This is a genomic window from Alteromonas sp. G5_S2_22_S1, from assembly GCF_054968525.1.
In genome coordinates this window covers 1-97,095 of the sequence record NZ_JBQKUJ010000017.1, presented here as the reverse complement: position 1 = coordinate 97,095, position 97,095 = coordinate 1, and the positions used below count along the sequence as shown (strand labels likewise).

The 97,095-nt window shown below is 45.2% G+C and carries 80 protein-coding genes, 1 other RNA gene and 1 pseudogene; 28 read left to right on the top strand and 54 right to left on the bottom strand.

What is annotated here, in order from left to right; genetic code table 11:
* The 3 genes from ACTRWF_RS16245 to ACTRWF_RS16235 all read right to left on the bottom strand — a co-directional run.
* A partial coding sequence (locus tag ACTRWF_RS16245; RefSeq protein WP_462558637.1) for a DUF4158 domain-containing protein occupies positions 1–1,047 on the bottom strand: 1,047 nt, incomplete at its 3' end.
* A 113-nt stretch (positions 1,048–1,160) separates the two neighbouring features.
* Positions 1,161–1,754: a Tn3 family transposase gene (locus ACTRWF_RS16240; protein ID WP_000107352.1), complete on the bottom strand. Its 594-nt coding sequence runs from the start codon at positions 1,752–1,754 to the stop codon at positions 1,161–1,163.
* Between the two features lie 267 nt (positions 1,755–2,021).
* On the bottom strand, positions 2,022–2,435 hold the full coding sequence (locus tag ACTRWF_RS16235; protein WP_462835881.1) for an SRPBCC family protein: 414 nt from the start codon (positions 2,433–2,435) through the stop codon (positions 2,022–2,024).
* Positions 2,436–2,611: 176 nt separating this feature from the next.
* Between ACTRWF_RS16235 and ACTRWF_RS16230 the strand changes: the two genes are divergently transcribed.
* Genes ACTRWF_RS16230 through ACTRWF_RS16220 form a run of 3 tightly spaced genes read left to right on the top strand, consistent with a single transcriptional unit; the run spans position 2,612 to position 6,889 of the window.
* Positions 2,612–3,439, top strand: a complete 828-nt coding sequence (locus tag ACTRWF_RS16230; protein WP_012519271.1) for an SAM-dependent methyltransferase — start codon at positions 2,612–2,614, stop codon at positions 3,437–3,439.
* Positions 3,440–3,455: 16 nt separating this feature from the next.
* Positions 3,456–3,659 carry a hypothetical protein gene (locus ACTRWF_RS16225; RefSeq protein WP_012519272.1) on the top strand — a complete coding sequence of 68 codons (204 nt, stop codon included), beginning with the start codon at positions 3,456–3,458 and terminating at the stop codon, positions 3,657–3,659.
* Between the two features lie 17 nt (positions 3,660–3,676).
* On the top strand, positions 3,677–6,889 hold the full coding sequence (locus tag ACTRWF_RS16220) for a response regulator (protein WP_462835880.1): 3,213 nt from the start codon (positions 3,677–3,679) through the stop codon (positions 6,887–6,889).
* 62 nt (positions 6,890–6,951) lie between these two features.
* Here the strand turns inward: ACTRWF_RS16220 and ACTRWF_RS16215 are convergent, their stop codons facing one another.
* From ACTRWF_RS16215 to ACTRWF_RS16205, 3 genes are all read right to left on the bottom strand, one after another.
* Positions 6,952–7,404 carry a DUF3010 family protein gene (locus tag ACTRWF_RS16215; protein ID WP_012519274.1) on the bottom strand — a complete coding sequence of 151 codons (453 nt, stop codon included), beginning with the start codon at positions 7,402–7,404 and terminating at the stop codon, positions 6,952–6,954.
* A 102-nt stretch (positions 7,405–7,506) separates the two neighbouring features.
* The gene (locus tag ACTRWF_RS16210) at positions 7,507–10,161 is read right to left on the bottom strand and encodes an ATP-binding protein (protein ID WP_462835879.1); all 2,655 of its coding nucleotides are present in this window, start codon (positions 10,159–10,161) and stop codon (positions 7,507–7,509) included.
* Between the two features lie 90 nt (positions 10,162–10,251).
* The gene (locus ACTRWF_RS16205) at positions 10,252–11,436 is read right to left on the bottom strand and encodes a PQQ-dependent sugar dehydrogenase (protein ID WP_462835878.1); all 1,185 of its coding nucleotides are present in this window, start codon (positions 11,434–11,436) and stop codon (positions 10,252–10,254) included.
* Between the two features lie 1,123 nt (positions 11,437–12,559).
* Between ACTRWF_RS16205 and ACTRWF_RS16200 the strand changes: the two genes are divergently transcribed.
* The 3 genes from ACTRWF_RS16200 to ACTRWF_RS16190 are packed head-to-tail and all read left to right on the top strand — an operon-like array spanning position 12,560 to position 16,679.
* Positions 12,560–14,728: a TonB-dependent receptor domain-containing protein gene (locus tag ACTRWF_RS16200; protein WP_462835877.1), complete on the top strand. Its 2,169-nt coding sequence runs from the start codon at positions 12,560–12,562 to the stop codon at positions 14,726–14,728.
* 14 nt (positions 14,729–14,742) lie between these two features.
* The gene (locus tag ACTRWF_RS16195; protein WP_081365755.1) at positions 14,743–15,444 is read left to right on the top strand and encodes a response regulator transcription factor; all 702 of its coding nucleotides are present in this window, start codon (positions 14,743–14,745) and stop codon (positions 15,442–15,444) included.
* Positions 15,444–16,679 (top strand): histidine kinase dimerization/phospho-acceptor domain-containing protein, encoded by a 1,236-nt coding sequence (locus ACTRWF_RS16190; RefSeq protein WP_462835876.1) that lies wholly within the window; start codon positions 15,444–15,446, stop codon positions 16,677–16,679. Before ACTRWF_RS16195 ends, ACTRWF_RS16190 begins: the two co-directional genes overlap by 1 nt.
* A 330-nt stretch (positions 16,680–17,009) precedes the next feature.
* On the opposite strand, the gene ACTRWF_RS16185 is transcribed toward ACTRWF_RS16190, so the two are convergent.
* The 6 genes from ACTRWF_RS16185 to ACTRWF_RS16160 all read right to left on the bottom strand — a co-directional run bounded on the left by ACTRWF_RS16185 (position 17,010) and on the right by ACTRWF_RS16160 (position 21,591).
* On the bottom strand, positions 17,010–17,330 hold the full coding sequence (locus tag ACTRWF_RS16185) for a helix-turn-helix domain-containing protein (protein ID WP_462835875.1): 321 nt from the start codon (positions 17,328–17,330) through the stop codon (positions 17,010–17,012).
* Between the two features lie 453 nt (positions 17,331–17,783).
* Positions 17,784–18,716, bottom strand: coding sequence for a nucleoside recognition domain-containing protein (locus ACTRWF_RS16180; RefSeq protein WP_462835874.1), 933 nt, complete (start codon positions 18,714–18,716; stop codon positions 17,784–17,786).
* A gap of 45 nt (positions 18,717–18,761) precedes the next feature.
* On the bottom strand, positions 18,762–19,235 hold the full coding sequence (locus ACTRWF_RS16175) for an Atu1372/SO_1960 family protein (RefSeq protein ID WP_462835873.1): 474 nt from the start codon (positions 19,233–19,235) through the stop codon (positions 18,762–18,764).
* 23 nt (positions 19,236–19,258) lie between these two features.
* Positions 19,259–20,089, bottom strand: a complete 831-nt coding sequence (locus ACTRWF_RS16170) for a PhzF family phenazine biosynthesis isomerase (RefSeq protein ID WP_462835872.1) — start codon at positions 20,087–20,089, stop codon at positions 19,259–19,261.
* Positions 20,090–20,125: 36 nt separating this feature from the next.
* Positions 20,126–20,473, bottom strand: a complete 348-nt coding sequence (locus ACTRWF_RS16165) for a Rid family hydrolase (protein WP_462835871.1) — start codon at positions 20,471–20,473, stop codon at positions 20,126–20,128.
* Between the two features lie 200 nt (positions 20,474–20,673).
* Positions 20,674–21,591, bottom strand: coding sequence for a LysR substrate-binding domain-containing protein (locus tag ACTRWF_RS16160; RefSeq protein WP_462835870.1), 918 nt, complete (start codon positions 21,589–21,591; stop codon positions 20,674–20,676).
* Positions 21,592–21,992: 401 nt separating this feature from the next.
* On the opposite strand from ACTRWF_RS16160, the gene ACTRWF_RS16155 reads away from it, so the two are divergent.
* Positions 21,993–22,424, top strand: a complete 432-nt coding sequence (locus ACTRWF_RS16155; protein WP_462835869.1) for a cytochrome d ubiquinol oxidase subunit II — start codon at positions 21,993–21,995, stop codon at positions 22,422–22,424.
* A 203-nt stretch (positions 22,425–22,627) separates the two neighbouring features.
* Here ACTRWF_RS16155 and gdhA read toward each other — a convergent pair whose 3' ends face one another.
* The 3 genes from gdhA to hmpA form a co-directional block, all read right to left on the bottom strand.
* Complete coding sequence (gene gdhA / locus ACTRWF_RS16150) at positions 22,628–23,980, bottom strand: NADP-specific glutamate dehydrogenase (protein ID WP_117315641.1); 1,353 nt, start codon at positions 23,978–23,980, stop codon at positions 22,628–22,630.
* Between the two features lie 25 nt (positions 23,981–24,005).
* Positions 24,006–24,407 (bottom strand): GreA/GreB family elongation factor, encoded by a 402-nt coding sequence (locus ACTRWF_RS16145; protein ID WP_108569055.1) that lies wholly within the window; start codon positions 24,405–24,407, stop codon positions 24,006–24,008.
* 404 nt (positions 24,408–24,811) lie between these two features.
* Positions 24,812–26,002, bottom strand: a complete 1,191-nt coding sequence (gene hmpA / locus ACTRWF_RS16140) for an NO-inducible flavohemoprotein (RefSeq protein WP_015067776.1) — start codon at positions 26,000–26,002, stop codon at positions 24,812–24,814.
* Positions 26,003–26,199: 197 nt separating this feature from the next.
* Between hmpA and norR the strand changes: the two genes are divergently transcribed.
* Together norR and ACTRWF_RS16130 are read left to right on the top strand one after the other, a co-directional pair.
* Positions 26,200–27,780 (top strand): nitric oxide reductase transcriptional regulator NorR, encoded by a 1,581-nt coding sequence (norR, locus tag ACTRWF_RS16135; RefSeq protein WP_015067777.1) that lies wholly within the window; start codon positions 26,200–26,202, stop codon positions 27,778–27,780.
* A gap of 67 nt (positions 27,781–27,847) precedes the next feature.
* The gene (locus tag ACTRWF_RS16130) at positions 27,848–28,753 is read left to right on the top strand and encodes an HPP family protein (RefSeq protein ID WP_015067778.1); all 906 of its coding nucleotides are present in this window, start codon (positions 27,848–27,850) and stop codon (positions 28,751–28,753) included.
* A gap of 41 nt (positions 28,754–28,794) precedes the next feature.
* Here ACTRWF_RS16130 and ACTRWF_RS16125 read toward each other — a convergent pair.
* The 6 genes and pseudogenes from ACTRWF_RS16125 to ACTRWF_RS16100 form a co-directional block, all read right to left on the bottom strand.
* A pseudogene (locus ACTRWF_RS16125) lies at positions 28,795–29,010 on the bottom strand (IS3 family transposase); the annotation flags it as partial.
* A gap of 366 nt (positions 29,011–29,376) precedes the next feature.
* Positions 29,377–32,286, bottom strand: coding sequence for an aminomethyl-transferring glycine dehydrogenase (gene gcvP / locus ACTRWF_RS16120; protein WP_462835868.1), 2,910 nt, complete (start codon positions 32,284–32,286; stop codon positions 29,377–29,379).
* 121 nt (positions 32,287–32,407) lie between these two features.
* On the bottom strand, positions 32,408–32,797 hold the full coding sequence (gene gcvH, locus ACTRWF_RS16115) for a glycine cleavage system protein GcvH (RefSeq protein WP_012519312.1): 390 nt from the start codon (positions 32,795–32,797) through the stop codon (positions 32,408–32,410).
* A gap of 39 nt (positions 32,798–32,836) precedes the next feature.
* Positions 32,837–33,916 carry a glycine cleavage system aminomethyltransferase GcvT gene (gene gcvT, locus ACTRWF_RS16110; protein WP_012519313.1) on the bottom strand — a complete coding sequence of 360 codons (1,080 nt, stop codon included), beginning with the start codon at positions 33,914–33,916 and terminating at the stop codon, positions 32,837–32,839.
* 365 nt (positions 33,917–34,281) lie between these two features.
* A complete protein-coding gene (gene nagA, locus ACTRWF_RS16105) occupies positions 34,282–35,421 on the bottom strand; it encodes an N-acetylglucosamine-6-phosphate deacetylase (protein WP_462835867.1) in 1,140 nt (379 codons plus the stop codon).
* 121 nt (positions 35,422–35,542) lie between these two features.
* Entirely contained in the window at positions 35,543–36,457 is a 915-nt protein-coding gene (locus tag ACTRWF_RS16100) for a BadF/BadG/BcrA/BcrD ATPase family protein (RefSeq protein ID WP_462835866.1), read from the bottom strand.
* Positions 36,458–36,655: 198 nt separating this feature from the next.
* Here ACTRWF_RS16100 and ACTRWF_RS16095 point away from each other — a divergent pair, with 198 nt between their 5' ends.
* Positions 36,656–37,504, top strand: coding sequence for a LysR family transcriptional regulator (locus ACTRWF_RS16095; RefSeq protein ID WP_015067784.1), 849 nt, complete (start codon positions 36,656–36,658; stop codon positions 37,502–37,504).
* A gap of 334 nt (positions 37,505–37,838) precedes the next feature.
* A complete protein-coding gene (locus tag ACTRWF_RS16090) occupies positions 37,839–39,473 on the top strand; it encodes an L-lactate permease (protein ID WP_462835865.1) in 1,635 nt (544 codons plus the stop codon).
* Positions 39,474–39,550: 77 nt separating this feature from the next.
* On the opposite strand, the gene ACTRWF_RS16085 is transcribed toward ACTRWF_RS16090, so the two are convergent.
* The 7 genes from ACTRWF_RS16085 to ACTRWF_RS16055 form a co-directional block, all read right to left on the bottom strand.
* On the bottom strand, positions 39,551–40,483 hold the full coding sequence (locus ACTRWF_RS16085; RefSeq protein WP_462835864.1) for a DHH family phosphoesterase: 933 nt from the start codon (positions 40,481–40,483) through the stop codon (positions 39,551–39,553).
* Positions 40,484–40,712: 229 nt separating this feature from the next.
* Positions 40,713–42,020, bottom strand: a complete 1,308-nt coding sequence (locus ACTRWF_RS16080; RefSeq protein WP_462835863.1) for a M24 family metallopeptidase — start codon at positions 42,018–42,020, stop codon at positions 40,713–40,715.
* Between the two features lie 99 nt (positions 42,021–42,119).
* Positions 42,120–42,995 (bottom strand): EamA family transporter, encoded by an 876-nt coding sequence (locus tag ACTRWF_RS16075; RefSeq protein WP_012519320.1) that lies wholly within the window; start codon positions 42,993–42,995, stop codon positions 42,120–42,122.
* Positions 42,996–43,211: 216 nt separating this feature from the next.
* Positions 43,212–44,384 carry an FAD-dependent monooxygenase gene (locus ACTRWF_RS16070; RefSeq protein ID WP_462835862.1) on the bottom strand — a complete coding sequence of 391 codons (1,173 nt, stop codon included), beginning with the start codon at positions 44,382–44,384 and terminating at the stop codon, positions 43,212–43,214.
* The gene (locus ACTRWF_RS16065; RefSeq protein WP_462835861.1) at positions 44,371–45,714 is read right to left on the bottom strand and encodes an FAD-dependent oxidoreductase; all 1,344 of its coding nucleotides are present in this window, start codon (positions 45,712–45,714) and stop codon (positions 44,371–44,373) included. Before ACTRWF_RS16065 ends, ACTRWF_RS16070 begins: the two co-directional genes overlap by 14 nt.
* A 175-nt stretch (positions 45,715–45,889) precedes the next feature.
* Positions 45,890–47,203, bottom strand: a complete 1,314-nt coding sequence (pepP, locus tag ACTRWF_RS16060) for a Xaa-Pro aminopeptidase (RefSeq protein WP_462835860.1) — start codon at positions 47,201–47,203, stop codon at positions 45,890–45,892.
* 54 nt (positions 47,204–47,257) lie between these two features.
* Positions 47,258–47,824 carry a UPF0149 family protein gene (locus ACTRWF_RS16055; protein WP_012519325.1) on the bottom strand — a complete coding sequence of 189 codons (567 nt, stop codon included), beginning with the start codon at positions 47,822–47,824 and terminating at the stop codon, positions 47,258–47,260.
* 511 nt (positions 47,825–48,335) lie between these two features.
* Here ACTRWF_RS16055 and ssrS point away from each other — a divergent pair.
* The 7 genes from ssrS to serA all read left to right on the top strand — a co-directional run bounded on the left by ssrS (position 48,336) and on the right by serA (position 55,032).
* Positions 48,336–48,518: non-coding RNA, 6S RNA (gene ssrS, locus ACTRWF_RS16050), on the top strand.
* Positions 48,519–48,539: 21 nt separating this feature from the next.
* Positions 48,540–49,436 carry a PfkB family carbohydrate kinase gene (locus ACTRWF_RS16045; protein WP_462835859.1) on the top strand — a complete coding sequence of 299 codons (897 nt, stop codon included), beginning with the start codon at positions 48,540–48,542 and terminating at the stop codon, positions 49,434–49,436.
* A gap of 23 nt (positions 49,437–49,459) precedes the next feature.
* Positions 49,460–50,401 (top strand): nucleoside hydrolase, encoded by a 942-nt coding sequence (locus ACTRWF_RS16040; protein WP_462835858.1) that lies wholly within the window; start codon positions 49,460–49,462, stop codon positions 50,399–50,401.
* Positions 50,402–50,462: 61 nt separating this feature from the next.
* Positions 50,463–52,091 (top strand): ATP-binding protein, encoded by a 1,629-nt coding sequence (locus ACTRWF_RS16035; RefSeq protein WP_462835857.1) that lies wholly within the window; start codon positions 50,463–50,465, stop codon positions 52,089–52,091.
* A 33-nt stretch (positions 52,092–52,124) separates the two neighbouring features.
* On the top strand, positions 52,125–52,814 hold the full coding sequence (locus tag ACTRWF_RS16030) for a 5-formyltetrahydrofolate cyclo-ligase (RefSeq protein WP_287148940.1): 690 nt from the start codon (positions 52,125–52,127) through the stop codon (positions 52,812–52,814).
* A gap of 86 nt (positions 52,815–52,900) precedes the next feature.
* Positions 52,901–53,557: a ribose-5-phosphate isomerase RpiA gene (gene rpiA, locus ACTRWF_RS16025; protein WP_333969684.1), complete on the top strand. Its 657-nt coding sequence runs from the start codon at positions 52,901–52,903 to the stop codon at positions 53,555–53,557.
* A gap of 245 nt (positions 53,558–53,802) precedes the next feature.
* Positions 53,803–55,032, top strand: a complete 1,230-nt coding sequence (gene serA, locus ACTRWF_RS16020) for a phosphoglycerate dehydrogenase (protein ID WP_015067797.1) — start codon at positions 53,803–53,805, stop codon at positions 55,030–55,032.
* Positions 55,033–55,177: 145 nt separating this feature from the next.
* Here the strand turns inward: serA and ACTRWF_RS16015 are convergent, their stop codons facing one another.
* From ACTRWF_RS16015 to ACTRWF_RS15985, 7 genes are all read right to left on the bottom strand, one after another.
* A complete protein-coding gene (locus ACTRWF_RS16015; protein ID WP_012519410.1) occupies positions 55,178–55,924 on the bottom strand; it encodes a DUF481 domain-containing protein in 747 nt (248 codons plus the stop codon).
* A 214-nt stretch (positions 55,925–56,138) separates the two neighbouring features.
* Positions 56,139–56,942, bottom strand: a complete 804-nt coding sequence (locus ACTRWF_RS16010) for a DUF481 domain-containing protein (protein ID WP_462835856.1) — start codon at positions 56,940–56,942, stop codon at positions 56,139–56,141.
* A gap of 135 nt (positions 56,943–57,077) precedes the next feature.
* Positions 57,078–57,902 (bottom strand): HDOD domain-containing protein, encoded by an 825-nt coding sequence (locus ACTRWF_RS16005; protein ID WP_462835855.1) that lies wholly within the window; start codon positions 57,900–57,902, stop codon positions 57,078–57,080.
* 20 nt (positions 57,903–57,922) lie between these two features.
* Positions 57,923–58,219, bottom strand: a complete 297-nt coding sequence (locus ACTRWF_RS16000) for a DUF1289 domain-containing protein (RefSeq protein ID WP_012519413.1) — start codon at positions 58,217–58,219, stop codon at positions 57,923–57,925.
* 203 nt (positions 58,220–58,422) lie between these two features.
* Positions 58,423–59,133 carry an SIMPL domain-containing protein gene (locus ACTRWF_RS15995; RefSeq protein ID WP_462835854.1) on the bottom strand — a complete coding sequence of 237 codons (711 nt, stop codon included), beginning with the start codon at positions 59,131–59,133 and terminating at the stop codon, positions 58,423–58,425.
* Between the two features lie 177 nt (positions 59,134–59,310).
* A complete protein-coding gene (locus ACTRWF_RS15990) occupies positions 59,311–62,433 on the bottom strand; it encodes a multidrug efflux RND transporter permease subunit (protein ID WP_462835853.1) in 3,123 nt (1,040 codons plus the stop codon).
* A complete protein-coding gene (locus tag ACTRWF_RS15985; RefSeq protein WP_462835852.1) occupies positions 62,433–63,719 on the bottom strand; it encodes an efflux RND transporter periplasmic adaptor subunit in 1,287 nt (428 codons plus the stop codon). Before ACTRWF_RS15985 ends, ACTRWF_RS15990 begins: the two co-directional genes overlap by 1 nt.
* Positions 63,720–64,155: 436 nt before the next feature.
* Here ACTRWF_RS15985 and ACTRWF_RS15980 point away from each other — a divergent pair, with 436 nt between their 5' ends.
* Positions 64,156–65,226 carry a LysR substrate-binding domain-containing protein gene (locus ACTRWF_RS15980; protein WP_462835851.1) on the top strand — a complete coding sequence of 357 codons (1,071 nt, stop codon included), beginning with the start codon at positions 64,156–64,158 and terminating at the stop codon, positions 65,224–65,226.
* Here ACTRWF_RS15980 and ACTRWF_RS15975 read toward each other — a convergent pair.
* From ACTRWF_RS15975 to ampD, 7 genes are all read right to left on the bottom strand, one after another.
* Positions 65,223–65,660: a hypothetical protein gene (locus ACTRWF_RS15975; protein WP_232367898.1), complete on the bottom strand. Its 438-nt coding sequence runs from the start codon at positions 65,658–65,660 to the stop codon at positions 65,223–65,225. The genes ACTRWF_RS15980 and ACTRWF_RS15975 overlap by 4 nt on opposite strands.
* A 140-nt stretch (positions 65,661–65,800) precedes the next feature.
* The gene (gene lpdA / locus ACTRWF_RS15970) at positions 65,801–67,222 is read right to left on the bottom strand and encodes a dihydrolipoyl dehydrogenase (protein WP_462835850.1); all 1,422 of its coding nucleotides are present in this window, start codon (positions 67,220–67,222) and stop codon (positions 65,801–65,803) included.
* Positions 67,223–67,354: 132 nt separating this feature from the next.
* Positions 67,355–69,391, bottom strand: coding sequence for a pyruvate dehydrogenase complex dihydrolipoyllysine-residue acetyltransferase (gene aceF, locus ACTRWF_RS15965; protein ID WP_462835849.1), 2,037 nt, complete (start codon positions 69,389–69,391; stop codon positions 67,355–67,357).
* A 21-nt stretch (positions 69,392–69,412) separates the two neighbouring features.
* Positions 69,413–72,088, bottom strand: coding sequence for a pyruvate dehydrogenase (acetyl-transferring), homodimeric type (gene aceE, locus ACTRWF_RS15960; RefSeq protein WP_462835848.1), 2,676 nt, complete (start codon positions 72,086–72,088; stop codon positions 69,413–69,415).
* Between the two features lie 211 nt (positions 72,089–72,299).
* Positions 72,300–73,046, bottom strand: coding sequence for a pyruvate dehydrogenase complex transcriptional repressor PdhR (pdhR, locus tag ACTRWF_RS15955; protein ID WP_024016767.1), 747 nt, complete (start codon positions 73,044–73,046; stop codon positions 72,300–72,302).
* 339 nt (positions 73,047–73,385) lie between these two features.
* Positions 73,386–74,255, bottom strand: coding sequence for a beta-lactamase regulator AmpE (gene ampE / locus ACTRWF_RS15950; protein ID WP_462835847.1), 870 nt, complete (start codon positions 74,253–74,255; stop codon positions 73,386–73,388).
* 30 nt (positions 74,256–74,285) lie between these two features.
* Positions 74,286–74,822: a 1,6-anhydro-N-acetylmuramyl-L-alanine amidase AmpD gene (ampD, locus tag ACTRWF_RS15945; protein ID WP_462835846.1), complete on the bottom strand. Its 537-nt coding sequence runs from the start codon at positions 74,820–74,822 to the stop codon at positions 74,286–74,288.
* 175 nt (positions 74,823–74,997) lie between these two features.
* On the opposite strand from ampD, the gene ACTRWF_RS15940 reads away from it, so the two are divergent.
* From ACTRWF_RS15940 to ACTRWF_RS15900, 9 genes are all read left to right on the top strand, one after another.
* Positions 74,998–75,516 carry a TIGR02281 family clan AA aspartic protease gene (locus tag ACTRWF_RS15940; protein ID WP_462835845.1) on the top strand — a complete coding sequence of 173 codons (519 nt, stop codon included), beginning with the start codon at positions 74,998–75,000 and terminating at the stop codon, positions 75,514–75,516.
* Between the two features lie 19 nt (positions 75,517–75,535).
* The gene (gene nadC, locus ACTRWF_RS15935) at positions 75,536–76,390 is read left to right on the top strand and encodes a carboxylating nicotinate-nucleotide diphosphorylase (RefSeq protein ID WP_462835844.1); all 855 of its coding nucleotides are present in this window, start codon (positions 75,536–75,538) and stop codon (positions 76,388–76,390) included.
* 535 nt (positions 76,391–76,925) lie between these two features.
* A complete protein-coding gene (locus tag ACTRWF_RS15930) occupies positions 76,926–77,351 on the top strand; it encodes a pilin (RefSeq protein WP_012519428.1) in 426 nt (141 codons plus the stop codon).
* An 87-nt stretch (positions 77,352–77,438) separates the two neighbouring features.
* A complete protein-coding gene (locus tag ACTRWF_RS15925; RefSeq protein WP_012519429.1) occupies positions 77,439–78,647 on the top strand; it encodes a type II secretion system F family protein in 1,209 nt (402 codons plus the stop codon).
* A gap of 117 nt (positions 78,648–78,764) precedes the next feature.
* Entirely contained in the window at positions 78,765–79,658 is an 894-nt protein-coding gene (locus ACTRWF_RS15920) for a prepilin peptidase (protein ID WP_012519430.1), read from the top strand.
* 21 nt (positions 79,659–79,679) lie between these two features.
* Complete coding sequence (gene coaE / locus ACTRWF_RS15915; protein WP_462835843.1) at positions 79,680–80,294, top strand: dephospho-CoA kinase; 615 nt, start codon at positions 79,680–79,682, stop codon at positions 80,292–80,294.
* A gap of 213 nt (positions 80,295–80,507) precedes the next feature.
* A complete protein-coding gene (zapD, locus tag ACTRWF_RS15910; protein WP_015067815.1) occupies positions 80,508–81,260 on the top strand; it encodes a cell division protein ZapD in 753 nt (250 codons plus the stop codon).
* A 90-nt stretch (positions 81,261–81,350) separates the two neighbouring features.
* Positions 81,351–81,578 carry a DNA gyrase inhibitor YacG gene (yacG, locus tag ACTRWF_RS15905; protein WP_462835842.1) on the top strand — a complete coding sequence of 76 codons (228 nt, stop codon included), beginning with the start codon at positions 81,351–81,353 and terminating at the stop codon, positions 81,576–81,578.
* A gap of 192 nt (positions 81,579–81,770) precedes the next feature.
* Entirely contained in the window at positions 81,771–82,643 is an 873-nt protein-coding gene (locus ACTRWF_RS15900; RefSeq protein ID WP_462835841.1) for an aspartoacylase, read from the top strand.
* 91 nt (positions 82,644–82,734) lie between these two features.
* Here ACTRWF_RS15900 and mutT read toward each other — a convergent pair whose 3' ends face one another.
* From mutT to ACTRWF_RS15840, 12 genes are all read right to left on the bottom strand, one after another.
* Positions 82,735–83,118: an 8-oxo-dGTP diphosphatase MutT gene (gene mutT, locus ACTRWF_RS15895; RefSeq protein WP_020746438.1), complete on the bottom strand. Its 384-nt coding sequence runs from the start codon at positions 83,116–83,118 to the stop codon at positions 82,735–82,737.
* A complete protein-coding gene (secA, locus tag ACTRWF_RS15890; RefSeq protein ID WP_462835840.1) occupies positions 83,118–85,826 on the bottom strand; it encodes a preprotein translocase subunit SecA in 2,709 nt (902 codons plus the stop codon). Before secA ends, mutT begins: the two co-directional genes overlap by 1 nt.
* Positions 85,827–86,007: 181 nt before the next feature.
* The gene (locus ACTRWF_RS15885; RefSeq protein WP_020746439.1) at positions 86,008–86,886 is read right to left on the bottom strand and encodes a M23 family metallopeptidase; all 879 of its coding nucleotides are present in this window, start codon (positions 86,884–86,886) and stop codon (positions 86,008–86,010) included.
* 178 nt (positions 86,887–87,064) lie between these two features.
* Positions 87,065–87,976, bottom strand: a complete 912-nt coding sequence (gene lpxC / locus ACTRWF_RS15880) for a UDP-3-O-acyl-N-acetylglucosamine deacetylase (protein ID WP_015067820.1) — start codon at positions 87,974–87,976, stop codon at positions 87,065–87,067.
* 212 nt (positions 87,977–88,188) lie between these two features.
* Positions 88,189–89,355 carry a cell division protein FtsZ gene (ftsZ, locus tag ACTRWF_RS15875; protein WP_015067821.1) on the bottom strand — a complete coding sequence of 389 codons (1,167 nt, stop codon included), beginning with the start codon at positions 89,353–89,355 and terminating at the stop codon, positions 88,189–88,191.
* A 108-nt stretch (positions 89,356–89,463) separates the two neighbouring features.
* Positions 89,464–90,693, bottom strand: a complete 1,230-nt coding sequence (gene ftsA, locus ACTRWF_RS15870; RefSeq protein ID WP_014980043.1) for a cell division protein FtsA — start codon at positions 90,691–90,693, stop codon at positions 89,464–89,466.
* Between the two features lie 7 nt (positions 90,694–90,700).
* Positions 90,701–91,471 (bottom strand): cell division protein FtsQ/DivIB, encoded by a 771-nt coding sequence (locus ACTRWF_RS15865; RefSeq protein WP_462835839.1) that lies wholly within the window; start codon positions 91,469–91,471, stop codon positions 90,701–90,703.
* Positions 91,472–91,473: 2 nt separating this feature from the next.
* A complete protein-coding gene (locus ACTRWF_RS15860) occupies positions 91,474–92,442 on the bottom strand; it encodes a D-alanine--D-alanine ligase (protein ID WP_012519454.1) in 969 nt (322 codons plus the stop codon).
* Position 92,443: 1 nt separating this feature from the next.
* Positions 92,444–93,889: a UDP-N-acetylmuramate--L-alanine ligase gene (gene murC, locus ACTRWF_RS15855; RefSeq protein ID WP_462835838.1), complete on the bottom strand. Its 1,446-nt coding sequence runs from the start codon at positions 93,887–93,889 to the stop codon at positions 92,444–92,446.
* Positions 93,889–94,983, bottom strand: coding sequence for an undecaprenyldiphospho-muramoylpentapeptide beta-N-acetylglucosaminyltransferase (murG, locus tag ACTRWF_RS15850; protein ID WP_462835837.1), 1,095 nt, complete (start codon positions 94,981–94,983; stop codon positions 93,889–93,891). The genes murC and murG overlap by 1 nt, the downstream gene beginning before the upstream one ends.
* On the bottom strand, positions 94,976–96,388 hold the full coding sequence (gene ftsW, locus ACTRWF_RS15845) for a cell division protein FtsW (protein ID WP_015067826.1): 1,413 nt from the start codon (positions 96,386–96,388) through the stop codon (positions 94,976–94,978). The genes murG and ftsW overlap by 8 nt, the downstream gene beginning before the upstream one ends.
* Positions 96,385–97,095 (bottom strand): glutamate ligase domain-containing protein (locus ACTRWF_RS15840; protein ID WP_462835836.1); only part of this gene is annotated, 711 nt, incomplete at its 5' end. The genes ACTRWF_RS15840 and ftsW, both read right to left, overlap by 4 nt.

Sequence of the window (97,095 nt, the reverse complement as noted above, 5' to 3'; positions counted from 1 at the left end):
TTGATTATCATCAATGTTCTCATCCACAAACAGATGCAGTAACTCTGCCGCTTTCGTGACATTGTCCGCGGCTGACTGCCAGGACAGGAACACTGCTTGTTGTGCAAAGGTGTTGGCAGCTTCTTGTTGCTTGCGGATATGGTAAATGAACCCATCAGTTAACCGTTCCAGTGCCAGTTGTATCCGCTCTGTCAGGTGACATAGCAACCATAGATGCTGCTGTGCGCGTTTGAATCGTTTGAGTTTACTACCGTAATAGTTGATGAGCTCACCGAAGTGTTGTCGATTTTTAAGAGACAGATTAAGCCCATCGATAACGCCATTGATTTGCGTGCGCCATGGCGCTAACTGATGATAAAGGGCAAGCTCTTTTTTAAGTTCAGGTACGGTCAGACTTTTTGCACCGCCTCTGAGCTGGTTCAGGCTTAGTCCGTCATCAATGGCTGTTATGCTGTCCAGAAAGACGTGAAGTTCAGGACTGGTGAGTTGATTAAGTTGGTGCGCCAGGTCTTTTCTGACCTGCTGCATCGCTCTGCTTATCAGTCTCTGGAGTACGGTGTACCTAGGGATAGCAATGCTGTGACTGGTTAGGAATTCAATAGCAGTATCAAAGAGGTAACGCGGCTCCAGCCAGGCATTGCCCACCTGAACAAGGTGGTCGAAAAGAGAATTGAAGTGCTGACTTTCGTCCCATTTGTGATAACCAGCAAGGTCTAATACTTTTGCGTAGAGTCGATCTTTTTGTTTTTGTGAGGGAGTGAATGGTCTGAGCCCCTTGCCGCCAAGCAGCTCTTTACTGATGAACATTAAATCCTTAGAAACCTGCGAGTAAGCGATATCTAGGATGACGGGCTTTGATTTGAAGTATCCCAAAATCGCGACAAAGTAACATCTATGAGCTCTGAGACGAATTGACCGAAAAACTGCCAATTCCGCATCGTTCAGAGAAAAGTACAGACGTTGTTCTTCGATTGAAAAAATGGGTGGGGAATAAAGATCTGCCTGTTCTGCTCTCGTGAGAATAGTAATTTCGTTTTTGATGGCCATATCAGGGCTGTTCCGTATTAAATGTACGATATTTACCTAATTTGCCACACTTATAAGTAGTAACCCACCTCCGCAGCCATTTATTGGTGTGGTCTACAGAGGATTAAGTCTTTTTAGAGGGGAAAATCCCTAGAACCCCATTGTGATACTTGGTAATCATTCCCCCCACGAAATTTATTGCCATTAACTGAAGTAATAGCACGTTTTAACTGATGGTATGCTTCACCTCTGTTCAAGGCTTGCTGGACGTAATGACGCAACGTTGAATTATCAACATACTCCAAAACATAAATAGATTTAATTAAACGGTCGTACTCATGCAATGCTGACAATCTTCGGCTCTTGCCGTTACTCAACTTTCTAATGATTGTGCTTTGAGTGGTGGTTTTACGACTCAATGAACAAACAATATGCTGAATATTGTCCCATTCTTCAGCAATTAGCTTATGATTAATATCTTTCTTTAATTGAATACGGCCTCCGTTCTCTTCAGTCACTTCAAATAGCTCAAAAAACACCTTTTTCATTTTCGCGTATCGAGGGGCGAATGTGTAACCAAAGAAATCTAATATAGCGAAGTTAACATTATTGGTACCATGCGTATCGGTCGATAAGGTATTAGGCTGTATATCTGAAGAGTTGTTATAGAGTAAGTCAAAAGCAAAGTGACCTTCATATTCGTTAGCGCCAATGACTTGCGTACTCACCGGAACATGACGTGGTCAACCAAAATTGACCAACCCAGTTAAGCTACTTTTTTCAATTTCTTCATGTCCGCCTCATATTGATTTGAAATTTCCATACTTTATCTAATTCATGTTTTTCTAAATTAGCTAAAATGCAACTCAGAAATGTCCAGAAGTGAGTTGTGTGGTGTCGAGTGGAGATTGTACGATTAAGCCCCTAAGTAATTAGTCCGTCAGTCTCCCTCGGTAATCAAATTAGTACATCTTAGCGATCAAATTGGTAAAAAATTAGACATGTAGATGAATGCCCACCTTAAAAAATAGACAGCGGGTTGGGCTGGGTGATTTTTCTGGTGTTAGACGCCAGCAACCCATGCGGCAGAATGGTTGCTCACTTACTCGTCTATTTTTAGCGGGAATTCTTAGCCAACTGTACGAGCTGTATGGTAATGGCTTGGACTTCACGACTTTATAGCCTAGTTTATAAGGCGGCTCGTAAGCAACGATTTCTTCGTGAAGGTTCGAGCCCCCTGAAATAATCTCACGTACCGCCCCCAGTCCATTGGTTTCATGTTTACCTTTAATCAGTAAATTTGACCGCTCAATAGCTTTGAACTGTGCATAGTTAGCATGATCACTCAAAATGGCAAAAACCTTTTCGATAGGTTTGTTTATGGTTCGTTCTACATGAATTGAAAACACGCGCTATTCCTTTTTTATACATTTTTATTAGCGATATTTTTCGATAATAGCCTAAACGCAATCAAACGTTTACTTAATAAAACTTATCCTTCATTAGCCAACCTGTGAATATAGCAATACCCTTAATTCTATTTTATAGTAGGAAAAACAACAGTGTCGAAAACGGTATAGGAAGTATGGGCACCACTAAAAAGGGATCGCTTATTGTGGTCGGCACAGGTATCAGTGTTGCAGGGCAAATGACCGTTGCCGCAAGAAGCCACATTGAGAATGCCGACATCGTCTTCATGGGTATCATGAATAAAATCGGCGAACATGTGGTAACCAAACTTAACTCTAATAGCGTCTCGCTAGACGACCTTTATGAAGAAGGAAAATCTCGCGCCCTCACCTATTCTCAAATGGCCGACCGAATTGTGCAATCAGTGGTAGAAGGTAACAAGGTTTGCGTTGCTTTTTATGGTCACCCAGGCGTATTTGTCACGCCTTCACATGAAGCTATTCGCCGAGTACAAGAGCTAGGTTTAGAGGCGCAAATGTTGCCTGGCGTTTCCGCCGAAGACTGCTTAATTGCCGATTTGGGCATAGACCCTTCTCGCTATGGCTGCCAGTCATACGAGGCCACCCAATTTCTGTTCCGCGACTACCGCATAGACCCGCACATGACGCAAATTATCTGGCAAATAGGGTTAGCAGGAGAAGCAACGTTAAGCGTGCTAGATGCCAATCACAGCCAATCAGGTCTGGCTATGCTGGCAGATATACTGGCCGAGCATTATCCAAGTGATCACGAGCTCATTATTTATGAAGCAGCGACGCTTCCTCTTTGCGAACCAAAGATAGAAAAAGTCATGCTTCGTGAGCTCGAATTCGCAAAACCCACCTTGGTGTCGACGCTCGTTGTTCCATCGAAGGGAATGCCAGCATACCGACAAGACCGCTTAGCGAAGCTAGGGCTAACAGAACAACAAGTTACTAACTATAGAAACCCAACCCTAAATTAAAAAAGGATAATAAGAAATGGCAAAATCTATACAAGATTTTTTGGTTGAATTAGACACCAACAGCAAGCTAATGGAAGCTTACAAAAGCGACCCTGTGGCAACCGCAAAGAAGTACGGATTACCTGCCGATGAAGTAAAGATTATTGCGGATAAAAACTGGGACGAGCTTTCTAAGCGCTTTGACGACACCAGTAAAACCATTCGCGTTATTAGCTACTAACTAATAGCAAAAGAAAAATGAAACGGATTGTCTTGTGCATTGTTAGTGTCATTACCTTATCAATGACACTACCTGCTCGCGCTTTCGAAGAGCCGCAAGACAAGGTTTCACCTCCCACACTTCAACTTGACGGACTTAAAGCACGCATTCAGGAAAACGACCCAAACGTTCAAACTACGTTCGCAGAATTAAATGCATTTTTTGCAGCTCACCCTAATGATGATGGGCATGCACGCTTTTTAAACATTAAGTCCTACTTTCATATTCTAAAGCAAGACTATGTTTCGGCCTACGAAGCATTACTTGAAGCGCGTAAATACGCGACGTCAGTAAAAAACTTGCTAGACATTGCAGAGTCGTATCGCCTAGAAGGGTTGATCCTAGATTTGTCTGGCGAGCATGCCAGTGCATTAGAAGCAATGCATCGGGCTTTAGATATCTACAACGAAGCCGGAAGTGACCGCGTTTTATTGGTTTATAGCGCCATGGGTAACGTCTACATGTCGCTTAAAGACTATGAACTTATGCTTACGTTCGGGCATCAGTATTTGTCTGCAGCCCAGCGTTTTAATAGCAAAGAAGGTGAAGGAACCGCATACTTTTTCCAAGGGTACGCGCAGCGGGCACTCGGTAAATACCAAGATGCTAAAGTTAGCCTGCTATTAGCGGAAAGCCTGCTTCGCGAAGCTGATTATCCTTTTATTGGCATTGTACATAGCGCCATGGCCGAGCTTCACATCGCGCAAGGTAATTTGAGTGAAGCCCTTAAAAAACTCAATCAAGCAGCAGAAGCTGACCGCCAGGTAGGATTCCGGTACAACGAAGGGTCGCACCTTCTTCACTTGGTAGACATTTACCAGCAACAAGGCGAAGTAGAACTTGCTATTACCGAACTTGAAGCCGGGCTTAAAAAAGACATTATTAAAAATGACAAAGCTTTGGTTATCGATGTTTTAAACAAACTTATTCCGCTTTACGAGGAAAAAGGCGATATAGCGGCCGCTCTAGAATACTCGAAACAGTATCAACAAGTATTTAAGCAAAGCTTTAACGAGCAGCAGTCAAGACTGATGGCGCTGCACCGCGTGCGTTTAGCCATTTCTGAAAAAGAAGAAACCATCAAGCTTTTAGAGAAAGACAACCAACTAAAAGAAGAGCAAAATCTTATTCAACAAAAAAAGAATACTCAGCAACTCTATTTTATTGGCTTTGTGATCCTTTCATTAGGGCTGGTAGTTGGTCTATTAGTTAGAGCTCGGCAGCAACGAAAAACTCTCGACACCCTCACCCAAGATTTGCGCAAAGCAACCAAAGCAAAGTCTGATTTCTTGGCCCGTATGAGCCATGAAATTCGCACGCCGTTAAACGCAATTATTGGTCTTACTAAGCTATCCCAGCGCGCCGCTGAAGACAAAGAACAACAAACTAATTTGATACAAATTGAGGGCGCGTCGCAGACACTGCTAAGTATAATTAACGACATTCTCGACTTCTCGAAGATTGAAGCGGGAAAACTGGATATCGAATCGACGCAGTTCAATTTAGACGCGCTGGTAAACCAAACCATTAGGCTGCACCTTGCCCGTGCACAAGAAAAGCATATTGAGCTTATACAACATATCTCACGAGATGTGCCGCTTAACTTAATCGGCGACCCACTGCGCATTCAGCAGGTGCTTAACAACCTATTAAGCAATGCCCTTAAATTCACCGAGGATGGGCTTATCTCAGTGAGCGTGCGATGCAAGCAAGTCTCAGAAGACATTCAGCTTGAGTTTGAAGTGAAGGATTCGGGCGTTGGATTAAGTAGCGCGCATCAAGCGTTACTGTTCCAACCATTTAATCAAGGCGATGAAACAATTTCTAGGCGTTACGGTGGTACAGGTTTAGGTTTAGCAATTTGCAAACAGTTAACGGCGTTAATGGGCGGTGAGATTTGGGTAGAGAGCCAGTTAGGAAAAGGGTCTATTTTCCACTTTACGGTGAAAGTACAGCAGGACGCATCTCAGCAGATCATATCCCCTTCTACACAGCTTTCCGCGCTGAAGGTACTTATAGCTGACGATATTGAAGCATCGCGAGATGCTATTTCAGAAGCCCTTTCTATGGCTAACATTCAAGCTGATATTGCCACTGGAGGCAAAGACGCGGTTGTTAAAATGCGCTCAGCATTAGCGACATCTACGCCCTATGACGTGCTTATTTTAGATTGGAGTATGCCTGATATTGATGGTCTTGAAGTAACGGCCATTATGAATCAAGAGTTTTCAATTAAGCAGCCAAAAGTAATTATGCTTTATGCGTTTGAATCGCCACGCATGCGAGAGCAAGCTAACCAACTAGGCATTCGCAACTTTATTAAGAAACCATTTAGCACCAGTGAGTTAGTAGATAAACTGCAAGAGCTATGTCTTAACGTAAAAACTAAAGCCTTGCCTAAAGACAAACCAACAGTGCCTAACTTAAAAGGCACTCGCATTCTTTTTGCAGAAGACAATGCACTTAACCAAAAAGTAACCCTTGGACTGTTAAGCGACACCCATGCCACTATTGAAGTGGCCAATAATGGTTTGGAAGCAATAAGCATACTGCGTAAAGACAGCGCATTCGACGTGGTGTTGATGGACATTCAAATGCCGGTAATGGATGGGTTAACTGCAGCCAAACACATCAGAGAAGAGCTGAAGTTAACTTTACCTATCATCGCCACAACCGCGCATGCCATGCAACAAGACATTGATAAAAGCTTAGCGGCTGGCATGGATGGTCATATCAATAAACCTGTCGACCCTAATCGCTTTTTTGATGTACTTGTTGAGGTATTGGATAAAAGGCAGTCTTCGGCTACCACAGGGGTGATCAGCGAAACGAGTGTAGCGTTCACAACATTGACCTTTATAGACAAACCCACAGCGTTGAAAACATTGCTAGGTGACGAAACCCTATACAGCGACTTACTAAACGATTTTGTGGCTTTAGAGGGTGAGCTTAGCGCGCTCAGACAAGCTATTGATAACCACAACTATCCTGCCATCGCAAGAATAGCGCATATATTCACAACGACGCTTCGATATATCGGCGCATTTTCGCTTGCAGAATTAGCAAGTTCGATAGAATTAGCCATAAAGCGCAACGAGCACGAAGCAGACGAAGAATTCAATGACAAGTTGGAAATACTACACAACGCCTTGGTTGAATTGAGTGCAAGGGTTGAGAGGATGAAGGGCTAAGCAGCGAAGCCTACAGGTTGGTATAAGCTTCACTGTTCACGAATGTGTCGAACGGCTACCTGTTACCCTTCACTAGCCTCTTGCGACGCATACTCATTTTTCATAAGCCATGCGTAAGCCGTGGTAAAGGCTGTCTCTTGGAACTGCTTTAAACCAGTTTCAGAGAACGGAACTGCTAGCGGGTTTCTGCGAAGCGACTCTTTAATATCTGTAGGACTAAATACAATAACCTCTAACCCATCAATCAATTCGATAGCTGCCTCTAGTTTGAAGCCGATTGCACTTCCTGCAAATTTACCTTTGCTTTGACGCTGACGAATGATCACAGCATCAATTTTATAATCTTCGACAAGCTTAGCGAAGGTGCTTTGAAAGCTTTTTAGCCCCTTGGCACTGGTATCGGCCAGTGTTAATCGGCGCGTACGGCAGTCGGGCAAATGAAACAAACCGTCAGCTAGCGACACCAAACTAATAATTGCTTCGTTACCTTTTAAATCTATACCACAGACTTTCATATTTATTCCTAATTACGTTTGCCTGCTATTATAGCGTGTTTCACTGTTGATATTCACTTACGAATACTTTTCTTTGTTTGCCCCCCGTTGCGCGGGGCAACACTAGCTTAGTACCGATTTAATGGTCTCTTTAGATAAGGGCTTCACAAAATGCTCATCGAACCCGGCAGATTTAGAGTCTTCTACGTATTTTTCTGACCCCCACCCGCTTTGAGAGTAAAACTTAACGCTGTCTGCTTCTGGTAGGGCTTTAAGCATTTTAACTAGCTCATAACCATCAATATCTGGCATGCCGATATCAAGGAATACACAGTTTGGCTTAAAGGCTTTAAATTTCTCTACCGCTTCTGTCGGAGAGGTAATTCCCAAAGCAGTAACCCCCATCGACTCAGCTAACAAGCAATAAGCATCGATAAGATCGGCGTTGTCATCCACAAACATCACTTTACTTTTGTTTGGTACAACAGATTCCATTTCTTTGTTGTCAGACTGCTCAAAAGCTGTTTTGGAGATAGGTAGCCTAACTTCAAAAGTACTTCCTTGACCGACGCCTTCGCTCATTACAGATACTTCGCCATGATGTAATGCCACCAGCTTACACACCAATGTTAGCCCAATACCAAGCCCGCCTTTGGTATGTGTAGAATGCGCTTCAATTTGAGTGAACATGTTGAACACATCTTTTAGCCTATCTTCAGGGATGCCCATGCCGTTATCTTTAACAGAAACAACAATCATTACTCCGTCTTTTCTGATATCTACAACAATCTTCCCCGACTCTTTTGTATACTTAGTCGCGTTATGAATAATGTTAGAGAAAATCTGGCTTAAGCGCGCTTTATCTCCGTAAACGGTCACATCTTCATCAAGACAATTTACGGTTATATCGTGCTTCTTGGCTTTCACTTGCTGCTCAACAATTTCAAGGGAATCAGAAAGGACGTCTTGAATGCTCAATCTTTCAAATTCAAGCTTAACCTTGCCGCGGGTAATACGAGATACATCCATTAAGTCGTTGATGAGTTTAGACATGTATTCCGCTTGTCGATTAATAATTGCCGTTACTCTTTTACGCGTTTTATCATCATCGACCGTTTCTAAAATGCTTGCCCCCGACATGATTGGGCCCAATGGGTTTCGTAATTCATGAGCCAAGGTAGCAAGGAATTCATTTCTGTAATTATCTTGTTTTTCAAGTTCTTGGATGCTTATATGCATACGCTCTTGCACATCAAGAGCATATACCAAAAACATTCTATTTAGCCGATTGGCGGTATCAACATCTGCTTTATCAAACGGTGTTGAACGCCCCTCAATTTTTCGAGTATGGATAGTAAAAGACGAACGAGGTTTAAGGCGCTCAGATTTTGGTGCTTCTTCTGACTTTTCATCTTCAGCGCCAATCCACTTTTGAACGCGGTGGGTTTCTTTTCTAAACCAAGCGGTAAAGTACTGCTTTTTTTCAAACAGTGGAATGATCATAATACCCGCGATACCATGCTCTCGTGCTTCCGGGTAATCATCATAAAGTGAATCGTTTGTGTAAGGAAAACCGCCTTCACTACTGGCCTTAGAAAAGATGTCTTTAATAAGGTCTATCGGTAAGGTAGAGCCAAGCGTAATGGTTTCGTACTGTGAATAGTAAACAAACCCTGAACTATTGAGCGCATCTAAAAAAGCCCGTTCGCCGCTTTTAACCACGCGACTAATAGGGTTAGCTGGGCCAATTTTGTCTAGCATGGCATCAACAGCTTCATCGGTGACAAACTTCTTCTGTTTCGCAACTTCCTCTTCTTTAGCCAACAAATGCCAGCTAAACAATTGACTTAAATTCTCGCACTGTAGCCTTACATCTTGAGGAATATAGCAGGCCTCACGATGATGACAGGAAATGAGCCCGTATAACTTACCATCGGTGACTAACGAAATGGAAAATGAAGCCCGCAAACCTTGGTTTCTAATATATTGCAGGTGAATAGGCGAGAACGTGCGCAGAAGCGAACGAGTCAAATCTAACCGCTCTCGTCCCGACTCCTCCACAGAAGGCACTAGCCTAGCTGGGGGCAACTCAGTATCAGGAGTTAGCCTTACCCAGTTTGTTTTGTACAACTCCCTGGCTTGCTTAGGTATATCTGAGGCGGGGAAATACAAATCTTGGTAAGACTCCATATCTTCAGCTTTGGCTTCTGCTATAACCTTTCCCGAATAGTCTTCATTAAATTTATAAAGTACGACTCTATCCATATTGGTGAGATACCTAATGGTTGACACCATCTCTTGCGCCATCTCACCTAACGACGTCATTTCTTTGAAGCGTGGCGCTATAGACATCGCATAAAGCTTTATAAATTGTTCTGCACTGTAGGTTTCTCTAAATTCTGTAGCAGGCTCTAGCTCAACCACATAATGATGACCCGAGTCATAAACAACGGCTAAATAATCTATTGCCGTACCTTCATTTAAAAGTGATGCTTCCAAATGAAGTTTAATGGGCAGCCTTATTTTGCTCTTCGACACCCTATCGAATGTCTCTTCAAGAAAAGCGCGCTCGTTTGTATTAGAAGAAAGAATATCTAAAAAGTTTTTCCCAATAATCCCCTCAGCAAATATTGTTTCGCAGTTCTCACTGACGATTGAAATATTCAGATCGTCATAGCTAAACGCGATAAGAAAACCGTAACTTTGTACACTTTCAGGAATGTGTATAGGTTCGTCTTCACAACGTTCAAAGTTAAAGTTTTGAGGAGATTGAATCATAGAGTTCCTAAAGTTTGTATCTGTCCGTCATACGCGAGCATGAATCGAAAACTATCCTATCGACAAGTTAATTAATAATGCACTCGCGTTTTACTCGCTTAATTTAATTAAACGCCCGCCTTCCTTATCTTCAAGCACATAGATATTGCCCATGCTGTCTTGCTCGACTTCACGCACTCGCTTACCCCACTCATAGCGCTCGGCTTCTTCCACTTTCCATTTACCTTTATCGTCCTTATTAAAGGCAACACGAACCAGTGCCTTTGAAGACAAACCACCGATGAAACCGTTACCTTTCCAGCTGTTAAACTTATCGCCTTTATAGATGATAAAACCGGCAGGGCTAATAGCAGGTACCCACGCTAATTCAGGTGATTTAAAAATAGGGATATCTTCGTGATTTGGGATTTTTACGCCTGAATAATGGTCTCCCTGCGACACGGAGGGATAACCGTAGTTGCGACCTTTTTCGATAAGGTTAAGTTCGTCGCCATGGCGCGGCCCCATTTCGTGAACCCATAAATTACCTTGCTCATCAAAGTCGATGCCCAAAGGGTTGCGGTGACCTAATGTCCAAATTTGTTCGGTTACACTGCCTTGGCCATAAAACGGATTATCTTCTGGCACACTTCCATCTTCGTTCAAGCGCACAACTTTACCCAAATTCATTGCCATGTTTTGGGCTGGCGTAAATTTCTGGCGCTCGCCAGAGGTAATAAACAAATAGCCGTCAGGCGAAAACGCCATGCGATGTGAATAGTGACCGTTCCCGGTCATTTTTGGCGACTGGCGCCAGATAAGCGTTCTATCAGATAATGTCGCGCCACTATCGGTAACACTAAGCGTAGCGCGCTCTATTACTGCGCCGCTAAACGCATCGTCTTTTTCATCCCGTTCAATATACGAAATATAAATGGTGTTGTTCGACGCAAAGTCTGGGTGAATAATAACGTCACCTAAACCGCCCTGCCCGCGTGCAGTAACACTTGGCACATTGCTTACAGCAAAACGCTTTTGCTGATTTTTATCAAGCAACCAAAGTGTACCGGCTTTTTCCGTTACCAAACTGTGCCCATCAGGCAAAAAAGCCATCGCCCACGGATTGTCGAAGGTCGACTGCACACTCCCCATCACAGACGAACCATTACTGCCTGTCATTTTAATTTGTTCAGTTGAGTTTGACTGGGCAAAGGTGAAAAGTGAGGTAGCAAAAAGCGTAACCAATAATGCGGCTTTTCGGCTCATGCTGGTTTTGTGCGTATTTAATGTTTGCATCTACGTTCTAACCTTTTAGAGAATTTGCGTACTACTGGTTACACGTTGAGGCTTTAATGTCACGTCAACGGGCGGCGCAAAGGGTTTCAGTTAGCATTGGTTACGTAGATTTAATAAGTAAGGTTTATATTGGCGCCTTGGTTTTGCTATTCCTTTTTTTGATTAGTGTGTACTTCCCTAAACTTTCTTTAATGACGTCATACTTTACTTAAGCCCCGCCTATGTTATGTTCGAATTAGTTTTAGCAACGAAGATAAGGAGGTGATCATATGTCTAGAGTTAAGGTATTTGAACAGGCAGCTATGAGTGAGGGTCGTTCTAGCTAACCCCTTTTACGCAATTGCTCTATAAGGCTGCCTAGTCAGCCCAACTCGGAAAGCCGCATCACGTTGCTGAATGCGGCTTTTTTTTATACGCTTAGCGAGTTTGACTATACAAGACTTATTCATTTGTTTAATAATTTTCTACACGTTTAAACCTGTAAGACAAGCCCTCCCCCCTTCTTTCAGAGCTAAGCTAATGGCCTCTTGTTCACTCTGGTGGCGACGTACTAAATCGCGAATATAATCACTGGCGTTTGCAAATTTGCCAGCTTTTACATCCCCATCAATCCACATCCGCATTTTGTTTGGAAACGATACGATAAGTGTCGCAATATTCTATTATCGGAAAATTATCGTTGTTAAAGCACGGCAAAGAGTGCCAATGCAGCAGCAGTAGTTAACCTGACGTTTTTTTCTTAGCATGCCTGTCATAATTAGTTTTTCTTCATGTCTTGGCGACATTTCGGCGACATCTGCTTTGTTAATCTTCATGTGTTTCAACAAACTCAGTCAACTTATTAAGGTAATCACATGAGAAAACAAAACAAATTGATATCCTGGCTAAGTCAAAGAGGGGCAACAATATGAATAAGCAAGTAAAGTCCCGCTCCATATTGGGTTTATGCGCTGTTTTATTCGTTTTTCCGTTCACTTCCCATGCCGACGAATCCCCCGGTGCACTGACAATAGTAGTTAAGGATCAAGTCACTGAGCGACCCATTTCCAGCGCTTAAATCACACTTAAAGAGCGTGAAACTGCCTCTACCCAAACACTTGAGACTAACGAACAGGGGCGAATAATGGTCGATGAGCTCAACCCCGGGCTCTATTCAGTGAATGTCAGTAAGGCAGGGTTTGCCTCGTTATTTGAACCCAGCGTTCGCGTTATTACACGAAAGAACATTAGGCTTGATTACGAGCTAAGAGCTGAATCGATAGAAGTCGTTGAAGTAAGAGCGCAACAGTCAGATTTATCGTCGTCTGCCTCTAATGTTTACATTGATAGAGAAACACTGCGCAGCGCGGTTGGCGGCGGAGCCGACCCTCTCTTGTCGCTAGATGGCTTGCCAGGACTCGCGTCTGCGAGCGAGTTTGCTAGCTTCAGTGTGCGCGGAAGAGGCCCAAGAGACAACCTGATATTCGTAGATGATTTCCCGTTTGATAAGGCCATCCACTTCGACGCCACCCTAGGTGAAGAAGAAGACGTTGGCGGCGGCGGTAGATTCTCCATTTTTGCGCCCAATGTTATTAGCGGCGCTGAATTTTCCCCCGGTGGCTGGGGCCCTGCGTATGGCGGCCGTGCAGCATCGCTGCTTAAGTTAGATGTGGCAGATGGCAACCCAAGCCCTTCCGCTAGTTTTCGCTACGACCTTGCAGGTTTTGAGGTAGGTTACGATGGCCCAACTGGCATTACGGAAGATTCAACATTGCTTGTTTCTGCAAGACGTTTGGACTTTGGAGAGCTCTTTGAAACCATTGACGAGCTTGACATTGGTAACCCTGTATTACGCGACGCCATAGTAAAGTCTGTGATACCGGTAAATCAAAACCATACGCTTGAAGTGCTACTAATAGACACTTATGAAGACTACGAAAGAAATGTGAGCCATGTTTTTGCATCGCCCAATTTTGAAGATGTAGCGCTACTTAATTTCAAACAAGACAGCGACCTGTATGGTTTAACACTACGATCACTTATTGGTGATAATGCGGTTTGGACTAATAGAATCTATTATCGAAAAAGTGACAAGGTGAGTTCAGAAGGTGAAGCCTTCCCTGATCAGGCGCCAGAAGGCGCACCTGCATCAGATTTTCCTGTACGCGAAAACATCATAACAATAGGTGAAAATGAAACGGAAATTGGATGGCGCACCGACTTTGAAACAATAAACCAGTGGGGATTATTCAGTGCAGGCGCGCGGTTAACTCAAATTGAGCTAGATTACGACACTGTGCTAGACGGTGATTGGATTAGATACGTATATGACGACGATGATTTTAGAGCCAATCCTGAGCAGCGCTACATTGTGCTAACGCCTGAAAACATCAATGCTTCTATACGTCGAAAAGAAACAAACTATGCGGGCTATGTCGACCAGAAATTTGAGTTCAGTGATTGGGATTTCAGCGCAGGATTACGTGCCGAGCGCGATGGGTTTGCCGACCAAAGTGTTGTATCACCTAGGTTTAGCGTCAACTGGCAGCCTACTACCTCAACACGATATTTTGCAACAGCTGGTCAATTCTATCAGTCTCCGCGATATTTAGAGCTGGCAGCCAATGAATCGAACAAACTGAAAAACGAAAAAATAACGTATACGAGCGTAGGCTTAAAACACACTATAACTAAAGATTGGTCGGTGTTGGCGGAAGCGTACTATCAAAATTTAGAAGATTTAGTGGTAGACCTTGATAGAGCAAATGGTACCTTTGCCAATATTGGCGACGGTTCGTCTTACGGGGTCGATATTGTATTAAACGGTACAATCCAAGAAGGGCTTTATGCCACCGCGACCTACTCGTATAACGACGCTGTAATTGACCGAAAAGACGGGCGTGGCGACGTAGCCGCTGAATTTAGTCGTGAGCACGTAGCCACAATAGGCCTAACGTGGGAAATAAACGACCGCTGGAAAGTAGCAGGGCGCTATAAGTACCTGTCTGGTACGCCTGATGACCTATTTATCATCCATTCTGATGTGCTGGGGCCGGGCGAACCTTTGCGCTATTCGAAAGAGATTACGCAGCGCAATGTGGGCCGTAAAAGTGGCACCGGTTTGTTAAATGTACGTGTGGACTATCGCCGCGCTGTTGGCCCTGTAGATATCACTGCCTTTCTTGATGTCATTAACGTAACGGCAGCATCATCGGGTGATGAAAGCGAGTTTGACTACCGCCGTGGCGTTGAAGTAATAGACAGCAGCGAAGCCGAGCCGTTAATTGGATTGCGCTTAGACTACGCTTGGTAATAAAGGAACAATGCATGTTACAACCGCCGGGGGCATTGCCCATTAGAGTATTAGTTGTTGAAGATAATCGCGATATCTGTGACAACATTGCTGCTTATCTTGAAAAACATAACTTCATACTCGACTTTGCCTATGATGGCATAAGCGCAATGCACCTGGCTGTTACTCATGCTTTTGACGTAATAGTGCTAGACCTTACGCTTCCTGGGATGGACGGTCTGCACTTTTGCCAAAAGCTGCGAACTGAAGCCAAGCTTCAAGTGCCGTTACTTATGCTTACCGCCAGAGATACGCTTGACGATAAAATTAAAGGCTTCGAAGTTGGTGCAGACGACTACTTGGTTAAACCCTTTGCCTTACAGGAGCTTCACGTGCGACTTCATGCACTGTTCAAGCGTAGCAATGGCAAAGCAGAGAACGTACTAACTGTGGGAGATCTCACGCTTAACAAATCCACCCTACAAGTGCACCGTAGTGGACAACGAATTGATATCACACCTACCTGTATGAAGCTGCTACAGCGATTAATGGAAGTCTCCCCTTCTGTAGTAACTCGCGATACACTTGAAACACTACTTTGGGCAGATGAACAGCCTGACGGTGATGCGCTGCGATCGCACATGTACAAGCTACGGCAGGCTGTTGATAGGTCGTTTGAGCAACCGCTAATCCACACGGTTCATCGCATTGGATATCGAATTGCTGAGGATATGTAGTGGTATATAAGCACAGTTTACGCAAACGTGTAGCCATAGCCTTCGCCGTGTGTGTTGCTGTACTCAGCATTGTATGGGGCTTCGCTTTTTTTAGTGGAATTAGACTAAGCGAAGACCGCGTATTGTCGCAGCAACTTGAAGTAGCCGCTGAAAACTACCCTGCCCTTACATCGAACCTGCAAAGCTATACTCAAATTGATGACTTGCCAGCCTCGCTTAGAGAATGGGCTCGTACCAATCCAGAAAAAGGCTTGTATGAGTTTGACGCCGAAGAATTACACGTTGCAGTAATAATCCCTTCCGGTTCCACACAAAACGCCTATGTTGTTTTTGACGTAGCCGGCATTGAAGCCAATTCATCTGAAGATTGGTGGCTGCTACTTGCTATAACTGGCGTGGTAGGCACATTAGGCCTGTTTGGTTTTATTTTAGGGTTATTTATTATGCGCAAAGCGGTGGCGCCGGTGGTAGAGCTTGCTAACGTTGTTGCAAAAATTGACCCCAAACATTTAACTGCCGACGATCATAAACGCATTAGGTCGAGCCGATTCGTAGATGACGAAGTAGGCCTGTTAGCGATGACAATTGAAAAGACCCTTGAAAGAGTTAGCGACTTTGTTGAACGCGAACGCAATTTCACCAATGCCGCCAGCCACGAATTACGCACCCCAGTGACGGTAATTTCGGGTGCGCTCGAAATACTTGAACAAAGTGACTTAGATAATGGTGACAAAAAGGCGCTAGATAGAATGCGGCGTGCCACGCTAGACATGAAAAACATGATTGAAATGTTTTTGTGTTTAGCCCGCGAGACCGACGACGGCTTGTATAACGAACAGTTTAGCGTTGCGCCATTAGTGTGTAAAGCCATCGACCAGCAGCGCTACCTTTTGCGAGGAAAGTCGGTTGATATTGAACTAGACGAAGCGGCAAACCCCAGCATTTTCGGGCATCCACAAGCTTTTTCTATCGCCGTTACAAACCTTGTACGTAACGCGTTCGAACACACCTTAGATAACCAAGGCCCTGTCAGCGTAGTAATTAAAGACAACGAACTCATTGTAAGCAATCACACAAATAAGCATGTTGACCAGCAGGTAACATTACCTGCCGAATCCCATATAACAAATAACGGCCTTGGTTTAGGCATTGTGCAGCGTTTGTGTGAGAAAAATAACTGGACGTTTTCACTAAGCACATCTGAAAATCTAGTCATTGCTAGGTTAGGTTGGTGAGCTAGAAAAAACAGCGAATGCTTTTTACCAGAACAGTATTAATAAGGTAATTCACTTCGCCAGATGACGGCTAATGTTCCCGCCCTGTTATTGGCTCTCTTATTCTTTTCATCGCTGAAACCCTTTAATGAGGTCGAGTTTAAAGGTATTGAAATCCAGTTCGGGAAAGCTATAAATGCGATACGATAATGGCATTTCGATCGGGGGACAGCTCGATACCTTTTTTTATGAAGCCTGGAGCATATTCGAATGACCCAAGTCCCTTTTCAGTGTCAAAACTCACAGCACCAACAACATCGTCTTGGTATGTTATTGTAATAACTTCCATTACTATTCTGATGTTTCCTCATTTTTGTTACTGCGCTGGCCAGAGGCTCTCTGCCTTTTCTTTCCTTGCAGTTTGGCCTGCTGTAAGGGAGAAATTTCTTGTTTAGGGAGAAATAGATCAATATGCTCCGTGAGGTCTAATGCCATTAATATAGCAATCATAATGTTGAGCTGAACTTTGCCCTTTTCTGCATTTAAAACCGTTTTGCGAGCAATGCCAGCAAGCTCCGCAACTTCAGATTGTGTTAAGTCTCGATTAAGTCGAGCTTGCTTCAATCTGTCGCCGATCTCTTCTGCTAATGCTGTAGCTGTTACGCTATTCACTATAAGATCCCACCTTGGTTACACTATGCGAGATATTTCCACTTAATGTACTTAATTTAGGACTTTACGAGGGTTTTAGAAAATGTTGTTAATAATAGATAAAAGCGATAATCGGGGGCGAACATAGACATATGCTACATAATGGGCCAACAAGCTGTTATCCCACTCAATTACATCGAAATCGTTATAGCTAAAACCCACTGATGGTACAACTCAAAAGTTGAAAGCCTAACCCCTAAGGTCTACTCCTTGTCTTTTTTGAGCCAGTGGATCTGTGGGGCTGGAAAGTACGTAGAGCAGCCGTTCGGAAGAAACTGGTTCAGTGATAGTTGTGATCGAGTTGCCATCAGTAAATTACTTATATTTGAGTCGCTGCAATTGACGTGCTAGCGGATGGTTAATCCTGTGAAAGTCTTTTTTCATAGGTGCTTTTCTTAATGAGTAGCATCGCCCTTAAAAGTAGAACCCATGCAGTATTGTTCGCATCAATATGCCAACAAGTATGCCGGGTAAGGCATATTTGAAGACTGCTATGATACGAGTACACATACCTAGAAAAATACCAATGCCGGGTAAATCAAAAGTATGGATGAGAAAGCCAACAGACTTATTGATATCTCCAGCAGTAATATTGCTACTGTGCACCAGATCACTTGCTACGACTAAATATGCGGTGCCTCCGCCCAAATATTTAGCGATAGAGGGCACAACATAGATCTGAGAGACATTTATCACATGAAGTATCGGCGTGACCAGACGCTCAAATCCCGCTACTGCGCCTATCTGTGTCAAGATACCCACGATTGTGATTGATAAAGTCAACATTGGAACGGCGTTGACCGACAAGCGAATAGCCTCAGCACCTGCGTCATTAATAATGTTAATAATTCCTTTTTTTGACGGAGAAGACGTTAACTCGTCCTGAGTTTCTCCACATGCAATGGACGACAATTTTTTTCCAGAAAAATACCACGTAAACGATGCTGCACTCAGCCCTCCGGCTATAGAAAACACGATAGCAACTGGCCAGTTAAGCCCCAGAGGTATCATCGGGTAGAGAATATTGCCCTGTCCCATGGCAAGAAGCATTGCTAAGGTGGCAGCCAAGTGCCGATCAGAGACCCCTCTACTGAGCATTATTGCGAGTGTCGCGAGCGGCGCTGCAAAGCTAATTAAATTCATCTGGACCATCGCAAAGGTGCTCATGCCCGTTAACCCAAAAGGTTTTAAAACAGGTGTCAGCATTTTTACAATAATAGCCATTACGCCCATTGCCTCCAGTACTTTCATCAGGCAAAGCATTACCACCATTACAGGCAAAAGTGTGTACAGCGCTATATCTACTGAAGATTTGCCAGAGGCAATGACAATTTCGATGAGGGACATCTTGAAGTCCTATTCGCTAATCGGCTTTGAAGAAGTTTGGGGAATTTATAAGCGACTGGCTTTTAGAGCAAAAACGGCATCAATCTGAAGGATCATGCCGAAAGCAAGTAAACTTACCCCCATTACTGATCGCGAGTGATAACCTCTTTCACCCAAGATATTGACCAGTAATTCAGAACACCCATTAAGAACTGAGGCATGGTCTTTAAAGTCTTCTGTGGCATGCACCATACCCACGATTTTCACTACTGAATCAATGCACGACAAGTCACCCACAACTTCTTTAACAACAGCAAGAAGTTGCAATGCAGTATTACTTGCTGCACGGTAACCGTCATTTATTTCAAGCCCATCTCCTAATTTGCCGGTGAGAAAATGCCCCTTGCTATCTCTTGGGCCTTGCCCTGATAAATGCAGCATGTTTCCAACCTGAGTCGCTGGGAGGTAGAGTCCAGCGGGCTTTGGTGCAGGTGGTAACTCAATATTCAACGACCTGAGCCTTTGTTCGGGAGGTACCATAATTGAACCCTTAGTTAATGCGTTTAATAAATTGTCCTTGTAGAGCCTGATACTCTGATGCCGGAACCTTTTTCAGAGGAAATTTCCGCATTTAAGCGAGAGGACATACCCATGTCATCGCCTTGGTGAACGGTTATTGCCCCGCGGTGTTCCCAGTTTATATCCCTAAGATATCCCCCCAATGCAGCGGTAGCGGCCCCCGTCGCAGGATCTTCAAAAACGCCTCCGATTGGAAACGGATTCCGCGAATGAAATACCGTGTGACTCTCTGGATAAATCAGGCTAAAAGTCACCAAACCTGCGCGTTTAGACAAGTCTGCCCCTTGCTTCTGGTCGTAATTCATCTGTGTTAACTTGCCTCTACTATTAAGAGTAAGAATGAGATGCGCTCCCCCTGCAAAAGCTAAAGCTGGCGGTATTCGCGTATCCAAATCTTCTTTATTGAGACCAAATAAAGCGAGGGTTTCCTGTAATAGGCTTGCCTCTAATGTTTGATTGTGGGTTGGGGGGGAAACAAATGATGCTCCCCAGTTGTGCTCTGAAATGAAACCTTCCACACGAATTTCTGCATGATTAAGCGTAAGATCAAACTCTCCAGCTCCAATGGTTTTTGCAAGGACAGCGCCAAGAGCAATCGTGGCGTGACCGCAGAAGTCAACTTCTACTTCTGGTGAAAAATAACGTACTCTCCACCCCTTGTTTAGTGGAGAAGCAAATGCAGTTTCCGAGTAGCCAATCTGGGCGGCAAGGTTTTGCATAATATCTGGATTTGGCATTGTCTCGCACAATACAACACCGGCCGGATTTCCACCCGATGAACCGTTTGAAAATGCCGATATACGCTCAATATTCATGATACGTTCCTTCTATACTGGATGTCTGAAGAGTGATTAGCCGACAATTGAGTCAAAGGAGGCAACTAAATCGATTTCAATCAACGCTCCCTGAATTGCAAGTTGTGAAATGACTGTCGACCGAGTAGGACGATGATCACCAAATGCCTGAGCATAGGCTGAATCAAACGACTGAAAATCATTTTTCTCAGTCAGCCAAACTCCAGCTTTGACGACATTTTCTGGACGCAGATTATATTTAGCTAGCTCTTCAAAATGCTTAGCAAGGATTAGCGAGGTCTGCTTTTCAATGCCTCCAGTTATGTTATCGTCAGTATCGAATGCGAGTCGACCAGATAGAAACAATAATGAGCCAGCTTTGATAGATGTTGATAAATGCGCCACTTGAAATCTCCCACGTGATAACTTGCTCCTTGATTAATTCGACATGAAGGAGATAACACTTCACATTCACTCTAAGAGCAATATCAGAATTGATGAAGCAAATGCTTCAAAGTATGAGGTAGTTTCTCAGGCTGCAAAAAAATGCACAATATACTTAAAATGCATTTTTAACCTGCAAATTATGCTGCAATTGGTTTTTATTAATTTGACCAAGGTGAAGGTTGAAAAAGCGACGATATCCAATTAACAAATACTTCGGTGCGTGCTGATACATAGTGGCGAGATGGGCGCACTAGGTAAATCCCCCCATCACCATCAAATGTCCATTCGGGAAGAATTCTTAATAGCTTTCCCTGTTCAATATCTTGGGCTACAAGCCATTCTCCCGCGCCCAATATACCTACACCTGCCCTTGCTGCCTCTAGCATGGCAATACTATCATTTGTGAGCAGCGTTCCGTTGGTTCTGATTGCCTCTGCATTATCTCCGTCGGATAAACGCCAAATTGGGTAGGACTGTAAGCTAGGGTTGCCTATACAATTGTGTACAAGCAAGTCGGTTGGTGTATGCGGCTGGCCGAATTGTTTAAGGTAACGTGGAGAGGCGGCTAAAATTCGCTTATGCCTCGTTAGTTTTCGGGCTAAAAGTCGACTATCCGATAAATGGCCAATTCTTATGGCGGCGTCAAACCCACCTTCAATAAGATCGACATAATTATCGCTGTAGTTGATATCCAACTCCAGCTTCGGATACATACTCATAAAACTGGATATTTGTTGCGCTAACCATAAACGGCCCATTGTGGCCGGAAATGCGAGTTTTATTCTTCCGCTTAGCTCTGCGGCCTCTTTTACTACCTCATCCTGAGCTTCAATTATAAGATCAGTTGCCACTCTATACTTTTCAGCAAGGAGTTTAGCAGCATCAGTCAGTTGGACTTGACGTGTTGTGCGTTCAACTAAACGCACACCTAAGCGCTGTTCCAACGAAGCGATCCGCTTGGAAATTATCGTAGAATGTCTGCCAAGATATTTCCCCGCTGCTACAAATGAGCCATTAGACGCCACGGCAATCAATGCCGCTAGCTCATCAAAATGTTGGCCGTCAATTGGTGTCATAGTAAATTCAGATTTAACATGAATGATAAGTACTTATCATATCTGAATTTTGATACTTCTCTTAAGGCATTTTTGCGGGCTTTTGTCGTTACGGCTTCTGAGAAAGGGATACTCAACTCAATGATAGGTTTGTTCGACGCGCTTTATTGAACATATTTATTAGCGATCTCAAACAGACATATTGCTAATGTCGATACAGTTCTATTAACAGCATTAGACTTGCTTTTTCAATAATGATGTCGGGCGCCTTATTTGCTATACGAAGACCTAGCTTTAAGCGTCTGCTTCGATTTAAATCGAAGCTACATTATCTGGTATACACTGTATGCTGTTGGCAAAAATTAGGACGTCTGATACTCACATCTTGAAGGTCCGCTTTGTCTTAAGCTGACTTCTATTCTATGAAAGGTGATATTGGCTGGGGGCATTATTGCCGTAAGTTTTTTAAATTTAACGCTGCACGCAGAAGTGCGGCACTCTGGTTAGAAAGCCCCTTAGGCTTTTTGTTGATGGCTATACCTGTAACGTGTTTTGGTTTACTGGCTTTATGTGGTGTCGTGCTACAAAAGCTGCCGGAGGCGGACGGGAAAGGTGAATGGCTGCCTTTTGCGTTAGCTCTGCTTGTATTTCTGCTATGTTTTGCTGCGTTCGGGATAAGTTACTATCCCTATGTTGTACCGGGTAAGCTCACCATCATGGATGCGCTGGCAGACGCGAATTCTCTTCGTTTTTTGTTGGTAGGTACCGTTGTTGTCGTCCCTTGTATTCTTGCTTACACTGTTATGGTATACCGAATATTTGCCGGTAAATCGGAAAAACTATCTTATTATTAAGAACAGTAAACAGCCTGAACTTTTCAGGCTGTAGATTTGCCTCATCTGTATTTAATAGTAATTAAAGTGATGTTTATAAAAGTCAGCTGCAGTCCCGTCACCGTGACTAGATGATGATGAGGTTCTGATATTTATTTGTTTCTTGCATTCAGACTAGATTTGACATGAATTTCGAGGCGATCTGAATTCACTTTATGCGTTTTTTAAACTACACCTTGCTCAATCATTGCGTCTGCAACCCGACGAAAGGCAGCAATATTAGCTCCTAATACAAGGTTACCGGGCGCACCGAATTCTCTTGCAGTCTCACTGGCTCGTAGATAAATATCCTTCGTTATTTGTAGTAATTGACAATCGACTTGTTCGAAAGTCCATTTTTGCATACTGGCGTTTTGCGCCATTTCTAACTGACTTGTCGCTACTCCCCCGGCGTTAGCGGCCTTACCCGGACCATAAGAAATACCGGCTTTAAGAAAGTACTCTACCGCACCTTGTGAAGCAGCCATATTTGCACCTTCACTAACCAATTTGCATCCATTAGAAACCAGTGCTTCGGCATCACGAGTCGTTAACTCATTTTGGGTGGCACATGGAAACGCTAAGTCTGCCTTGTATCGCCAAATAGTATGTCCTCCTGAAGGATATTCACTGATCGGAATGAACTGTGCCCTGGGGTGAGAATTTAAGTAACGTAAAAGCGAAGTACGTTCTTTTTCTTTGAGTTCCTTAATAAGAGACAGATCCAACCCTTGCGCATGATATAGCGTACCGGTTGAGTCACTACAGGCAATAGGAGTAGCACCAAGTTGATAAAGCTTCTCCATTGCATAAATAGCGACATTTCCAGCACCGGACACGAGGCAACGTTGTCCCTGTAAGTTTTCGCCTCGTGCATTAAGCATGTGATCTGCGAAATATACTGTTCCATATCCTGTTGCCTCCTTTCGCGCGTACGAACCACCCCAAAGCAAACCTTTTCCGGTAAGCACGCCCTCATATTTCCCGGTCAGTCTTTTGTATTGACCGAACATGTAGCCTATTTCTCTGGCGCCTACACCAATATCACCGGCAGGCACATCAGTATTGGGTCCAATATGACGATAGAGTTCGTTCATGAATGACTGACAAAAACGCATTATTTCGGCATCGCTTCGTCCTTTTGGATCGAAATTTGCGCCTCCTTTGCCCCCCCCAATTGGCAGGCCAGTTAACGCATTTTTAAATATTTGTTCAAATCCTAAGAATTTTATAATACTGGCATTGACCGAAGGATGAAAACGAAGTCCTCCTTTGTACGGACCAAGTGCCGAATTAAATTCAATGCGGTATCCCTTATTAATCTGTATATTTCCGCTGTCATCTTGCCAGGGCACCCGAAACATAATTTGTCTTTCGGGTTCAACTAATCGCTGTATAATTGAATGCTTCGCATAATAGTTGTTTTTTTCCAGAACAGGTTCCAGAGTTCGCAGGACTTCCTCAACAGCCTGATAAAATTCAGTTTGTGCCGGACTGCTTTGTTTTAGCTGAGAAATAGTAGTACTTAAATAATTCATAAATCAACCTGTTAATGATTACCTTCTAATCACAGACGAGATAACGGACTTTTCTTTTTACTTCTAATATATCAATTTGTTGTTCGCCACTTTTAGTATTCCAGCTAATTTTTTGACCAGCTCTTAAACCTAGTAATGCCGAGCCAATTGGTGCGAAAATTGAAATGCCGTCTTCGTATTTATGCATATCCAATGGAAGGCAGAGTGTTTTAGTCAAGTATTTATCAAACTTACTTATTTTAAATGTAACCTGAGAACCTATTGCCACCACGTCTGGAGCAAGATCTTTAATGTTAACGACTTTGGCGCGAACTAATTCTTTTTCTAATTCGTCAAACCTTTCAGCCGGTAATTTAATTTTTCTTAGCTGTTCTTCAATATCACTCAAGTCTTCATATGAAATTGTGATGTTAGGTTTTCTTGACATGATAATCCTTCCTCTTTGAATTAAAAATCACCCGCAGGAGAGCCTTCCCTGTGAGGAAATAGAAATTTAATCTATAGCTTTAATTTATTCCGGTACGGAATTTCTGGTTTTAGATAAATAAGAGGCGGCCGAATGCAGAACTGCATCCGGCTTAATTGGGTAAGGTGAGTAAAATGCTCTTGTTGAGATTACAGTGCTTAGTCATGATTTCCTCATTGCTGTCACTGATATTAATATTTAATAAAAAAATAACAAGAACTTTTAAGATTATATCGCTCCGTATTTATAGAATTAGCAGTGAAAAGTTCTGAGTTTTTCGCCATTAGCAATATTTTATTCTTTAAGGTATTTTTTTGGCTGATTTATCAAAGAGTTTACTGGCGTCAATTATCGTTGAAACTTGATTAAACTTCTTGATGCGGTCCGAATAATTCATAATTGATTCGCGATTGACTGACGCCCAAGGCTAATAATTCATGCTTGATAGCAAGCATAAATTGCAAAGGTCCACAGAGATAAAACTCGCCCTCTTTCAGTGGTAAAGAACCTTTAACGTCTTCTATTTTCATTCTTCCGGTAGTTTCATTTTGACTACTGCTAACGTCATTTTCATACCACGTGTGCGACTGCAGGTTCAGAGTATTCTTAACACTCTCAACATGTCCTTTGAAAGAATGCTGATTTCGATTTTTACATGCGTGAAGATAGGTCACCGGATGTGCGAAGTTCTCTTTTACTAAAGAATCTAACATCGCTTGCATAGGCGTCAGACCCACACCTGCAGAAATCAATATAACCGGAGTATCAAGTTGTTTTAGATAAAAGTCCCCGGCAGGGGGCATGACCAAGACTTCATCGCCAACATTTATTTTTAAATGAAGATAATTAGACATTACACCACACATTTCACCCAGGCCTTCCCGTTTAACACTAATGCGATAGGATTTTCCATTCGCGGCAGTTGATAGTGAATACTGCCTTATTTCATCATGCTCACTACCATGAGGATGCACCTTTATTCCTAAATACTGGCCCGGTTTATAATCGATAACACTACCGCCATCGACGGGCATTAAGGTAAAACTGGTTACGAGTTCGGATTCGGTCTCTTTTGAGACGACAGAAAAGGCTCTGAAGCCAGACCAGCCTCCTTTTACAGCAGCTTTTTGTTGATACAATTCACTTTCAACTTTAATGAAAATGTCTGCTAATTGACCATATGCAGCTGTCCATGCCTCTTCAACATCAGGAGTAAACGCGTCCGGAGCCAATTCTCTCAATGTCTCAATCAGATGATGTCCCACTATTGCGTACTGTTCAGGCTGGATATTAAAACTGGTATGCTTGTGTGCAATACGCATAACGGCATCTGTCAGTAGCTCTAACTGATCTATGTTGGCAGCGTATGCAGCTATCGCATTAAATAGAGCCGCTGGCTGACGACCTGTTTTCTGATGCGTCATGTTAAATATATTTTTAAGCTCAGGATTATGTAAGAACATTCGGGCGTAAAAATGTTCGGTAATTGCGGTTCCTCCCGAAGCAAGTAGTGGAATGGTCGCTTTGACAGTATCTATATGAGTTTGAGTAAGCATTAACATACCTTTAATGACGTTAAGTATTTGGTAGCTATGAGTAATGCGACTCGTGTGCCAAATTTTATTTCACTTAGTATCAATGTGTTACGAATAACTCTTTAAGCTATGTGTCAAAATGACTCATCACTTAATGGGCTAATTAGGATCGTTTGTGTCATAATGACCTATACTTCGTGTCAATACAAAATGGTCTCATGAGTAAAATATCTCAATTTAGTTTGGTTAACTTTGCCCTTGATCTGTCCGCCGCAGTTTCGATGAATTGTTTTTATGAAAGTTTGATTTCTGCCGTTTGTGCAACTATTAAAGCAGATGCTGTAGCACTATTGATTTTTCGACACGAGACACTTGTTCCCGTTGCGCAGAGAGGGTTGTCCGATGACGTCATGGGGCGACGGTTTATTCCAGAGCAACATCCACGTTTAAAAGCAATCTGTAGCACGAGGGCGGTCACTCGCTTTTCAGCTGATTCGCCGTTACCAGACCCCTATGATGGAATGATTGCAAGTCATAACCATAATATGAACGTACATTCCTGTATGGGAATTCCTTTATATAAAGATGAAACGTTGCTAGGTGTACTTACTCTCGATAGCCTGGAGCCTAATGAGTATGATGCGCTTGATGCCGCTTCAGTTGACACACTGTCCAGGCTGGCAGCCCGGCTTTTATATGCTGCTTTATATATCAGAGAGTTAAATAAACAGAAGACTCATACTCAGCATGTATTACGGGCAATGAATGAGAATAGCTCTGAGCATCATCAGGGTGAAGAAATAATAGGAAATAGTGTTGCGACAAAAAAATTAAAGCAGACCATTCGACTGGCAGCTTCGTCCGACCTCACAATTTTGGTGCAAGGTGAAACTGGTGTGGGCAAAGAACTTGTTGCCCGGGAGCTACATTATCAATCAAACCGGCGGAATAAAACGCTCGTATATGTAAATTGCGCTGCTATTCCTGTTCATCTGATAGAAAGTGAACTCTTCGGCCACGTGAAAGGTGCGTTTACCAGTGCCGCAAACGACCGCGATGGTAAGTTCTTACTTGCTGATGGCGGAACATTATTTCTGGACGAAATTGGAGAGCTTCCGCTTGAAATTCAGGGTACATTGCTGAGAGTAATACAGAATCAGGAAATTCAGGTCGTCGGTCAGGATAAGAGTCGAAAAGTGGACGTTAGAATTATTGCTGCTACGAATAGAGAGTTAGAGCATGAAGTTCAAAATAAACGCTTCCGGGCCGATCTTTATCATCGTCTCATAGTGTTTCCGATATATGTCCCGCCTCTTAGAGACAGACAAAGCGATGTTCCGCTTCTGGCTGGCTATTTTGCAGAGAAAATGCGGCGAAGTCTGGGACTGCAAAAGTTGATACTGGCTAAAGAAGCAATTTATAAACTGACAGTTTATCACTGGCCGGGAAATGTAAGAGAGTTAGAGCACGTAATATCACGCGCAGCACTTTATGCTCGAGAGAAGAATCCAACCGGAAATACAATAATTGAGCCATCTGACATTACCGGTTTAACCGTGTCTTCAGACTCTTTAACAAGTAAAGACACAGATTCGTCCACCGTATGTTTCGAGACCGATAGCCATACCGACTTACGGGAAGCAACAGATAAATTTCAACGTCAACTCATTATCAAGGCATTGCATCACGCAGAAAACAACTGGTCTAAGGCAGCCAGATCTCTGTCAATAGACCGTGCAAATCTTGTCAGACTGGCGAAGCGCCTTAATATCACCCTAGTGAAAAAGATAAGAACGTAGCTTTTCGTTCACAGAAATTATAGATATTGTCTATACGTTTCCTATATCTGACCTTACAAAGGAATATATGTTAAATACGCTAAAACGGTTTTGGGGTTTTCAAAACAACGTAGTTGTATCAGAAAAAGTCGTTGCCACTATCGGTGGAATGCTCGCTATATTCTTATGCTTTTTTCTTACAACATGGTTGCTAGGCACGGAGGGAGCAGCGGCAATTTTACCATCCATGGGAGCGTCAACGGTCCTTCTTTTTGCTGTTCCTCATGGCCAGCTATCGACGCCATGGGCATTCTTCGCTGGCAATATTCTTTCTGCTATTGTCGGCGTTACAAGTGCACAATACATTGAAAATCTCTTTATTGCCGCTCCGGTAGCAGTGTCGCTTTCGATATTTATTATGCACCTATCCCGCTCACTACATCCTCCAGGTGGTGCTACCGCTTTGGCAGCTGTAATTGGTGGGTCTGCGATAACGGATTTAAGTTATTGGTACGTGCTCACTCCAACTATTATCAACTGCATGATTCTGTTTGCTGTTGCGATACTGTTCAACAATCTTTTTCACTGGAGGCGTTACCCGCAAAGTCTTATGCGATATAAGGGGATAGGCTATAACCCTGATACGAGACGCATAAAAATGCGACATATCCATGAGGCAATCAACCGGTCAGAATTGGTTATTGATGCCAGTGACGAGCAAATTAAACATATCATTGACTTAGCTGATACGATTTTACACGAAGAATTAATAGCCGGTTTTGAGCTCGAAATGGGCGCATTCTACACAAATAACCAACCTGGGCGTTTATGGTCTGTTCGTCAGGTTGTAGACGAAAGAAAACATAATAGTAAGCATAAGTACTTGCTTATATATAGGGTGGTTGAAGGTGATGGGAAGGGATTCTCCGATTGCTGTACCTATCAAGAATTTGCCGAATGGGCAAAAATGAAAATGACGCCATCGCAAGTTTAGCATGCTGGTTAATAGTCAAACTGATACTTAGCTTGTAGTGGTCAAGTCGTTTTGGCCACATCGTTGTAGCTATTCCTGTAACGTTTCTCCGATTCATTGGGCGTTAAACCACCGTTATATGAATGCGGTCTCAGTCGGCTGTAATAGCCATGAATGTAATCACCAATCTTCTGCTTTGCTTCAGTAAAGTTCCGGTAGCCAGTTGTTGGAATCCATTCGGTTTTAAGGCTTTTGAAGAAGCGTTCCATCGGGCTATTGACGCTCCTGTGTCAAGGATGAAAGATCTGAAACAATCATGGGATATAATTCTCGCGCTAAATACCTCTTTAAACATCGCTGTATTTATCTGTCACTTTTTCCTTCTGAGCTGCGACGTTGAACATATTTTCGCGTCCTGACGCATAGGGGGGCTTGTGCCTCATTCTTCGCAAGCTTCTGCGCCGCTTATGAAGGCGTTGAACGTCCGCTTTGTCTGAAGCGGACTACCAAGATTCAACAGAAAAGCCCCACTCTAAGGTAACAGCAACTGTTTAAAGACTAGACCTTAAAAAGCACAAAAAAAGCGAACCAACAGGTTCGCCTTCAAATTAATCAAGCTCTAACAGCAACGCTGCCAAACCAACCTACTCCTCAACATAGCTCTCAATGCTAGGGCAAGAACAAATCAGGTTTCGGTCGCCGTAAACGTCATCAATACGGTTAACCGTTGGCCAGAATTTGTTTCTGTGTACTTCTGGGGCTGGGTACGCCGCTAGCATGCGATCGTAGCTGCGGTTCCAGTCGCTGTCACAGATGTCAGCTAGCGTGTGTGGTGCGTTGTGTAGCGGGTTATCAGTCGCATCCCACTCGCCGCTTTCTACTTTCGCAATTTCTTGGCGAATGCTAACCATCGCGTCAATGAAACGGTCTAGTTCATACTTCGCTTCCGACTCGGTGGGCTCAATCATAAGCGTACCCGCTACTGGGAAGCTCATGGTTGGCGCGTGGAAACCGTAGTCGTTTAAGCGCTTCGCAATGTCTAGCTCGGTTACACCGCTTGCTTCTTTAAGCGGGCGAAGGTCAATAATACATTCGTGCGCTACGCGGCCATTGTTGCCTTTGTAAAGCACTGGGAAGTGCCCTTCTAGCTTCTTCGCCACATAGTTAGCGTTAAGAATAGCTACTTCGGTTGCACGGCGAAGGCCAGCGCTGCCCATCATCTTGATGTACATGTAGCTAATAGGCAGAATAGATGCACTGCCCCATGGCGCTGCCGATACCGCACCACAGTCTTTACCTGCCGTTTCTACGTTAACAACCGTGTGGTTTGGTAGGAATGGAGCAAGGTGCGATTTAACACCAATTGGTCCCATACCTGGGCCACCGCCACCGTGTGGAATACAGAAGGTTTTGTGCAGGTTAAGGTGCGACACGTCTGAACCAATGAAGCCAGGTGACGTAATGCCCACCTGCGCGTTCATGTTCGCGCCGTCCATGTAAACCTGACCGCCGTGCTCGTGAACGATGTCACAAATCTCGCGTACGGTTTCTTCATATACACCGTGGGTAGACGGGTACGTGATCATGGCGCACGATAGGTTTTCACCTACTTCTTCTGCTTTTTTGCGAAGGTCGTCAAGGTCTACGTTACCGTTAGCGTCACAAGCTACTACTACCACTTTAAGGCTAACCATTTGCGCAGACGCTGGGTTAGTACCGTGGGCCGAGCTTGGAATTAGGCACACGTTTCTGTGACCTTCGCCACGGCTTTCGTGGTAACGCTGAATAGCCAATAGGCCAGCGTATTCACCTTGTGCACCTGAGTTAGGCTGCATAGAAAGCGCGTCGTAGCCCGTTACGTTAATGAGCCACTCGGCTAGCTCGGCAATCATTTCTTGATAGCCTACTGCTTGGTCTAGTGGAGCAAACGGGTGAAGCTGACCGAATTCAGCCCATGTTACTGGGATCATTTCAGCCGTTGCGTTTAGCTTCATGGTGCACGAACCCAATGAAATCATTGAGTGGTTAAGCGCCAAGTCTTTGTTTTCAAGGCTCTTGATGTAACGAAGCATCTCTGTTTCAGAGTGATACTTATTAAACACTTCGTGCGTTAGGAAGTCACTTGTACGTACTAAACCTTCAGGAATAGATTTTACGTCTTGCGTGGTTACTTCTGCGTCTAAACCTTCTACCGTTAGGCCATGCTCTTCACCAAGCAGTACATCGAATAGCGCAACAATGTCTTCACGTGTGGTAGTTTCGTCTAGCGACACACCTACCGCACCGTCAAGGTCTGCACGCAGGTTCATGCCTTTTGTGTATGCGCTTGCTAGTACGTCTTCTTTGTTGCTTACCATTACGGTTAGCGTGTCGAAGTACGTGCTATGTTTAAGAGCTACACCTTTTTCTGCACCTTTCTGGTTTAAACCAGTAGCAAGAATGTCGGCGAAGCGGTGAATGCGCTCAGCAATGGTTTTAAGGCCTTGTGGGCCGTGGTACACCGCGTAGAAGCTTGCCATGTTGGCTAGCAGCACCTGCGCTGTACAAATGTTCGAGTTCGCTTTTTCGCGGCGAATGTGTTGTTCACGGGTTTGTAGCGCCATGCGAAGTGCTGGGCGTCCGCGGGTGTCTTTACTTACACCAATAATACGGCCAGGTAGTGAACGCTTGTAGTTGTCGCGTGTAGCAAAGAATGCCGCGTGCGGGCCACCGTAGCCCATAGGTACACCAAAGCGCTGTGCACTACCAAGTGCAACGTCTGCACCTAGCTCGCCTGGCGACTTAAGCATTACCAAGCTCATAAGGTCAGCGGCTACTGCCACAATCCCTTTTTTCGCTTGTACCGCAGCAATGATGTCGCTGATGTCCTTTACTTCGCCTGTAGAAGTTGGGTATTGAAGTAGCGCACCAAAAATATCGTGCTCAGCAGCTTCTTCTGCTTCACCTTTAATGATTTCAAAACCAAACATTTCAGCGCGAGTTTCTACCACGTCAACCGTTTGCGGGTGAACGTCGTTAGCAATAAAGAACGCATTCGCTTTCTTGTTCTTAGACACACGCTTAGCAAGGCCCATGGCTTCTGCTGCCGCTGTACCTTCATCAAGCAACGATGCCGATGCTAGCTCTAAGCCAGTTAGGTCAATGGTTACTTGCTGGAAGTTAAGAATGGCTTCCAAACGGCCTTGGGCAATTTCTGGCTGGTAAGGCGTGTACGCAGTGTACCAACCTGGATTTTCTAGCACGTTGCGAAGAATAACGTTGGGTACGTGCGTATCGTAGTAACCCATACCAATGAAAGAACGGTTAATTTTGTTCTTTTGTGCAACGGCTTTAAGTTCACTTAATGCTTCAACTTCTGTCGCCCCTTCACCACATTTTAGTGGCTCTGGTAGCGCAATACCTGCCGGTACAGTTTGCTCAATTAAATCGTCTAGTGAGCTTGCACCAATGGCAGACAGCATTTCTTCAATTTCGCCTTTACCCGGGCCAATGTGACGGCGGATAAAGGTATCTTTTTGCTCTAGTTGAGCCAATGTAGGGGAAGTATTCGACATAACGTTGTTAAGCACTCGTAATGGTTGCCGCAAGGGCGCGTTAAATCTTTAAGTTAAAAAGGGGCTGAATTATCTTCATGCCCCTTTTTAAAATATGGTTCTTTTAAAACTGCGTAACGAATTACTCTTCGTCTATGCTGTTTTCGTAGCCTTCAGCGTCTAGTAGACCTTCTACTTCAGCCGCGTCGTCAGCTTTAATTTTGAATAGCCAACCGTCGCCGTATGGGTCTGAGTTAACTAGTTCTGGTGAATCTTCTAGGTCTTCGTTTACTTCAACCACTTCACCTGAAATTGGCGCGTATACGTCAGACGCCGCTTTTACCGATTCAGCAACACAAATATCGTCGCCAGTGCTTACCGCATCGCCAACATCTGGCAATTCAACGAAAACCATGTCGCCAAGTAAGCCTTGTGCGTGCTCGGAAATACCTACAGTGAAAACACCGTCACCTTCAGGGCGAACCCATTCGTGCGTAGCGGCATAGCGTAAATCAGTTGGGATGTTGCTCATAATCGTTCCTGTTAATCTTTGTAAACTTAAGAAGTAATTTTATAAAACACTTTTTCCATTGCGAACAAAGGAGGGCTTAACCACTTTTACTGTAACCCACTTTTTGCGCATTTCCACTTCTACTGTTTCACCAACATCACGTGGTACTCGTGCCATCGCAATTGAGTGACCTAAAGTTGGAGAGAACGTACCTGAAGTGATAACGCCTTCGCCGCTTTCTGTTTTCACTTTAAGACCGTGACGCAGCACGCCTTTTTCGGTCATCACCAAGCCTACTAGCTTGTCGGTACCTGCTTCGCGCTGCGCTTCTAGTGCTTTACGCCCTACGAAGTCACGTTCGGCCGGTTCCCATGTAATTGTCCAGCCCATGTTGGCGGCTAATGGCGATACGGTTTCATCCATATCTTGGCCGTACAGGTTCATACCTGCTTCTAGGCGAAGGGTGTCGCGTGCTCCTAGGCCGCATGGCTTAACGCCCGCGTCTAGTAGTGCTTGCCAGAAGCTTTCCGCTTGTTCAGCTGGCACCATAATTTCGTAGCCTGCTTCACCGGTGTAACCTGTGGTGGCGATGAACAAGTCTTCTGCTTGTACGCCAAAGAATGGCTTCATGCCCGCTACCGCTTCTTTTTGCGCTGCGCTAAACAAGGTCGCTGCTTTTTCTTTTGCGTTAGGGCCTTGTACGGCAATCATGGCAAACTCAGGGCGCTCGGTGATGGTTACGTCAAAGCCTTCTGCTTTGCTCATCAACCAGTTCATGTCTTTTTCGCGTGTCGCTGAGTTAACCACTAGGCGATAGTTAGTTTCGTCGAAGTGATAAACGATAAGGTCGTCTACAACACCGCCTTCTTCGTTAAGCATGCCGCTGTATAGCGCTTTGCCTTTGTCTTTTAATTTCGCCACGTCGTTGGCTAAAAGGTACTGAAGATACGCTTTCGCTTGTGCGCCTTTTACGTCAACAATGGTCATATGAGACACATCAAACATACCGGCGTCTTGACGCACAGCGTGATGTTCTTCAATTTGTGAACCATAGTTAATTGGCATATCCCAGCCGAAGAAATCGACCATTTTCGCACCGGCTTCTAGGTGCTTTGTGTGTAGGGCGGTGGTACTAGACATTCCACTTACTCTTTTTAATTTGAAAGGTAGAAAACGAGATTGAGTATAGTGAGCTAACGTTTATGCAACAAATTGGAAATTTTTATCAATACATTTAAAAAGTAAATGTATTCTTGGGAAAACATGAGGAAAGCAAATATGTAAGCGATTACCACGCATTGAGATAGCTTAACGAAGATCGCAGCCGCGACTATCGAACCTGAAAAAACTTAATATCAGATGGTGTTTAGAACAGGGAGTTACAATCTAACACCCAGCTTTTTTGAAACCTTGCCGAATGCTTGCTGCGCAATTGTTGAGGGCGTTGTAAGGAATGTTTAAATACTTACTAGTAGCCTGTTGTAAGTTGTTCGACAGCAAGTGTGCTAAACGCACACCTCGCCATTTTGCCAAACGTGCGCAAGCGCGTTGTTTTCGCTCAGTTCTACAAAGTTTGCCCGTTGGCCTACAGCAATGCTGCCTACCTTTTCGTTAATGTCCATAAACGCAGAAGGCGTTGCACTTGCCATGAGGCTCGCTTCTTCTAGCGAAATCCCTATGTCGTTAACACAGTTAATAACCGCGCCGTGCATGTCTAAGCAGCTTCCTGCCAGCGTGCCATCAGGTGTAGTAAGTTTGTTACCCACACGGGTAATATGCGTATCGAAAAAGTCTATAACGTCTTTATCAGCCCCTACATGGGCCATGGCATCGGTAACCAGCATTAATTGGGATGGCCCTTTGGTTTTAAAGGCAAGCTCAACCGCTTTAGGGTGTAAGTGCTGATGATCGACAATGATGCCGCAGGTGTTATTGCTTAGAAGCGCTGCGCCAACCATCCCCGGTTCGCGAGAGGTGAACGGCGACATCGCGTTGTATAAATGAGTAAACCCAGTCGCGCCTGCCTCAATCGCCCTTTCCACCACTTCAAACGGTGCATTAGAGTGACCTAGCGCTACAATAACGCCTTGGTTTACTAAGTCGCGAATAACATCACACGAGGTATTCTCTGGCGCTAAGGTAATCATTACCTTGCCGAGGTCTTTGCGGGTATAAGTGGCAAGCTCTTTGTCGGTAAGCGGGCGAATATATTTTGAAAGATGTACACCTTTTTTCTCAACGCTTAAGTGCGGCCCTTCGAAGTGAATACCTTCAACACTAGGATGACCGCTTTCTATTGCTTCACTTACCGCATAGGCCGCGCTTTCAATGGTTGTAATATCATCGGTAATAAGTGTGGGGAAGAACGTTGTGGTGCCAAACTTGCGATGCGCTTGGGCCATTGTTTTTATGCTTTGATATGTGGGCGCGTGATTAAACATTACGCCACCGCCACCGTTTACCTGGGTGTCTACAAACCCGGGTATAATTTTGTTGTGCACTCGCGTAGAAAACGCTTCGCGGTGCGTTTGTGACCCTGAAAGCGTTTCAATGTTAGCGATTACGCCATTTTCGATGGTAAGTACCTGGTCTTTTTCCCATGTACCTTTTATCAAAATATTTTCGGCCAAAATAGTCTTCATCATTGCGCTTTCACTTTCCTAATTGGGTGCGGTTGTAGCATTATGTTTAACGCGCGGGTTAACGCTAGCTTGCGTACATTCTCTGTCTGTAACTCTTATGCGTTGTGCTTAATTTATTTCAAGACTAGCGTTCGTTATAAACGGCTTTAGCATACTTAATAGCACCTTGCTGAGGAAATAATTCACACGCTTGCACGCGAGCGCGAATTTTTTCAGATAAGTACGGTACATACACTTTGCTTAGCCCACCGATTAGGGCAAGATTATAGGTATTCTCCCCTAAAAGCTGCTGGGCCATTGCTTCTAAATATTCAGCGCCCTCTTTAAAGATACGAACCACCCCGTCATTTGCTTCTTGTAAAAGTGGCAGCATGCAGGGTACTAAACTGGCGTAATGGTGTGTGCTAAAGCCTGCGCACTTTGCCACAATGTCATCTGCGTTTGTTATACCAAGCGCTTCACACACCTGCTTTGCTAGAACATCAGGGCTTCGAATATTATCTATACATAATAAGGTGTGCTGAATGGCTTTTAAACCCAGCCAAGCGCCACTGGCAACATCGCCTATAGGGAAGCCATGCCCCCCGACATCGGTGAATTTACCCTCGGCAAATACCGCTCCTGCCGACCCCGTACCCACAATAATTACCGCACCGGGCTTGCCGTTGTGCGCGCCTACGCAGGCAGCGTGTAAATCACTTAGCACAAAAAGCGAATGAAACGGATGATCCCAGCTTTCAAAACGCGCTTTTGCAGAAGTAATATTAGCGCCAGCAAGCCCGGCGCCAACGATACATTGTGATGCTGTGATGGGTTTTACTGTGGCGTCGCTGCTTTGTGAAGCCAAAAAGGCATTGGCAGATGCAATAGCTTTGTTTACGCCATCCATTATGGATGTTTTAGCAAGCTCTCCGTCACGCATGATATTGGCAGGGCCGCTAATGCCTTCTCCTAACTGCGCCCCGTTTTTATCTTGCAATGTAACTCTGCAATTGGTGCCGCCGCCGTCTATGCCGATAAAATACAATTCAGAGTTCATGACACGTTCTCGCAATTATAGTAAGTCGTTTTAATGGGTAGAGTGCGCGATGTTACAGCAAAGCGCTTGGCACCCGAAGCGTAAAATGTACAAAGCCGAGCAGGTTCAAAATGAATCGAGTAAAGAACCTGGGCTTTCACTCCAATACATTTGCAAATATAATCACTACAAGCACATGCATTAATAAAGCTAATAAATATGAAACAGCTTTCTTTAGACACATTACGTACCTTCGTAAGCGTTATCGAACTGGGTGGCTACGCAAAAGCGGGCGACTTTTTGGGTCGCTCTCAACCTGCCATTAGCTTGCAAATTAAAAAGCTAGAGTCGCAGTTAGACAGAAAGTTATTCACCAAAGTCGGTCAGCGCCACGTACCAAGCGCCGACGGTAATTGGCTATATCCGAAAGCCAAAGAACTATTAGAATTAAACGACAATATTTTTCGAAGCTTAACCCCTGCTCCATTAAGCGGGCGATTGCGTTTGGGCATTCCCAATGAATTTGCGTCTACCCTATTGCCGGGCTTAATTGGTGAGTTTTCAAAACGCTACCCTGATGTGTCTTTAGAAGTCACGTCGGCATTAAGCCGCGACCTCCTGCACCCGAGTCAGCGCGATCACTTTGACCTAATTCTGGCGCTGGTAAACCCCAACGAGCAAACCGAAGGTGAAGTCGTGCTTGAAGACGACGTTGTATGGGTTGGCGACAACGCTCATCCGTTGGTAGGACATAACATTCCGTTAGTGTTAGCGCCAGATGGCTGTATGTATCGAAGCCGCGTAATTGAGCAGTTAAAGCAGCAAACCTTTGCATGGAAGATTAGCTATACCAACGCTGATTTAGGGGGGCTTGTTGCGGCTATTCAACAAGGCCTCGGCGTCACCGCGCTGGCGAAATCAAGCTTACCTGCCAACTTAGCGGTATTAAACCACCCGCATTTACCTAAATTAGGAAAGGTGAACATTTGCCTGTTCAATCAAGATACACAGCATCCGGTTATCAGTAAGACGTTGGCGGAATTCTTTAAGGTGCGGTTGAGAGGGTAATTTGTTTAACGCCAGATTTCCCTTTTTTTTTGGCTTTTTGTATCCAACAAAATTCAAGCACTCAAGTTGCAATCAAACAATAATCTGTATTTATATTGTTCTTGGTCAAACACGCACTTATTTCCTGCAAAACCTTTATTCTAAGACCAAAAATTAGTGCTATAACTATGAGCAAATAGCCTATCGTGTTCATTGAAATGCATGCGCGCTTCGCTCAGTCACGCTTTTTCACAAACGCTCTGGAGCTTTGGTAAGCTTCAGTTGAAGCACCACGCATTTTGGGCTTAAGTTCGAGTTCTCGCGCCCGTTTAGAATAGTAAAATCCAGACAATAAATGATTGCCACAAACTTGCTTATCGCAGCTTATGCGCCCTTATTTTTGCTCATTTACCTGATGGTGAAGCCAAACGGTATGACGTCAAGTAAAGCCTTGCCCTTAAGCGCCTTAGCTGCTTATTTAATTGTGATTTTTAACGGTCACTCACCTTTAACGCTTATACATGCTAGCGTTGTACAAGGCGTTTTACTGGCGTTAACGCCGTTATCAATTATAGCCGGCGCCATATTTTTGTTTCTGTGCATGGAAAAAACGGGCGCACTGGCCACCTTGAAAAATGGTTTAAATACAATCAGTTCGAACAAGGTTGCTCAGTTGATGATTGTAGGCTGGGCGTTCGCATTTCTTATTGAAGGTGCCAGTGGTTTCGGCACGCCTGCTGCGATAGCGGCGCCCATACTTTTTAGTTTAGGTTTTGCGCCTGTAAACGTTGCCCTATTCTGCTTAGTGACCAATACCATTCCGGTCATTTTCGGTGCCATGGGTACGCCGGTGTGGTTTGGTATGTCGCTGTTATCACTGCAAGAAGACACTATTATTGATATCGCTACCCTTGCCGCATTAATCAGCACACTTGTTGCACCAGCGATTGTGTTTATGGCATTGCGATTAGTCATACCATCTTGGAAAATCATATTCAGGCATTCGCTTTTTATCGTTTCTTCGACATGCGCATGCACCCTGCCTTTCTTCGCATTAAGTTTTTACAGTGTTGAATTCCCCTCGCTGCTAGGCGGCGGCATTGGCCTTATCATTACTGTTTTGATGGCTAAATCAGGGTTTGGGCTTTCCTCGGCAGCTAATGAGTTTGAAACAAAGGTTGATACACTAAAAAAGACTGCCTCACCCAGTGGCAGAGAACTTGCCAAGGCATCTTTTCCCTTGTGGGGCACTGTAATAATGCTTTTACTTACTCGTCTTCCAGAACTTGGACTTAGAAGCTTGTTACAAGATGGCGACCCTAATATAACGGCATCACTGGGAATATTAGGCAATTTATCGGTAAGCGCTAGCTTAGTTATATCGATAACAGGTATTTTAGGCACCAGTATTCAATGGAAACATAGCGTGCTTTACGTTCCCTCGTTAATACCTTTTATTGTCGTGGCGTTTGCCAGTGTTTATAGTTTTGGCTCTCGGGCATGGGTGTCCAGAATAACATCTGTGTCGTCCCAAACCGCAGTGCGTATGACAAAACCACTATTTGCGCTATTGGGCGCGCTTGTATTTGTAAATTTAATGATGCTGGGCGGCGAACAGTCGGCCGTGTCAGTGATTGGCAAACACATGGCATTCCTAGCGGGTAATAATTGGCCCCTTTTCGCACCGCTACTTGGTGCGCTTGGTAGCTTCTTTTCCGGTTCGGCTACGATTTCGAACCTTACCTTTGCAGGAATTCAGCACGCTATCGCTGAACAACTGTCTTTACCTTTACAGGTCGTGCTCGCCCTTCAAAGTGTAGGGGCTGCAATGGGAAATATGGTATGTATCAACAACATTGTGGCGGTAACCGCAATTTTAGGGCTTAAAGGTCAAGATGGCGTTATATTAAAGAAAGCGGCGGGGGTTCTGGCGATATACGCCATTTTAGTAGGCAGTTTAGGGGCTAGTTTGATAAGTATTTACCGCTAACGGCGATAATAAAGCACGAGTGTTACAAAAGGGGCAAGACAAGGGTACTGCCTTGCCCTTTACTAAATAATTATTCATTACCCATCGTTGGTAATAGTGTCGATAAGCTCGCTAAGCACAGCTTCCGCTTTACTGGTTTCAACCTGGCACGTGCCGGCGTTCATGTGACCGCCACCGCCATACTTCAAGCACAACTCACCTACATTGGTTTTAGAGCTACGGTTAGTAATGGATTTACCAATAGCAAATACCACGTTTTGCTTTTTAAGGCCCCACATTTTGTGAATAGAGATATTGCAGTCTGGGTACATGGCATAAATAACAAAACGGTTCGTGGCGTAAATGGTCTCTTCTTCGGTTAAATCTAACACCACAAGGTTACCATGTACGGTTGCGCATTTTGCTATTTGCGCCTTCGCCAATTCGTTATGCTCGTGATATAGGCTCACGCGCTCAGCCACATCTTCCATTTGCAGTATTTCTTCAATACTGTGGTCTTTACAGGCATCAATAAGCTTCATCATTAGCTGATAGTTAGAGATTTTGAAATCTCTGAAACGGCCAAGACCCGTGCGGGCATCCATGATGAAGTTCATAAGCACCCAGTCGGTAGGCTCTAGGATCTCTTCTTCGCTAAACTGCGCAGAGTCGCCTTTATCTACCGCGTCCATCATATCTACTGAGATATTGGGAAATTTCTCGGCCCCACCATAATAGTCATAAACCACTCGCGCCGCCGACGGTGCTTCTGGGTCGATAATATGATTCTCGATACCGCTCGCGTTTCTTACCGTTTCGCTAAGGTGATGATCAAAAGCTAAATGACAGCCAGCCACATAAGGCAGGTTGGTTGTAATGTCATTCTCGGTGATATCTATTTTGCCGTCCTGCATGTCTTTAGGGTGTACAAACAAAATATCATCTATCATGTCTAAGTCTTTTAGTAAGACCGCACATACTAATCCGTCAAAATCACTTCGGGTTACTAATCTAAATTTTCTTTCAGGCATGGTTTATCCATCATTCACTTAGGTAATAATGTTAAGTGTAACAGCTAATAGAAATTTTGAGAGACAGGTTTATTAATACCAGTCCGCATAGTTAATTACCCACTCAGCGAGAGTTAAAATATTCGTAATCGCGGCGTGTTACCGTAGGTATAGTGGTTCTACATCAAGGTGGCACAACAAAGAGTACGGACATTTTAATCATAAAACTTATTTTTAGTTTTGTGTATTTTTAGGGCAAAACACTTACCTGAACAGGTAGAGATTTTAGCCTACCCAGCGGTTTCGCCAAACTCTCTGGTGGCTCAGTGAAGTAAGCAGGGCCCGTTTCTGTCATGTACAAACAGTCTTCCAAGCGCACACCAAATTCACCGGGAATATAGATACCTGGCTCGTTAGAGAAGCACATACCTTTTTTAAGTGGCGTATTTTCACCGCGTACAAAGTTAACGCTTTCATGCCCTTCCATACCGATCCCATGACCCGTTCTGTGGCTTAACCCGGGCAATTCATAGTCCTTACTGTACCCTTTGCTGGCATAGTATTGGCGCACTGCATCATCCACTTTGCCCGCGGGCTCACCAATTTTAGCTGCGGCGAATGCCACGTTCTGACCTTCTCTTACTGTGTGCCATACATCCTGAACTTTCTGAGACGCTTTGCCAAATACCAAAGTACGGCTTATGTCGCTTTGGTACCCGTGCACACTGCAACCGCTATCTAGCAAAATTACAGAACCTTCTTTGATAGTTTGCGCTGCACTCGTGCCATGAGGGTAAGCACTTGCATCGTTAAAGAGCGCCAAACACCAAGCGCCGCTTCCGCCTAAGCGCTGCTGCGCGGTGTTCATCAAACTTTTGACGTCCTGCTGTGCCATGCCAAGCTTTAAGTTATTAAAAACAAACTCGTAGGCCCGCAAAGTAACCTCATTGGCCTTATGCATAAGTGCCAATTCGCTAGCAGTTTTGTACATACGACAACCAAGCGTAACGGGCTCGGCAGGAACGATCTTCATATTTGGCAGCGCACGGCTAACTCCTGTTACCACAAAGTAACGCACGCTGTTCTCAAAACCGATATTACCGCTTGTGATACCGCGCGATTTTAAAATACTGGCTGCAGCATCAAACGGGCTTTCGTGCTCCTGCCACACTCTTACATCATCGCCTATAGCCAACGACTCGAGCACGCTTGGCTTTTCGAAAAACGGCGTAATCACTGCCACGTCGCCTTTTTGAGGGATAATTAACGCGGTTAGACGCTCGCTGCGCCACCATTTAATCCCAGAAAAATATTCCATTGCTGCACCCGGCTCTATTAATATTGCTGCGATATCCTGGGCTTTCATTAGCGACTGCGCTTTTTCAATACGCGCTCTACGCTCTTCCACGGTAATCGGCTTTGCGCTTGCGGTGATATCCGTTAATACATTGATATCGTTTAGGCCCGCTGTGTTGGTTTTATCTAATGCAGCCATCGACGCCATAGGTGCAAGCGCAATGCTAGCCCCAGCTAATTTCAAGAAATTTCGCTTATTCATGTCCCTTCCTGTCGTTTTAATTGAGGTTGTCTAACCCCTTTGTTTTATGCGAATAACATTGAATTGCTTATAGTTTAGCCAGTAAAGCTTGCCTTTACTTTACGCCCACATAACGAAAACGGCGGCTAGACCAATGAGAAGCAAGCCAACTATTTCCCGCTTTGTTACTGCATTCTTTAGCCAGTAATGCGAAAGCAAAAGGGTTAACAAAACCTCTAACTGACCAAGCGTTTTAACAAGGGCTACATGCTGCAGTGCCATAGCAGTAAACCAGCAGATTGAGCCTAAACAGCTTACTGTACTTATCGCTAGCACCTGCTTTTTAGCGTTCACTAGTTGCTTAAACACGAAGGGTTTGGTTAATAAAATATATCCACTTAAAGCTATCGCCTGAACGCATAACACCCATAATAGAACCCAAGCTGCTGCAAGGGTGTATTGTATATCAAGCATGTGGCTAGCTTCGCGCACTAGCAATGAGGTTAGAGCAAAGCAAGTACCACAGGCAAGGCCAAGCACCATGGTTTTCGCGCTAATACCATGAATTCGGTTACCACTGCTTAACACAAACACTGCTATTCCGCCTATTACTATGCCTACCCAACCAAGCGGCGTTAAGTAACTGCCAAAAAAGAGCATGCCTACCACCCCCGCCACTAAGGCTTCACTTTTTGCCAAGCCTGCTCCAGTAGCGAAGTTCTTTTGCTTAAACAAAATCACCATTAAAGAAGTGGCCGCTATTTGAAGCAGTGAAGCACACAAGATCACTGTGATAAATGGGCCCGTAAATTGCGGTAGCTGGCTGGCACTACTGCTATAGAGCATAAGCAAATAAACAAGGGCTATGGGCGGAGCCAAGATAAAGCGAGATAGCGTAACACCAGAGGTACTAACTGAACCACTTAGTTTGCTTTGCAGCGCATTACGCACGGTTTGCATGATTACCGCGCCCAATGTAAATAAGATCCAACTCATTAGCGTCGCTTTACCTTTAAAATCAATTTACTACGTGCCGTTCACGCGTTTTTTATTTGGTAGTGGCTTCGCTTCCAGATAACGCCTGTAGACGCTTTGCTTTGAAGTCACTTTCGCGCTTCCAATAAGGCCATACATCACCTTGAGCATAGTGGGTAAGCACAAAATGGAGTCAAAATGAGGTTCCCTCAGACTTTGACCCCATAATTTTTGGGTTTAAAGGCCCATGGCGTGGCTGACGAAGGCGTTTTTAATGGTTGTGAGTTTGTCTGTGGCTGAAAGGCCTATGCCGCGTACTAATTTCTTCAACGGGTCGTTGCCATCGAATAAGAATTTGAAGCCATCCATTGCCGCTATCATTTTCGTGGCTTCCGTTTTACGGCTTCGCTCATAGCTGCGTAAGTGCTTGTACAAACCTATGTCTTTACCGGCAGCGCTTAGGCTACTTAGTGACTCAGCCAGCGCTAGCGCATCTTGCATACCTAGATTTGCCCCCTGCCCGGCCAGCGGATGAATAGTATGCGCGGCATCGCCCACCAGCACTACCCCATCTTTTGCCCACTGCCTTGCATAGCGCATGGTTAATGGAAACGCAGCGCGCTCGGTTTCAAGCGAAATAGTGCCTAAAACGCTATTACTCGCGGCGGTCAAAGCATGGCAAAAAGCGTCATCATCCAGTGCCATTAATGAGCTTGCTTGCTCTGGGGTTTGCGACCAAACAATTGAACAGACGTTTGGTTCTGCCATTGGAAGTAGCGCTAGCGGGCCTGTGGGCGTAAACGCTTGGCGCGCCACATTGTTGTGTGGTTCATCGGTTTTGATATTAGCTACTATTGCAGTATGCTCATAATCTTTGAAGGTAATTGGCAGGCCAGCCTGCTTTCTTACAAACGAATTAGCCCCATCAGCGCCTACTAATAATCTGCAGCTTAGCACGTCGTCGTTATCTAGCATCAGCATGGTTTGATTAGGGCCTGCAAGTACTCTATCAATACCGGCAGTGACTAACTGAACATTCGATTGCGCTTCAACAGCTTGGGCTAGTGCGTTAACTAACGCCTGATTTTCCACAATAACCCCAAGGGTATCGCTACCCATTTCATCACACGAAAAATGAATATCACCAAAACTGTCTTTGTCCCACACATGCATTGCGGTGTAGGAATTAGCGCGGTCTTGTTGTAAATGGGGCCACACATCGAACTGTTGCAACGCTTTAATATTAGCCTGATTGATTGCGCTAACACGCGCCGTTGGCCTATCTGCAAGCACCTGATAACAGGGCGATTTATCAATAATCGCTATATTTAGTTCACTGTCTTTTAGCGCCGCTGCAAGGGTTAGCCCTACAATGCCACCGCCCACTATTGCTATATCAACATGCTGCATGGTTATCTCTGTCTTTATCGAGTGTTACGCCGTAGCCCGTGGTATGTTTCACAAACGCTTTTTTCGCCTGTGGCATCATGCTTAACGCGAGTAGCGATAAATTTCTGCCAATTACGGTGGGAAAGTATTGATTCGAAAAGGTTCTCACTAGGGTATCGGTAAGGGTGACCGTATTCTCTCTGTCTGTCTTGCGTGCGTTGGCGTAATGTTGAGTTATACTAAAAGCGCCCGGGTCAAAGTCATCAGCAACGTTTTCCAGCAGTGTCTCATTCGCACAACCTTGTTTTTTAGCAGTTGGTTTTGTGTGCTCTAGTGCCGCCGAACTCAATACCGATATAAGCGCACTTAAATCACGTAATCCTAAATTAAACCCTTGCCCGGCAATAGGGTGAAGAGCTTGCGCGGCATTCCCTACTACTACCGCGCGATGGCTGGCAACATTCTGCGCTTTAGTCAGAGTTAAGGGATAGCTCGCCAACTCACTAACTCGTAGCACTTTACCTTGTCGATAACCAAAAGCCTGTTGCAGCGCTTGTGTGAATTCATCGGGGGTCAAAGTCATCAACGATTTTGCCGCATCGGTTTCCACTGTCCACACTACTGAAAAACCATTCCCACTGGCTTTAACGCCATTAATTTCACTATCGAAGGGAAGAAACGCAAGGGGCCCTGACTCGGTGAAACGCTCATAAGCTTTGTTTTCATGCGGAAGCTGCGTGTGCACGTTAAACACAATGGCAGTTTGATGGTAATCGCACGACGTTTTAGTCATTCCCACCTGCTCGGCCAGCCCTGAGCGCCCACCATCAGCAATGACCAATAATTTTGTGCTTAACGTTTCGCCGCTATCAAGTAGCACCTCTACGCTATTATTTTGCTGATTCACGCGGGTTACCTTTGCAGGTGCGATATGTTGATAAGCAGAACTTGCATTCGCCGCGAGTCGGGTTAATGCACTTAAACTTACCACCTGTCCGAAAGCGTTGATGTGGTAATCACGGCTATTTAGGTTCAAAAGGCCGACATGCCCTTTATCACTAACCTCAATATGTTTTATTTCTGGGGGTAACTCACCGTTGTGCTGTTTGGCCAAATCGTCAAGGTTTAGCCCAATATCAGAGAGCTCGTTCACCGTGCGTCGCGCTAGGGCAATAACGCGGGTATCGGTAAATGGATTAAAGTCATCTGTCGCGGCGTTGTTTTGCTGTGGGTCATCCGCATCAATAAGCGTTACAGACAGCCCCACTTTCTCGGCAAGCCCTTTTGCCAGTACGGTACCTACAATACCCCCGCCTATAATTACTACATCAACCGGTTCTGCTGATTTCACTCTATTTGCCTTCCTGTCGCCCAGTACTCTTGCTCTTAATTTCGTTTCATGAACGGTTTTCGTAACGCGGCACTATTCTTTTCCCACCTCAGCGTTTCTATGTACCGTCGTATACACTAAGCTGATTCAATGGGACCTTTATTACTTGCCTGCTGTTATACAAGTTCAAGGGCGCTTAGCTTTTGGCCATAAGCGCTTCAATTTCATCAATCTCTTTAGGCACATCCGACGTTAAAATTTCAACACCGGTCGCGGTGATAACCACGTCGTCTTCTATTCGCACGCCAATACCTTTGTACTTGTCTGGCGCGTCGCTGTCTTGACTAATATAAACACCTGGCTCGATGGTAATCACCATGCCTGGCTTTAACGGGCGGTCTTCGCCCTCAACTTTATAATTACCAACGTCGTGAACATCTAACCCCAGGAAATGCCCTAGCCCGTGCATGTAAAAGTGGCGCCAACTCTCGTTCTCTAGATTTTCAGCAACACTCCCCTCTAATACGCCGAGGTCAACTAAACCTTGAGTAATAATTTCGGCGCTGTGTAACATTGCTTGCGACAAGGTAACGCCCGGCGCAAGCATATCTAAAACACTCTTTTGCGCTTTAAGTACTAAGCTATAAATTTCCCTTTGCGCATGGGTAAATTTACCATTTGCAGGAAAGGTTCGGGTAATATCGGCAGCGTAACCTTGATATTCAGCACCAGCATCGATCAAGATCAAATCGCCATCATTTATCTGGCCGTTATTTTGGGTGTAGTGCAAAATACACGCGTTATCACCACTGCCAACAATTGTACTGTAGGCAGGGGAACGTGCACCGGCCATAGCAAATTCGTGGTGAATTTCCGCCTCTAGCTGATACTCAAAACAGCCAGGAGAAGCGAACTGCATCGCTCTTTTATGCGCCCTTGCACTTATTTCGCCTGCGGCTTTCATCATCGCCACTTCACACGCTGACTTAAACAAACGCATTTCGTGCAAGATGGGACATAAATCATAAACAGCGCCAGGGGCAAGCGATTCTTTTGGCGCATCGCGCAAGGTGGTGAGCGCTTCAGTGAATAGTGTATCGTGCGCTTTGTTGTGGCCCAATGAGAAATATACGTTATCTTGCCCTTGAATTGAGGCAAGTAGCGCCTCTTCAAGCTCGTGCAGCTCAAACGCTTCATCGAGACTAAAACGCGCTAATGCCGCCTCTGCACCAAGGCGCTTACCATGCCAAATTTCTGCGCTTCTGTCTTTCTCTTGAACCACCATGGCACGATAACTTTCTCCATAACGGGAGTGATTTGACAATATTAACCATGCGTTCGGCTCTTCAAACCCGGTTAAGTACCAGAAATCGCTATCTTGTCTGAAAGTGTACTCGGTATCGCGACTTCGCGTTACCAACCCAGCAGCTGGCACGATACACACACTATTTGGCTTACACTGCGCCAATAGTCGGTCTTGACGAGCTATAAACTCTTGCGCACTAATCATAAATGAGAAAACCCTACATAAGTCAGATAAAGCTTATTGTTGCTTAACAATTAATTAGTGTACGGACGGCGTGTCTTGTTGATCATCCAAAAGTGACTGACCTAGCTCGCTAAAGCACAAAATAGCAGAGATTTTTACGTATTCTTCCACCTCTAATAGCGCTTTTTCAGATTCTTCATCAGCATCCATCGGTTCTTCCATGCGTGAAATATCTGAAAAATCTTCAAGTGCTTCTTTTACATCATCTGAACATTGCATTAAGTCTTGTTGATGCAAACCAAAACCCAGCATAAAGCCTTGTACCCAGTTAATTAGGGCCGCGCCTCGGTCGTTAATTGGGGCCTGATCGTCAGGAAGTAACAAGGTAAGCGCAAACTCAGGTTCTAGCAACTGCTGACACGTTTGATTAAAAAGCGTGGTTAAAAGATGCTGCGTTTGGTCACTAAAGCCTTCACCTTGATTAATGGTTTCGCTCAAGGCTTCTAACCACTTTTGGTCGGTCAGTGACATTCCGCCACAAAGCATGCCGCACAAAATGCCATGAACCTCTGCCGCATCTACTATGATGCTCTGCTGCGACAATTTATTGCTTACGCTATCGTAATCGAGCTGTTTTTCCACGAATTGTACTCTTGTTTGTAAATGGATTGAGAACAACGCCTCGTTAAGCTAGGCCAACAAGCGTGTCATCTCTTGATGGAGTTAATACTAGCAAAATTCAATGTACAAAGCCCACATTTGCCCCAAGCAATATACGAACTTTAACACCGCTCGGCACTTCGTGTTCACACTTCGCTCAATTGGGCTTGTAGGTTGCATACTCACTGTCCAATCAGTATGTAATTGGCAAAATTATCTTTACTATGGGTAGTAACACAGCGTGAATTCATCTAAGATCGTTGGTGTTGGATACGGAATTCCTCTCGCAACAGTCTTGTAAGTATTTAATAGCTGTTTTGTTATTATTGAGCTTATCTTATATGCGTGTATAATTGCTGACCAATTGGTCAAGAAAATGTTAATTTTTAACGACTTTTATATTCACCACGCAAAATAGTTATAAAGCGCATTAAGTGATCCCCTTCACTGGATCTCGCGTTTGTTATACCCTGTTGCGTTAATACAACAACAATGTTTCCTGGGATGTTTGCTAGTTCATTCATGTCCCTGGCCGATGCTTTAAACCTAGGAAGTTGAAACAGCTGCTATTGTGCAAGCTCGACGCGTATCGAGAAGCCTACGGCAATTGTGATTCTTCCGCCCTGAACTTTTCGGTTCACGGGCGAAACATGGACAGCGGCATTCTGGGAAGCGCCCTCTTTCGACGGAAGAAGAAATGGCAATAATAAATTTTGGCTCTATCAATATCGACCACGTTTATCAGGTAGATCACTTTGTGCAACCTGGTGAAACGCTAGCCTCAACCCATTACCAAACGTTATTAGGTGGTAAGGGCGCAAACCAATCTATCGCTTTAGCGCAAGCTGGTGCAGACGTAAGACACGTCGGCAGCATTCACGAAAACGACGCCTCATTTAAACAAGCTCTTATTAAGAAGGGTGTTGATTGTCGTGGCGTAAAGTGCTCAGAAGTTCCTTCAGGTCACGCGATTATCCAAGTCACGCCTAGCGGTGAAAACGCCATTGTATTATTTGGTGGTGCTAACCAAACCATTACCGCAAAAACCGTAATGCAAGCGTTAGACGATACGCGTCCTTCAGATTGGGTACTAACCCAAAATGAAACAAGCAGCATTGAAGAAGTACTTCGCCAAGCGAAAGAAAAGCAGCTTAAAGTAGCCTTTAACCCAGCGCCTATGAGCGAGTCGGTTAAACAGCTTCCGTTAGACTGTGTAGATTTACTTATTGTAAATGAAACCGAAGCTGCTGCGATTACCGGTAAAGAAGAACTTGAAGATATTGTGACAGTGTTCAAAGAGCAGTGGTCACACAGCGAAGTTATTATTACACTGGGTAAAGCGGGTGTAATGATGCTGCGCAAAAACGATGTTGTAGAAGTAAAAGCATTCTCTGTAGACGCGGTAGATACCACCGCAGCAGGCGACACCTTTATCGGTTACTTTTTGTCTGCCTACAGCAGCCACACCGATGCTAAGCAAGCACTCCGTAGAGGGTGTGCCGCGTCGGCAATTGCAGTAACCCGTGAGGGCGCAGCGCAAAGTATTCCATCACAAAAAGAAGTGGATCGTTTCTTAGCGAAACACGCCAACTAGCAAGACGCATTTGAGACAACTTGATGACACATAAAATCATATTAGATACAGACCCGGGTATTGATGATGCAATGGCGATATTTTTCGCTTTCCAATCTCCAGACATTGAAGTACTTGGTTTAACCACAGTTTACGGAAACGTACCGGTAACGATGGCCGCACAAAATGCGCTTACGCTTTGTGAAATTGCGGGTAAAGATATTCCTGTAACGAAAGGGGTTGGTATGCCTTGGGTTGGTCCTGAGTCAACGTACGCCCACTTTGTCCACGGTGAGCACGGCTTCGGTCACATTAAGCCTGAAGCCCCTAAAACTGAACTCGACCCGCGCAGCTCTGCGCAGTTCATTGTAGATATGGCGCGTAAATACCCTGGCGAGATAACCATTGTTGCTATCGGCCCGCTAGGCAACTTGGCCCTAGCCCTTCGCCTTGAACCAGACCTACCTAAATTGGTTAAAGGTGTTAGCATTATGGGAGGCGCAGCGTTTGTACCTGGTAATGTTACGCCAGTAGCTGAAGCAAACATTTGGAACGATGCGCACGCCGCTGAAATTGTGTTCGCGGCAGAGTGGGAGCTTACCATGTTTGGTTTGGACGTGACGAACTTCACGCCATTCTCTCCGGCTTTTGTTGAAAAACTAGAAGAGAAGAACAATACCCTTGGTGGTTTTGTGAAAGAAAGCGCACAGTTCTATATGGACTTCTACTCGCAAAACCGCGAAGACCGCGTGTGCTTTTTCCACGATGCATTCCCTATTGCTCACCTTCGTCACCCAGAGCTATTTGCACTGACCGAAGGTCACGTTCGCGTTGGTACTGGCACGCTAGACAGAGGCCAAACGGTGGTTGCCCCTATGGGTACTACACCTAGCCCGCTTTGGAATGAAGCAAATACGATTAAGGTAGCAACTAAAGTTGACCACAAAAAGCTGGAACAACTATTCGTAGACACCTACGCTCTATGATATGTTTAAGGGATTGTTAATATACAATCCCTTTTTAATTTCAGCGCAGGTTTTTTAGAATATGGAAGCGGCTCCTCTCCCAGATAATGAAGATGAACGTCTTGCTGAATTATTGAGCTACGATGTTCTCGACACCGAAGCTGAACAATTATTTGACGACCTAACCACACTAGCTTCCCAAATATGCGATACCCCTATTGCGCTTATTAGCCTTATCGACCCTGATAGACAGTGGTTTAAATCGCGAGTGGGATTAGACGCAGAAGAAACCTCTCGAGAAATTGCCTTTTGCTCTCACGCCATACTACAAGATGACGTGTTCGAGATACCCAACGCATCACTAGACCCTCGATTTCACGACAACCCGTTGGTTACCGGCGCTCCGGATATCCGCTTTTACGCCGGAGCACCGCTTGTCTCTCCTTCAGGCCATGCAATTGGTACGCTTTGCACCATTGATCGCAAGCCCCGTAAACTCACAGAGAGCCAAAAAACGTCGTTACAAACGCTGAGTAAATCAGTAGTGGCACACTTAGAGCTAAAGCGTAAAAACAGAGAACTAGAGCGCACCAGTCAGTTTAGATCCGACTTTTTGTCTTATGTGAGCCATGAGATAAGAACGCCACTAAACGCTATCAACACGTTCAGTCGGCTACTTGAAGGGGAAGCGCAAAAGCTTAAGTTACCCGAATCTTTTACTACTCCTTTGTCACATGTGACGCAAAGCGGTGAAAGACTATTAGAGATAGTAAATTCTGTTTTAGATATCAAACAAATTGAAGCAGGAAAAATGCGTGTCATGCCTCGCGCGGTAAGTACACACGACTTTTTTACCCACTTATTTTCACTTACCAAGATTCGCGCTGAAGATGGCGGCATTATATTTACGTCCACCATTGATAGCAGTGTTCCCGATACACTGTTTTTCGACGACACTAAGTTTGGGCAAGTTTCACTTAACCTATTATCTAATGCGATAAAATTCACCAACCCAGGTAAGTCGGTTAACGCCCAGGTAAAATACAAAAATGATAAGTTAATATTCAATGTTATCGATCAAGGCATTGGTATCAGTGAAGAAGATCAAAAACGGCTTTTCACTCCTTTCGAGAGAATGGAAAACGCCCATCAAATTAGCGGGACAGGCCTGGGATTAAATATATCAAAACGCCTTATTGAGTTAATGGACGGCACGATTAAAGTGAGCAGTAAGGTGAACGAAGGGACTCGCATTAGCGTGACCTTGCCCTCCGATGTCCTAACTGCAAATGAGTTTGCCAATGCACAGCCACAAAGCTTTGTTGCGCAAATAAATATAGATAAGTCTGCCAAGGTTTTAGTTGTTGAGGACCATTACATTAACCAAGTCGTTATCCAAACATTGTTCGAGAAATTAGGGGTAGCTCACGCTATTGTCAGCACAGGCGAAGAAGGCGTAAAGTATGTTAACGCTAACCCTGTAGACCTTGTGTTAATGGATTTAAACCTGCCAGGCATTCAGGGGGACGAGGCCACCGCTCAGATAAAAAGCATAAACCCCGAACTGCCAGTGATTGCGGTAACCGCCGATGCCATCACTAAGCCAGCGTCTTTATACGAAAAAGGGCTTGATGATGTACTTACAAAGCCTGTCGACAGTAATGAGTTAGTACGAGTACTCAACCAATTTTTGGCGGTAAAAAGGAATTAGAATGATAATGTTAAGTGTGTGAGTAATCGACCCATGCCCGCATCAACAATTTCAGCTAGTCAGCGCGTTAAAAACAGTAATACGCTGCCCGAAGCGAAAGCCAACGCCCGTACAACATTGAGAAAACAACTTCGAGAAGCCCGCCGTGCGTTAGGCCCACAACAACAGCGTGATGCCGCGCAAGGCGTAGTTAAACAACTCTGTTCGCTGAATTTTTTAATAGAGGCTAATACCATCGCGGGCTACCTAGTTAACGACGGAGAGGTTGATTTAAAAGACTATATCGAGATGCAATGGCAAGCCCCTCAAGCAAAACAGTTCGCGCTGCCAGTGTTACACCCAATATGTAAAGGTCACCTGCTCTTTCTATCCTATACTCAACATACAGCGTTAGTTAAAAACAAATACAATATTGAAGAGCCGGCCTTAGTTTGCCCTAGCGTTATTCCTACGTCGCAATGCGATGTTATCCTTATGCCCTTGGTTGGCTTTGATACTAACGGCAATCGCCTGGGTATGGGAGGCGGCTATTACGACCGCACCCTAGCCTTTACCCAGCGCAACGTTTATCCACAAAAAAATATAAGCAGCAACAAACCTAAGCTTGTTGGTATTGCACACGACATGCAAGAAGTCGAGGCGTTGCCTGTAGCCTCGTGGGATGTTCCCCTTGATGCTATTGTTACTCCCACACGCACGCTAATTTTCAATACCGCTGAATAGTCGATATAACAAATTGTGACTATGAACTTGTGGGTTCATATAGGCATATAAGTTACACTGCCAACAAAATAAGTCGGAGAATGACCATGGATCAGAACGCAAAGAAACAAGCCGTAGCCAAAGCAGCTATCGACTACGTTGAATCAGACAGTATTGTCGGTGTGGGTACGGGTTCTACCGTGAATTTCTTTATTGAAGAACTCGGTAAAATTAAACACAAAATTGAAGGGGCAGTATCAAGCTCAGAAGCATCAACAGCGCGTTTAAAAGCTTTGGGCATTGAAGTATTTGAGCTAAACGAAGTAAGCAACCTTTCCGTTTATATCGACGGTGCCGATGAAGTTACCGAACACAAGCATATGATAAAGGGTGGCGGTGCCGCACTTACTCGTGAAAAGATTGTTGCAGGAGCAGCCACTACGTTTGTTTGTATTGTAGATGAAAGCAAACGGGTGCCAGTACTGGGCGCATTCCCCCTCCCTGTTGAAGTGATACCTATGGCCCGTTCTTTCGTAGCCCGTGAACTGGTTAAGCTTGGCGGCGACCCAGAGTACCGTCAGGGAGTGATCACCGACAATGGCAACGTTATCTTGGATGTTCATAACCTTGAGATACTTAATCCACGGGAACTAGAACAAAAGATAAATAATATTCCAGGCGTAGTGACTAACGGCATTTTCGCTCTGCGCGGTGCCGATATAGTGCTAAGTGCAACAGAAAACGGTGTTGAGACCTTTAAGTAAAAACGTAAAAACTACCAATGGCTTTCGCCGCCAGCGTTATCATTTTGTTAGTTAACGTAAACGATAAACTGAAGCGGCGAAAAGCTATACAAAAACTACTTTCAACTTAATGCGTTTTCTGTTAATTTCCGTTTAGACGTCTAGATGTCTTTATAGCATATCGACAGTGACCACTCCCTGGCATATTCAGACCTGCTGGGGTTATTCAAGCGAAATAAATTACATCAGTGAGAGATAGCGAGTTCATGAGCAAAGTTTCATTAGAGAAGGATAAAATCCGCATTTTATTGTTAGAAGGTGTTCACCAAAGCGCTTTGGAAACGCTAAAAAGCAATGGGTATAGCAACATTGAATTTCTTAAAACCTCTCTTCCTGAAGATGAGTTGATTGAAAAGATTAAAGACGCCCACTTTGTAGGTATTCGCTCGCGTACTCAAATTACAGAGAAAGTGGTTGATGCTGCACAGAAGCTTGTAGCAATCGGCTGTTTCTGTATTGGAACAAACCAAGTTGATTTAGAAGCGACCCAGCGTCGCGGCATTCCCGTGTTTAATGCGCCTTTTTCAAACACACGCTCGGTCGCTGAGTTAGTCCTTGGTCAAATTATCCTTCTTCTTCGTCAAGTGCCTAGCAAAAATGCCAAAGCGCACCGCGGCGAATGGGAAAAAACAGCCGTAGGCTCGTATGAAGCTCGCGGTAAAACACTCGGTATCATTGGCTATGGGCACATCGGTACCCAGCTGAGTATTCTTGCTGAACACCTTGGTATGCGTGTTCAGTTCTTTGATATTGAAGATAAGCTTGTGCTCGGTAACTCTACACAGGTGAAATCGTTAGAAAAGCTTCTAAATACCTCAGACGTTGTTTCGCTTCACGTACCTGAAACACCTCAAACTCAAGACATGATTGGCGAGAAAGAGCTGTCTCAAATGAAAAAAGGCAGCATTCTTATCAATGCTTCTCGCGGGACCGTGGTTGATATTGATGCACTGGCTAGCGCCCTTGAAAGCGGCCACCTTAACGGCGCTGCCATCGACGTATTCCCAGTTGAGCCTAAGTCGAACACTGAAGAGTTTGCGTCTCCGCTTCGTGCGTTTGACAACGTTATTCTTACTCCGCATGTAGGGGGAAGTACGCAAGAAGCACAGGAAAATATTGGTATTGAAGTGGCTGGCAAACTTGCCAAATATAGCGACAATGGTTCAACCTTGTCTGCAGTAAACTTCCCTGAAGTATCGCTTCCTGAGCATACGAACCGTTCACGCCTGCTTCACGTGCACAAAAACCAGCCAGGTATTCTTACGCAAATTAACCAGGCGTTTGCAGAGAAAGGCATTAATATTGAAGCCCAGTACCTTCAAACTAACGCAGAAATTGGTTACGTGGTTGTAGATGTGAAAGAAGACCGCGGTTATGAAGCCCTTGCTGAACTTCAGCAAATTGACGGCACAATAAAAACCCGTATTTTACACTAATACCGCTTTATCGACGTTAAGCCCCCTTTTTTGAAAATTGGGGCTTAAATAAAAAAACGCTGCATATAATGCAGCGTTTTTTTTAGATTAACACACAGGCCTAATGCCTAACTTACCGCGGGGGTAGTTGCGTGTATATCTTAGCTTAGAAGAAATTGTAAACTAGGCTAACAGCGGTCTCTGTATCTAGCTTCTCAACATCGTCTTCAACATTGGTGTTGTGATCAAGTTTGAATGATAGACGCATTGATAGGTTACCGCTAATAGTTGCAGTAAGGGCCGATTCAGCACGAGACTTAGTGTTATCAGAACCGACTTCCGTACTCACGGTTTGGGTGAACTTAGCGGTATCAGAGATTTTCCAAGAATAGGCCGATGACGCACGAACAATCACGCTATCTAGGTTTTCCCCATCTTGCGTTTCAATGAACGAGTAACCAGGACCAATTGAGTATTCAAGCGTATGACGCTTATTCTCTAGCACCTTTTGGTTCCAACCTGCAGCCACAGTCGCTTGATAGTTAAAGTTACTGAAGCGGTCGTCTTCGTAAGATGCGAAGCCGAATAGACGGTTATCTGGATTAGCTAGTTTATAGTTACCCTGTGCTGAACCGAAGAACTTCTGCGCTGAAGTAAATTCAATGTCTTCGCCGTCATCACCTTCCACGGTCTCTTGCTTATAAAGACCTTTAAGAACGTAGTCGTTGCTCCACTTTTCAAGTTCCTGGTGCGCTTGAATACCTGCGCTGATTGACGTGGTTTCAGTATTACCTGATGTTGAAATGAAACCTAGCTCACCTTCCATTGTAAAAGGTTTTACTTCATCGTCTTGCGCGAATACGGCAGGAGAAAGAGAAATGGCAACTAAAGATGCAAGCACTTGCTTTTTCATTGAACAATCCTATTGATTAACGGTCCATCAGTTGTACACGAGACCTTTGGTACTGCTAGGCGGTACAACGCGAGTTTTTGAAGAAATTGGTTTAACGGCGTCGCACTGGGCAACCACCACTAATATTGTGGTGCGCAGTGTACATTTTCAGCCTAGACAGTCAATGCGAACCCGTTAAAAAGGCCACATTATCCTATGAATTTACACTAATTGACTAAAAAAACTGGTACACCAAAGCAACTGATGTTTCTGTACTCAACGCTGCCACATCTTCTGGTGTATCTGTCTCGTGACTTAAAATAAATGACAGCTTCATAGCCAAAGAGCCGAAGACGTTAGCTGACAACGAGGTTTCAGAGCGAGATTTCGTATTTTCCTCGCCCGCTTCGGCACTGACAAACTGCCTTAGCTTTGCGCCTGAACTCCAGTGGTATTTATATTCTGCTGAAGCCCGTACAATAATGCCGTCATTCACAACACCATCGTTGTCCTCTTCAGCCTCGATAAAGGTATACCCCGGCCCAACACTATAACGAAACTCACTGTCTTCGTTACGCCAAACTCGCTGAGACCAACCTGCGGCTAACGAGGCGCGATGCTCATAGCCAGTAAACTTGTCATCCTCATAATCGCCGTACATGAAAAGGCGGCGGCCAGGCGTGAGTAATTTATAATCGAATTGAGCGCTGGTGTAAAAGCGTTGTGCGCTAATATCGCGCTCGGTGGTTGCACTACCACTCTCTTTATAAAGCAGTTCCGCTAGATAAATACTGCTCCAGTTTTCAGTCTCGTGATCAGCGTTTACCGCAGCTTTAACACTGGCCGCTGACGTATTCCCCGTATTAACCAGCACGCCAAGTTCGCCGTCTAGCGTAAAGCGGGGAATTTCATCGTCAGTGTCTGGAGTAAAGTCTGCGTGATAAAGTGTCTCAATGAGATCTCTTGCGTCTGCTGAAGCACAAACGCTTAAGCATAGAACACCTACGACAAGGCTTGGCCGGAAGATTTTTGTGAGCATAATCTGACTTACGTTTAGCTTTTATAATTTTTAGATTACGTCTTAGTACGACGCTAGTTAAACCAATCCTCTGGAAGAGCTCTGCAACGTTCTTGCTATATGCCGGTAAAGTAACGGAGTTGTTCTACTTAAAGCTCAGTGAATAAGCGCAACAATTTTCGCTGTTTCTTGCTCAGCGTATTCAATTGAATTACTTACCACTTCCATGTCGAGACTTACTTTATTGGCTATCTCTGGAGTAAAAAGTTCAATATTAGCGTAACTTTCTTTCTCAAGCTGGCTTAGGGTAATACGACTTGCCAACGCGAGAACACATATATCAACATCAGAAGCATATTTAGCTTCGTCGTTCATGAACGATACCGGATAGTACAACCCAATAGGTAAGTGCCAATTCTCGAGTATGATACCGCTGCAATGAGCAAACGTAAAACCGAAATGCGCTAACTGGTTAACATGTGGCAGTACATCTTTTTCCGCTTTTTGATAGCTCTGATATCGCTGAGGCTCTTTATTTGCAACCAGTAGCTCGCTGAGGTTTTGAAGGATACCCATGACGAAAAAGCGTTCGGCTCCCCGAACATTTAGCCGCATTGCAAGGCTTTTCGCTACCATGCCGCAATAGACAGAGGCGTACCAGTGCTTGTCTAGCTCGATAAGATCAGAAGTAAAGTGCTTGAAAGCGGTTGTGGCTGTCTCAGCGACAACCAGGTTATAAAGGGCTTCACCGCCAATCACATTAATCGCCTTGGCCACTGTCTCAATTTGGGATGGGAAGCGAAATAGCGAACTGTTCGCTAAACGTAAAACTTTAGCTGTAAGGGAGGGGTCGGCCCTGATAAGCTGCCCAATGTCTTCAGCACTAGAATGCGGATCGTCCAATGTTGAGCGTAAACGTACACACATGTCGGGCAACGTAAAAGATTTTGCGGCAAACGCAACGTACTTATCTAACGACATCTAATAAATCTCTGTCTCTTTTAATTTTTATCGTCTTCTGGCGGTTCGCCAAATAACGTAAACTGTTCGTTCAGTGCTGTATTTTCTTGTAATTCAGCCTTACGCTTTTTGGCCAGCACTGCTTTTTTGCGCCGTACACACGCGCTTATTATCTTGCGTTTGGTTGCGTCATCAACTTTCAGCCAATAAAGGCGTTCATCACGGCTTCGAAAACAACCTTTACAGTAACCTCGGGGGCCGGACTCACATACACCAATACACGGGCTTGGAATGTCGAAAAATTCCAACTGTTGCGAGTGCGGCTTTTGGTCCGTCATTTCAGGCTCTCTATCCCAGGTGAATGTGCTGTGCCCGTTACTTCTGAAATCGTACTACTTCAAATTAAAACGTATTCGAAGACATCTAGCCAGTAGACATTAGCAGTAAATCATATAAACAACACTAAACCGAAATGGCTAAATGCGCAGGCAAGAACACCAGCGCATGCCATGTAAATGCCCTAAAGATCATATCATGATTATCAATCTATAAGGGTGTATTGGATGGTAGACACCACGCGAACCTTTTTGATGTGAGGATGATGACTATCGCGACTTGAGATACTGAACTGCCCTTGGTTAGCACGCTTAATTTTACCTAAGGTACTTTTAGAGTCTTTCGCAAATTTTTCTGCGACTTCACGGGCATTTAACGTCGCCTCTTCTATCATAGTGGGTTTAACGTCATTTAATCGAGTAAATACGTAGTCTGGCTGCGCGCGATAGCTTTGCTCTGATAGCACAATGCCAGTCTTGATAAGCTCCCCAATTTGCTGCATCAGCTCGCGTACCTTTTCCACCTCATCAGAGAAAACAGTAACGGTTTGAATGGCGCTATAGCGAAATGGCGCCTTTTCACTGCTTCCATACTGCTGGGCTAGTTTATCGTTAATTTCAGGTTTACCAATGGTGATGCTTTCTGCGGGAATCCCTTTATCTTCTAGAAAGCTAGCTACCTTTATACTGTTTTTCTCGATATGCTCATAAAGCTGAGGTAAGTCGTTACCGGCATCGACGAACTGAATAGGCCAAATGACTTGGTCAGCGATGTACTCTCGCTCTGATAGCCCTTTCACCGTGACTACCCTGTTCCACGTTTGCATATCGTTCATGGCAGAAGACACCTGAACACCAAGTAAAGACACAGCAACCACCATGCCCATCGCCATTACTATTGCTGCACCTATTTTCATTCTAAACTCCGCTTTGTTTACTGTGCTTTCCACTCAACTTACAGGGTATAAGCGAATATAAGCTTTTCAGTTTCACAAAACGAGATAAAAGCTGATCAATGGTGGCAAAAAAAAGGCCACTCAAATGAGTGGCCTAAAGAGCCCCTTAAGAGGGCAACGCTTGGGTAGACGGGAGAGTTAACCTTTGCGCTTTAGCAAATAGTAAAATACAGGGGTAAGGATTAAGCCAAAGAAGGTTACGCCTATCATGCCTGAGAATACGGCAACCCCCATCGCCTGGCGCATCTCAGCACCAGCGCCGGTAGAAATAACCATAGGTAAAACCCCCATAATGAACGCAATTGATGTCATTAAGATTGGACGTAAACGCAAGCGGCTCGCTTCTTTAATGGCAGAAAGCGCATCCATACCACTGTCTTGAAGCTCTTTGGCAAACTCGACAATAAGAATGGCGTTCTTCGTTGCAAGGCCAACCAGTACAATCAAACCTATTTGGGTAAAAATATTGTTGTCGCCGCCATAAACTTGCACACCAATAAGCGCGCTCAGCAAGGTCATGGGAACAATCAATATGATTGCCAGTGGCAAACGCAGGCTTTCGTATTGCGCAGCCAGTACTAAGAACACTAAAAGCACAACTAATGGGAATACAAACGCTGATGCATTACCCGCTAATATTTGCTGATAAGTTAACTCGGTCCATTCGTAGGTCATTCCCAGTGGCAAGGTGTCCGCTAAAATTTCTTCTATCGCCGCTTTTGCTTGGTCAGACGAATAGCCAGGCGCTGGGGCACCGTTTATTTCAGCGGTGACATAGCCGTTGTAATGCATAACGCGGTCAGGCCCTGCGCTATGTTGAACGTCTAAGAAAGAACCCAGCGGGATCATCTCTCCTTGGCTGTTTCTAATCTTAAACTGAGTAATATCCCCTATTTCTTGGCGATATTGGGCATCGGCCTGCACATTGACTTGGTATGTTCTGCCAAACAGGTTGAAATCATTGACATACAGCGAGCCTAAATATGCTTGAAGGGTGGTAAATAAGGTATCAATGTTCACCCCCTGACTTACCGCTTTTTCGCGGTCCACATCTACATCAAGCTGGGGGACGGCAACGGTAAAGCTGGTGAATGAACCGGTTAGAGCAGGATGTGCCCACGCTTTGCCAATCACCTCTTGGGTAACACGCTCAAGCGCTTCAAAACCCAAATTCCCTCTGTCTTCTACCTGTAAACGGAAGCCACCAATGGTACCTAGCCCCATTACTGGCGGAGGTGGAAAGATAGCCACATACGCGCCTTTAATAGAAGCAAATTGCTGATTAAGTTTTGCGGCAATCGCGCCCGCCGACAGTTCGGGGGATTGACGTTCATCAAAAGGTTTAAGCGGGGTAAACAAAATACCTGAGCTTGGACTATTAGTGAAACCGTTAATGTTAAGCCCCGGGAAAGCCACTGCGTCAGATACACCAGGGTGCTCCATGGCAATGCGTGACATTTCGCGAATAACCTCTTCAGTTCTATCCAAGCTTGCCGCATTAGGTAACTGCGCAAATGCTACCAAATATTGCTTATCCTGGCCGGGCACGTAGCCGGTAGGCGTAGTTGCAAACTGGTTGTACGTAAGCGCAATAAGCCCCGCATATAACACCACCACAATACCACTCTTACGAATTAACCCACCCACAGCGCCGGTGTATTTTTTTGAGCCTCGCTCGAATACGCGGTTAAAAGGGGTAAACACGAAACGGCCAAACACTTTGTCCATACCGCGGGTTAGCCAGTCGTTAGCTTTACCATGAGGCTTTAGCAATAGCGCAGACAGTGCAGGGCTAAGAGTCAGCGAGTTAATCGCCGATATAACTGTAGATATAGTGATAGTAAGTGCAAACTGTTTATAGAACTGCCCGGTAAGACCACTCATAAAGGCTGTAGGAATGAAAACAGCGGCTAAGACTAGCGTTGTGGCTATAATGGGCCCAGTCACTTCTTTCATTGCCTGAACGGTTGCATCAAAGGGCGACTTACCTTCTGCAATGTTGCGCTCTACGTTTTCCACTACCACAATGGCATCATCTACCACGATACCAATTGCCAGCACCAAACCGAACAATGACAACGCATTAAGAGAGAACCCCATTAGCTGCATAAAAGCAAAGGTACCTACCAATGATATAGGCACGGCAACCAAGGGAATGATAGACGCACGCCATGTTTGAAGAAACAGCACAACTACCAATACAACAAGTAATACAGCTTCAAACAAGGTATCTACCACAGCCTCGATAGAGCCCCTTACAAATACCGTGGGGTCGTAGACAATGTCGTATTCCAAACCATCAGGAAACATTTGTGACAGTTCAGCCATGCGCGCTCGCACATCATCTGATATCTGGATAGCGTTAGAGCCGGGTGCCTGGAAAATAGGAATAGCGGCTGCCGGGTTATTATTTAACAGCGAACGCAAGGCGTAGTTATCTGCACCTAGTTCAATGCGTGCAATGTCTTTTAAGCGTGTAATTTCGCCGTTTTCGCCCGACTTAACAATGATATTTTCAAATTCGGCTTCATCTTTTAAACGACCTCGAACGTTAATTAACAGCTGAAATTCGCTTGAGCCTGTTGGCTGTGCGCCTAAGCTACCTGCCGCCGCCTGCTGGTTTTGGTCTGCAATAGCAGTTGCCACGTCACCCGGATTTAGCTGAAGGGCCGCTAGCTTGTTAGGGTCTAGCCATACACGCATGCTGAATTCACCCGCACCGAATAAACGTACCTGCCCTACCCCATTAATGCGCGCTAGCTCATCTTTAACAAACTGGTCGGCATAGTTAGACAGGTATAACATGTCGTAACGGTTATCAGGCGAGGTTAAATGCACCACCATGGTTAAATCTGGCGATGACTTTTCGGTAACAACCCCTAAACGCTGTACTTCCTGTGGCAAGCGCGGTGTAGCGCGATTAACGCGGTTCTGTACCAGCGTTGTTGCATCATCTGGATCTGTCCCAATGGCGAAAGTGATGGTTAAGGTCATGCGGCCATCGCTGGTTGCCTGCGACGACATATACAGCATGTCTTCAACACCATTAATTTCTTGCTCTAATGGTGTGGCGACGGTTTCAGCAATAACCTCTGGGTTTGCACCCGGGTAATTTGCGGTGACAACCACGGTAGGCGGCACGACTTCTGGGTACTCGGTAATTGGTAGCTGCCACACGGCAATGGCACCACCAATAAATATGAGTAGGGATAGCACGCCCGCAAAAATGGGGCGGCTAATAAAGAATTGCGAAATATTCATTACTTAAGACCTGCCGTTGCTGTACCTGTGGCAAATGAACCGCCAGATAAAACATCCTCGACCTGCGCCATGTTTTGGGTAACTTGTGATGCGTTGTCAACGCGCTGCTGCCAGCTTGATAAGTTAGCTAATGCATCTTCATCGCCCATTGGCACTTTATTAGCGGCAACCTGTGCACCTGGGCGAACGCGCTGCAAGCCATTAACTACGATAGTGTCGTTGGCATTTAAGCCGCGTGTGATAATGCGCATACTGCCTACTTTATCGCCCAGTTTTACGGCGCGATATTCAACCTTGCTTTCGTCGTTAACCACTAATACATACTTATTGTTAAGGTCTGTACCAATGGCTTTTTCTTTTATAAGAATGCCCTGTCCATCGGTATCACCTGCAAGTTTAAGGTGTGCAAATAGGCCAGGAATTAAACGGCCATCTTCGTTGTTAAATACTGCGCGAACGCGCAACGTACCCGTGCTGCCGTTTACTTGGTTATCAATGAAGTCTATTTGGCCCCAGTGCTGATAATCCGATTCATTCGCAAGGCGCATAGCTACGGGTTGATCGCTAACGGCAGTTGATGCTTTTTTATTGCCGTTTGAATTGTCACTCAAATAATTTAAGTAAGTCTGCTCATCAATATCGAAGTACGCGTATAGGCGATCGGTAGAAACAATACGAGTAAGTTCTGTTTGACCTGCAGTAACAAAGTTACCTTCCGTGATATTGGCGCGAGATATACGACCTGAAATAGGCGCTTCAACACGCGCAAAACCGCGATTTAGTCGCGCTACTTCAAGGGCAGCTTGTGTTTGATTTAAGCTTGCTAACGCTTGATTCTTTTCTGCTAAACGGGCGTCTAGCACTTCTTCAGACACCGCTTGCGTTTTGCGAAGTTTGAACGCGCGATTATAGTTCTGCTCAGCAAGCTGAACACGGCTTTTCGCTTCTTCAAGCTGCGCGGTTAAACGGTCGACTTCCGCTTTAAACGTACGGTTATCAATTAGAAATAAAGTTTGGCCTTGCTCTACGTACTCACCTTCGTCAAATGCAACAAAGTCGATATAGCCCGATACACGTGGGCGCAATGCAACGATATGAGGGGACTCTAAGCGGCCGGTAAAATTATCCCACTCGGTTAAACGCTGGGTGATAACCGTAGCCACATCAACAGGCACACCAGCATTTGCGCCAGCGCTCATCGATTGACCTGGATCCTGCTCGTCACCGCATGCAGCGACTAGCGCAGTTAGGCTTACTATTGCCAATAAACGGGTAAAAATTTTCATTGCAAGATTCTCTAAAAAATTAAACTAAAGTTTGATGCCGCGCATTATGCACACCCCAAAACAATAAAAATAATTATCTTTTAATATGCAACACATCACATGATGTTATATATTGATGCGAACTGAAAAAACGCCTTAAAAGCGTTAATGAAGTGATAAAAAGTTGAAAACCTAGCGTTACAACAAGGTTTCAGGGGCGTAAACTTAAGATGGTATATGTTCGGTTATTTATTAACGTTAGTATTGCGCCAGCTATTAATTTGAATAAAAAAGCGTCTAAATATCAGAGCCTTAAATAACAACAAGTGAATTTTAAGGTACTTAGTAAAAGCATTTTCATGCTGTTTGAAAGCCATGACATAGTACGAGAATTGCTCACAAGCGTTATACTACGTTTAGTTTATATATAATGAGTAAACGATATTTGGAGACGACGATGCGTCCACATGATTTAAATTTATTAATGATTTTTGATGCCATTATGACTGAAGGGGCAATTACCCGTGCAGCAGATAGGCTATCAATGACGCAGCCCGCCGTTTCCAATGCGCTTTCACGTATGCGCACTGCATGGAACGATGAACTATTCGTGAAAGACGGGCGCGGTATTCAACCGACTTCGTTTGCTAAAAATCTGTGGAGCCAAATTCAAGGGCCATTGGGCGAGCTTGAGGTTGCAGTAAACCCCACCGACTTTAACCCAGCAACAGCTAAACGTACCTTTCGTATTGCCGCCACCGACAGCATTGTTTCTATGGTATGGGGCCCGCTGCGTAAAGTTATAGAAAACGAAGCGCCGGGTATCAATATCCACGCTATCCCGAACTATGATATGGAGACGGACAAGATCCTAAAGGACGCCGAAGCCGAACTCACCTTTTCAAAATACCAAGAGCCGGGCTCGGTTATTCGCGCTGAGCACGTGCTTGACCTAAGCTGGGTGGTAGTCATGCGCCCCGACCATCCATTAGCTAAGTCTCAGCTTAGTTTGGAAGACTTTGTGGCGGCCGACCACCTATTAGTTTCAGTAACCGGCGATGTAAGCGGGCCAACTGATCAAGTATTAGCAAATTTAGGCCTTAAGCGCCGTGTTGCTATGTCGGTGAATCAGTTCCACAACGCCACTCCGTTATTAAAAGAGAGTAATCTTATTTGTGTAGCGCCATCACTTGTAATGGAAAAAGAGATATTTTCTGGCGAGCTGGCCGTGTTTGAAACGCCCATTGAAATCGTCAGTTCGCCGCTGTCAGTGATGTGGCATAAACGTCAAGACCAAGACGCCGGCTTACAGTGGCTTCGCGGTTTAGTGGTGAAGTTTATTCGAGAGCGGGTTCAACGCCACGAAATGTTGCTTTCTCAATGCTGTCGCAAGGCGTACTGCGCTGACACGGTGAAGCGTTTTATGGATGAGAGAAACATGGACTGTGAAGGGTTTACGCCAGCACATTTGAGCACGCCGAGTAATGATGAAGAAGCAAAAGCGATAACTGGGAAGGAAACGGCCTAATCTGTTTCTAAAAAGCAGTTTAGTGTGGCTAGCCAGCTAAGGGCTTCGCTTTCACAATCGCAAAAATAACAGGCAATACTTGCGGCTTTATAAACTCGCTCAAATTGACTTTTCACGAGCGCTGGAATGTCTGCATGGGTAGTAACAAAGGCACATGCTTGCATTCCATATTGCTTTCTCATCCGTACCGAATCTATTAACGCGTGCTCGGCGTCAGGGGTTAATATGCCTACGCCTTTAACAGATATTAAAAAACCCCAGGGCTGCCCACCTAAAGGCAAAGCGAGCTTTTTTACATCTTCGTGATAAAGTTGGAATAACGCTTTTGTTACTACGCCTTTGCCGTCTAGGCGAATAATGTTCCCCTGTAGTTCGATGCTGTATTCACCGTGTTTTGACTGTACTTTAATTGGATCTGTGATTTTTTCCGACATCTACCACCGCTTACTATTTACTAGCGTTCTATTTACTAACGTCCTAAATTTTCGTTTGAAATTAGCACGTGAATTAAAAGCATAGTACAAAAAAGCCCGCTTAGAAGAGGGCTTTCAAAGTATTTTTAAAAGAAGCTATGTTACTTCTTTTTCTTCGCTTTAGGGTTTGGCAGGTCAGTAATGCTTCCTTCGAAGATTTCAGACGCAAGACCAATAGACTCGTTAAGCGTTGGGTGAGCGTGAATAGTAAGTGCAACGTCTTCTGCGTCAGCACCCATTTCTAATGCTAGGCCAATTTCGCCAAGCATTTCGCCTGCGTTTGTACCTACCATTGCACCACCGATAACGCGGCCTGACTCTTTATCGAAGATCATTTTCGTCATACCGTTAGTGGCATCAGAAGCGATAGCACGGCCAGATGCAGCCCAAGGGAATGTCGCAGTTTCATAGCTAAGGCCCTGTTCTTTCGCTTCTTTCTCAGTAACACCAACCCAAGCAACTTCTGGCTCGGTATAAGCAACTGAAGGAATACCACGTGGGTCGAAGTAGTGCTTCTGCCCTGCAATAACCTCTGCAGCAACATGACCTTCGTGAACGGCTTTGTGGGCAAGCATTGGCTGGCCAACAAGATCACCGATTGCGAAGATGTGGTCAACGTTGGTACGCATTTGCTTATCAACATTGATAAAGCCACGATCGTCAACGTTTACGCCAGCAGCGTCAGCACCAACAAGCTTACCGTTTGGCTTACGGCCAACAGCAACCAATACTTTGTCGTAACGCACTTGCTCTGAAGGTGCATTCTTGCCTTCAAACGTTACGTACAAGCCGTCATCTTTCGCTTCAACCGCAGTCACTTTGGTTTCAAGCATGATGTTAAACTTGTCTTTGTAGTCTTTCATGAATACTTTCATGATATCTTTGTCAGCAGCTGGAATTAGCTGGTCTAAGAATTCAACTACGTCAATTTTTGAGCCTAGTGCTTCGTACACAGTACCCATTTCTAGACCGATGATACCACCGCCTAGTACTAGCATCTTCTCTGGAATGTCTTTCATTTCCAGTGCGCCAGTTGAGTCGATTACGCGGTCATCTTCAGGGATGAACGGTAGGCTTACTGGCTCTGAGCCCGCAGCAATAATCGCTTTTTCAAAAGTAATAGTAGTAACGTCGTCACCATTTTTTACTTCTAGGGTGTTTGCGCCTGTGAATTTACCAAAGCCTTGTACATGCTTGGTTTTACGCATTTTAGACATGCCGCTAAGGCCGTTTGTTAACTGCTTAACAACGCCGTCTTTGTATTCACGGATTTTGTCTAAATCGATGGTAGGCTCGCCAAACGATACACCGTGACTTGCAAGGTGCTTCGCTTCTTTCATCACTTTAGCAACGTGAAGAAGGGCTTTTGAAGGGATACAGCCAACGTTAAGACAAACACCGCCTAGGGTGTCACGCGAGTCTACGATAACTGTTTCAATACCTAAGTCAGCTGCACGGAAAGCTGCTGAATAACCGCCAGGGCCGCCGCCCAGTACCACCAATTGCGTTTTAATTTCGCTCATTGTGAACCTCAATCCTGTTCTTGTAGGGTTATGCTATTACTTTTGTGTCATAGCATAACCTAAATGCCACCAAATGGGCTGATAAAATCGTCGAAAATGTTACTGATATTGTAAACTTTTTCGACCTTTTATTTAAAGTATGATTCTGCGTAAGTCAGTTAGGTTTGCAGCAACCTCGGTAGAGAATCTTGCACCTACTGCACCATCGATTACACGGTGATCGTATGACAGGCTCAAAGGCACCATCAGACGCGGTTCAAACTCTTTACCATTCCACTTAGGCTTCATCTCAGACTTAGACACACCTAATATGGCGACTTCTGGTGCATTTACAATAGGCGTAAACGCCGTACCGCCAATACCACCTAGGCTAGAGATAGTAAACGTACCACCCTGCATGTCTGCAGCTTTAAGCTTACCTTCACGGGCTTTCTTCGATGTTTCGATAAGCTCGCGAGAAAGTTCTTCAATGCCTTTCTTATTCACGTCGCGAATAACAGGAACTACAAGGCCGCCCGGTGTTTCCACCGCAATACCAATGTTAATGAACTTCTTGATAATTAAGCTTTCGCCGTCGTCAGACAGTGATGAGTTAAATACTTCGTATTTCTCAAGGGCTTTCGCTACCGCTTTCATTACGAATACTAGCGGCGTAATCTTGAGACCAGACTTAATCTTCGCGTGGTAAGCATTTTGCTCTTTACGGAAATCTTCTACGTCTGTGATATCGGCTTCATCAAACTGCGTAACGTGCGGAATCGTCGCCCAGTTACGGTGTAAGAACGGGCCAGAAATCTTCTGAATGCGCGAAAGCTTTTGCTCTTCAATTTCACCAAACTTGCTGTGATCAACAGGTTTAACCGGCACAATTTGAAGTACGTTGTCACCCGCAGGGGCATTACCTGACGCGGCCGCAGTTTTAGGCTTAGCCAGTTCCGCTTTCACATAGGCTTGAACGTCTTCTTTCAAAATACGGTTTTTAGGGCCTGAGCCTTTAACCTGAGTTAGGTCTACACCAAACTCGCGCGCAACACGGCGTACTGATGGTGAAGCGTGTGCTTTACCTGTACTTTTCGCTTCTGGCGCTGGAGGCACAGGAGAGCGATTTTGAGACTCGCCTTGTTGCGAAGACTGTTTTTTTGCTTCTTTCTTAGGCGCTTCTTGTTTAGGTGCTTCAGCTGGCTTTTCAGACGCTGGCGCTGAAGTTTCACCACTGCTAGTTTCTAGCTTAACAACCAATGTGCCTTGCTTAACCTTATCGCCTGTTTTAATAAAGACTTCCTTGATGGTACCTGCATGTGTTGAAGGTACATCCATGGTGGCTTTATCAGTTTCTAGCGTAATTAGGCCGTCTTCTTTTTCAACCGTATCGCCAGCCGATACAAGTACATCGATAACGTCAACTTCACCGTCTTCACCAATATCAGGTACAGCAACTTCGATAGTCTCGCTGCTTGCTTCTGCTTTAGGTGCTGATTCTTGTTGGCTCGACGCTTCGTTAGAAGACGCTTCTGATTTTTCAGCTTTCTCAGTTGAAGACGATGCACTTGAAGACGATTCGCTTGAACCGCCTTCACCAGCTATTTCAAGCTTAATCACTACCGTGCCTTCTTTTACCTTATCACCATTACTGATAAGAACTTCTTTCACTGTACCCGCGTGTGTTGAGGGAACGTCCATCGTCGCTTTATCAGTTTCAAGGGTAATAAGACCATCTTCTTTTTCGATGGTGTCGCCAACTGAAACCAACACGTCGATAACGTCTACTTCGTCATCAGAGCCGATATCCGGTACGGCAACTTCAATCACTTCACTGGTACCAGAAGCAGCAGGCGCTGCATCTGACTTGCTTTCTTCTTTTGGAGCTTCTTCTTGTGAAGCGTCGTCTGAAGATGATTCTTCAGCGCTGCTCTCATCCGAACTGCCACCACCTGCAGCCTTCATTTCACCAATCACATCGCCTTCTTTGATTTTATCGCCTACTGATACAGACAGGCTTACAATCTCACCTTCAAATGGTGCTGGGATGTCCATTGACGCCTTGTCACTTTCTACAGTAACAACGCCTTCATCGGCTTCGATGTTGTCGCCTACGGCAACACATAGCTCGATAACTTCAACTTCGTCACCGCCTACATCGGGTACGATAATCTTTTGAATATCTGACATATGTAAAATACCTTATCTGGCTTACGCGTAAAGTGGGTTAAGTTTTTCAGCGTTGATATCAAAACGCTTAATGGCTTCTGCTACCACTTTCTTCTCAACGTCGCCGCGCTGAGCCAATTCGTAAAGTGATGCAACCACAATGTATGACGCATTAACTTCAAAGTGAGTACGCAAGTTTTCGCGGCTATCACTTCGACCGAAACCGTCTGTACCTAGGCAGCGGTATTCAGTTTCAATGAACGCGCGTACTTGGTCTGAGTAGTTCTTCACATAGTCAGTGGCAGAAATCGCAGGACCTGCATCTTTCGTGATTACCTGACCAATGTAAGGTACTTTTTGCTCAGCTTCAGGGTTTAGCATGTTCCAGCGTGCTACGTCCTGACCTTCACGGGCTAGCTCGTTGAACGAGGTTACCGAGTAAACGTCAGAAGATACGTTGTAGTCTTCACACAGAATCTGTGCCGCTTTACGTACTTCGTTCAAGATAGTACCTGAGCCCATTAGCTGTACGTTAAGTTTAGACTTGTCGTTTTCAACGCGCTCTAGCTTGTAGATACCTTTAATGATTTGCTCAGCAACATCATCACCTTCTGGCATTGCAGGGTGTTGATAGTTCTCGTTCATCAATGTTAGGTAGTAGAACACATTCTCGTTGTTGCCGTACATACGACGTAGACCGTCTTGAACGATAACCGCGACTTCATAACCGTACGTTGGATCGTAAGTAATACAGTTAGGAATAAGGTTTGCCTGAACGTGTGAGTGACCGTCTTGGTGCTGTAGACCCTCACCGTTAAGCGTAGTTCTACCTGCTGTTGCGCCTAATAGGAAACCACGTGCTTGGCTATCGCCCGCTGCCCATGCCAGGTCACCAACACGTTGAAAACCAAACATTGAGTAGTAAATGTAGAACGGAATAGTGGTCGCGTTACAGGTTGAGTAAGACGTACCAGACGCTACCCACGATGCCATTGCACCTAGCTCGTTAATACCTTCTTGCAGTACCTGACCTTTCTTGTCTTCACGGTAGTAAGCCACTTGGTCTGCATCTTGAGGCACGTATTTCTGGCCTTCGTTAGCATAGATACCTACCTGACGGAACAAGCCTTCCATACCGAAGGTACGGGCTTCATCAGGAATAATTGGTACAACGCGCTTACCAATTTTCTTATCTTTCAACAATGCATTAAGCACACGTACAAACGTCATGGTTGACGATACTTGACGGTCGCCAGAACCTTTCAAGATAGCGTCGAATGCGCTTAACTCTGGAATTTCTAGTTGCTCTTCTGCCTGCTCTCGGCGAGAAGGCAGGTAACCACCTAACGCTTCACGACGTGCACGAAGATACTTCATTTCTTCGCTGTCTTCGTCGAACTTAAAGTATGGCAGTTCTTCAATTTTCTCATCAGCTACTGGAATGTTGAAGCGGTCGCGGAACTGTTTGATCGAATCAACGTCCATTTTCTTAACGTTGTGCGCTACGTTCTGTGCTTCGCCTGATGCACCAAGACCGAAACCTTTAACCGTTTTAGCAAGGATTACCGTTGGACGACCTTTGGTATCAATCGCTTTTTGGTAAGCTGCAAATACTTTAACTGGGTCGTGACCACCACGGTTTAGACGCCAGATGTCATCATCAGACATGTTTGCTACAAGTGCCGCTGTTTCAGGGTACTTGTTGAAGAAGTTTTCACGGGTGTACTTGCCGCCTTTGGCTTTACAGTTTTGGTATTCACCGTCTACGGTTTCACCCATAAGCTGAATTAGCTTGCCAGATTTATCGCGAGCTAGTAACTCATCCCAGTAGCTACCCCAAATCACTTTCACGACTTCCCAGCCTGCGCCGCGGAACGTACCTTCAAGTTCTTGGATAATTTTGCCGTTACCACGTACCGGGCCGTCAAGGCGCTGAAGGTTACAGTTGATAACGAACGTTAGGTTATCTAGGCCTTCACGAGATGCAAGACCAATTGCACCCAAGCTTTCTGGCTCATCACACTCACCGTCACCCATGTAGCAGTATACGCGCTGACCTGAGCAGTCTTTAATACCACGGTTAGTTAGGTACTTAAGGAAGCGTGCTGTATAGATAGCTTGAAGTGGACCTAAGCCCATAGATACGGTTGGGAACTGCCAGTAGTCTTTCATCAAGTGAGGGTGTGGGTAAGACGATAGACCATCGCCCGCACATTCTTGACGGAAGTTATTTAGCTGCTCTTCAGTTAAGTTGCCTTCCATGAAAGAACGCGCATAGATACCCGGAGAAATATGGCCCTGTGCAAAAATAAAGTCGCCGCCTTGATTTTCATTAGGCGCTTTAAAGAAGTGGTTAAAGCCTACATCGTAAAGCATAGCCGATGATGCGAAGCTACCAATGTGGCCACCAAGCTCTAGGTCTTTTTTCGATGCACGCAATACAATCATTAGTGCGTTCCAACGAATAGCGGCACGAATGCGCGCTTCGATGGTCAAGTCGCCAGGCATGTTTGGCTCTTGCGCTGCTGGGATAGTATTGATGTAGGCAGTAGTAGCGTCATACGGTAAGTGCGCTCCGCTGCGACGTGCTTTATCAATAAGTTTTTCGAGTAAATAGTGGGCGCGTTCTACGCCTTCCTCTTCTAAAACCGACTCAAGCGCATCAATCCACTCTTTAGTTTCTTGAGGATCTACATCTTGGTGCATCATATCAGACATGGTGCCATCCTATTTTTTGCTTATATAGAAAATCCTCCCTTAGCATTGCCCTTAATCTTAAAAGCGCTAAAAGAAGGAAAACTAAATTACGTTGTACTCACAGTGACCCAATCTGGCTCACCTGCTTTTGCAGTGGCACAGGAAAAAACCTGACCGGCCTCTGCGAATGAATAGTTACCTAAGCCTTGCTTAGCTAGCCTTAGCCAAGTAACTAAATCTCTAATCGACGCAATGCGCGTTGAACCCGTGTATCGCGTTGATTAATGGTTAATAGCGTTTTTTCAATAAACGCTAAATGCGTATTACATGCTTGGCGCGCAGCTTCCGGGTCGCGAGAAGCAATCGCCTCTACAATTTCGCGACGCTGTTTCGCAATGTCTTCCACCGCTTCAGGGTGCGCTGCCAACATGTCAAAATTTCGTTCAATATTGTCCACCAGCATACTTTGCATGGTGCTCATTACATGTAAAAGCACCATATTGTGGGATGCTCTTGCCATAATGATGTAAAACTGACCCAATGCTTCTGCCTGAGCACGTTTACTTTCATGCGCTTTAGGCGTAGGTACATCGTTAAGTGCTTGCTTTAACGCCTCATAATCTTCAGGTTGCCCACGAAGTGCTGCGTAATACGCTGCCATTCCCTCAAGGGCATGACGAAATTCAAGCAAGTCGAATTGGGTTTCAGGGCGCTGACTAACCAGGTCCATCAGCGGGTCTGTCATGGCTGAATTAAGGTTGCGATTTACGAACGTACCGCCACCTTGCTTGCGCTCGACCAGACCGCGTGCCTGCAGGTTACCAATAGCTTCTCGCAGTGAAGGACGGGAAACGTCAAATTCTAACGCGAGCTCTCTTTCTGGCGGTAACTTTTGACCGGCCAATAGCGTACCGTCGAGTATCATTGACTCGAGTTGTTCGGTAATCACATCAGAGAGTTTTTTTCGCTGCTGACGCATGCGCGCTTCGTATCCTTTAAATTAAATCAGTACTGATATAACGGTGGTGAATGTAAAAAATAATCGGAGATAATTTAATCACAGACACAATTGGTAATACCATTTTACCTATCTAGTTTAAGGCAGATCGAATTCGAGGTAAATACTTCCAAGCATAGCAAAGCCACAGGGATTTGCTTTGTGTTAAGCTTTATTATTGAATTTGTTAAGAAAAGTAAAAATGCAACAACTGGTCTGATGAGGCAAAAAGAGCCCGTGATGCGATGCAAAGCATTTGATCTACTTACAGTTAATAAATAGACCAAACGCTCACGATGTCGTAAATGTTAAAAATATTGATTATGCGAGGCTGCCTACCAGCGTTAATGCAGAGGTAATAACAAGTAGAAAAATAACATTACGTTTTGCTAACTTTACAAGTACTCGCGGCTCAATCGCTGCATTTTCAGCCTGCATTTGGTGCTCTTCAGGGGTTAAAACCTCAGCTTTGGCAGAAATATGGGTAAGCACATCATACGCAGGTACATCAAATTGAAGCGCATGACTGAGCCACTCTGGCAAGGCGCGGGAAAAATGCCCCATCATCAACATACCAAATGCCGTCACACGAACCGGAATATAGTCGAGCGCAAACATTAATCTTCCCGCCGCTCCTTTTAAAGGGTGATTAGCCCCGCATAAGGCTTCCGTAGTGCTTCTACTTATGCTGTAAAAAAGTGCCCCTGGTGCACCAAACGCGATAAACCACAACATCACCGCAGTATAATGCTGATAGTTAAGCCATGTAAGGTGCTGGCCAAAGCTTTTTCCTTCTGCACTTGCACTGCCGTCGCTGTCAGATTGACTTGCACAGTGTCCTAGCTGATCGGTATACATGCTGCAGGCTTGCAGGTCACCCCGCTGTGCAGCGTTAAGGAAGTTCTTATAAATTCCTCTTAGCACTGGGCAACCTATGCAGATAAACAGCACAATGCTTTGCTCAATAAAGGTAAGAAAAGCGCCTAGCAGCCAATATTCAATAGCCCCTAGCAATAACGCGGGCACTAAAAGGTAAAAGTAAAGTGCCGCCGAAGAGGCTTTCTCACCTAACCACCCTTTTTTCTGCAGAAAATCGCGATATTGGGACGCATACTTTTCAATATGCCAGCTTGGTGTTTTGGATATCAGCCGCTCTAAGCTGAGAACCAACAGTAAACTCATTAGCATCATAGGCGTGTGTTTCCTTTTTAGTTAAACCACTTACGCTTGCGATATTCGCATTCTATAACGTGCCCAATCGAAGGCTTCACCCGGGTCAGTTTTACGCCCCGGTGCAATGTCATTATGTCCTACGATACGCCCTAAAGTGATCCGAGGATAGCGCTTTGTAATAAAATCAGTTAGTTCACCTAAGGCGTGATACTGCGCATCGGTAAATGGCAAGGTGTCTGTACCTTCTAGCTCAATACCAATGGAAGAGTCGTTGCAACGGCTTTTCCCTTGAAACGACGACAGCCCGGCATGCCATGCTCGCTGGTCGAACGGAACAAACTGCTCAACCTCCCCCGTTCTGTATATAACGCAGTGCGCAGACACCCGCAGCCCCGCTATTTCTTTATAGAAAGGGTGCTCGTCTGGGTTGAGCGTTCCGGTAAACAATTCCCGAATGCCAGGCGTACCAAACTGTGATGGCGGCAATGAAATATTGTGTATAACTAAAAGGCTGACGTCGGTGTTGTCAGGCCGAGGGTCTGCATGAGGGCTTTCGGTGAAGATTGCTTGATTATAAAGCACCATAGTGTTTGATTCGATATTTGATTTTTAGCGTAACCGCCTACATTGTATAGTGTTGTAAGTGTGGCACTGCAATACTTTAAAAATCAAGCAGCTCTCGCATATTGTCTGTTTGATAAAGCATTGAGGAAACTAAACGCTTAGTTCGCCACCACTTTGAATTAAAAAAGGTTTATGCATGAATGAACAACAAGACCCGACGGCATCAACGGGCAAATGGATGGTTGCACTGGCATGGCTCTGTGGTTTCGGCCTTTTAGTGTTCGTTTTCTCAGACTTATTAGAGAAACAGGTTAACCCAAATAGCGAACCTAGGTCTGAACGCATTGGCTCTCAAACCGAAGTGCGCTTAAAGCAGAATCGTCAGGGGCACTATGTAACCACAGGTTATATAAACGGCGAAGAAGTGGTGTTCTTAGTAGATACAGGCGCAACCGATGTTGCAGTACCTGCTCACTTAGCCAATCGCCTTCAGCTGAAAGCCGGCCGCGAAGGTTTAGCCAGTACCGCCAATGGCGTAGTAAGAGTCGCCGAATCTAACATAAATACCTTGCGCATTGGAGACATTGTGGTGCGCAATGTTAAAGCAAACCTAAACCCCGGTATGCAGGATGACCATATACTGCTTGGAATGAGTGTTCTTCGCCAATTAGAGTTTACTCAGCGCGGAGATTGGTTAATATTGCGTACCCTTTAAATAGACCATAGCGATGAAGATGACATCACCAGATATGCAAGCGATACGAGAACAGGTCTCTAACGCGCTTATTGAAGACCTTGGCGGCGAGTTAGATGCCGCGCACGACATAACCGCAAACCTGATAGACGAAAGCGTAAATGCTAAGGCTTCGATAATTACTCGCGAACCATGCGTAGTGTGCGGTATCGCTTGGGCAACACAAGCCTTCGCGCTTATTGATGAATCGGTATCACTAACTTGGCATGTAAAAGATGGCAACAGTGTTGCCGCTGACACCTTGCTTGTTAGCTTGGAAGGCTCTGCCAGAGCGATTCTCACCGCCGAACGCACCGCGCTTAATTTTTTGCAAACACTGTCAGCTACCGCCACAGTCACTGCGTTTTATGCCAAATATTTAGAAGGGTCTACCACTAAAATTCTCGATACGCGCAAAACCCTACCCGGGCTTCGCTATGCGCAGAAATACGCCGTACGCTGCGGCGGTGGACAAAATCACCGTGTTGGCCTATTCGACGCTTTCCTTATCAAAGAAAACCATATTTTTTCATGTGGCAATATTGAAAAGGCGATAAGCCGAGCGAAATCTATGATGCCGGGCAAGCCTGTGGAAGTAGAGGTTGAAAACGTAGCCGAGCTTGAACAAGCCCTGTCTGCGGGAGCCGATATTGTTATGTTAGATAATTTTACTAACGAACAGATCCAAGAGGCAGTAGCGCTTAATAAAGGCCAATGTAAACTGGAAGTATCAGGGAACATTACTGATGAACGACTGGCCTCGCTTGCCAAACTGGGCGTAGATTACATTTCATCTGGCGCGTTAACGAAACACGTTCATGCTATAGATTTGTCACTACGTATCAATTTGTCTTAGCAAAGCAAGTGATATAACGTAAAACGAAAGAGCACAATTATATTGATATAACGCGAAAGACGATGGTGTTTTCGTAGCACTAAAATGTGTTAGCTAATACGAAAACACCCATTTATCCATCGTTAATCGCCGTTTATGTTTTGTGTTTTGTATTTCTTATTTTGTTAGGAATTTAGCGTAAATACTGTTTGTTTAATCCAATGAATATGAACGTGTAGCGGTATAAACCGAAATACGATAAGTTACTTATATCTTCCGTCATTTCTCTTCGATGTTCTCTGTGTATAGCTAGATATACGTAGATAAGTCATTAACTTTTATACGAAAGTACAAGTGATAAGACCTGCACAGGCATAACGAACCATGTCATACTGCAAAAGCTAGACATACGTATATTTGCCTATACTTGTCAGCGACTAATAAAATTCTATACTGAGTATCAAGTACCAGGGGCGTTGAAATGGACGACTCGGGTATAAACGTCAATTTGAATTACATTTAAACTTAGCGTGTATACGCGTCCCGGAGAAAAACCATGATGAACATGAACACTAAAAACCAAAAAGGTTTTACCCTAATCGAATTAATGATTGTTGTTGCAATTATCGGTATTCTTGCAGCAATCGCATTGCCTGCTTATCAGACTTACACTGCTCGAGCGACATATAGCGAAGTAATCTCGGCATCAAGTGCAGCTAAAACCGCTGTTGAAGTATGTGCTCAGACGGGCGTACCTGCTGATTGTACTGACATCGCGGTAAACGCAGGTTGGACTAACGCATCAACGGTTAATACCATAGAGATAGGGGGAGATGCTGCTAACGGCTATACAATTACAGTAACTCCAAATGAAGAAAGCGGTATTGTAGCAGCAGACACTCTAATTCTAACCGGTACTATCAATAATGGTGCGGTTACATGGGCAACAACAGGTGGTTGTGTAGATAAAGGCCTTTGCTAATCTAAACGAGTTGAACAAAAACCCGACTAACGTCGGGTTTTTGTTTTTATTTCCCCTCGGTTGAAAGAAGATATTTGAGATAGTTAAATGGCAAAAGCAACGGCAACGTTTACTTGGCAAGGAAAAGACAGGAATGGTCAATCTCGCAAAGGTGAAATTTCGGCCACCTCGCTTTCTGAAGCCAAAAACCTTTTGCGTCGCCAAGGGATTTCTGCGAATAAGGTAAAAAAACTAGCTCAACCACTTTTTGGCAGAACTCAAAAAATAAAACCTGCCGATATATCTGTCATATCACGACAAATTGCCACCATGCTAGCCGCAGGTGTTACGCTGATTCAATCTCTAGAAATGATAGCACAAGGCCATGCAAACCCTGCAGTGCGAAAACTGCTTGGCGAAATTACGGATGAAGTCAAATCCGGTAATCCACTTTCTTCTGCGCTTCGAAAACACCCGCTTTATTTTGACGATTTATACTGTGATTTGGTTTACACGGGCGAACAGTCAGGTGCCCTTGAAACCATTTACGATCGTATTGCCACCTATAAAGAAAAAGCCGAAGCACTAAAATCAAAGATCAAAAAAGCGATGTTTTACCCTATCGCGGTTTTGGTCGTTGCTTTTATTGTTACGACTATTCTTCTTGTTTTCGTTGTGCCTCAGTTTGAAGAAATCTTTAGCAGCTTTGGCGCTGAACTCCCTGCGTTTACCCAGTTCGTACTGGCTATATCGCGGTTTGTACAGGATTACGGTATTTTTATCGCCATGGGCGTGGCAGCCGCAGGCTTTATGTTTGTGCGCGCGCACAGGCGCAGTCAAAAGCTTCGCGATACGGTAGACCGGAATATTTTAAAAATTCCTGTTATCGGCGAGATACTTAAAAAAGCCAGTATCGCACGCTTTACCCGAACCCTTGCCACCACCTTTGCGGCAGGTGTACCGCTAATAGGCGCGTTAGAGTCAGCTGCAGGGGCCTCGGGAAATGCAGTATACCGCGACGCTATTTTATATATTCGCAAAGAAGTGGCCGGTGGTATGCCTATGCATGTAGCCATGCGCGCTACCCAAGTATTTCCAGACATGGTGACGCAAATGATAGCCATAGGTGAAGAGTCTGGCTCTGTCGATGAGATGCTAAGTAAAATTGCCACCATTTACGAAGCAGAAGTTGATGACATGGTAGACGGCTTAACCAGCTTGCTTGAGCCTATGATCATGGCCGTACTTGGCGTGGTTATTGGCGGCTTGATTGTGGCCATGTACCTGCCTATATTCCAGATGGGTAACGTGGTATAACTTACCAAAGCATTTTTACAGATTTAAAAGCAGCGCTTAGAAACGGGTCTATAAAGTAGCGCTTTAGGACACAACCGTTTCAGTTAAACACCAATAAAACTAAAAGAATTGCACTTCATGGACGCTATAATAACCCTTAGCCAGCTATACCCCGCTATATTCTATACCCTTATCTTCTTAGTGAGCTTAATGGTTGGCAGCTTTTTAAATGTAGTGATCTACCGCTTACCCATTATGATGGAGCGCAGCTGGCAGCAGGAATACCAAAGCTATTTTACCGACGGTGATACCAGTTTAGATACACCTAACGCTCCATCGCAAGACGATACCTTTAACCTGGTAAAACCAGACAGCACCTGCCCCAGCTGCGGCCACAAAATTCGCGCATGGGAAAACATTCCTGTTATTAGTTACCTATTTCTAAAGGGCAAATGTGCTAAGTGCAAGGTAGCTATTTCAGTACGCTATCCGCTGGTTGAGCTTTTCACTGCAATCGCCTGCACCTTCGCAGCCTATCAATTTGGTGCAACGCCTCAAGCGCTTTGGGCCGTGGTTTTTACCTACGTACTCGTGGCTTTGCTATTTATCGATTTAGATAAAATGTTGTTGCCAGACCAGCTCACGCTCCCTTTGCTTTGGCTTGGGCTGCTGTTAAGTACTCAAAACATTTTTGTTGGTACGACCGACGCCATTATTGGCGCGACGGCAGGCTATTTAAGCTTGTGGTCAGTATATTGGTTATTTAAGCTTGTTACGGGCAAGGAAGGCATGGGCTATGGCGATTTTAAATTGCTTGCCGCCTTAGGTGCGTTCACAGGCTGGCAAGGGCTCCCCGTTATCATCTTACTTTCATCACTGGTGGGCGCCATTGCAGGTATTGCTATTATGGTTGTGCAAAATAAGGGGAAATCCTTAGCCATCCCCTTTGGCCCTTACCTTGCTGTAGCAGGGTGGCTTACGCTGCTTTTTAAAGCTGAAATTATCACTACTTACCTTGATTACGTGCTTTAAACCGATAAGGCTAGAATGATTATGGCAACATCCCGACCTCCATTTGTAGTAGGGTTAACTGGCGGCATTGGTAGTGGAAAAACTGCTGCCACCGACCTTTTTAAACAACGCGGTATAGATATTGTTGACGCAGACGAGGTCGCTCGGGATGTGGTAGCGCTTGGGTCTGAAGGCTTAAGTAAGATTACAGAGCGCTTTAGCCCCACTATTTTACTTGAAGATGGCAGCCTCAACCGTGCGGCGCTTCGGGAAAAAGTGTTTGCAAACAGCGAAGAGAAAAACTGGCTAAATGGATTACTTCACCCCCTTATTCGCACGCGTATGCAACAGCTTATTGGCGAATCATCCTCGCCCTACTGCATTTTATCAGTACCGCTTTTAGTGGAAAACAAGCTTACGGAAATGTGTAACTATGTCGTAGTGGTAGATTGCCCTGAAACCATGCAGCTTGAACGCGCACTAAAGCGAGACGGTAGTTCAGCAGAGACCATAAAAAGTATTATGGCGTCTCAAGCCAGCCGAGAAGAACGAATAAAAGCGGCAGATAAAGTTTTGGATAACAGTACAACCTTATCCGCCCTTGAAGACCAAGTCTCAAAACTTCACGAAATGCTGTTGAAACATTCTGCCAAATAAATGTACGTTTAACGGTATATCTAGCGAATACGCAAGCTTCCCCCATTGTAAGCACACTTTTTGAAACTTTTTTGAACAAATAGCGTCAAACAGAAGATTTGTCGAACAAGTGTACTTGGCTTAAACGCTTTGATGCTTTAGGCTTATTGCCATTCGCTGTTTTATTGCATTTCTGGCGCAATTTCTCCAAATCAACGTGTTTTAAGGGGTTTCATGGGTAACGCTGTTTTCGAATTTCCGCTAAAGGAAAAAGTACGTAACTATCTACGTGTTGAGCAGCTGCTTGGACAACTAAAAATTACGGCTAAATCTGAGCATACTCACCTGCAGCTCGTTTTCTTTGAGCAGCTTTTCGAACTTTTAGATTTAATTGAAAGGCTAGATTTACGCTCTGATTTAACGAAAGATCTTGAAGCCCACGAAAAGAATCTCGTCTATTGGTCGAAACACCCTAAAATTGACAGCGCAGCGTTAGAGCAAGCCCTTAAAACCGTACTGACATTAAGGCAAAAACTGAAGACCGATCGCCGATTTGGCAGTATGTTAAAAGACGACAAACTGCTTAGTGCTATTCGACAACGGTTTGCGATTCCAGGCGGTGCATGCAGTTTCGACTTGCCTAATCTGCACTTCTGGCTACAGCAACCTCTTGAGCAGCGACACGCTGATATACATCAATGGCTCGATACCTTAGGTCTGCTTGATGACGCTATTGCCGTCAGCCTTTCTTTTATTCGTGAACGTGGTCAGTTTGTCGATGCCGTTGCAGATAATGGCTTTTATCAAGGTGCAGCCGAAGATAAAAATGAACTCATTCGCGTGAAGTGTAGCGTAGACGATGGCTACTACCCTACGCTTAGTGGAAATAAATACCGGTATGCACTGCGCTTCATGCTGTTTTCTCCAGAAGAAGGCCAAAGCGGCGCAGTAGAAAGCAATATTCAGTTTCGCCTCGCTGCCTGTTAAACTATCACCAATTCCTTTTCCCTTTGTTATCGCAACAGCATTCATAATTGAGTGTTCAGCTTTGCGTGACGTATTTCACTGGAGCGTATTATGGAAGTGAAGTGTCCTATTTGTGCTAAACAGGTCGTGTGGAGCCCTGAAAGTGAGTTTCGCCCTTTTTGCAGTAAGAAGTGCCAGCTTATCGATTTAGGCGAGTGGGCGGCTGAAGATAGAAAGATTGCCGGTAAACCAGCAGAAGATGCCACCCCAAAGCATATTGATGTTGAAGAAATAGAAGCCATGCTAGCCGAGCAGTCTGACGACTTTTTTAATCACTAGGTTTTTCAAATAGGTGAACAGACGAACTTTAGGTAAAGTCCCAAGGCATGGTTTTAAGTGTGTTGTCCAGTGGGGTAGTATCAGGCTATTGTCTGATAATGCGAGATACGCTTTTCAATGATTGCATGGCTAGTTCACTTTAACGGGTTGCCCTGTGGCTTCCCCATCATCAATTTTTTAAAAGGAACATGAATGTTTAATTCTATCGCGCTTGTTGGTGGTACACATGGAAATGAAACCAGTGGTATTCAACTGATTCGAAACTGGCAACAGTTCGGCCTTCCTGCTCGATTCGACGAACTAAACGTTTCTTTATCTATTGCCAACGAAGCAGCGCTGGCTGCTAATGTTCGTTTTGTTGAAGAAGACCTAAATAGGCAGTTCACCTTAGCGGGACTTGCGAATGAGAGTCGCGCCAAAGAAGCAGTACTGGCTAAGTCATTAAACCAACAACTCGGCCCTAAGGGGAATTCAAAGACTGACTTTGTGATTGACATTCACAACACCACCAGCGAAATGGGCGCAACCTTAATCATTCTGGAAGTTGACGAATTCCATACCCAGTTAGCGCGTTATGTGAAGCATCACATGCCCGAGGCCAATATTCTGGTGGAAGACGAAAAGCCTTATCTTGACCATGGTTACTTGTGTACCACGGGCAAAAAAGGCGTGATGATAGAAGTGGGCGGCCAGCCACAGGGGGTGTTACGAGAAGATGTGTACCTTCTAACGCAAACCATGGCCGAGGTCACTTTAGACTTCTGCATGGCTTATAACAACGGCAGTATATCAACTGACAACTTGCCACAATGCGAAGCATTTCGCTTAGGTGAAAACGTCGGGTTTCCGCTGGATGAAAATGGTCAGCGCACTGCAATGATTCACCACGCCCTTCAAGATAGTGATTTCAAGCCGTTAATGCCGGGCATGCCTGTGTTTAGAACGTTTGACGGGAAAGATATTACTTGGAACAGTGATAAAGAGACTTACCCTCACTTCATTAACGAAGCCGCTTACTTCAAGCTAGACGTGGCGTTTGCGACCTCAGAGCGAATAGTGCTTTAAGCCTGATCAACCATCTGCTTTTCATTATTTAACGCGCAGATGTTACAAATAGTTCGGACAAAAAAATGGCCACATCATATTGTGGCCATTTTTATTTTTGTAATGCTTTTATTATAGGCACGTTTGCCTCAGGGAAATCTTCTGGGTTAAGCGCATTAATGTTAACCCACCGCGATGCTTGACCTTCTTTGCCATGGGGCTCACCGGTAAAGTCATAAACGCGATGAACGTCTAGCTTAACTTGCTTGTCGCCATAGTCATGGGTAATAACAATCACAGGCTCGCTGTGGTTCACGCTAATACCTACTTCTTCAGCAAGCTCTCGCTTTAATGCCTGAAGCACGGTTTCGCCTGCTTCCACTTTACCGCCGGGAAACTCCCATTTCCCGCCCTGATGGACATTGTCTGGGCGAAGGGTAATGAAGATTTCATCGCCGCGGGCAATAACGCCCACAGCAACGTGTACTACTTTCATTACTTAAGCTTACCGTGGCACTGCTTATACTTTTTACCTGAACCACAAGGGCATGGGTCGTTACGGCCTACTTTGGCTCCCTCGCGAACCTGTGTACGCACTTGGTCGCTCGCTTCCTCTGGCGCTGCGGTGGCGTCTTCATGCTCAAAGTTCTTTGGTACATCGTCAGCTTGGCGACGTTGTTCTTCTACTTTTTGCACGTCTTCTTTTGCTTGCACTTTAACGCGGGCAAGGATAGTAATAACCTCAACCTTAAGCGCTTCTAGCATTTCAGAGAACAGCGCAAACGACTCTCGCTTGTATTCTTGCTTAGGGTTTTTCTGCGCGTAGCCACGTAAGTGAATACCTTGACGAAGGTGATCCATAGCCGCTAAATGCTCTTTCCAGTGGCTGTCTAGGTTTTGTAGCATTACTGCTTTTTCAAACTGGCGTAGCACCTGCTCGCCCACAACCGCTTCTTTCTGTTTATACGCATCGACGACTTCATTTAAAATGCGCTCGCGAAGCTTCTCTTCATACAGCTTGTCGTCATTTTCAAGCCATGTCTTAATAGGCAGGTCTACCGCGAAGTCGGCGCGCATACGCTCTTCTAAGCCGCTTACGTCCCACATCTCTTCTAGTGATTGTGGCGGAATGTATTCGTCCACGACGCTTGAAACAACATCTTCGCGGATTACAGCGATAGTTTCACTAATGTCGCCTTCATCTAGCAACTCGTTGCGCTGCTCGTAAATAACCTTACGCTGATCGTTAGCCACATCATCGTACTCAAGCAGTTGCTTACGAATATCGAAGTTACGACCTTCTACTTTGCGCTGGGCATTTTCAATAGCGCGGGTCACCCACGGATGCTCAATCGCTTCACCGCGTTCCATACCTAAACGCTTCATCATGTTGCCCATTTTCTCAGAGGCAAAGATACGCATTAGGGCATCGTCTAGTGATAGGTAGAAACGGCTTGAACCAGGGTCACCCTGACGGCCTGAACGGCCACGTAGCTGGTTATCAATACGGCGTGACTCGTGACGCTCGGTACCAATTATATGAAGACCGCCTGCCGCTAGTACCGCATCGTGGCTTTCTTTCCACGCCGCTTTTACTTTTTCAATTTGTGCTTCGGTCGGATTCTCGATTTTCTCAAGCTCGGCCTGCCAGTTACCACCAAGTACGATATCCGTACCGCGGCCGGCCATGTTAGTTGCAATGGTGACAGCGCCAGGCTTACCAGCTTGAGCAACAATGTCAGCTTCGTGTTCGTGGAACTTGGCGTTTAGTACCTTATGAGGAATTTTCGACTTCTTAAGAATGCGAGAAATAAGCTCAGAGTTTTCGATAGACACGGTGCCCACAAGGGTTGGCTGTCCGCGCTTAACACACGCTTTAATATCTTCAACAATAGCCTCGTACTTCTCTTCCGCCGTTAGGTAGATAAGATCAGGCATATCTTTACGCTGCATAGGGCGGTTAGTTGGGATCACTACCGTTTCTAGGCCGTAAATATGGTTGAATTCAAACGCTTCGGTATCAGCTGTGCCTGTCATACCCGCAAGTTTGTTGTACAGGCGGAAGTAGTTCTGGAAAGTAATAGAGGCTAGCGTCTGGTTTTCGTTTTGAATACGAACGCCTTCTTTTGCCTCTACCGCTTGGTGTAAACCTTCAGACCAACGACGTCCTTCCATGGTACGACCCGTGTGCTCGTCAACAATAACGATTTGGTCTTCTTTAACGATGTAATCTACGTCTTTCGAGAACAACTTGTGCGCGCGAAGTGCAGCATTGATATGGTGAAGCAATGAAATATTACCAGCAGCGAACAGCGACTCACCTTCAGGCAATAAGCCTTCTTCGTGAAGTATCTCTTCAACGTGTAACTGACCGCGCTCGGTAAGATGAATTTGTTTTGCTTTAAGGTCGATAGTGTAATCACCGTCGCCTTCTTGGCCTTCTTCATCTTCTTTTTCTTGCTGAACAAGCTTAGGAATAATGGTGTTGATGCGGCGATAAAGCTCTGAACTATCCTCGGCCTGACCTGAAATAATAAGCGGCGTACGGGCTTCGTCAATAAGAATGGAGTCAACTTCATCCACTACTGCATAGTTAAGGGGGCGCTGTACGCGGTCTTGAGGGCTAAATGCCATGTTGTCACGCAGGTAATCAAAACCAAACTCGTTGTTGGTTCCATAAGTCACATCAGCTTGGTAAGCGTCACGCTTTTGCTCAGGTGACATACCCGGTATGTTGCAGCCTACACGCATACCAAGGAAGGTAAATAACTGATTACTCCACTCAGCGTCACGACGGGCAAGGTAGTCGTTCACGGTAACGACGTGGACACCTTTGCCTGACAATGCGTTTAAATACGTAGGTAGCGTCGCGGTAAGGGTTTTACCTTCACCCGTACGCATTTCTGAGATTTTGCCTTCGTGTAAAACTTGACCACCAAGCATTTGCACGTCGAAATGACGCATGCCGTATACACGCTTACTGGCTTCTCGCACTGTAGCGAACGCTTCTACAAGAATATCGTCTAGCGCTTCGCCTTTTTCTATACGGGCTTTAAATTCGTCGGTCTTTGCCTTTAGCGCCTCATCAGAAAGCTTTTCAAATTCTGCTTCCAGTGCATTAATGGCATCTACGTTTTTGCGTAATTTTTTTAATAGTCGGTCGTTTCTACTACCGAATACTTTTCGAAGGATGCTTGAAAACATTAGCTTTTATATTCCACTACTTGTCGAGGCGCCGCACAACGTGCACAGCTAAATTAAACCTATAAAACACAGCCCTAATTAAGGGGTGTTTAGCGATGTTCTAAAAAAATGTTTCGTCGTCATTAGTGCTTTATTAATAAAACGCACCTACTACGCGAATTTACCTGGCTGCTGCCTCTATCTACTTTTTATAGACAAAAGGCAGAGGATCGACTTGTTTTCCGTTTCTTATTACTTCGTAGTGAACATGCACGCCGGTTGAGCGCCCAGTGTTGCCCATTTTAGCGATAGCTTCACCTTTAGTGACCACATCACCAATTGAAACCGTAAGGGAGTCGTTATGCCCATATCGGGTAACAAAACCATCACCGTGATCAATTTCGACTAGCTGGCCATAACCGTAGCGTTCGCCTGCCCAGGTCACTATACCTGCTGCTGTGGCAACTACGTTCTCCCCTGCTTTACCGGCGAAGTCTAAACCCTTATGCATGGCTGATTTGCCGGTAAACGGGTCGGCCCGCATACCGTAATAAGAAGACAACCATCCTGACTCAATGGGACGACCAGATAATTGGCTCTGTTCGTTTATATGGTGACCCCTAACCAAACTTTCAAGCATAGATAACTGTTGAGACTTCAAATCGAGAGATTGCTCTAGTTTAGCTATTTCGTTAAGGATGGGATCGTCTTGAAGGTTATCCGGTATCGATACCGGCACGAAAGCGTCCAGGTCAGCCGCTGACATACCTAATTCTGTTGCTATTTGCTTACCTTTCTCATCTAGCAATGTAACTTGTGCTGAAAGTTCAGCAACGTGAGAAAGTAAGGCTTTTATCTTTACGGAGGTTTGTTGCTTTAGCGCCTCAACATCTTTTTGTTGTTCGTTGACTTCTGTTTGGGCTAAACGCACACGAGCAATATCTTCAGATACCGATTCGGTAGAACGGCTCGACACTAACATAAAAATTGACGATAACACGGTAGCACTAACAAGCGTACGGACACGAATGCTGTGTCTGTAGCGTTTATTTTTACCAGCCAATGTAATAGTTAGTTTCATACCACGGAGATTATTGCTGTTTCACGCCTGTGTTATGACTTTACGTTAAGGCGAGTGCCTTACCTTGCCACTTTTTACACATGGGTGAAATTTATATTAATTATTCGGCTACTGTATCATTAATTTCAGTAATTGCCATACGAAAAAAAGCCGCCCGTAAGGCGGCTTTTTAAAAATCTTACGCTAACACGGGTTGAGCATAACGAATTGGTGCTGATTCCTGCGAGTCGTAAGTCACGAACTCCCAGCACTCTTTTTGCGCTAACACTGCATTAAGCAGTTTGTTATTCAGGCCGTGGCCCGTTTTATATGCACGCAATTCACCAATCAAGCTGTGTCCGCCAAGATATAAATCACCAATGGCGTCCAATATTTTGTGCTTCAAGAATTCATCATCGTAACGCAACCCTTCAGGGTTAAGCACGCGGAATTCGTCTAGCGCCACTGCGTTTTCCATGCTACCACCTAACGCTAGGTTGTTAGCATTCATATACTCTAAATCGCTCATAAAACCGAAGGTACGCGCGCGACTTACTTCGTTCACATAAGAACATGAATCGAAGTCCATGACCATGTGTTGACGAGTTTGACTGATCACCGGGTGGTCGAAGTCAATTTGGAAATCAACGCGGAAGCCATCATAAGGTACCAATTCGGCCCACTTGTCGCCATCTTCTACGCGAACAGGCTTTTTAATACGAATAAATTGCTTAGGCGCGTTTAGCTCTTCAATACCTGCAGATTGAAGTAAAAATACGAACGGGCTAGCACTTCCGTCCATAATTGGCAGCTCGTTACTGTCTACTTCAACAATAATATTGTCGATACCTAAACCCGCTAACGCAGACGCTAAGTGCTCTACCGTTTGGATAGTTACACCGTCTTCATTATTTAAACACGTACACAGCATGGTATTACCTACCGCGTTCGCACGCGAAGGTATGTCAACATGTGGTTCAAGGTCAACACGCCTAAACACGATACCCGTGTTTGCTGGCGCAGGTCGGAGAGTCATTGTGACCTTTTCCCCTTTATGAAGCCCAATTCCGGTCTCTTGTACCGATTGCTTGATTGTACGTTGTCTAATCATCTGCTTAAGCTTTTACCTATTAAAAAAGCGGGCGCGAATTATAGTGAGTTCTTACTCACATGTCAAAAAATACCCGATCTGACGGATTTCACTCAGTCAAATTACGTATTTTTTTAACCTATTCACGCGAATTCTTCACGTTGTGTTTCTACACCTTATAAGGTGAGACAACACAAGCGTAAAATAATTCCCTTCGTTTTCAGGCAGCTAAATTAGTCTGCCTGCTTGCGCAGAAACGCAGGAATATCCAAGTACTCCAAATCGTTGTCTGGCTGAGCACTATCATCTGCTTTAAGTGCCTGGTTACCTTCTGTACCGCCTACAGCCGAACGCGGTTCACTTGTTTGTGTGTTACCGTATTCTTTAGCAGGCTGTGTTAGACGAGAACCTTCAGAGCTTACTAGCGAAATGTCAGGCTTGCGCTCTGCGCCAATACCCGTTGCAACAACGGTAACGCGAAGCTCTTCTGTCATTTCCATATCGATAACCGTACCTACTACCACAGTCGCGTTTTCTGATGCGAACGCTTTAACGGCGTTACCTACCGTTTCAAACTCATCGATAGCGAAATCTGGGCCGGCTGTGATATTCACAAGAATACCGCGCGCGCCTGACAGGTCGATATCTTCAAGCAGTGGGCTGGCAATTGCTGATTCAGCTGCTTCTTCAGCACGATCTGGGCCGCTCGCTGCGCCGCTACCCATCATGGCTTTACCCATTTCAGACATAACAGTACGTACGTCTGCAAAGTCAACGTTGATAAGACCAGGGCGAGTAATTAGCTCTGCAATACCTTGAACCGCACCGCGTAGCACGTCATTCGCCGCGCTAAACGCTTGAAGTAGTGGCGTGCCTGGACCCATTACTTTTAATAGCTTTTCGTTAGGAATAGTAATTAACGAGTCTACGTTGTTAGCAAGCTCTACAATGCCTTGCTCTGCAAACGAGGTACGCTTTTTACCTTCGAACGGGAATGGTTTAGTAACAACCGCCACCGTAAGAATACCCATTTCACGGGCAATCTTTGCCACTTCTGGCGCTGCACCCGTTCCTGTACCACCACCCATGCCGGCGGTGATGAAAACCATGTCTGCGCCGTCTAGTGCCTGGCGGATGGTTTCTCTGTCTTCTTGTGCGGCTTCGCGACCAATGTTCGGATCGGCACCTGCACCTAGCCCTTTGGTTACGCTTGAACCAATTTGAAGCGTAACGTCTGCGCTTGAGCTACGAAGCACCTGCGCATCGGTGTTAACTGCAATAAATTCTACGCCTTCAATGCTTTGAGACACCATGTGCTCAACTGCATTACCACCGCCGCCACCGACACCGATGACTTTGATTACGGCTTCTTCGCCGTGACTATCCATTAATTCGAACATACTTACTCTCCGGTTGTACGTCTTTTAAACACTACGCCAGGTCATTCCCTTAGGCTAATTGCATCCTGCTAGCCTTAATGCCGCAGCTATAGCGCCCCCAAAATAAAATTAAAATTCACCTTTAAACCAGCTTTGCACTCGATGAAACAAGCTTTCACCGGTCTTCTGCGTACTGGACTTCTTATTATCAGATTGTACTTTGCCATATTGCAGCAGTCCTACGACTGTCGCAAATCCTGCGTCATCAACGTATTCAGATAAACCTTTTACGTTAATGGGCTTGCCCACGCGCACGGGCATCTGGAAAAGTTCTTCGGCAAATTCCACAGCACCTTCCATCTTAGCGGTACCGCCTGTAAGTACAAGGCCTGCTGCGATTTGCTCTTCCAGACCGCTGGCGCGAATTTCGTCATGCACCAGCTCAAAAAGTTCTTGGTAGCGAGGCTCAATTACCTCAGCTAACGTATGACGAGACATTACTCTAGCCGGGCGTCCACCCACACTAGGTACTTCAATACTGTCTTCCATACTCACCATATCTTTCAATGCACAGGCATAATTAACCTTAATTTCTTCTGCATTGCTGATAGGCGTTCTAAATATTTTTGCGATGTCGCTGGTAATTTGATTACCCGCAACCGGTATAACTGCAGTGTGTCTGATAGCGCCGTCAGTATAGATAACCATATCCATAGTACCGCCGCCAATATCAACTACACAAACGCCTAGCTCACGCTCGTCGTCAGTTAATACCGCATAGCTTGACGCCAACGCTGAGAAAATCAGCTGATCGGCGTTCAGCTCACAGCGCTCTACACATTTCACCATGTTTTTCGCCATATCATCGGCACAGGTAATAATGTGAGCGTCTGCTTCCATTCGTACTCCTGACATGCCAATCGGGTTTTTAATTCCTTCCTGCACATCAATAGTAAACTCTTGAGGTAGCACATGAAGCAGACGACGTTCAGCAGCAATAGGCACGCTGCGCGCCGCATGAATAACATTGTCTACGTCTTCTTGTGTTACTTCTTGGTTGTTAATCGGTACCATGCCATTTTCGTTCTGGCATTTCACATGGCGGCCCGAGATAGACATGAACACTGAAGACACACGGCAATCTGCCATTAACTCCATCTCGTTTACCGCACGCTGTACCGATTTAACCACCAAGTTCAAATCGTTAACGCCGCCCTTATCCATCCCTTTCGATGCATGGGTGCCCACGCCAACAATACTGATTTGATCATCTTCTAGTAATTCACCCACCACAGCCTTTACCTGGCTGGTGCCGATATCTAGTCCTACAATCAAATTGCGTTCAGCAGGTTTTGACATGGTTTCCTTAACTCTCTTCATCTGTGGTGCTGTCGTCTTTCCATCCAACGGCGACACCCGTGTCATAGCGAAGGTCGACGTATTTCACCGCCTTCTCTTGTTGCGCCAAAAGAGGATACACATCAATAAAGCGTTGTAGCCTATCGATAAACTCCTGACGCCCTAAATTCAACTTAATGCCGTTTTTTAACTGCACTTGCCATGCAAATCGCTCACTTAACGACAACTCATCTAATGTCATGTTTGTCGTCGATATCAGCGCGTGCATAGCGTTGTAACCCTCAAGGGCCGTTTTTTCACTGCCACCAGGCCCGTAAAGGCGCGGTAAATCAAGCTTTATGCCTTTGTCGTTGAACGTATCTCCGTAGGGGTTCAACAACAAGTCTTCGTTCCACTGTGCTACAGGCTGTTGCTCGACCAAATAAATCTTTAGCGTGTTTGGCCACTTTTTTCTTACCGATGCACGATACACCCAAGGTTGGGCTTCAACCAACTCGAACACTTCGTTGACATCGAGCGCAAAAAAGCTTCCCGGCTGCGCTTTGCGTATTAACCGCTCTAGTTTAGTAATATCGATGTGCTGATAATCACCAGAAAAATCGATAACCTGTACCGGCATTTGCTGTTCGTCCTGCAAATACTGGTTCGCTTTAAGCCCGCCAAATACTAACCCTGCTATAACGAAAAGTAAGAAAGCGACACCGCCCCATACTGCCGTTTTGCTTTTGCCGCCCTTTTCAGTAGCGCGCTTGTCTTGACTAGTATTCGTATTAGTCACGCCTACGCCTTATTTGCAACATCATCAAAGCTGGTCGAAAGAATACTCAACACCAACTCGTCAAACGTTAAGCCTGCAACTTTGGCCGCTTTAGGCACCAAACTTTTTTCTGTCATGCCAGGCACTGTATTTGCCTCTAGCAAATAAAACTGCCTTTGATTGTCCTGCATAACATCAATTCTGCCCCAACCGCTGCCAGAAATAGCATCAAACGCACGAGAAGCTAACTTTGCAAGCTGTGCTTCTTGCTCTTCAGACAAACCGCTTGGGCAATAGTATTCTGTTGTATTATCCTGATATTTCGCAGCATAATCATAGAATGTATGTGGAGTAGACATGCGAATAGACGGCAACGCCTGCCCCTGTATCACAGAAACAGTAAATTCAGGGCCGTCTATGTACTGCTCTAACAGGACTTGATTATCGTATTTGAAAGCGTCCTGAATGGCAGTTTCGAGCTGTTTAGCGCTTGTCACTCTCGCCATGCCAATACTCGACCCTTCTCTGGCCGGTTTTACCATGACTTCATTCCCCAATTTATCCATTATAGCGCTGCACTTACCAGCTTCAAAGTGCCTTTTGTCAGCAATTTCATATTTTGCAGTGGGTAAACCTAAACTTTGCCACACTTGCTTAGTATGAATTTTGTCCATCGCCAGCGCTGAGCCTAAAACTCGGCTTCCCGTGTAGGGTATTTTTAAAAACTGAAGAGCCCCCTGCATAGCGCCATCTTCACCGCCGCGACCGTGAAGCATAATGAGAGCTCTATCAACATCTAGCGACAGCAAATCGTTAAGCGGGCGCTCTGCGGGGTCAAAGGCAAATGCATTTACCCCTTGTCTTAACAGTGCGTTTAGCACCGCATTCCCCGAATTTAGCGATACTTCACGCTCGGCCGAGTCACCACCTAAAAGTACCGCTACTTTCCCATACTTTTCAGGTGAGTGTGTACTTACTGAAGGTTTAAACATCTTATTTTCCTTCCTTTGTAAGTGTATTCGGCTCTAACTCGTGACGAGCCAATAACTTAGCAATTTGCCCAATATTTCCTGCGCCTTGGGTCATCACGATATCGCCGTCCTGCATAATGTTCGCTAGAATTCCCGGCAGAGCATCTTTATCACCCACGTAAACAGGCTCAATCTGACCACGCTGGCGAATAGAGCGGCATAGCGATTTGCTATCCGCTCCCTCAATAGGCTGCTCGCTTGCAGCATAAACATCAAGCAATAACAGCGCATCAACACTTGATAAAACTTCCACGAAGTCCTCATAGAGATCTCGGGTACGCGTGAAGCGGTGAGGCTGGTACACCATAACAAGGCGCTTTTCTGGCCAGTTGGCTCGCGCTGCGGCTATTGTGGCTCTGACTTCTGTAGGATGGTGTCCGTAGTCATCTACCAAACAAACTTCACCTTTACTGGTATTAAACGTACCTAATTGCTCGAATCGACGGCCAATACCGCCAAAACCTGCCAACGCTCGAATAATCGCCTCATCGTTGACCCCTTCATCTGTGGCCACAGCGATTGCTGCAAGGGCGTTAAGCACGTTGTGATTCCCGGTAAGATTCAGCGTAATCTTAAGGGAGTCGTGGTCGGGACGAATAACCGTAAAGTTTGCTTTGCCAAACGACAGGCTGATATTTTCAGCGCGATAGTCGTTATGAGACTCAAACCCGTAAGTGATGATGCTACGGCCTATGCGAGGGCGAATCTCTTGAATATTAGCATCGTCACCGCACACTATAGCCTGCCCGTAAAATGGCAAGTTAGACAGGAAATCAACAAAGGTGTCTTTTACCTTTGAGAAATCACCGCCGTAGGTGTCCATATGGTCAGCTTCGATATTAGTTACCACAGATACCATGGGCTGAAGGTGCAGGAACGACGCATCGCTTTCATCAGCCTCAGCAATTAGGTAGCGGCTTTTGCCTAAGCGTGCATTGGTGCCCGCGCTATTTAACAAACCACCGATAACAAACGTTGGGTCGTACTCTGCTTCCGCGAAGATAGTGGAAATCAAACTGGTTGTTGTGGTTTTACCGTGGGTGCCCGCTATGGCAATACCGTGACGGAATCGCATGAGTTCGGCGAGCATTTCTGCCCGGCGAATGATAGGAATGCGCTGTTCGCGCGCTACTATAATTTCCGGGTTCTGTTCATTGATAGCGCTAGACACAACAATGACGTCCATGCCCTCTACGTTTTCTGCACGATGACCAATTTTTACATCAGCGCCTAATTCGCTTAAGCGTTTTGTCATAGGCCCTTCTTGAATATCTGAGCCTGAAATTGCATAACCTTCATTTAGCAGTACTTCTGCAATACCGCCCATACCGGCACCGCCGATGCCGATAAAAAATATATTTTTCACCCTGCGCATTTGCGGGCTTTCAAATGGGGTTTTAAAAACCATTAGTCCCCTTCTCCTACCACGCTTTTAACGTGGCTTACTACATTTTCCGTGGCATGAATGCTTGCACATGTTTTTGCTAGCGCACCCATTTTTAAGCAGTCTTCGGGGTGTTCTAACCATCGACGCACTGCCTGCCCTAAGTTCTGTTTCAATACAGATTGTGCAATCATTAACGCTGCATTTTGCTTCACTAACGACTGCGCGTTTTTTGTTTGATGATCATCTACTGCAAATGGCAGGGGGACAAAAATCGCGGCGCGGCCAGACGCAGCCACTTCACTAACGGTAAGCGCGCCGGCTCTACATACAATAAAATCAGCCCATTCGTAAGCGGCTGCCATGTTGTCGATGAAGTCGCTTACCTCCACGTTAGCCATGTCAGCCCCTACGCTCTCGTAGGCTTTTGCAACAGCGTCGCTGTTTCCTTTTCCGCACTGGTGCTTTATAGATAGACCATTTAGTACGCCGCAGGTTTCCGGCACGGTTTCATTTAAAATTTGTGCCCCTAAACTTCCACCGACCACGAGCATATTAAGGGATCTAGCCCCTGCGTATGACTCTCGCTTTTTGGGTTTAACCTGCCAAATGTCATCGCGAACGGGGTTACCCACAGTATGCACGTTATCCGCAGCGCCTGAAAATTGTTCTTTAGCATCATCAAAGCCAAGAAGCACGCGACTTGCGAGTTTGCTCAGCAGCTTATTGGTCATACCTGCCGCAGCATTTTGCTCGTGAACAATGACAGGGATCCCTAAACTCTTGGCCGCAACGCCGCCCGGCCCACTGGCATAGCCGCCAAACCCAACAACAATATCAGGCTGTAGCCGCTTTATGATTCGACGCGCTGAAAACAAGCTTTTAACCAATGCCACTGCACCTTGGATACGCGCTGAAATGCCCTTGCCTCGCAGCCCCTTCACAGGGATAAAGTGAATGGGAATACCGTGTTTAGGCACCACTTGCGCTTCCATTCGCTCGGCGGTGCCTAGCCAATGAATATCCCAGCCTTCCGCTCGAAGCGCATTGGCGACAGCAAGACCTGGGAAAACATGGCCGCCAGTACCCCCAGCCATAATTAAGCAACGCTTAGCCATTGTCAGCCTCCTGTGCTACGCGAGCGAGTATGGCTTTTATGCCGGCTTTGCCTTCATCTTCTGCCGATGAAGCTTTTGTGGCTGGCTTAGCTTCTACCGTTGACGAGGCAAAGTTATCGTCATCATCAACCGTTTTATCTTTGCCACTGATGTCTGCGTCTTTCGCTACGCCGGCAGCTATAGGCTTTTTCCTGCGTGGCTTTTGCTTAGCATCTCTTGCATCGCCGCGCCCTATTGCCTGCACACCATCAACCCGTAATTCAAAGTCAATACGAAGTAATATTGCTACCGCTATCGACATGATAATAAGCGAAGAGCCACCATAGCTTACCAAGGGTAACGTCAATCCTTTAGTAGGCAAAATACCTGCGCTTGCGCCAATGTTTACAGCCGTTTGAAAACTAAACCAAATGCCGATGCTATATGCGAGGTAGCCATCGAATGCGCGGCCTTTTTCAAGCGCCTGATTTCCAATACGCAATGCTCTAAGTACCATCCACAAAATAAGCCCCAGTACCGCTACTACGCCCACGAAGCCTAACTCTTCAGCTAATATCGCCATGACAAAATCGGTGTGTGCTTCTGGTAAAAATTCGAGTTTTTGTAAGCTATTGCCAAGCCCCTGTCCGAACCAGTTACCTCGCCCATAAGCCATCAATGACTGAGTAAGCTGGTAGCCTGCGCCGAAAGGGTCGGCCCAAGGGTCGAGAAATGATGTCACCCGCTTTAATCGATATTCCTCGAACACGATAAGGGCGACCACTGCCAAAATCCCTACGAATACCAGTGCGAAAAACTGCCACAGCCTTGCACCAGCTAAAAACAACAAGCCAATAGTCGTGGCAAACATAACAACCACCGTTCCCAAATCAGGCTGAAGTAATAGCAGCATCGCTAATACGAAGAACACCACCAGCGGCTTTAAAAAGCCTTTTAGGTTTTCCGTTACCTCTTCATAACGGCGCACTAAGTAGCCAGCAAGATAAGCGAAGAAAAAGAGCTTGGCTGGCTCAGCGGCTTGAATAGTAATAGGCCCGATTGCTAGCCAGCGGGTACTGCCGTTAACTGTCCTTCCCACAACAAGTACGGCGAGAAGTAGCACTATTGCAGCTAGCAATAAATAAGGGTTGGTCATGCGCCAAAATTGCATCGGTAAATTAAGCACAATCATGGCGGCGATAATGGCCCCCACAATGTAAATACCGTGGCGAATTGCAAAGTAGAAAGGGTTATCGTGTAATCTGTCAGCCACTGGCATCGACGCAGACGTAACAATAATAACGCCTATGCTCATCAGTGCGAGCGCGATAAGAATAAGCGTGACATCATAGGGATGTTTCGCCGCTGCTTGGCCATCGTGTTTGGCGGCAAACAACGCACTTAACTTAGTAGAGGCTGTGATCATGATACGGCCTCCTGCTTTATATCAAGTAAGTCATGCACGGTTTGCTTAAACATTTCGCCACGATGCATGTAGTTTTTAAACATATCTATACTTGCACAGGCTGGCGATAGTAATACGGCATCACCTGGCGCTGCTAAGCGTAAAGCCCCTTTCACCGCTTCTTTCATGGTCGCGACTTGGGTTGTATGTGCAAAGCTTTGCGCAAACAAGTGGGCATCTTTGCCTAAAGCAAAAACATGTGACACGTATTGCGTAAGATAAGGGGCTAGGCTACTTATATCTGCGCCTTTGGCGTCTCCACCCGCAATAAGTAAAAGCTTACCCGCAATTGTGGGGCTTATCCCTTCTAAAGCAGCAATGGTTGCACCGATGTTTGTTGCCTTAGAATCGTCGATATAGCGCACGCTATTCACCCGCGCAACTTCCACACAGCGATGCGGCGCAGACTTAAAACTATGTAAATGCTTAACCGCTTGGTCTGGTGAAACCCCGAGCTTACAGCAAATGCCCAGCGCGGCCATGATATTCAATACATTGTGCATACCCGCTAAGTGAATATCGCTAAGCGCAATAATTGGCTTGCCGTTAAATGCGATATGTTTGCTGTCCAACATTGTGACTATTGAAAAGCCGGTATCAGAGGCACCAAGACCGTATTCTATCGCGCTTCGCAAAAGCCCGTTTTGATTTGCTTTTTGCGCATTAGC

What these genes read in the sequence shown, in the direction of transcription:
- ACTRWF_RS16230 (WP_012519271.1), top strand. Translation starts at nt 2,612, where the DNA reads ATGGGCACCACTAAAAAGGGATCGCTTATTGTGGTCGGCACAGGTATC.
- ACTRWF_RS16225 (WP_012519272.1), top strand. Translation starts at nt 3,456, where the DNA reads ATGGCAAAATCTATACAAGATTTTTTGGTTGAATTAGACACCAACAGC.
- ACTRWF_RS16220 (WP_462835880.1), top strand. Translation starts at nt 3,677, where the DNA reads ATGAAACGGATTGTCTTGTGCATTGTTAGTGTCATTACCTTATCAATG.
- ACTRWF_RS16215 (WP_012519274.1), bottom strand. Translation starts at nt 7,404, where the DNA reads ATGAAAGTCTGTGGTATAGATTTAAAAGGTAACGAAGCAATTATTAGT.
- ACTRWF_RS16210 (WP_462835879.1), bottom strand. Translation starts at nt 10,161, where the DNA reads ATGATTCAATCTCCTCAAAACTTTAACTTTGAACGTTGTGAAGACGAA.
- ACTRWF_RS16205 (WP_462835878.1), bottom strand. Translation starts at nt 11,436, where the DNA reads ATGCAAACATTAAATACGCACAAAACCAGCATGAGCCGAAAAGCCGCA.
- ACTRWF_RS16200 (WP_462835877.1), top strand. Translation starts at nt 12,560, where the DNA reads ATGGTCGATGAGCTCAACCCCGGGCTCTATTCAGTGAATGTCAGTAAG.
- ACTRWF_RS16195 (WP_081365755.1), top strand. Translation starts at nt 14,743, where the DNA reads ATGTTACAACCGCCGGGGGCATTGCCCATTAGAGTATTAGTTGTTGAA.
- ACTRWF_RS16180 (WP_462835874.1), bottom strand. Translation starts at nt 18,716, where the DNA reads ATGTCCCTCATCGAAATTGTCATTGCCTCTGGCAAATCTTCAGTAGAT.
- ACTRWF_RS16175 (WP_462835873.1), bottom strand. Translation starts at nt 19,235, where the DNA reads ATGGTACCTCCCGAACAAAGGCTCAGGTCGTTGAATATTGAGTTACCA.
- ACTRWF_RS16170 (WP_462835872.1), bottom strand. Translation starts at nt 20,089, where the DNA reads ATGAATATTGAGCGTATATCGGCATTTTCAAACGGTTCATCGGGTGGA.
- ACTRWF_RS16160 (WP_462835870.1), bottom strand. Translation starts at nt 21,591, where the DNA reads ATGACACCAATTGACGGCCAACATTTTGATGAGCTAGCGGCATTGATT.
- ACTRWF_RS16155 (WP_462835869.1), top strand. Translation starts at nt 21,993, where the DNA reads ATGAAAGGTGATATTGGCTGGGGGCATTATTGCCGTAAGTTTTTTAAA.
- gdhA (WP_117315641.1), bottom strand. Translation starts at nt 23,980, where the DNA reads ATGAATTATTTAAGTACTACTATTTCTCAGCTAAAACAAAGCAGTCCG.
- ACTRWF_RS16145 (WP_108569055.1), bottom strand. Translation starts at nt 24,407, where the DNA reads ATGTCAAGAAAACCTAACATCACAATTTCATATGAAGACTTGAGTGAT.
- hmpA (WP_015067776.1), bottom strand. Translation starts at nt 26,002, where the DNA reads ATGCTTACTCAAACTCATATAGATACTGTCAAAGCGACCATTCCACTA.
- norR (WP_015067777.1), top strand. Translation starts at nt 26,200, where the DNA reads ATGAGTAAAATATCTCAATTTAGTTTGGTTAACTTTGCCCTTGATCTG.
- ACTRWF_RS16130 (WP_015067778.1), top strand. Translation starts at nt 27,848, where the DNA reads ATGTTAAATACGCTAAAACGGTTTTGGGGTTTTCAAAACAACGTAGTT.
- gcvP (WP_462835868.1), bottom strand. Translation starts at nt 32,286, where the DNA reads ATGTCGAATACTTCCCCTACATTGGCTCAACTAGAGCAAAAAGATACC.
- gcvH (WP_012519312.1), bottom strand. Translation starts at nt 32,797, where the DNA reads ATGAGCAACATCCCAACTGATTTACGCTATGCCGCTACGCACGAATGG.
- gcvT (WP_012519313.1), bottom strand. Translation starts at nt 33,916, where the DNA reads ATGTCTAGTACCACCGCCCTACACACAAAGCACCTAGAAGCCGGTGCG.
- nagA (WP_462835867.1), bottom strand. Translation starts at nt 35,421, where the DNA reads ATGATGAAGACTATTTTGGCCGAAAATATTTTGATAAAAGGTACATGG.
- ACTRWF_RS16100 (WP_462835866.1), bottom strand. Translation starts at nt 36,457, where the DNA reads ATGAACTCTGAATTGTATTTTATCGGCATAGACGGCGGCGGCACCAAT.
- ACTRWF_RS16095 (WP_015067784.1), top strand. Translation starts at nt 36,656, where the DNA reads ATGAAACAGCTTTCTTTAGACACATTACGTACCTTCGTAAGCGTTATC.
- ACTRWF_RS16090 (WP_462835865.1), top strand. Translation starts at nt 37,839, where the DNA reads ATGATTGCCACAAACTTGCTTATCGCAGCTTATGCGCCCTTATTTTTG.
- ACTRWF_RS16085 (WP_462835864.1), bottom strand. Translation starts at nt 40,483, where the DNA reads ATGCCTGAAAGAAAATTTAGATTAGTAACCCGAAGTGATTTTGACGGA.
- ACTRWF_RS16080 (WP_462835863.1), bottom strand. Translation starts at nt 42,020, where the DNA reads ATGAATAAGCGAAATTTCTTGAAATTAGCTGGGGCTAGCATTGCGCTT.
- ACTRWF_RS16075 (WP_012519320.1), bottom strand. Translation starts at nt 42,995, where the DNA reads ATGAGTTGGATCTTATTTACATTGGGCGCGGTAATCATGCAAACCGTG.
- ACTRWF_RS16070 (WP_462835862.1), bottom strand. Translation starts at nt 44,384, where the DNA reads ATGCAGCATGTTGATATAGCAATAGTGGGCGGTGGCATTGTAGGGCTA.
- pepP (WP_462835860.1), bottom strand. Translation starts at nt 47,203, where the DNA reads ATGATTAGTGCGCAAGAGTTTATAGCTCGTCAAGACCGACTATTGGCG.
- ACTRWF_RS16045 (WP_462835859.1), top strand. Translation starts at nt 48,540, where the DNA reads ATGGCAATAATAAATTTTGGCTCTATCAATATCGACCACGTTTATCAG.
- ACTRWF_RS16040 (WP_462835858.1), top strand. Translation starts at nt 49,460, where the DNA reads ATGACACATAAAATCATATTAGATACAGACCCGGGTATTGATGATGCA.
- ACTRWF_RS16035 (WP_462835857.1), top strand. Translation starts at nt 50,463, where the DNA reads ATGGAAGCGGCTCCTCTCCCAGATAATGAAGATGAACGTCTTGCTGAA.
- ACTRWF_RS16030 (WP_287148940.1), top strand. Translation starts at nt 52,125, where the DNA reads ATGCCCGCATCAACAATTTCAGCTAGTCAGCGCGTTAAAAACAGTAAT.
- rpiA (WP_333969684.1), top strand. Translation starts at nt 52,901, where the DNA reads ATGGATCAGAACGCAAAGAAACAAGCCGTAGCCAAAGCAGCTATCGAC.
- serA (WP_015067797.1), top strand. Translation starts at nt 53,803, where the DNA reads ATGAGCAAAGTTTCATTAGAGAAGGATAAAATCCGCATTTTATTGTTA.
- ACTRWF_RS16015 (WP_012519410.1), bottom strand. Translation starts at nt 55,924, where the DNA reads ATGAAAAAGCAAGTGCTTGCATCTTTAGTTGCCATTTCTCTTTCTCCT.
- ACTRWF_RS16010 (WP_462835856.1), bottom strand. Translation starts at nt 56,942, where the DNA reads ATGCTCACAAAAATCTTCCGGCCAAGCCTTGTCGTAGGTGTTCTATGC.
- ACTRWF_RS16005 (WP_462835855.1), bottom strand. Translation starts at nt 57,902, where the DNA reads ATGTCGTTAGATAAGTACGTTGCGTTTGCCGCAAAATCTTTTACGTTG.
- ACTRWF_RS16000 (WP_012519413.1), bottom strand. Translation starts at nt 58,219, where the DNA reads ATGACGGACCAAAAGCCGCACTCGCAACAGTTGGAATTTTTCGACATT.
- ACTRWF_RS15995 (WP_462835854.1), bottom strand. Translation starts at nt 59,133, where the DNA reads ATGAAAATAGGTGCAGCAATAGTAATGGCGATGGGCATGGTGGTTGCT.
- ACTRWF_RS15990 (WP_462835853.1), bottom strand. Translation starts at nt 62,433, where the DNA reads ATGAATATTTCGCAATTCTTTATTAGCCGCCCCATTTTTGCGGGCGTG.
- ACTRWF_RS15985 (WP_462835852.1), bottom strand. Translation starts at nt 63,719, where the DNA reads ATGAAAATTTTTACCCGTTTATTGGCAATAGTAAGCCTAACTGCGCTA.
- ACTRWF_RS15980 (WP_462835851.1), top strand. Translation starts at nt 64,156, where the DNA reads ATGCGTCCACATGATTTAAATTTATTAATGATTTTTGATGCCATTATG.
- ACTRWF_RS15975 (WP_232367898.1), bottom strand. Translation starts at nt 65,660, where the DNA reads ATGTCGGAAAAAATCACAGATCCAATTAAAGTACAGTCAAAACACGGT.
- lpdA (WP_462835850.1), bottom strand. Translation starts at nt 67,222, where the DNA reads ATGAGCGAAATTAAAACGCAATTGGTGGTACTGGGCGGCGGCCCTGGC.
- aceF (WP_462835849.1), bottom strand. Translation starts at nt 69,391, where the DNA reads ATGTCAGATATTCAAAAGATTATCGTACCCGATGTAGGCGGTGACGAA.
- aceE (WP_462835848.1), bottom strand. Translation starts at nt 72,088, where the DNA reads ATGTCTGATATGATGCACCAAGATGTAGATCCTCAAGAAACTAAAGAG.
- pdhR (WP_024016767.1), bottom strand. Translation starts at nt 73,046, where the DNA reads ATGCGTCAGCAGCGAAAAAAACTCTCTGATGTGATTACCGAACAACTC.
- ampE (WP_462835847.1), bottom strand. Translation starts at nt 74,255, where the DNA reads ATGATGCTAATGAGTTTACTGTTGGTTCTCAGCTTAGAGCGGCTGATA.
- ampD (WP_462835846.1), bottom strand. Translation starts at nt 74,822, where the DNA reads ATGGTGCTTTATAATCAAGCAATCTTCACCGAAAGCCCTCATGCAGAC.
- ACTRWF_RS15940 (WP_462835845.1), top strand. Translation starts at nt 74,998, where the DNA reads ATGAATGAACAACAAGACCCGACGGCATCAACGGGCAAATGGATGGTT.
- nadC (WP_462835844.1), top strand. Translation starts at nt 75,536, where the DNA reads ATGACATCACCAGATATGCAAGCGATACGAGAACAGGTCTCTAACGCG.
- ACTRWF_RS15930 (WP_012519428.1), top strand. Translation starts at nt 76,926, where the DNA reads ATGATGAACATGAACACTAAAAACCAAAAAGGTTTTACCCTAATCGAA.
- ACTRWF_RS15925 (WP_012519429.1), top strand. Translation starts at nt 77,439, where the DNA reads ATGGCAAAAGCAACGGCAACGTTTACTTGGCAAGGAAAAGACAGGAAT.
- ACTRWF_RS15920 (WP_012519430.1), top strand. Translation starts at nt 78,765, where the DNA reads ATGGACGCTATAATAACCCTTAGCCAGCTATACCCCGCTATATTCTAT.
- coaE (WP_462835843.1), top strand. Translation starts at nt 79,680, where the DNA reads ATGGCAACATCCCGACCTCCATTTGTAGTAGGGTTAACTGGCGGCATT.
- zapD (WP_015067815.1), top strand. Translation starts at nt 80,508, where the DNA reads ATGGGTAACGCTGTTTTCGAATTTCCGCTAAAGGAAAAAGTACGTAAC.
- yacG (WP_462835842.1), top strand. Translation starts at nt 81,351, where the DNA reads ATGGAAGTGAAGTGTCCTATTTGTGCTAAACAGGTCGTGTGGAGCCCT.
- ACTRWF_RS15900 (WP_462835841.1), top strand. Translation starts at nt 81,771, where the DNA reads ATGTTTAATTCTATCGCGCTTGTTGGTGGTACACATGGAAATGAAACC.
- mutT (WP_020746438.1), bottom strand. Translation starts at nt 83,118, where the DNA reads ATGAAAGTAGTACACGTTGCTGTGGGCGTTATTGCCCGCGGCGATGAA.
- secA (WP_462835840.1), bottom strand. Translation starts at nt 85,826, where the DNA reads ATGTTTTCAAGCATCCTTCGAAAAGTATTCGGTAGTAGAAACGACCGA.
- ACTRWF_RS15885 (WP_020746439.1), bottom strand. Translation starts at nt 86,886, where the DNA reads ATGAAACTAACTATTACATTGGCTGGTAAAAATAAACGCTACAGACAC.
- lpxC (WP_015067820.1), bottom strand. Translation starts at nt 87,976, where the DNA reads ATGATTAGACAACGTACAATCAAGCAATCGGTACAAGAGACCGGAATT.
- ftsZ (WP_015067821.1), bottom strand. Translation starts at nt 89,355, where the DNA reads ATGTTCGAATTAATGGATAGTCACGGCGAAGAAGCCGTAATCAAAGTC.
- ftsA (WP_014980043.1), bottom strand. Translation starts at nt 90,693, where the DNA reads ATGTCAAAACCTGCTGAACGCAATTTGATTGTAGGACTAGATATCGGC.
- ACTRWF_RS15860 (WP_012519454.1), bottom strand. Translation starts at nt 92,442, where the DNA reads ATGTTTAAACCTTCAGTAAGTACACACTCACCTGAAAAGTATGGGAAA.
- murC (WP_462835838.1), bottom strand. Translation starts at nt 93,889, where the DNA reads ATGGTTTTTAAAACCCCATTTGAAAGCCCGCAAATGCGCAGGGTGAAA.
- murG (WP_462835837.1), bottom strand. Translation starts at nt 94,983, where the DNA reads ATGGCTAAGCGTTGCTTAATTATGGCTGGGGGTACTGGCGGCCATGTT.
- ftsW (WP_015067826.1), bottom strand. Translation starts at nt 96,388, where the DNA reads ATGATCACAGCCTCTACTAAGTTAAGTGCGTTGTTTGCCGCCAAACAC.